Source organism: Pseudomonas sp. D1-36 (assembly GCF_051132205.1).
Classification (GTDB): Bacteria; Pseudomonadota; Gammaproteobacteria; order Pseudomonadales; family Pseudomonadaceae; genus Aquipseudomonas.
The window spans coordinates 4,131,803-4,247,145 of record NZ_CP071674.1; the positions used below are offsets into that span (position 1 = coordinate 4,131,803).

At 57.5% G+C, this 115,343-nt stretch carries 97 protein-coding genes, 2 tRNA genes, 5 pseudogenes and 1 riboswitch (2 of these 105 running past the window's edge); of the genes and pseudogenes, 54 read left to right on the forward strand and 50 right to left on the reverse strand.

The window, feature by feature from the left end; genetic code table 11:
- The 4 genes and pseudogenes from J3P76_RS18305 to J3P76_RS18320 form a co-directional block, all read right to left on the reverse strand.
- Positions 1-1,540, reverse strand: partial view of a phosphoethanolamine transferase gene (locus J3P76_RS18305; protein WP_434701070.1) — the 5' portion only. The gene continues 110 nt to the left of window position 1, outside the view; only the first 1,540 of its 1,650 coding nucleotides appear in the window; the start codon lies at positions 1,538-1,540; its stop codon lies off the left edge, out of view.
- 162 nt (positions 1,541-1,702) lie between these two features.
- Entirely contained in the window at positions 1,703-3,076 is a 1,374-nt protein-coding gene (locus J3P76_RS18310) for a glutamine synthetase family protein (protein WP_434562852.1), read from the reverse strand.
- 372 nt (positions 3,077-3,448) lie between these two features.
- Complete coding sequence (locus J3P76_RS18315) at positions 3,449-3,814, reverse strand: 5-carboxymethyl-2-hydroxymuconate Delta-isomerase (protein ID WP_420766696.1); 366 nt, start codon at positions 3,812-3,814, stop codon at positions 3,449-3,451.
- A 72-nt stretch (positions 3,815-3,886) separates the two neighbouring features.
- Positions 3,887-4,096: pseudogene (locus J3P76_RS18320) on the reverse strand (hypothetical protein); the annotation flags it as partial.
- 238 nt (positions 4,097-4,334) lie between these two features.
- On the opposite strand from J3P76_RS18320, the gene J3P76_RS18325 reads away from it, so the two are divergent.
- From J3P76_RS18325 to J3P76_RS18335, 3 genes are all read left to right on the forward strand, one after another.
- Entirely contained in the window at positions 4,335-4,526 is a 192-nt protein-coding gene (locus tag J3P76_RS18325) for a YegP family protein (protein WP_434675226.1), read from the forward strand.
- A gap of 135 nt (positions 4,527-4,661) precedes the next feature.
- Positions 4,662-5,468 (forward strand): AraC family transcriptional regulator, encoded by an 807-nt coding sequence (locus J3P76_RS18330; protein ID WP_420766698.1) that lies wholly within the window; start codon positions 4,662-4,664, stop codon positions 5,466-5,468.
- 100 nt (positions 5,469-5,568) lie between these two features.
- Entirely contained in the window at positions 5,569-5,937 is a 369-nt protein-coding gene (locus tag J3P76_RS18335; RefSeq protein WP_434701071.1) for a cupin domain-containing protein, read from the forward strand.
- Between the two features lie 9 nt (positions 5,938-5,946).
- Here J3P76_RS18335 and J3P76_RS18340 read toward each other — a convergent pair whose 3' ends face one another.
- From J3P76_RS18340 to dapA, 14 genes and pseudogenes are all read right to left on the reverse strand, one after another.
- On the reverse strand, positions 5,947-6,693 hold the full coding sequence (locus J3P76_RS18340; RefSeq protein WP_434675229.1) for a phytanoyl-CoA dioxygenase family protein: 747 nt from the start codon (positions 6,691-6,693) through the stop codon (positions 5,947-5,949).
- A gap of 12 nt (positions 6,694-6,705) precedes the next feature.
- Entirely contained in the window at positions 6,706-7,494 is a 789-nt protein-coding gene (locus tag J3P76_RS18345) for a methyl-accepting chemotaxis protein (protein WP_411829982.1), read from the reverse strand.
- Positions 7,495-7,611: 117 nt separating this feature from the next.
- Positions 7,612-8,340, reverse strand: a pseudogene (locus J3P76_RS18350) (MCP four helix bundle domain-containing protein); the annotation flags it as partial.
- 286 nt (positions 8,341-8,626) lie between these two features.
- Positions 8,627-10,252 carry a hypothetical protein gene (locus J3P76_RS18355; protein ID WP_434610116.1) on the reverse strand — a complete coding sequence of 542 codons (1,626 nt, stop codon included), beginning with the start codon at positions 10,250-10,252 and terminating at the stop codon, positions 8,627-8,629.
- An 18-nt stretch (positions 10,253-10,270) separates the two neighbouring features.
- Positions 10,271-11,893, reverse strand: a complete 1,623-nt coding sequence (locus tag J3P76_RS18360; RefSeq protein WP_434701072.1) for a hypothetical protein — start codon at positions 11,891-11,893, stop codon at positions 10,271-10,273.
- On the reverse strand, positions 11,890-13,491 hold the full coding sequence (locus J3P76_RS18365; RefSeq protein WP_434610112.1) for a hypothetical protein: 1,602 nt from the start codon (positions 13,489-13,491) through the stop codon (positions 11,890-11,892). Before J3P76_RS18365 ends, J3P76_RS18360 begins: the two co-directional genes overlap by 4 nt.
- A gap of 13 nt (positions 13,492-13,504) precedes the next feature.
- Complete coding sequence (locus tag J3P76_RS18370; RefSeq protein ID WP_434701073.1) at positions 13,505-15,598, reverse strand: RCC1 domain-containing protein; 2,094 nt, start codon at positions 15,596-15,598, stop codon at positions 13,505-13,507.
- Positions 15,599-15,622: 24 nt separating this feature from the next.
- A complete protein-coding gene (locus tag J3P76_RS18375) occupies positions 15,623-16,534 on the reverse strand; it encodes an Ig-like domain-containing protein (RefSeq protein ID WP_434610108.1) in 912 nt (303 codons plus the stop codon).
- A gap of 74 nt (positions 16,535-16,608) precedes the next feature.
- Positions 16,609-19,098 carry an RCC1 domain-containing protein gene (locus tag J3P76_RS18380; RefSeq protein WP_434701074.1) on the reverse strand — a complete coding sequence of 830 codons (2,490 nt, stop codon included), beginning with the start codon at positions 19,096-19,098 and terminating at the stop codon, positions 16,609-16,611.
- Positions 19,099-19,309: 211 nt separating this feature from the next.
- Positions 19,310-19,399 (reverse strand) — tRNA-Ser (locus J3P76_RS18385).
- Positions 19,400-19,482: 83 nt separating this feature from the next.
- Positions 19,483-20,196 (reverse strand): phosphoribosylaminoimidazolesuccinocarboxamide synthase, encoded by a 714-nt coding sequence (gene purC / locus J3P76_RS18390; protein WP_025212375.1) that lies wholly within the window; start codon positions 20,194-20,196, stop codon positions 19,483-19,485.
- Between the two features lie 28 nt (positions 20,197-20,224).
- A complete protein-coding gene (locus tag J3P76_RS18395) occupies positions 20,225-20,983 on the reverse strand; it encodes an MBL fold metallo-hydrolase (protein WP_420766700.1) in 759 nt (252 codons plus the stop codon).
- Positions 20,984-20,987: 4 nt separating this feature from the next.
- Complete coding sequence (gene bamC, locus J3P76_RS18400) at positions 20,988-22,103, reverse strand: outer membrane protein assembly factor BamC (protein WP_420766701.1); 1,116 nt, start codon at positions 22,101-22,103, stop codon at positions 20,988-20,990.
- A 17-nt stretch (positions 22,104-22,120) separates the two neighbouring features.
- A complete protein-coding gene (gene dapA, locus J3P76_RS18405) occupies positions 22,121-22,999 on the reverse strand; it encodes a 4-hydroxy-tetrahydrodipicolinate synthase (protein ID WP_420766702.1) in 879 nt (292 codons plus the stop codon).
- Positions 23,000-23,314: 315 nt separating this feature from the next.
- On the opposite strand from dapA, the gene J3P76_RS18410 reads away from it, so the two are divergent.
- The gene (locus J3P76_RS18410; protein ID WP_003184325.1) at positions 23,315-23,875 is read left to right on the forward strand and encodes a glycine cleavage system protein R; all 561 of its coding nucleotides are present in this window, start codon (positions 23,315-23,317) and stop codon (positions 23,873-23,875) included.
- 10 nt (positions 23,876-23,885) lie between these two features.
- The gene (locus J3P76_RS18415; RefSeq protein ID WP_434610103.1) at positions 23,886-24,359 is read left to right on the forward strand and encodes a peroxiredoxin; all 474 of its coding nucleotides are present in this window, start codon (positions 23,886-23,888) and stop codon (positions 24,357-24,359) included.
- 138 nt (positions 24,360-24,497) lie between these two features.
- Here the strand turns inward: J3P76_RS18415 and J3P76_RS18420 are convergent, their stop codons facing one another.
- The gene (locus J3P76_RS18420) at positions 24,498-25,568 is read right to left on the reverse strand and encodes an AI-2E family transporter (protein ID WP_420766704.1); all 1,071 of its coding nucleotides are present in this window, start codon (positions 25,566-25,568) and stop codon (positions 24,498-24,500) included.
- A gap of 29 nt (positions 25,569-25,597) precedes the next feature.
- Positions 25,598-25,837 (reverse strand): sulfurtransferase TusA family protein, encoded by a 240-nt coding sequence (locus tag J3P76_RS18425; RefSeq protein WP_434562826.1) that lies wholly within the window; start codon positions 25,835-25,837, stop codon positions 25,598-25,600.
- Positions 25,838-25,935: 98 nt separating this feature from the next.
- Here J3P76_RS18425 and J3P76_RS18430 point away from each other — a divergent pair, with 98 nt between their 5' ends.
- Entirely contained in the window at positions 25,936-27,369 is a 1,434-nt protein-coding gene (locus tag J3P76_RS18430; protein WP_434562824.1) for a M48 family metalloprotease, read from the forward strand.
- Positions 27,370-27,438: 69 nt separating this feature from the next.
- Here the strand turns inward: J3P76_RS18430 and J3P76_RS18435 are convergent, their stop codons facing one another.
- From J3P76_RS18435 to rpoE, 4 genes are all read right to left on the reverse strand, one after another.
- The gene (locus J3P76_RS18435) at positions 27,439-28,866 is read right to left on the reverse strand and encodes a DegQ family serine endoprotease (RefSeq protein ID WP_434701075.1); all 1,428 of its coding nucleotides are present in this window, start codon (positions 28,864-28,866) and stop codon (positions 27,439-27,441) included.
- 229 nt (positions 28,867-29,095) lie between these two features.
- Positions 29,096-30,043, reverse strand: coding sequence for a MucB/RseB C-terminal domain-containing protein (locus J3P76_RS18440; protein WP_420766708.1), 948 nt, complete (start codon positions 30,041-30,043; stop codon positions 29,096-29,098).
- A gap of 8 nt (positions 30,044-30,051) precedes the next feature.
- Positions 30,052-30,639 (reverse strand): sigma-E factor negative regulatory protein, encoded by a 588-nt coding sequence (locus J3P76_RS18445; protein ID WP_039593313.1) that lies wholly within the window; start codon positions 30,637-30,639, stop codon positions 30,052-30,054.
- A gap of 30 nt (positions 30,640-30,669) precedes the next feature.
- Complete coding sequence (rpoE, locus tag J3P76_RS18450; protein ID WP_003172477.1) at positions 30,670-31,251, reverse strand: RNA polymerase sigma factor RpoE; 582 nt, start codon at positions 31,249-31,251, stop codon at positions 30,670-30,672.
- A 557-nt stretch (positions 31,252-31,808) separates the two neighbouring features.
- Here rpoE and nadB point away from each other — a divergent pair.
- Positions 31,809-33,425, forward strand: coding sequence for an L-aspartate oxidase (nadB, locus tag J3P76_RS18455; RefSeq protein WP_434675236.1), 1,617 nt, complete (start codon positions 31,809-31,811; stop codon positions 33,423-33,425).
- Here nadB and J3P76_RS18460 read toward each other — a convergent pair.
- Both J3P76_RS18460 and J3P76_RS18465 read right to left on the reverse strand, forming a co-directional pair.
- Complete coding sequence (locus J3P76_RS18460) at positions 33,394-33,846, reverse strand: protein YgfX (protein WP_434610097.1); 453 nt, start codon at positions 33,844-33,846, stop codon at positions 33,394-33,396. The two genes, nadB and J3P76_RS18460, sit on opposite strands and share 32 nt — an antisense overlap.
- On the reverse strand, positions 33,830-34,084 hold the full coding sequence (locus J3P76_RS18465) for a succinate dehydrogenase assembly factor 2 (protein ID WP_003184348.1): 255 nt from the start codon (positions 34,082-34,084) through the stop codon (positions 33,830-33,832). The genes J3P76_RS18460 and J3P76_RS18465 overlap by 17 nt, the downstream gene beginning before the upstream one ends.
- Before the next feature lie 149 nt (positions 34,085-34,233).
- On the opposite strand from J3P76_RS18465, the gene J3P76_RS18470 reads away from it, so the two are divergent.
- Positions 34,234-35,175 carry a YgfZ/GcvT domain-containing protein gene (locus J3P76_RS18470; RefSeq protein ID WP_434701077.1) on the forward strand — a complete coding sequence of 314 codons (942 nt, stop codon included), beginning with the start codon at positions 34,234-34,236 and terminating at the stop codon, positions 35,173-35,175.
- Between the two features lie 35 nt (positions 35,176-35,210).
- Positions 35,211-36,032 (forward strand): HDOD domain-containing protein, encoded by an 822-nt coding sequence (locus J3P76_RS18475; RefSeq protein ID WP_420766712.1) that lies wholly within the window; start codon positions 35,211-35,213, stop codon positions 36,030-36,032.
- A gap of 58 nt (positions 36,033-36,090) precedes the next feature.
- Here the strand turns inward: J3P76_RS18475 and J3P76_RS18480 are convergent, their stop codons facing one another.
- Positions 36,091-37,476, reverse strand: coding sequence for a sensor histidine kinase (locus tag J3P76_RS18480; protein WP_434701078.1), 1,386 nt, complete (start codon positions 37,474-37,476; stop codon positions 36,091-36,093).
- The gene (locus J3P76_RS18485; RefSeq protein WP_420766714.1) at positions 37,469-38,140 is read right to left on the reverse strand and encodes a response regulator; all 672 of its coding nucleotides are present in this window, start codon (positions 38,138-38,140) and stop codon (positions 37,469-37,471) included. The genes J3P76_RS18480 and J3P76_RS18485 overlap by 8 nt, the downstream gene beginning before the upstream one ends.
- A gap of 419 nt (positions 38,141-38,559) precedes the next feature.
- On the opposite strand from J3P76_RS18485, the gene J3P76_RS18490 reads away from it, so the two are divergent.
- From J3P76_RS18490 to J3P76_RS18505, 4 genes are read left to right on the forward strand one after another with little or no spacing between them, the layout of a single operon-like run.
- Positions 38,560-39,552: a Bug family tripartite tricarboxylate transporter substrate binding protein gene (locus J3P76_RS18490; RefSeq protein WP_420766715.1), complete on the forward strand. Its 993-nt coding sequence runs from the start codon at positions 38,560-38,562 to the stop codon at positions 39,550-39,552.
- 54 nt (positions 39,553-39,606) lie between these two features.
- Positions 39,607-40,068: a tripartite tricarboxylate transporter TctB family protein gene (locus J3P76_RS18495; RefSeq protein WP_434562810.1), complete on the forward strand. Its 462-nt coding sequence runs from the start codon at positions 39,607-39,609 to the stop codon at positions 40,066-40,068.
- A gap of 1 nt (position 40,069) precedes the next feature.
- Positions 40,070-41,584, forward strand: a complete 1,515-nt coding sequence (locus J3P76_RS18500; RefSeq protein WP_420766717.1) for a tripartite tricarboxylate transporter permease — start codon at positions 40,070-40,072, stop codon at positions 41,582-41,584.
- Complete coding sequence (locus J3P76_RS18505; protein ID WP_434562808.1) at positions 41,577-42,620, forward strand: AbrB family transcriptional regulator; 1,044 nt, start codon at positions 41,577-41,579, stop codon at positions 42,618-42,620. The genes J3P76_RS18500 and J3P76_RS18505 overlap by 8 nt, the downstream gene beginning before the upstream one ends.
- A 126-nt stretch (positions 42,621-42,746) precedes the next feature.
- Here J3P76_RS18505 and ung read toward each other — a convergent pair whose 3' ends face one another.
- Positions 42,747-43,439, reverse strand: coding sequence for a uracil-DNA glycosylase (gene ung, locus J3P76_RS18510; RefSeq protein ID WP_434701079.1), 693 nt, complete (start codon positions 43,437-43,439; stop codon positions 42,747-42,749).
- A 130-nt stretch (positions 43,440-43,569) separates the two neighbouring features.
- Here ung and J3P76_RS18515 point away from each other — a divergent pair, with 130 nt between their 5' ends.
- Positions 43,570-44,682: an enoyl-CoA hydratase/isomerase family protein gene (locus tag J3P76_RS18515; protein ID WP_434701080.1), complete on the forward strand. Its 1,113-nt coding sequence runs from the start codon at positions 43,570-43,572 to the stop codon at positions 44,680-44,682.
- 118 nt (positions 44,683-44,800) lie between these two features.
- Here the strand turns inward: J3P76_RS18515 and J3P76_RS18520 are convergent, their stop codons facing one another.
- The gene (locus J3P76_RS18520) at positions 44,801-45,196 is read right to left on the reverse strand and encodes a hypothetical protein (protein ID WP_420766721.1); all 396 of its coding nucleotides are present in this window, start codon (positions 45,194-45,196) and stop codon (positions 44,801-44,803) included.
- 306 nt (positions 45,197-45,502) lie between these two features.
- Positions 45,503-45,604: riboswitch (guanidine-I (ykkC/yxkD leader) on the forward strand.
- Positions 45,605-45,664: 60 nt separating this feature from the next.
- On the opposite strand from J3P76_RS18520, the gene J3P76_RS18525 reads away from it, so the two are divergent.
- The 12 genes and pseudogenes from J3P76_RS18525 to J3P76_RS18580 all read left to right on the forward strand — a co-directional run bounded on the left by J3P76_RS18525 (position 45,665) and on the right by J3P76_RS18580 (position 58,794).
- A complete protein-coding gene (locus J3P76_RS18525; RefSeq protein WP_434701081.1) occupies positions 45,665-46,732 on the forward strand; it encodes a putative urea ABC transporter substrate-binding protein in 1,068 nt (355 codons plus the stop codon).
- A gap of 15 nt (positions 46,733-46,747) precedes the next feature.
- Positions 46,748-47,563: an ABC transporter permease gene (locus tag J3P76_RS18530; protein WP_434701082.1), complete on the forward strand. Its 816-nt coding sequence runs from the start codon at positions 46,748-46,750 to the stop codon at positions 47,561-47,563.
- A complete protein-coding gene (locus J3P76_RS18535; RefSeq protein WP_434701083.1) occupies positions 47,560-48,348 on the forward strand; it encodes an ABC transporter ATP-binding protein in 789 nt (262 codons plus the stop codon). Before J3P76_RS18530 ends, J3P76_RS18535 begins: the two co-directional genes overlap by 4 nt.
- 13 nt (positions 48,349-48,361) lie before the next feature.
- Positions 48,362-49,087, forward strand: coding sequence for an urea amidolyase associated protein UAAP1 (locus J3P76_RS18540; protein WP_434562802.1), 726 nt, complete (start codon positions 48,362-48,364; stop codon positions 49,085-49,087).
- A gap of 11 nt (positions 49,088-49,098) precedes the next feature.
- On the forward strand, positions 49,099-49,740 hold the full coding sequence (locus tag J3P76_RS18545) for an urea amidolyase associated protein UAAP2 (protein WP_420766726.1): 642 nt from the start codon (positions 49,099-49,101) through the stop codon (positions 49,738-49,740).
- 304 nt (positions 49,741-50,044) lie between these two features.
- Positions 50,045-53,674 (forward strand): urea carboxylase, encoded by a 3,630-nt coding sequence (gene uca, locus J3P76_RS18550; RefSeq protein WP_434701084.1) that lies wholly within the window; start codon positions 50,045-50,047, stop codon positions 53,672-53,674.
- 22 nt (positions 53,675-53,696) lie between these two features.
- Positions 53,697-55,481, forward strand: coding sequence for an allophanate hydrolase (atzF, locus tag J3P76_RS18555; RefSeq protein WP_434701086.1), 1,785 nt, complete (start codon positions 53,697-53,699; stop codon positions 55,479-55,481).
- A gap of 245 nt (positions 55,482-55,726) precedes the next feature.
- Positions 55,727-56,344, forward strand: a pseudogene (locus J3P76_RS18560) (GGDEF domain-containing protein); the annotation flags it as partial.
- Positions 56,337-56,555, forward strand: a complete 219-nt coding sequence (locus tag J3P76_RS18565) for a cysteine-rich CWC family protein (protein WP_434610074.1) — start codon at positions 56,337-56,339, stop codon at positions 56,553-56,555. The pseudogene J3P76_RS18560 and the gene J3P76_RS18565, both read left to right, overlap by 8 nt.
- 33 nt (positions 56,556-56,588) lie before the next feature.
- Positions 56,589-57,281, forward strand: coding sequence for a pseudouridine synthase (locus J3P76_RS18570; RefSeq protein WP_434610071.1), 693 nt, complete (start codon positions 56,589-56,591; stop codon positions 57,279-57,281).
- 309 nt (positions 57,282-57,590) lie between these two features.
- Positions 57,591-58,475 (forward strand): alpha/beta fold hydrolase, encoded by an 885-nt coding sequence (locus J3P76_RS18575; protein ID WP_420766731.1) that lies wholly within the window; start codon positions 57,591-57,593, stop codon positions 58,473-58,475.
- A gap of 245 nt (positions 58,476-58,720) precedes the next feature.
- Positions 58,721-58,794: transfer RNA gene (locus J3P76_RS18580), tRNA-Gly, on the forward strand.
- Positions 58,795-59,228: 434 nt separating this feature from the next.
- Here J3P76_RS18580 and J3P76_RS18585 read toward each other — a convergent pair.
- Positions 59,229-60,041 carry a hypothetical protein gene (locus J3P76_RS18585; RefSeq protein ID WP_434701087.1) on the reverse strand — a complete coding sequence of 271 codons (813 nt, stop codon included), beginning with the start codon at positions 60,039-60,041 and terminating at the stop codon, positions 59,229-59,231.
- 465 nt (positions 60,042-60,506) lie between these two features.
- Between J3P76_RS18585 and J3P76_RS18590 the strand changes: the two genes are divergently transcribed.
- Positions 60,507-61,028, forward strand: a complete 522-nt coding sequence (locus J3P76_RS18590) for a TetR/AcrR family transcriptional regulator C-terminal domain-containing protein (protein ID WP_434701088.1) — start codon at positions 60,507-60,509, stop codon at positions 61,026-61,028.
- Between the two features lie 250 nt (positions 61,029-61,278).
- On the opposite strand, the gene J3P76_RS18595 is transcribed toward J3P76_RS18590, so the two are convergent.
- Complete coding sequence (locus J3P76_RS18595; RefSeq protein WP_434701089.1) at positions 61,279-62,610, reverse strand: RES family NAD+ phosphorylase; 1,332 nt, start codon at positions 62,608-62,610, stop codon at positions 61,279-61,281.
- A 209-nt stretch (positions 62,611-62,819) separates the two neighbouring features.
- On the opposite strand from J3P76_RS18595, the gene J3P76_RS18600 reads away from it, so the two are divergent.
- From J3P76_RS18600 to J3P76_RS18610, 3 genes are all read left to right on the forward strand, one after another.
- On the forward strand, positions 62,820-63,176 hold the full coding sequence (locus J3P76_RS18600) for an MbcA/ParS/Xre antitoxin family protein (protein WP_153330858.1): 357 nt from the start codon (positions 62,820-62,822) through the stop codon (positions 63,174-63,176).
- A gap of 64 nt (positions 63,177-63,240) precedes the next feature.
- On the forward strand, positions 63,241-64,134 hold the full coding sequence (locus J3P76_RS18605; protein ID WP_434701090.1) for a ribonuclease H1 domain-containing protein: 894 nt from the start codon (positions 63,241-63,243) through the stop codon (positions 64,132-64,134).
- A gap of 319 nt (positions 64,135-64,453) precedes the next feature.
- Positions 64,454-65,521, forward strand: coding sequence for a tyrosine-type recombinase/integrase (locus tag J3P76_RS18610; protein ID WP_434701091.1), 1,068 nt, complete (start codon positions 64,454-64,456; stop codon positions 65,519-65,521).
- Between the two features lie 174 nt (positions 65,522-65,695).
- On the opposite strand, the gene J3P76_RS18615 is transcribed toward J3P76_RS18610, so the two are convergent.
- The 3 genes and pseudogenes from J3P76_RS18615 to J3P76_RS18625 all read right to left on the reverse strand — a co-directional run bounded on the left by J3P76_RS18615 (position 65,696) and on the right by J3P76_RS18625 (position 69,263).
- Positions 65,696-66,031, reverse strand: a complete 336-nt coding sequence (locus tag J3P76_RS18615; protein WP_434701092.1) for a hypothetical protein — start codon at positions 66,029-66,031, stop codon at positions 65,696-65,698.
- A 23-nt stretch (positions 66,032-66,054) separates the two neighbouring features.
- Positions 66,055-66,993: an FRG domain-containing protein gene (locus J3P76_RS18620; protein ID WP_434701093.1), complete on the reverse strand. Its 939-nt coding sequence runs from the start codon at positions 66,991-66,993 to the stop codon at positions 66,055-66,057.
- A 121-nt stretch (positions 66,994-67,114) separates the two neighbouring features.
- Positions 67,115-69,263 (reverse strand): annotated as a pseudogene (locus J3P76_RS18625) (AAA family ATPase).
- A gap of 357 nt (positions 69,264-69,620) precedes the next feature.
- On the opposite strand from J3P76_RS18625, the gene J3P76_RS18630 reads away from it, so the two are divergent.
- Complete coding sequence (locus J3P76_RS18630; RefSeq protein ID WP_434701094.1) at positions 69,621-70,298, forward strand: HAD family hydrolase; 678 nt, start codon at positions 69,621-69,623, stop codon at positions 70,296-70,298.
- Between the two features lie 22 nt (positions 70,299-70,320).
- Here the strand turns inward: J3P76_RS18630 and J3P76_RS18635 are convergent, their stop codons facing one another.
- The 4 genes from J3P76_RS18635 to J3P76_RS18650 all read right to left on the reverse strand — a co-directional run bounded on the left by J3P76_RS18635 (position 70,321) and on the right by J3P76_RS18650 (position 73,808).
- The gene (locus J3P76_RS18635; protein WP_202600572.1) at positions 70,321-71,157 is read right to left on the reverse strand and encodes an IS3 family transposase; all 837 of its coding nucleotides are present in this window, start codon (positions 71,155-71,157) and stop codon (positions 70,321-70,323) included.
- The gene (locus J3P76_RS18640) at positions 71,154-71,459 is read right to left on the reverse strand and encodes a transposase (protein WP_181286468.1); all 306 of its coding nucleotides are present in this window, start codon (positions 71,457-71,459) and stop codon (positions 71,154-71,156) included. The genes J3P76_RS18635 and J3P76_RS18640 overlap by 4 nt, the downstream gene beginning before the upstream one ends.
- Before the next feature lie 647 nt (positions 71,460-72,106).
- Positions 72,107-72,604: a hypothetical protein gene (locus tag J3P76_RS18645; RefSeq protein ID WP_123487361.1), complete on the reverse strand. Its 498-nt coding sequence runs from the start codon at positions 72,602-72,604 to the stop codon at positions 72,107-72,109.
- Positions 72,605-73,076: 472 nt separating this feature from the next.
- Positions 73,077-73,808 (reverse strand): metallophosphoesterase family protein, encoded by a 732-nt coding sequence (locus J3P76_RS18650; RefSeq protein WP_123487363.1) that lies wholly within the window; start codon positions 73,806-73,808, stop codon positions 73,077-73,079.
- Between the two features lie 309 nt (positions 73,809-74,117).
- Between J3P76_RS18650 and J3P76_RS18655 the strand changes: the two genes are divergently transcribed.
- The gene (locus J3P76_RS18655; RefSeq protein ID WP_019094705.1) at positions 74,118-74,552 is read left to right on the forward strand and encodes a helix-turn-helix domain-containing protein; all 435 of its coding nucleotides are present in this window, start codon (positions 74,118-74,120) and stop codon (positions 74,550-74,552) included.
- Between the two features lie 130 nt (positions 74,553-74,682).
- Here J3P76_RS18655 and J3P76_RS18660 read toward each other — a convergent pair.
- A pseudogene (locus J3P76_RS18660) lies at positions 74,683-75,318 on the reverse strand (aromatic alcohol reductase); the annotation flags it as partial.
- Between the two features lie 479 nt (positions 75,319-75,797).
- On the opposite strand from J3P76_RS18660, the gene J3P76_RS18665 reads away from it, so the two are divergent.
- The 4 genes from J3P76_RS18665 to J3P76_RS18680 all read left to right on the forward strand — a co-directional run bounded on the left by J3P76_RS18665 (position 75,798) and on the right by J3P76_RS18680 (position 81,557).
- Positions 75,798-77,429: a HamA C-terminal domain-containing protein gene (locus tag J3P76_RS18665; RefSeq protein ID WP_434701095.1), complete on the forward strand. Its 1,632-nt coding sequence runs from the start codon at positions 75,798-75,800 to the stop codon at positions 77,427-77,429.
- 101 nt (positions 77,430-77,530) lie between these two features.
- On the forward strand, positions 77,531-79,672 hold the full coding sequence (locus J3P76_RS18670; RefSeq protein ID WP_434701096.1) for a DEAD/DEAH box helicase: 2,142 nt from the start codon (positions 77,531-77,533) through the stop codon (positions 79,670-79,672).
- A gap of 96 nt (positions 79,673-79,768) precedes the next feature.
- Entirely contained in the window at positions 79,769-80,098 is a 330-nt protein-coding gene (locus tag J3P76_RS18675) for a hypothetical protein (RefSeq protein ID WP_434701097.1), read from the forward strand.
- Between the two features lie 58 nt (positions 80,099-80,156).
- On the forward strand, positions 80,157-81,557 hold the full coding sequence (locus J3P76_RS18680) for a hypothetical protein (RefSeq protein WP_434701098.1): 1,401 nt from the start codon (positions 80,157-80,159) through the stop codon (positions 81,555-81,557).
- 523 nt (positions 81,558-82,080) lie between these two features.
- Here J3P76_RS18680 and J3P76_RS18685 read toward each other — a convergent pair.
- Positions 82,081-82,284 (reverse strand): hypothetical protein, encoded by a 204-nt coding sequence (locus J3P76_RS18685; RefSeq protein WP_434701099.1) that lies wholly within the window; start codon positions 82,282-82,284, stop codon positions 82,081-82,083.
- Positions 82,285-83,086: 802 nt separating this feature from the next.
- Between J3P76_RS18685 and J3P76_RS18690 the strand changes: the two genes are divergently transcribed.
- The 8 genes from J3P76_RS18690 (at position 83,087) to J3P76_RS18725 (ending at position 93,434) form a co-directional block, all read left to right on the forward strand.
- The gene (locus tag J3P76_RS18690; RefSeq protein ID WP_434701100.1) at positions 83,087-84,379 is read left to right on the forward strand and encodes a tyrosine-type recombinase/integrase; all 1,293 of its coding nucleotides are present in this window, start codon (positions 83,087-83,089) and stop codon (positions 84,377-84,379) included.
- On the forward strand, positions 84,376-87,753 hold the full coding sequence (locus J3P76_RS18695) for a site-specific integrase (RefSeq protein WP_434701101.1): 3,378 nt from the start codon (positions 84,376-84,378) through the stop codon (positions 87,751-87,753). Before J3P76_RS18690 ends, J3P76_RS18695 begins: the two co-directional genes overlap by 4 nt.
- A 75-nt stretch (positions 87,754-87,828) precedes the next feature.
- Positions 87,829-88,455: a hypothetical protein gene (locus J3P76_RS18700; RefSeq protein WP_434701102.1), complete on the forward strand. Its 627-nt coding sequence runs from the start codon at positions 87,829-87,831 to the stop codon at positions 88,453-88,455.
- A 127-nt stretch (positions 88,456-88,582) separates the two neighbouring features.
- Positions 88,583-88,954, forward strand: a complete 372-nt coding sequence (locus tag J3P76_RS18705) for a hypothetical protein (RefSeq protein WP_434701104.1) — start codon at positions 88,583-88,585, stop codon at positions 88,952-88,954.
- A gap of 92 nt (positions 88,955-89,046) precedes the next feature.
- Complete coding sequence (locus J3P76_RS18710; RefSeq protein WP_434701105.1) at positions 89,047-91,017, forward strand: hypothetical protein; 1,971 nt, start codon at positions 89,047-89,049, stop codon at positions 91,015-91,017.
- A gap of 223 nt (positions 91,018-91,240) precedes the next feature.
- Positions 91,241-91,861: a hypothetical protein gene (locus J3P76_RS18715; RefSeq protein WP_434701106.1), complete on the forward strand. Its 621-nt coding sequence runs from the start codon at positions 91,241-91,243 to the stop codon at positions 91,859-91,861.
- Positions 91,851-92,948 carry an ImmA/IrrE family metallo-endopeptidase gene (locus tag J3P76_RS18720; RefSeq protein ID WP_434701107.1) on the forward strand — a complete coding sequence of 366 codons (1,098 nt, stop codon included), beginning with the start codon at positions 91,851-91,853 and terminating at the stop codon, positions 92,946-92,948. The genes J3P76_RS18715 and J3P76_RS18720 overlap by 11 nt, the downstream gene beginning before the upstream one ends.
- 21 nt (positions 92,949-92,969) lie before the next feature.
- Positions 92,970-93,434, forward strand: a complete 465-nt coding sequence (locus J3P76_RS18725; protein ID WP_434701108.1) for a hypothetical protein — start codon at positions 92,970-92,972, stop codon at positions 93,432-93,434.
- 154 nt (positions 93,435-93,588) lie between these two features.
- Here J3P76_RS18725 and J3P76_RS18730 read toward each other — a convergent pair whose 3' ends face one another.
- Positions 93,589-94,977 (reverse strand): GrpB family protein, encoded by a 1,389-nt coding sequence (locus J3P76_RS18730; RefSeq protein ID WP_434701109.1) that lies wholly within the window; start codon positions 94,975-94,977, stop codon positions 93,589-93,591.
- Positions 94,978-95,550: 573 nt separating this feature from the next.
- Here J3P76_RS18730 and J3P76_RS18735 point away from each other — a divergent pair.
- From J3P76_RS18735 to J3P76_RS18745, 3 genes are all read left to right on the forward strand, one after another.
- Positions 95,551-99,570, forward strand: coding sequence for a hypothetical protein (locus tag J3P76_RS18735; RefSeq protein WP_434701110.1), 4,020 nt, complete (start codon positions 95,551-95,553; stop codon positions 99,568-99,570).
- A 687-nt stretch (positions 99,571-100,257) separates the two neighbouring features.
- The gene (locus J3P76_RS18740) at positions 100,258-101,133 is read left to right on the forward strand and encodes a hypothetical protein (RefSeq protein ID WP_434701111.1); all 876 of its coding nucleotides are present in this window, start codon (positions 100,258-100,260) and stop codon (positions 101,131-101,133) included.
- A 58-nt stretch (positions 101,134-101,191) separates the two neighbouring features.
- Positions 101,192-102,568, forward strand: coding sequence for a phosphoribosyltransferase-like protein (locus J3P76_RS18745; protein WP_434701112.1), 1,377 nt, complete (start codon positions 101,192-101,194; stop codon positions 102,566-102,568).
- A 124-nt stretch (positions 102,569-102,692) separates the two neighbouring features.
- On the opposite strand, the gene J3P76_RS18750 is transcribed toward J3P76_RS18745, so the two are convergent.
- On the reverse strand, positions 102,693-102,815 hold the full coding sequence (locus J3P76_RS18750; protein ID WP_434701113.1) for a hypothetical protein: 123 nt from the start codon (positions 102,813-102,815) through the stop codon (positions 102,693-102,695).
- A gap of 673 nt (positions 102,816-103,488) precedes the next feature.
- Entirely contained in the window at positions 103,489-103,965 is a 477-nt protein-coding gene (locus J3P76_RS18755) for an Lrp/AsnC family transcriptional regulator (protein ID WP_434610068.1), read from the reverse strand.
- Positions 103,966-104,110: 145 nt separating this feature from the next.
- Between J3P76_RS18755 and J3P76_RS18760 the strand changes: the two genes are divergently transcribed.
- From J3P76_RS18760 to J3P76_RS18770, 3 genes are all read left to right on the forward strand, one after another.
- On the forward strand, positions 104,111-104,740 hold the full coding sequence (locus tag J3P76_RS18760; RefSeq protein ID WP_434610066.1) for a LysE family translocator: 630 nt from the start codon (positions 104,111-104,113) through the stop codon (positions 104,738-104,740).
- A 266-nt stretch (positions 104,741-105,006) separates the two neighbouring features.
- Complete coding sequence (locus J3P76_RS18765; RefSeq protein WP_434701114.1) at positions 105,007-105,222, forward strand: type II toxin-antitoxin system HicA family toxin; 216 nt, start codon at positions 105,007-105,009, stop codon at positions 105,220-105,222.
- Positions 105,223-105,633, forward strand: coding sequence for a type II toxin-antitoxin system HicB family antitoxin (locus tag J3P76_RS18770; protein ID WP_198797116.1), 411 nt, complete (start codon positions 105,223-105,225; stop codon positions 105,631-105,633).
- A 124-nt stretch (positions 105,634-105,757) separates the two neighbouring features.
- Here the strand turns inward: J3P76_RS18770 and J3P76_RS18775 are convergent, their stop codons facing one another.
- On the reverse strand, positions 105,758-105,904 hold the full coding sequence (locus tag J3P76_RS18775) for a hypothetical protein (RefSeq protein WP_434562766.1): 147 nt from the start codon (positions 105,902-105,904) through the stop codon (positions 105,758-105,760).
- A gap of 174 nt (positions 105,905-106,078) precedes the next feature.
- Here J3P76_RS18775 and J3P76_RS18780 point away from each other — a divergent pair, with 174 nt between their 5' ends.
- Positions 106,079-106,483, forward strand: coding sequence for a low affinity iron permease family protein (locus tag J3P76_RS18780; protein ID WP_420766736.1), 405 nt, complete (start codon positions 106,079-106,081; stop codon positions 106,481-106,483).
- Positions 106,484-106,528: 45 nt separating this feature from the next.
- Here J3P76_RS18780 and J3P76_RS18785 read toward each other — a convergent pair whose 3' ends face one another.
- The 3 genes from J3P76_RS18785 to J3P76_RS18795 form a co-directional block, all read right to left on the reverse strand.
- The gene (locus tag J3P76_RS18785; RefSeq protein ID WP_434701115.1) at positions 106,529-107,437 is read right to left on the reverse strand and encodes an SDR family oxidoreductase; all 909 of its coding nucleotides are present in this window, start codon (positions 107,435-107,437) and stop codon (positions 106,529-106,531) included.
- An 80-nt stretch (positions 107,438-107,517) separates the two neighbouring features.
- A complete protein-coding gene (locus J3P76_RS18790; RefSeq protein ID WP_420766738.1) occupies positions 107,518-108,021 on the reverse strand; it encodes a DUF4142 domain-containing protein in 504 nt (167 codons plus the stop codon).
- Positions 108,022-108,369: 348 nt separating this feature from the next.
- On the reverse strand, positions 108,370-109,719 hold the full coding sequence (locus tag J3P76_RS18795) for a diguanylate cyclase domain-containing protein (protein WP_434701117.1): 1,350 nt from the start codon (positions 109,717-109,719) through the stop codon (positions 108,370-108,372).
- Between the two features lie 365 nt (positions 109,720-110,084).
- On the opposite strand from J3P76_RS18795, the gene J3P76_RS18800 reads away from it, so the two are divergent.
- From J3P76_RS18800 to J3P76_RS18810, 3 genes are all read left to right on the forward strand, one after another.
- Positions 110,085-111,320: an aminotransferase class I/II-fold pyridoxal phosphate-dependent enzyme gene (locus tag J3P76_RS18800; RefSeq protein ID WP_434701118.1), complete on the forward strand. Its 1,236-nt coding sequence runs from the start codon at positions 110,085-110,087 to the stop codon at positions 111,318-111,320.
- A 12-nt stretch (positions 111,321-111,332) separates the two neighbouring features.
- The gene (locus J3P76_RS18805) at positions 111,333-112,499 is read left to right on the forward strand and encodes an MFS transporter (protein ID WP_434610057.1); all 1,167 of its coding nucleotides are present in this window, start codon (positions 111,333-111,335) and stop codon (positions 112,497-112,499) included.
- A gap of 104 nt (positions 112,500-112,603) precedes the next feature.
- Complete coding sequence (locus J3P76_RS18810; protein WP_434650182.1) at positions 112,604-113,623, forward strand: DUF4917 family protein; 1,020 nt, start codon at positions 112,604-112,606, stop codon at positions 113,621-113,623.
- 21 nt (positions 113,624-113,644) lie between these two features.
- Here the strand turns inward: J3P76_RS18810 and J3P76_RS18815 are convergent, their stop codons facing one another.
- Both J3P76_RS18815 and J3P76_RS18820 read right to left on the reverse strand, forming a co-directional pair.
- Positions 113,645-114,226 (reverse strand): DJ-1/PfpI family protein, encoded by a 582-nt coding sequence (locus J3P76_RS18815; protein WP_420766743.1) that lies wholly within the window; start codon positions 114,224-114,226, stop codon positions 113,645-113,647.
- A gap of 202 nt (positions 114,227-114,428) precedes the next feature.
- A protein-coding gene (locus tag J3P76_RS18820; protein WP_434701119.1) for a class I SAM-dependent methyltransferase crosses the window boundary here: on the reverse strand, positions 114,429-115,343 show its 3' portion. 303 nt of this gene lie beyond the right edge of the window; 915 of the gene's 1,218 nt are visible here — the last part of the coding sequence; its start codon lies off the right edge, out of view — the gene reads right to left on this strand; it ends in the stop codon at positions 114,429-114,431.

Genomic DNA, 115,343 nt, shown 5'->3' on the forward strand with positions numbered 1-115,343 from the left:
GAAACAAGTTGTCCTGGCTCAGGGGCTTGTCCCGACTCAGTTGCAAGCAATGGGTGTCGACAGCAAAGGACTTCTGATAGCTATCGGAGAACCATGCCAGCATCGCCACATGTTTCTGTTGCTCCGGCGCTAGCATGTAGGGCGTGCCATGGAGGAACAGGTTGTACTCGCCCAAGGATTCGCCATGGTCCGACAGGTACAGCATGGCCGTGTCGACTTTGTCCTGGTTGGCCCGCAACAGATCGATCAGCGTCGACAACACGTGGTCGGTGTACACCAGCGTGTTGTCGTAGCCGTTGACGATGCTTTCGCGGCTGCAGTTGTTCAACGCGTTGCTTTCACACACCGGCGTGAAATGCTCGTATTCCTTGGGGTAGCGCTTGAAGTATTCCGGCCCATGGCTGCCCATCTGATGCAGTACCAGCACGGTGTCCTTGTCGAGGCTGTCGATGAAGTGCTGCAAGCCCTGAAGCAGGATTTCATCACGGCATTCACTGTTGGCGCACAGGGCCGGGTCCTTGAGATTACTCACGTCCTGCACCGTGACCCGATCACAGGTGCCTTTGCAGCCGGACTGATTGTCGCGCCAGATCACGTCCAGCCCGGCGTGCTTGAGCACGTCGAGCAACCCCTCTTCGTTCTTGGCCTTGCTCGCGTCGTAGTTCTTGCGCCCCATGTTGGAAAACATGCAAGGCACTGACACGGCGGTTTCGGTGCCACAGGAATGCACGTCGGTGAAGGCGATCAGGCCGGCCTCTTTGTCCAGTTGCGGCGTGGTATCACGGTTATACCCAAGAATGCCGAAGTTCTCGGCACGGGCGCTCTCGCCCACGACCAGCACAGTGAGGGATTTTCGTGGATGGGTTTGCCAGGCGGGGTTGCGACTCGCATCCTCGCCCAACGTGATGAACGGTTGCTTGGCCGATGCGACCTGCTCGCGCAAATAGCCGATCGACGCACCGATGTAGTTGCTCGGCACGACCATCAAGTGCAACTCGTGATGATTGCGAAACAACGACGCCAAGCCCTGGTAGTTGACCAACGCCACCCCGCCGAGCACGGCAATCGTGACCACGGAGACCACAAACTTACTTAACAACTCCTTGGGCCAGCGACGATATTTTATCGGTGTCTTGAATAACAACCAGGCTGGCAGGACACCCAACGAGAATAAATAGGCAAACAACTTGAACGACAACAGGTCGCGAACTTCCGTGGCATTGGTTTCGGCAAAGTTGCGCAACATCCCGGCATCGATCAACACGCCGTACTCGGCCATGAAATATGCCACGCCAGCGCTGATCATAAACAGCGCCATCAACAACGGCTTTAGCAGCGGCCGGAACGCCAGCAGCGTGAGCACCAGGTTGAACGCGCAGAACACCATCACGCCAAACGCCAGGCACAGCAGCGCACCGTGCCCATCGGATGCGGTTATGGTGAGCAGATGCTGCCAGAGGATCAGATTGAAACCCACTAACAAAAAGGCACTGGCGGCCAGCGTCACCCACTCGGGGCGCACGGCTTTGATAGTCAGCATGATGGGTGGAAACTTCCTGAAAAGTTGCTCTAAGAAAGAAAAGCGCCGCAAGGAAAATGTGAAAATTCATTCCCTACGGCAGCACAAACTTTAGGTAGCCCACCATCAATTTTTCGTGAAAAAGTTGCCGTTAAATAATTATTTAGATCTTCCTGAACGCCCTCAGGCCTGGTTCAGGTACCAACGCCAATCCTGCTCGCCGACCTCACCCATGAACTGGCGATACTCCGCACGTTTGACCGCCAGGTAGACACCGAGGAACGCCTCCCCAAAAGCGTCCCGCGCCCAAGTGGACGCCTCCAGGGCGCGTAAAGTCGTGAGCCAGTCGGTGGGCAATAATTGGGTGGCCTGGGCATAGCCGTTGCCTTCGACAGGCGCACCAGGATCAGACTGTCCACGGATGCCCCGATGGATGCCAGCCAATATTGCCGCCGCAGCCAGGTAGGGGTTGGCATCGGCGCCACAGATACGATGCTCGATGTGCCGCGAGGACGCCGGGCCGCCGGGCACCCGCAAGCTGACGGTGCGATTGTCCACGCCCCACGTCGCCCCCAGCGGCGCGTAGCTGTTGCTTTGAAACCGACGGTAGGAATTGGCGTTCGGACAGAACATCAACAGCGAGTCGAGCAACGTTTCGAGCATACCGCCCACCGCTTGACGCAGTAACGGCGTGCCATCGGCGGCTTCGCTGGCAAACAGATTGTTGCCATCCCGGTCCGCGAGGCTGACGTGCATGTGCAGGCCAGATCCCGCCAGATGCTCGAATGGCTTGGCCATGAAACACGCCGCCATCCCATGTTTATGGGCCACGCCCTTGACCAGTCGTTTGTAGCGCACCGCTTCATCCATGGCTTGCAAGGCATCGGCACGGTGTTCGAGGGTGATTTCCACCTGCCCCGGAGCGTATTCGGAAATGGCTGTCCGGGCCGCAATGCCCTGCAGTTTGCAGGCCGCATAGAGATCGGCGAGAAAGGGCTCGATCTGCTCCAGTTCACGCAAGCCATAGACCTGGGTATGGCGCGGCCTGCTGCCGTCGGCGTCCCGCGCCGGTTGGGGCCGGCCCTCGCTGTCGCGCTGCCCATCCAACAGGTAGAACTCCAGCTCCGCCGCCATCACCGGGTAATAGCCGTCCGCCTGCAATTCATCGATGACCCGGCCGAGCAGATGGCGGGGATCGGCGATGGCCGCCGGCATGCCCTCCTGGGGATGCATGGCCACTTGCACCGCGGCGGTGGGAATCTGCCGCCAGGGCATGCGTTGCAAGCTGCCGCTGATGGGATAGGCCCGGCAATCAATGTCGCCCACATCCCAGACCAGGCCGGAATTCTCCACGTCGTCGCCATTGACGGTCAGCCCCAGAATCGTGCTGGGCAGTGGCCGGCCACTTTGATAGACCGCGAGCAATTCGTCCCGATGCAGCCACTTGCCCCGGGGCACGCCGTTGTTGTCGACGATAAACAATTCGAACAGCTCGATATCCGGGTTTTGCGCCAGGAACGCCTGGGCCTGTTGCTCGGATGCAAAAGAAAGATTCATGGAGACACTCGTATATTCATGTCGGACGGGCGACCAGGCGCCGTCAGGCTGTACTCGCCAGCGACGAGCACAGTTCAAGGATCAACAGGAAATACGAAGGTCTGGGGGACGCGCATGGCGGCAATGCCAGAGCGCCCAGAACGCCAGTTCACAGGGCAGCGCGCAGGATGAAGGTGCGATGGCAGGTATGCGACCGCCAGCCGCCCCCTCAGCGGTGAGTGGTGGGTATGCAGGGCCTGCGGGCCAACCGTCCATAGGGATATCACAGGAAATGTTCGGTTCAAGCGTCACACGACGCCATTGACCGTTAAACCATCATTTAGCGGAGTCTGGATCGACTCGCGCTAAACAATCGCACCGCTCGAACAGACATTAAAAACCGATGGCAGCCTTGGCGTACGGGCCACGGTCGATATCCAGCAGTTCCACGCACAACTGCACGCTAACGCCGGCGGGCCAAGGGCCCAGGTCCTGAATTACCACCAGCAGGCTGTCTGCCAGCTGTTTTTTGATTTCCGGTGAACGGCCGCTCAGCAAGGCCAGTTTCACATGCACGAAAGCCCGCTCCCCCATGCCGGTTCCTACGCGGAACGTCTCGAGCTTCACGGCCCGGCTCTTGATGTCGAACTCGGCAGCGAACTGCCCCGAGGCTACCAGCGCATTGTTCAAGCGCAACAGCGCGACATCAGCGTTCAGCTCGGTCAGGTTGGCGGTGTACTCCATGTGCAAGTGAGGCATGCGTTCGACTCCGATTCGAAAAAAAGTGATTGCTGGAATGGATTGGCGCAACCATACCTCGACTTTGTGCTTTCAGGCAGGATTTGTTTCGTCCATCGCTCCCATGCGCTCGCTCATGAAGGCCTCCAGCCGGGAACTCAACCAGCGCTCCGCCGGATCGTTGTCGACATGGCTCAGCCAGACCATGGACAGGTCCAGCGTCGGCGTCTTGAAGGGAAATGGCTCGCTGAACAAGTGACCGGAAGCGGCCATGGCCGTGGCGGTGTAGTCCGGCAGGCTGGCGGTTACGCTCCAGCATCAACGTTTCAAAGACGACCATGAGGTTGATGTCGGCCTTGCGCAATTCGTTGCGGTTCATCCTTTCGCTCCTGGTTATCAGTTTGAGCAGCGCTGAAATTCGCTGAAATATCCCATCATCATTGGAAACGTTTTCCCCATAGCGAAAACGTGCAGCTTGGCTAGGCTTGCGACGACATGTCCAGAACATGTCTTGAATGAATAAATCGCAGGGAGCGAACCGATGTATTTTGAAATCTACCGACAGACCCGAGGAACCCCAAGTACCGGACGAGGCCAGTGGCGCTGGCGCCTGAGGGCCGGCAATAACGAAACCATCGCCAGCGGCGAGTCCTATGTGAACAAGGCCGACTGCCTGCACGTTATCGGATTGATCAAAAGTGCCCACGGCGAGACGCCCGTAAAGGAAATCTGAAGCCGTCCATGGGCGGCGGATGCGCAAGCTGCTCTGCACCAGAGCAGCTTTACCCGAACTTGAATTGAGTTTTTTGCTGCGACGCGAGCTGGCAGGCGGGTATCGTGTGCAGACAACAGCGAGAGGTCGGAGCTCATGAGTCAATTCAGTCACCGTCGCGACTGGCTGATGCGTGCGCCTGAATCGAGGAAACTGGAACGCATCGAGGCCTATTTCAGCGGTCATGGGTATAACACCCATCGGCATGACACCTATGCCATCGGCTTCACGCTTTCCGGCGTCCAGAGCTTCAATTACCGGCACAGCAAGCGCCATAGCCAGCCCGGCGGAACCATCGTCCTGCACCCGGACGAGGTGCATGATGGGGAGGCCGGAACGATCGATGGCTTTCGTTACCGGATGTCCTACATTGAGCCCGCGTTGATCCAACAAGTGTTGGGCGGCAGGTCACTGCCCTTCATCGAAGGCGGACTTTCGAACGATCCACGACTCAACATAGCGACCCGCCGGTTATTGGCCAGCCTCGAGCATCGTCTCGATCCACTGGAGGAAGAGGATGCCATCTACGACCTGGCCCAGGCGCTCGCCGTCGCGTCAGGGAGCCGACGAGGCCGCAGGCTGCTTGACTACCCTGCTGCGGAACGCGCGCGGCTGTTCATTCATGATGCCCTTGACCAACCCATTACCCTCGATGACCTCGTGCAGGCCAGTGGCCGGGACCGATGGAGCCTGTCGCGGGACTTTCGCGCCTTGTACGGCACCAGCCCCTATCGCTACATCACCCAACGTCGATTGAGCGAAGCTCGTCGCCTGGTATTGCACGGCATGCCCTTGAGTGAAGCGGCGCTGGCCTGTGGCTTTTTCGACCAGAGCCACATGACGCGGCTCCATACCCAGGCCTTTGGTCTTTCACCGGCACGCTGGCTGAAAATGCTGCGCTGAAGCCCTGCGCCCCTCCAGCGGAAAGCTGCACGATCATCCAATACCCGCGACGATCCAGCCCCTAACGTAGCACTCACTTTCAATTGAGGAGCGTACCGCGATGAATCATTACTCCCCCATTAACTTCGAGCAGAAATACGCGCTGTTCCATGAGCAATGGGCACCCAAGGTTGTCGCCGAGATGAACGACTACCAGTTCAAGATTGCTCGTCTCGAAGGCGATTTTATCTGGCACACCCATGCCGATACCGACGAAACCTTTATCGTGCTGGAAGGTGAACTGCGCATCGACTTTCGCGACGGCGCCGTCATGATTGGCCCGGGCGAGATGTATGTGGTCAAGAAAGGCGTCGAACACAAACCCAGTGCCGAGCGGGAAGTGAAGTTGTTGTTGATCGAACCGCGGGGCGTCATCAACACGGGGGAGCAAATCAATACGCGAACCGCAGTCAATGACGTCTGGATCTGACCGGGCAGCTCAGTCGTATTCCGCTTCCTGGTGATCGCCAAGCAGCCGTCGCTGGCGAGGCGTCGCGGCGGCCAGTACTGCGGGGTTGAACTGCCACTGAAGATAAGGCGAGAACTTCTGCGCAACCATCCGCCGACCGTAATGCACTTGGAGCATGTACCGCGTGCGGTCGGCGGTCCGGTTGTCGCTGCCGGCGTGCCACAACTCACTTCGCAGTACCAGAACATCGCCCGCCCGGCACAACACTGGCTGCGCCGAACGTCCCTGCCACTGCGTTTCGCCCGCCGCAGGCGCCCGGCCCGCCTTGTGGCTGCCGGGTATTACCCGTGTCGGGCTCAGGTCAGCATCGATGTCATCAAGGTAAAACTGTGCGGTGAACACCTGCATCGGCAGTTCGAAACCGGGGTCGGCCAACAGGGCGGGCGGCAGCTCCATGGGCAGGTAATCCAGATGCAGAGGCGCGCCGATAAAACCGGGATGGCAGCGCCAGGCTGTCTGCCCGATGATATGGCAATCATCTCCCAAGGCGGCCTCGGCAAGCTCGATAACTGCGCTCACGTCCAGGTACGGCAACCAGAACGGATCCCTGTTGAAAACGCATTTGTAATGATCGATGACGCCGCTGTAATCCCAGTGCTGAGGCTTCAGCAAGTCGATAGCGCGACGCAGGTCGGCGACCTGCCCGGCGTCCAACACACCGGGCATCAGGACAAAGCCGTCCTGATGCAAGGCACGTAGAAGGTCGTCAGTCGCCACGACACCACCTCCTCAGGTGCGGAAGCGGCCGGTCAGCTCTGCGAGATTCCTCGACAGATTCGACAACTGCTGGCTGGCATGCATGCTTTGGGCAGAATTGGCGGCCGCTTCGTTGGAAAGATCGCGGATATCGGAAATATTGCGGGCTATTTCCTCGGTGACGCTGCTTTGTTCCTCACAGGCATTGGCGATCTGCGCGGCCATGTCGTTGATCCGCTGGATCGAACCGCCGGTACCGCTGAGCACCTGATCGACACCTGCCGCACGCTCCACGCTGTCCCGGGCCTTGCTACTGCCCACATGCATGGCTTGTACCGCCTTGGCGACGCCGCTCTGCAAGCGCTCGATGCGAACCTGGATGTCCTTGGTGGAGTCCTGGGTGCGGGCCGCGAGCGCCCTCACCTCGTCGGCCACCACGGCAAAACCACGGCCCTGCTCACCGGCCCGAGCGGCTTCGATGGCAGCATTCAGCGCCAACAGGTTGGTCTGCTCAGCGATGCCACGGATCACCTCGAGCACGGCACCGATACTGGAGGTCTCCTGGGCCAGTGCCTCGATCGTACCCGAGGCGCTCTCCACTTCCTGGGCCAACTGGCGGATCGACTCGATGGTGCTGCTGACCACCTCGGCGCCATCGCGAGATTGACTGCTCGCCTGTTGCGCTGCATCCGAAGCACTTACCGCGTTGTGCGCCACTTCATGCACCGCCGCGCTCATTTGGGTGGCGGCGGTACTGACCTGATCGAGCGCGGCATGCTCGCTGCTGATCAACCGATCGTTCGTCGCGGCCATATCGGCCATGGCCCGCGCGGCGGAATCGACCTCGCCGGTCACCCGCCCTACTTCGGCAATCAGCGGTTGCAGCTTGTCGAGGAAACGGTTGAAGGCGCTGCCGAGTTGTCCCAGCTCATCGGCCGAACGTACCTCCAGGCGTCCCTTGAGATCGCCGCCGCCCTCGGCAATTTGCTCGACACGATGCAGCAGCCGGCGCATCGGGCTCAACACCACCAGCGGCAGGGCAACCAGCACCAAGATGCAACCGAGCAAACCGACCAACAGAATCACACCCTGTTGCACCCCGACTGTCTCGCCGTTTTCAATCGCTGCGTCGCCTTCACGATGCGACGCAGCATCTTCCAGCTCACCCAGCTTGTCGATGGAATCGCGCATGGTTTCGAACAAGCGCTCACTGTCACCAAAGCTCAGCGCGCTAGCGCCTTGCGGATCGCCTACCGACAGCTCGAGGACCCGTCGCGAAACCTGCATCCATTTGCCGAAACTGTCATTGAACTGACTGACCAACGCCTGCGACTCGGCACCGGGCTGCATCGCAGCATATTGCTGCACACGGTCATAAGCCTGCTTCGCATTTTCACTGTGACTGGCACCCAGCGCTTGCAGGTGCTCGCTTGCATGACCGTCCAGCAAACTGCGCTCGGCCACGAAAGCCTGATAAAGATCACGATCGGCATTGAGCAACAGGCTGATGGCCGGCAGATAACGCTTGGTCAACTGCGTGCTGGACTCCGTCACCTGGCCGATACCGCGCACACCCGCCCCCCCCATCAGCACAAGCAATGCAGCCAGGAACGCAATCGGCAGAGTGATTTTCCAACGAAAGCCCAAATCGGCAAAAAACCGCGGCATGGGGTGAAACTCCTTTCATGGGGGATTAACTGGCCTATCGGCAGCCATGTCTTGAGCTATAGACCATTAGTCCAATTGTTACAAAGCTCTGGGTGTTGGGAAGGCTATGGTTATGCAGGTTGCGGAGGGGTTGGGCGGGATAAAAAAGATGGGATGGACGCAGGAGCTGCGGGGAATTTTCTGACATTTCAAATCAGCGGCGGCCTGGCCGGTGAAAACGCACAGAGCCAGGACCATGATTTTGGCAAATGCACAGGGACGTTTTCATCGGTGCCCATCCTTGAAGCTATTGTTCGTAGAAACGAAGCCAGAAATCCGTTTCTTGGACTCCCAAAGCGTCCGGGGGGGGTGGGCAGGTGTCCCTCAAGCACTGATCATTGGGGGTGAAGCTAAATACCTGGCCGTCCGTGGCGTCGAAACGCATATGGACGATAGGCCAGAAGCGCCCCGTTACCTTGAAGTAGTCATCCTGGATGTACCGCGCCCCGACAGGTCCGTCTCCTGGAACGCCTCCGTCGCTGTGATACAACGCATCGACAGGCAACTGCTCCGGGATATTTTGTTCCCAAAGTGTCAGGACAGACTCGTTCCAGTGGGAATGGGGATGGGTCACTCCATTGCGGATGTCCATCATCAACTGGACGCCTTCTTCCGTAGGAGAAAAACTGCAAGAGTCGAAAACATTCGAAGTATAGCGGGCCGCCCATTTTTCAACGCTGTCGATACCCAGGTCCGAACACCGCTGACGCTTTGTACATGCATCTCCCCCACCCTGCGTCCATCCATCGAATGGGTAATAGCAACGTACCGGTACGGGGTTGATGGCAGGTGCCGACAAGGGTTTGAACAATAGTCCTTGCCGATATGGCACCATTACCAGCGAGGAGTCAGCCCGTGCATAGCTGCTGGAAACACCGCCCATGGCGATTGCAATTGGACTGGGGTTCCATGAATGAAACTGTGAGGTGGAATGGACCCCCCTGACGATGACCCCATTGCAATAAGGCGCCGGCTGGCCATTCGGGCAGGTTTTCGCCGTGTTGAAATAGCGCTTGTTGAGCCGCTCCGCCACCTGATAGCCGACGTACAACTGCTCCTGCAAATCGAAACCAAACACCAGGCCGTCGGCCTGTGTCAGATCCAGGCGCAGGATCGGCAGCCATTGCCCCGTGGCCGCGTAATAGTCGTTCTGATCAGCCTGGGCCACACGTAGCCCGCCGCGCTGCTTGAGGTCATAGAACAACGCTTGCACGGGCACTTGGCCCGGCGCCTGGGGATCCCAATTGCGCACTTGCAGCTCATTGGGCTGGGCGCTCCAACTGCCGCCCAGTTGTTCATGGGCCAGCAAACTGGCACGAAACTGCGCCGCGATGCGGCTGCTCAACGAACATTGCAGCGACGGCGCCTGGCCTTGCTGCTGGAAATGCGCCAGCCAGCCTGGGGCATCGCTCACGCCCTGGGCAGCGCAGGAGCCCGGATCACTCTCGTTGCCTCCGACGCCACAACCATATTTATCCCGATTCGCCGCCACCAATGGAAAGGCGCAGAGCACGTCCAGCGGTTTGCCTTGGCTGATAGCGGTAAACGAGTCAGTGAACACCATTCCGCTGGGCTGCGTCAGGGTGCGAGTACCCACATCGCGCCGCAGATAGGAAAAGCCGCGCGCGCCCAGCGCGATAGCCGTGGGGCCATGTTCCCAAAACTTCACCGTGAAATTGCCCGCCAGCCCGCTGACCAGCACGCCGCTGCAGTAGTACGCAGGATGGTTTCCGGGGCATTCCTGCGGAGTCGCGCGGTAACGGTTGTTGAGCAGTTGTGCGACTTCCGGGCCAGTGGCGGCCTGAGTCGTGCAAGCAAGCAAACACAAGATCAACAACAAGCCTTTACCAGACCAATCTGAAGAACCTCTCATACCAGCCTCCCCTCGATGTTATTGCCCGTGCTTGAGAAACCAGATATCCGCGTCCTGTGCCCCAAACGCCTGCGCAGGGGGAGCACAATCGTCAGCCAGGCACTGATCGACGGGATTAAAGATGAATATCTGTCGATCCGTGGCGCCAAGTTTTAGCTGAACAATTGGCCAAAAGCGCTGCGTACTCTTGAAGTAGTCATCTTGGATATAACGCGCGCCGGCCAGACCATCTCTTGGAAAATAGGATGTGTGGCTATAAAAAAGAGCATCGACGGGCAATTGCTCGGGAATATTTTGTGGCCAGGCCGCCAGGATGAATTCGTTCCAATCGTACTCAGGCATCGAGACCGTTCGGCGAATCTCATCGATCAATCGAAAAGCCGCTACCGTTGGATCGAAGCTGCAGGAAGAGTAGAGACTCGCATGATATTTCTCCGTCCATTTTGCCAGGCTGTCGATCCCAAGATTGACGCATGCGTCATTTACCAGGCACGCATCGGTGCCCCATCCCGTATGACCATCGTAAGGGTATCCACAGCGCAATGCCTGCGGGTGAGCGGTGGGAGCACCCAACTCTTTGAACAATAAACCTTGAGGCCAAACCGGTCGCGGCACCAAGGAGTCAGTCCTGAGGAGAGTGACGGAAACACCATTATTCAAGACCGAAGCGGGACTGGGATTCCAAGAGTGAAATAAAGCGGAAACATCCGTTCCTCTCAACATTACCCAATTGCAGTAGAACGACGCCCGACCATCCGGACAAGTCTGTGCCGTATCGAAATAGCGCTTGTTGAGCCGCTCCGCCACCTGATAGCCGATGTACAACTGCTCCTGCAAATCGAAACCAAACACCAGGCCGTCCGGCTGTGTCAGGTCCAGCCGCAGGATCGGCAGCCATTGCCCCGTAGCCGCGTAATAGTCGTTCTGGTCAGCCTGGGCCACGCGCAATCCGCCGCGCTGCTTGATGTCATAAAACAACGCTTGTACAGGCACCTGTTCCGGGGCCTGGGGATCCCAGTTACGCATTTGCAGTTGATTGGGTTGAGCGACCCAACTGCCACCCAGTTGCTCATGGGCAAGCAGACTGGCGCGAAATTGCCCGGCGATCCGGCTACTCAGTGAACATTGCAACGACGGTTCCTGGCCTTGTTGCTGGAAAAACGCCAGCCAGCCTGGGGCATCGCTAACACCCTGGGCGGCGCAGGAACCCGGATCATTCTCGCTGCCACCGATGCCGCAACCGTATTTATCCCGATTCGCCGATACCAGCGGATAGGCGCACAGCACCTCCAGCGGCTTGCCTTGGCTGATGGCAGTAAACGCATCACTGAACACCATTCCGCTGGGCTGCGTCAGGGTGCGAGTGCCCACATCGCGCCGCAGATAGGAAAAGCTGCGCGCGCCCAGTTCAATGGCCGTGGGGCCATGTTCCCAGAACTTCACCGTAAAATTGCCCGCCAGCCCGCTGACCAGCACCCCGCTGCAGTAATACGCCGCATGATTGCCGGGGCATTCCTGCGGTGTGCTGCGATAGCGGTTGTTGAGCAGTTGCGCGACTTCTGGACCGGTGGCGGCCTGAGTGCAGAGGACACTTAATAGCAATGACAACAGAATGATCTTGCGAGGCTCGAGCATTTTCATATGCCTGGTGCTCCAGGCTCCACCTGATCTCGCGGATCGAAGGAAAAGCTCGGCGCCTCGTCCGTAGGGGTTGGATTGAGTTTGACGATCGGCAAAAATTTTCCGGTCTGCTCGAAATAATTCCACTGAAAATACCGAGCCTGGGGTAGGGCCTGGCTGGAAACAGTATAGAAAAACGCTTCCAGAGGAATCCGTTCTGGAATGTCCTGGTCCCAACTGGCAATGATGACTTCGTTGTGCCCCCGCTTGAAGTTCTCAGGAAGCTGGATCCGGGCTTGTATGCTCAAGGCAAAATACGTCGCATCCCCTCTGAAGCTGCATCCTGTGATCGGATTAGCAAGAGAGCGAAAATAAACCAGCCATTGCTCGACCGTGGAAATTCCCTGTTCAGCGCACGGGCGGCTTACGGCAGGGTTAACACTGTGTTCGTTACAACTGTCACTTCTAGAAAAGGTTGATCCGTCATAAGGATAGGAACATCGCACGATCAGGCGATATGACATGGGTGCAGCGAGTTCCTTGACTATCAACCCTTGATGTTTATCCCAAGCGAGAATCGGAAAGGGTATGTCGGCGCGCATATAGGAAAATGCCACACCATTGCGCTCTACCGAACCAGGACTTGGATTCCAAGCATGAAAATCCGGATGCGCGTCGGTGGTACGTATCAGAACGCCGTTGCAATTGAACGCCGCGCTGCCGTCGGGACAGGTAGTAGCAGTATTGGCATAGCGCGCATTCAAACGTCCGGCCACCTGATAACCGACATACAACTGTTCTTGCAAATCGAAACCAAACACCAAGCCGTCGGGCTGCGTCATATCCAGCCGCAGAATCGGCAGCCACTCGCCCGTGGCCGCGTAATAATCCCTCTGGTCAGATTGGGCCACGCGCAGTCCCTTGGCCCCATGCACGTCATAAAACAGCGCCTGCACAGGCACCTGCGCCGGGGCTTGGGAATCCCAGTTGCGTACCTGCAATTGATTGGGCTGGGCAACCCAACTACCGCCCAGTTGCTCATGGGCAAGCAGACTGGCGCGAAATTGCCCGGCGATCCGGCTACTCAGTGAACATTGCAACGACGGTTCCTGGCCTTGTTGCTGGAAAAACGCCAGCCAGCCTGGGGCATCGCTAACGCCCTGGGCGGCGCAGGAACCCGGATCATTCTCGCTGCCACCGATGCCGCAACCGTATTTATCCCGATTCGCCGATACCAGCGGATAGGCGCACAGCACCTCCAGCGGCTTGCCTTGGCTGATGGCAGTAAACGCATCACTGAACACCATTCCGCTGGGCTGCGTCAGGGTGCGAGTGCCCACATCGCGCCGCAGATAGGAAAAGCTGCGCGCGCCCAGTTCAATGGCCGTGGGGCCATGTTCCCAGAACTTCACCGTAAAATTGCCCGCCAGCCCGCTGACCAGCACCCCGCTGCAGTAATACGCCGCATGATTGCCGGGGCATTCCTGTGGGGTGGCGCGGTAACGGTTGTTGAGTAGCTGGGCGACTTCCGGGCCAGTGGCCGCCTGAGCCATCGGCCCCAGCAACACCCATAGCAGCCAGACGAGCCTGACCAGCGCCCCCCGGGAAGAACGACTCATGATGCTTCACCGTTCATGCCAGTGCCCTGGCTGACCGGTAATAAGAAACCTGGCCATTGAGCAAAGACTGCACGGCGTCACGGTCTCCGCCTCCAAGGGCATGGCCCCAGGTCACCACCCGGCCGTCGCCAGTCAAGGCAGTGAACCCATGTGAGTTGCCGTAGATGGCAAGGACATTGATCAACGACTCATCTTCCGGAGTCGAATCTCCCCCCACCGTGGCGTCGCCCCAGGCGACCACGCTGCCATCCTCGCGCAGGGCCGCGAAAGCCTTGGATGACGCAACCACCTGGACAATGTCATTCAGCCGGGCGATGTCATCGCTGAGTTCGCCACCGCTCTCCACGGTTCCCCAGGCCACTACACGGCCATTTTCCCGACGGGCGACAAACGACTGCCAATTGGCCGTCACCTCGACGACATCGTCCAGGTCCTTGATAAGGTCCGGCAATACCCCACCGTGAGTCGCCGCTCCCCAAGCGACAATGTTGCCGCTGGCGCGCCGGGCGACGAAGGCCTGGGCATTGGCGCAACTCAACTCGATCACGTCATCCAGATAGGCAATCTCTTCCGGCAGCACCCCACCTTGCGCGTCGCTCCCCCAGGCAATCAGACGACGGTTGGCACGCAGGGCGGCGAACGCGCCAAAGTTGCCGATCACATCTTCGATGTCAGTCAGCTGTGCGATCTCTTCGCCCAGCTCGCCGCCATGGGCGACGTTACCCCAAGCGACGAGTGCACCCGTGCCGCGGATGGCGGTGAAGGCCGTCGCCCCGCCATACACCCGAACGATATCGGTACACTCTGCGACCGACTCCGACAGCACTCCACCACTGGGCCCGTCGCCCCAGGCAACCAGTTGGCCGCTGCGCTTGAGACCGGCGAACGCCGCGCCATTGCTCACCACCTGGGCAAAATCCAGCCTGGAAATATCGCCCATGGCCGCGCCATGGGTCGCCAGCCCCCAGGCAACCACGTTGCCATTGGCGCGGCGCGCGGCAAACGCCGCCATCGTGGCACTCACCTCAACGATATCGTCCATGCTGATGATGGTTGGCGGAATCTTCGCGCCCTCGACAGCATTGCCCCAGCCCACCAGATCGCCGATATTCCGCCGAGCAACAAAGGCCGCATCGCCGGTAAACAGGGTATCGACGCCGTTGCCAAAGACGTTGGCCGGGTTGAGGGTGACCTGGGAATCGGTTGAGCGCACATGCAGGAGTCGGGACGCATCGGTGTCACGGAACGTCGTACCGGCGACCCAGCTGTCATCACCGTCATACTGCCATTGCGCCAGGATCGGCCGCCCCGTGGCGGCCTGGAACGCACTCAAGCGCCGCGAACAACCCGAACAGCGATACAAGCCACGGTTGTACCGCGCGCCCATGACCCGCAGTTCCCCGGCGCCAATGTCTCGCTTGATTGAATACACGGCCTCTGGGCTCGGGTCCCGCCCGTTGACGGTATAGGACAACACGACAGACCGGCCTTCGTTGGCGTTGATCACGCTATAGAGAATGGTAACTTCCAGCGCCTGCCCGGCCTCGCTCGGCAGGACCGTATGCGTCACCTCGGTACTGCCGGCACCCGCCGCGCCCGCCAGGTTCACCCGCAGTACATCGCCAGCTTTCAGCCAGGCTTCGCGCGGTATCAGTGCCGTGGCGTCACCTAACAAGTCGTCCGGGTTCAGTTGGTTGTCCTCGGCCTTCAGCATCGTCGGCGCGGGCAGCGGCAGCTTTGCCACCCGAAAGCTGAAGACTTCAGAGTCTTCGTCTGCGCCGCCCCCCAAGCGCTGCACCGTGTAGCTCAGCGCCACGCTTTGATCGAGGAACCGGCGAGCCTCTGCCTGGGCTACGGTGAAGTACAAAGGTTGGCCCACGTCGTTATAGGTATAGGGCTTGTCGCGCGTGTAAGCGGCCACGACGCCTGCCGCGTCCGCCCAACTGAGCACTGCAAGATCACCCTCGACCAAGCTGCCTGCGGGAATTTGAACCCTGATACCCTTGGGCACCGAATCGGGATCAAGTGTCGCGTCCTCACCCACTCCCTCCACGGAAGGCGGTGGCAACAAAGCGTTTGCTGCAGTGTTCTCTGGCGTGTCGTTCATGTCGCGCACCCCTCCAGCGAATAGTCATGACACTCGTTTGGAGATACCGAGTGCCTGGTGATGGGCGCCGGCATCGGCTGACGTCTTGTCACCGGTGTCCATGTCATAGATCCAATAGGTACCCGCCCCCGCCGCGTCACCGGTCCAGAACGGATAGGGCAACCAACCCAGATACTCCCCGACCGCCTCACCAATATCCGGGTGTTTGTACACTGCCCGTAACCGGTCGAGGTCCGATCGCGCGACGATATCCACGCCGGCGACATCACAAACCGCGGTCATGCCCTGCCAATCGGCGCTGTTACTCAGCCACTGCACTTGCCGGATGCCCTTGACGGTCAGCTCATACTGGCGCGGCTGATTCAGGCTGTCGGTGGCAGTGATCGTGCATTGGCCGTTGCCCCTGGCGGTCACCTCGCCGGTCTGGGCATCGACGCTGGCCACGTACTCGTTGCTGCTTTCATAGCGATAGGGCGGGGTGCCCCCGGTCGCCAGTCGTGTCATCCGGGCATAGGGCGGTACGTCCAGCGGAGCCTTGTCGGCCACCGCGACATAATTATCCTGGCTGAGATCGAATATCGCAGGCGCCTCGAAGCCAACGTCTACTTTCAGTTCAAGATTTTCCGAGTGTTCCGTGCTGCCATCGCTCATCAGCACGTCATAACGGATGATCACGATACCGTCCGCATCAGCAACAAAATGCTCTGCCTCGACATAGAACACGACATCCTTGATCGTCGTTCCTACGGGTAGCTGATTGCTATAGGTAGGGCCGACGAAGACAAACGCCTTCTGCCAGCCAGTATCGGCGGCAGAGCGCTTGAGCCGGACACGGGCGCCATCAGGCGGGATATCGGCAGGGTCGAGGACGCCGTCAGGCGCTTCATCCACCGACGGGGGAGGCAGGTTTACCGCACGTTCAGGCGTACCGGACATGATGAAACCTCATAGGAAGTGAGGACTCGGCGCCCTTGCGCTGCGCCGAGAGGAGCCACGCGTCGAATAATCGGTCAGGAGATGCTGGAGGCGTGCTCAGCCTGGGCGGCCAACGGTCTCGGTGCCGGTGGCGAGCGGTAATAGGAAACGTTGTTGCGCAACAGATGGATTACGCTCGCATTGTTCCCGCCGCCGATGGAATGCCCCCAGGAGACCACGTCGCCCGTAGAGGTCAATGCGGTAAAACCATGAGAGTTGCTGTAGAGGGCCAAGACGTTAGTCAGGGTCGGTGCCACGCCGCCCACCGACTGATTGCCCCAGACTACGATCGTGCCGTCACTGCGCAACGCGGCGAAAGCCTCCGAACTGCCAGCTATCTGCACCACGTTGTCCAGCCCCGGCGGCGCGGTTCCACCCTCGCTAACCCGCCCCCATGCGCCCACGGTACCGTCACTGCGACGCGCGGCGAATGCGCGCCAAGTGCTGACGACTTCGACGACGTTGCTGTTGGGTGACGGAACCCCGCCGCCTCCGTAATCCGGTGTGCCCCACGATTGCACCTGCTGACTGTTATTCAGGACACAGAACGCCTGGGCGTTTGAACACCCCAGAGAAGCAATGCCGGAGAGATTTGGTGACGTGCCGCCATAGGCAGGATTACCCCATGCCACCACTCGGCCGCCAGTACGCAACACCGCGAAAGCGGCGAAACTGCCCATGATATCCACCGCGTCAGTGATGACGAGGCCCACAGGAATAGTACCGCCGTAGTCACCGTCCCAGTTTCGACCCCAGGCCACGACTGGGTTATTCAGGCGACGAACCGCAAATGCCTGGGAGGCGCCGTAAACATGTGTCGTTCCGGGGAGCCCGCCCAGTTCCGGGGGGATCAAATCCGTCTGCTGACCTCTCCCCCAGGCCACCAAGCTGTTGTTGCTGGTCTTGCGTCCGGCAAATGCATTGCCATTGGCGGTCAAATCAGCGAAGCCATAAGGCAATACGCTTCCCATCATCCCGCCTGCGGCCGGATCACCCCAGACATGGACAGTGCCGCCACTGTCCAGCGCCGCGTAAGCGCTCTGGGTGCAGCTTATTTCGACAATGTTGTTCAAGGCAGGAGGTGCCGCGCCGAAATCCGAATTGCCCCAGCCAACCACACTGCCTTGGTCGAGCAAGGCGACAAAAGCCGCACCACCATTGGTAAGCGTATCGGCCCCATTGCCGAAAATATTCGCCGGGTTCACTGTCGCCTCATGGCTGCTGGAGCGTACCTGCAAGGGCTTGGACGGTTGGGTATCACGCCAGCTAGCGGAAGGAGCACTCCAGCTCGATTCATCCAGGTATTTCCACTCGACCCGCAACGGCTGCAGGGTCGTGGCGTGCAGCGCGCTCAGCAACCGTGAGCTGCCGGAAGCCCGATAGGTGGTGCGGTTGAAACGCGCGCCCATGACCTTGAACGGCTCCTGCGATACAGGCGTTTCAACCCGCATATTGAACGCCAGTGATGGTCCGGTGATCGTCCCGTTTCGATCCCGCGTATAGGTGACTCTCACGTTCTTCCCGAGGAATCTCAGAACATCAGCCGCAGGGATCAGAAACCGCAGATAATTATTGGGCTGGTCGTTGGCCGTATACGGTTTGGGTGGAGAGACGTAGGGCGTGATCGCTCCATTTGAGTCCGTCCAGGTTACGGTGACGTCATCACCAGGGTTCAATCTATCACCGGGTACTCGAGTCCAGACTTGGACTGTTTGAGAGGGATCGAGCGTGCCGCCGTCCTGCACACCTTCGACGATGGGTACCGGTAGCTCCGGCTCGATCTGATCAAGGTGGACAGCGATGTATTTGATCGCTGATTGGTTGGAGTTGCCCAGTTGGTCCATCACCCGGAATTCGAGAGGCGTGTCTGGATTGTCCCCTGCCTGTACGAATGTATCGGTAAAGAGCGTATGCACCACGGGCACCGAACCGTCCAATACCTCAAATGGAACCGTCGCATTGCCTATCAAAAAATTGATGCGGTCATAGGTCCGCCGGTTGGAATAAGTAAAACCAAACGCTACACCTTGCGCCGCCCGTTCGGCGCTGACTCCGTCGGCAATCACGTCGGGTGGAATCACCAGGTCGAGACCTTGGGGCGCAGGCTCGCCCGGCGCCCTGAGGTGATAAAGTACGAGCAAATCCCTGGATGGCGCACCGTTCTGGCCGGGACGGGTTACTTTGTAGTGCAGCCGATTGACACCATCCAATAAACGGCCATGGGGCACATGCAACTCCATTCGCAATTGCTCTTCTCCTGGCCCTACGTCCTTGCCAGCCACCGGAAAAGGATCGTCGTTGACGTACAAGTCCGCTCGATCATCCACCGCCATTGTCCAGGAACGCCGCTGAAGTTCGGTCCACGGATCGATCAGACATCTCAGTCCCCTGGGCTGATCGTCGTAAAGGCTCTTGGGAATACCGCCATGCGCACGATCCGCCGGCTTCACTGGCGTTACCCATCCCATAATGATCACAGGGTATAGCGTGAACAATTCGCTCAAGGCGGAAGATTGGATGTCCATGATGTTTCCTGACCAAGACGTAAGGCCTTTCGGCATAGAGTCATCAGACTCCATCCAGGGAGGACCAGCTACTGTCAGAACTAACAGGTCGGACGAGATTTACGACGGACGGTTGAGTAAGGCTGGATGAGCAACGGATTTTTAGAATCGCCAAAAACGAAAAGGCCCCTGAAATGTTCAACCATTTCAGGGGCTTAGTCGTATTCAATAATGGCGGAGAGATAGGGATTTGAACCCTAGGTACTGTTGCCAGTACAACGGATTTCGAATCCGTCCCGTTCGGCCACTCCGGCATCTCTCCAGTGGCGCGCATCATACCAGCACATTCGCCGGAAGCGAACCCCCGGGCGAAATTTTTTCCGTGCTATCAGTCGCTTGCGTCGACTACAGCGGTACACCCAGGCGCTGGGCGACTTCTTCGTAGGCTTCGATGACGTCACCGAGGCCTTGGCGGAAGCGGTCCTTGTCCATTTTCTTCTTGGTATCCTTGTCCCACAGGCGGCAGCCATCCGGGCTGAACTCGTCGCCCAGGACGATGGAGCCATCGCTGAACACACCGAATTCAAGCTTGAAGTCCACCAGCAGCAGGCCCGCGTCGTCGAACAGCTTGGTCAGCACTTCGTTGACCTTCAGGGACAGTTCCTTCATGCGAGCCAGTTGCTCGGCGGTGCCCCAACCGAAGGCCACGACATGGGATTCGTTGATGAACGGGTCGCCCTTGGCGTCGTCCTTCAGGAACAGCTCGAACGTGTAAGGGTTGAGCTTCATGCCCTCCTCCACGCCCAGGCGCTTGACCAGGCTGCCAGCGGCGTAGTTACGCACGACGCATTCGACCGGGATCATGTCCAGCTTCTTGACCAGGCACTCGTTGTCGCCCAGCAGCTTGTCGAACTGAGTCGGCACGCCGGCGGCTTCGAGTTTCTGCATGATGAAGGCGTTGAACTTGTTGTTCACCATGCCCTTGCGGTCGAGTTGTTCGATGCGCTTGCCGTCGAACGCCGAAGTGTCGTTGCGAAACAGCAGGATCAAGCGGTCAGCGTCGTCGGTCTTGTAAACCGACTTCGCTTTGCCGCGGTAGAGTTCTTCACGTTTTTCCATGATGGGCTCCGCTTGCTAAGTAGATGGGCTAGGCGATATGTCGCCAGTCGAGCCCTGAATCTTGATCGGCCAGTTGCAGCCAGTCCGGGTCGCACCCAAGGGTGTCGACGAAACATTGCCGGGCCAGCTGCGGCAGGTTGTTCTTGCTGCTCAAATGGGCCAGGACCAGGTGTTGCAGGCCTTGCCAGCCCAACTCGGCCACCAGGTATGCCGCCTGGTGGTTGTTCAAATGTCCGTGCTCCCCGCCTACCCGCTGCTTGAGAAAATACGGATAGTACCCACGCGCCAACATGTCCCGGCAGTGGTTGGACTCGATCATCAACGCATCGAGGTCCCGGTAGCTGTCCATGACCCTGTCGCAATACGATCCCAGGTCGGTGAGCAATCCAAAGCGCCGCTCGCCGTCGCTGAACACATACTGGGTTGGCTCCCGGGCATCGTGGGCCACACTGACCACGCTGATATCCAGGCCGCCGACACGCAGTTGCTCGCCGCCGGCCACGAAACCAGCTGGCTCGATGGGTTTGCGCAGGCCTTCGAACGTCCCACGGCTCAGGTACACCGGCAGATTGTAGCGCCGAGACAGCAAACCCACGCCATGCACGTGGTCGGCATGTTCGTGGGTCACCAATATCGCGCTCAGTTGCGCCGGGTGCACACCCAGGCGCAGCAGGCGCTTCTCGGTTTCCCGCAGGGAGAAACCACAATCGACCAGAACGTAGGTCCCAGCACTGGCTATCAGCGTGCCGTTCCCCTGGCTACCGCTGCCGAGAACGGCAAAACGCATCGGATCAGCCCAGGTTGTCCTGAATCACGCCCAACACCTTGCGGGCTACATCGGCCGGCGCCACGGTGTTGATGTTCTTCTCGACGGTGACCTGGACGTTGTCGCCGACCTTGCTCAGGCGAACCTGGTAACGCTCGGCGCGGGCTTCGATTTCTTCCTTGTCCGGCGCGCTGCCGAACAGGTTGCTGAAGAAGCCAGGCTTCTCGTCTTTCTTCTCGGCTTTTTCAGCCAGGTTGATGTAGTACAGGCCCAGGCTGCGGTTGATGTCTTCAACGCGCCATTCGCCCTGCTCCAGCGCACGACCCACGCTCGACCAGGCACGGTCGAGGTCGGAGCCGACGTTGAGCACCGGGTTGCCGCTGCCGTCTTCGCTCAGGCTGACGCGGCTTGGCGTGTCGTAGTCGCGGGTCGCGAGCATCGAAACCGAACCGCCCTGCTCCGCGGTGCGGCTCATGCTGGCAAGCATGTCGTCCACCAGCGCGGCGTCGAGGCCGGTATTGACCGAGCGATTGGTGAAGGCCACGTCGGCGGTGCTGCCGGCGGGACGCTCGGCGCTGACCACGTAGATCTCACTGGTGTTGCGCTGTACGCCCGGCTCGATCCGTACGCGCACGCGGGTTTCGCTGTCTGCCGAGACACCGGCGGCGCTCAGGCGCTTGGCCATGGCGGCGGACAGTTCATCGGAACGCTGCCAGGTGGTGGTGAATTCACCCGTCTGTGGGCGCTGCTCGTCCAGGCGGAAACCGTTGTCCTGGAAGAACTGGATCGCCACCGGCCAGACTTCGGCCGGTGGGTGCTGGCCCATGACCCAGCTGGAGTCACCGCTCTTTTGCAGGGTGTAGTCGCTGGCATCGGCCACGGCCGACAGCGGCTGTGGTCGCGGGACTACGTATTCGCCCTTGACGCTGTCGTCAGCGACGTTGCGCGGGATCGGCAGCAGCGGATCCAAACGCTTGGCGACGCTGACGTCCGGTGGCAGTTGCATCGGTGCAGTCTGTTGCGCTTCGAGGTAGTCGCTACCACGGTCGCGGAAGTAACCATCCGGTCCCCAGATCCACCCGCAGCCACTGGTGCTGGAGATAATCAAGGCAAGTGCGGAAAGTCCGGCCATTCGCTTCATGCGTTGTACTTCCTCAATTAAACCAGGACGCCGGACTGGCGCATGGCCTGCCGCAGCGGTTCGTGACAGGTGTTGCTCAACCAGGTGAGCGGCAGGCGAATGCCTTCGTGCATCAGGCCCATTTCGACCAAGGCAAACTTCACCGGGATCGGGTTGGCTTCGATGAACAGGTCCTTGTGCAGCGGCATCAGTTTTTCGTTGATTGCACGTGCGGTCTCGGCATCGCCCTTGAGCGCGGCCTCGCACAGATCGGCCATTTCTCGCGGAGCGACGTTGGCGGTCACGGAAATATTGCCCTTGCCGCCCAGCAGGATCAGCTCGACGGCTGTCGGGTCATCGCCAGACAGCACGATGAAATCCTTGCTGACGCCATCGAGGATGGCCTTGGCCCGTACCAGGTCGCCCGTGGCTTCCTTGATGCCGATGATGTTCGGCACGGTGGACAGGCGAATCACGGTCTCGGCTTGCATATCGCAGGAGGTGCGGCCGGGAACGTTATAGAGGATCTGCGGGATGTCGACCGCTTCGGCAATGTACTTGAAGTGCTGGTACAAGCCTTCCTGGGTCGGCTTGTTGTAGTACGGAACGACCAGCAGGCAGGCATCGGCGCCGGCTTCCTTGGCGTTGCGGGTCAGTTCGACGGCTTCGCGGGTCGAGTTGGCTCCGGTGCCGGCGATCACCGGAATGCGCCCGTTGACCTGCTTGACGACGGCGCGGATGACTTCGATATGTTCGTTGACATCAAGGGTAGCCGACTCGCCGGTGGTGCCGACGGCGACAATGGCATGGGTGCCGTTTTCAAGGTGGAAGTCCACGAGTTTGCTGAGGCTGGCCCAGTCAAGACGCCCTTGTGCATCCATGGGTGTGACCAGTGCCACCATACTGCCCGCAATCATGAAACCGCTCCTGCCGGAAAAAGAGAGCCGTAATGGTACTGGCGCCAAGATGCTTGTACAAGCGAACTCCCATTCCCCTTGGCGATGGTTTTCGCTACCCTTCAGGCTTTGATCGGTAACGATAAGCTCATACGCCGGTCCCCAGCCTCCGTTTTCGTCGTTACAAGCCCCGATCCTGCGTGTGTCCCGGTGTATTTGTGTTGCCCCGCAACGCAACGCATCCACGAGGCGAAGGGCTTGAACCGTTCGATTTCCCAAGGCTGGCACCACATCGAGCTGAAACGTACCGACCGCTCATCGCTTTAGGAATGCTGCATGTCCACCCCCACAGTCCGCGAACAATTCCTTGTTATCAGTGCCCTTGGCGCCAACCCCATGGAGCTGACTAACGTCCTGTGCCGCGCCAGCCATGAAAATCGCTGCGCCGTCGTGACGTCACGCCTGACCCGTCATGGCGAGTGCAGCGCGCTCGTGCTGGAAATTTCCGGCAGCTGGGACGCGCTGGCCCGCCTTGAGGGCAGCCTGCCTGTACTGGCCAAGAAACATGCCTTCACCGTCAACGTGGTACGCAGCGCCGCCTTGGAGAATCGTCCCCAGGCCCTGCCTTATGTGGCTTACGTCAGCTCGGCCTACCGCCCGGACATCATCAACGAGCTGTGCCAGTTCTTCATGGACCACCACGTCGAACTGGAGAACCTGACCTGCGACACCTACCAGGCCCCGCAGACCGGCGGCACCATGCTCAACGCCACGTTCACCGTGACACTGCCGGCCGGCACCCAGATCAGCTGGCTGCGCGATCAGTTCCTGGATTTCGCCGATGCGATGAACCTGGACGCATTGATCGAACCGTGGCGCCCACAAAACCCAATGTAAGGAAGCGTTCATGGCCGTTGCCATCGACCAGCCGGTTACCGATTTCCAGGCGCCCGCCACCAGCGGGCAGACCATCAGCCTCGCGGCCCTGAAGGGCAAGCAAGTGGTCATTTATTTTTACCCCAAGGACAGCACGCCCGGCTGCACCACCGAAGGCCAGGGTTTCCGCGATCAGTACGCGCAATTCCAGGCCGCCAACACCGAAGTGTTCGGCGTCTCCCGGGACAGCCTCAAGTCCCACGAGAACTTCAAGTGCAAGCAGCAATTCCCCTTCGAGCTGATCAGCGACAAGGACGAAGCGGTTTGCCAGTTGTTCGACGTGATCAAGTTGAAGAAGCTTTACGGCAAGGAATACCTGGGCGTTGATCGCAGCACGTTCCTGATCGATAAACAGGGAGTGTTGCGCCAGGAATGGCGTGGCGTGAAGGTGCCGGGGCATGTGGATGCGGTGTTGGCGGCGGCTCAGGCCCTCGACAAGTCCTGAAGTTCTTCGCCGTCAGCACTGGCCTCTTCGCGAGCAGGCTCGCTCCCACAGGGAATTGATTAACATCATCGATCCAATGTGGGAGCGAGCCTGCTCGCGAAGAGGCCGGCAGCCTCACCGGCTAGGCTAACTCACCTCTTATAACAACGGCGCCACCACCGGCTCCTTGCTCGGCCACGCATCCAGCACCGCCTTGAACAGCGTCGCCAGGGGAATCGCGAAGAACACTCCCCAGAACCCCCACAATCCGCCGAACAGCAACACTGCGCAGATAATCGCCACCGGATGCAGGTTCACCGCCTCGGAGAACAGCAACGGTACGAGCACGTTGCCGTCCAGGGTCTGGATGATTCCGTAGACGGCCATCAGATAGATGAACTGATCGCTCCAGCCCCACTGGAACAGTGCGATCAATGCCACCGGCACGGTCACCACCACGGTGCCGACGTAGGGCACCACCACTGAAATACCCACCAGCAGCGCCAACAGGGCGGCGTAATTGAGCCCCAGGGCGACGAAGCCGATGTAGGTGACGCCGCCACAGATAAAAATCTCGATGACTTTCCCGCGGATGTAATTGGCGATCTGCCGATTCATCTCCTGCGCCACCCGGGTGATCAATGCCCGTTCGCGCGGCAGGTAACCGCGGACCCAGCGTCCGATCATTTCCCGGTCCTTGAGGAAGAAAAACACCAGGATTGGCACCAGCACCAGATAGATCATGATGTTCACGAGCAACGGCAGGCTGGACAGCGAAAACGTCAGCGCCCACTGGCCGAACTTGCCGATCTCGCCGCGTACCACTTCGATCGTCTGCAATACCTGCTCGTCCGAGACCAGGTGGGGATAACGCTCCGGTAGCAGCAACAGCAGCGATTGCCATTTGACAAGCATCCCCGGCAATTCGTTGAACAACGTCACCAACTGGTGCCACAGCAAGGGCACGATCACCACCAGGAAGACCACCAGCACGCCCATGAACAGCGCGAACACCAACCCTACCGCGACCGAACCCGGCAGTCGCAAGCGCTCCAAAGTGATGACCAGCCCTTGCATCAGGTACGCCAGCACCATCCCCGCCAACACCGGTGCCAACATGCCGCCCAGCGTGAGCACGGCGGTAAAAGCCAGGAACAGGAGCACTGCCAGGACCACCGCCTCTTCATCGGAAAAGTAGCGCTGAATCCAGTCGCGTAACACTTTGAACATTAAAAATCCCTAAGAGATGTCGCCTGCCTTCAGGCTTTTTTCAACCAGTAACGGTAGGTGCCGTTTTCGTCCTCTTCACGCAGCAGCGTATGACCGGCCAACCGGGCGAAGGTGCGGAAATCGCGCTGGGAGCCAGCGTCCGTGGCGGTTACCTTGAGCACGGCGCCACTGGTCAGACGATTGAGTTCCAGCTTGGCCTTGAGCAACGGCAACGGACAATTCAGGCCACTGGCGTCCAGCTCGGCATCGTGGGCTACAGCATCGGTCATTATTTCACTCCGCAACGGGTCGTCGAGCCGCCTAGAATATCTGGTCCCGGACCCGCTGTCCGGCTACAGTAAGGTCTTTGTCGACTAAGGCTTCGTGCATGACATTTCTGCGCCCCACCCTGCTGACGCTCGCCTGCCTGCTTGCCTCACCGGGCTTCGCCGACGACCTGCCGTCACTTGGCGACGCCAGTTCTGCCATCGTCTCGCCAGAACAGGAGCACCAACTGGGCCGCGCCTGGCTGGCGCTGCTGCGCAGCCAGGTTTCACAGCTCAACGACCCCCAGCTCAAGGACTACGTCGAAACCAGCGTCTACAAGCTGGTGGAGACCAGCCAGGTCAATGACCGGCGCCTGGAATTCATCCTGATCAACAGCCCGCAGCTCAACGCCTTCGCCGCACCGGGCGGAATCGTCGGGGTCAACGGCGGGCTGTTCCTCAACGCACAGACCGAAGGCGAATACGCGTCGGTCATGGCCCACGAGCTGGCGCACTTGTCGCAGCGCCACTTCGCCCGTGGCGTGGAAGCTCAACAGCGCATGCAAGTACCGATGATGGCCGCGCTGCTGGCTGGCATCGTGGTCGCCGCCGCTGGCGGGGGCGATGCAGGGATTGCCGCCATCGCGGGGACCCAGGCCGCCGCCATCCAGGAGCAACGGCGCTTTTCGCGCCAGAACGAACAGGAAGCCGACCGAATCGGCATCCAGAATCTGGAAAAAGCTGGGTACGACCCTCGATCCATGCCGACCATGTTCGAGCGTCTGATGCGCCAATACCGCTTTGACGCCAAGCCTCCGGAGTTTCTGTTGACGCACCCGGTCACCGAGTCGCGTATCGCCGACACCCGCAACCGCGCCGAACAGGCCAAGCCGGGGGGCATCGAGGACAGCATGCGTTATCAACTGATTCGTGCGCGCGTCCAGCTGACCTATGAGGAAACCCCAGGCCTGGCCGCCAAGCGCTTTCGCGCACTGTTGGACGAGAACCCCAAAAACGATGTGGCCCGCTATGGCCTGGCCATCGCCCAGGTCAAGGGTGGCCAGTTGAATGAAGCGCGGGAGAACCTCAAGCCGCTGCTGGCCAAATCACCCAACGAAATCATCTACAACCTGGCCCAAGTCGATCTGGACATTACCAACAACAAGCTGGCTGACGCCCAATCCCGCGTTGACCGGATGCTGGTTCAATACCCTGGCAACTATCCCCTCAACCAAGTGCGCGTTGACCTGCTGCTAAAGCAAAACCGCCCCGCTGACGCAGAAAAAGCCCTGGAGACGCTGCTCAAGAGTCGCCCGGACGATCCGGACGTCTGGTACATGGTTGCCGAGACGCGCGGCCTGTCGGGCAACATCATCGGCTTGCACCAGGCCCGCGCCGAATACTTCGCGTTGGTCGGCGACTATCGCCAGGCGATTCAACAATTGGACTTCGCCAAACGCCGCGCCGGCGGCAACTTTCCATTGTCGTCCCGCATCGACGCACGGCAGCGTGAGCTTATGGAACAGGAGCGAATGGTCAAGGACATGATGGGCTGAGCTTCAGCCAGGCATAAAAAAAACGCCTCGACATACATCGAGGCGGTTTTTTTTCAGCTGCGGACGGGCTTATTCAGCCAGTTTGAACGTGATGAAGCTCGCACGTCCCTGGCGCAGGACTCGCATCGACACCGAGCGATTCTTCGGCAGGGCCTTGGCGATATCGGTGAACTCCTTGGCGGACCCGATGGCCTGGTTATTCAGGTGCGTAATGATGTCGCCCGGTTGCAGGCCGATCAGTGCAGCAGGACCGTCCTGTACCTCCCTGATCACCACGCCGCCCTGCAGTTCCAGAGTGCGCTTCTGCTCGTCGGTCAGTTCGACCACCGCGACGCCCAAGCGATTACTGCTGCGCTCTACGCCGGACTTGGGCAGCGAATCCAGCTCCTTGCCCTCTTCCGGGATAGCGCCAACGGTCAACTCGACGTTCTTGCGCTTGCCTTCGCGAATCACTTCGAGGTTGGCCTTGGCTCCGGCCTTCAGGGCACCCACCAGGTGCGGCAAGTCAGCAGACATGACGATCGGCTGGCCATTGAGGCTGAGAATCACATCACCAACCTGCAAGCCGCCCTTGGCAGCCGGGCCACCTTCCTGGATCTGCGCCACCAGGGCACCGGCGGGTTTTTCCAGCCCGAACGACTCGGCCAGGTCCTTGTTCACTTCCTGGATGACCACGCCCAGCCAGCCACGGCTGACTTTGCCTTCGCTTTTCAACTGATTGGAAACGTCCATTGCCACGTCGATTGGAATGGCGAAGGACACACCCATGAACCCGCCCGAGCGGGTGTAGATCTGGGAATTGATGCCCACCACTTCACCGTCAAGGTTGAACAACGGGCCGCCGGAGTTGCCGGGGTTGATCGGCACGTCGGTCTGGATGAACGGCACGTAGTTCTCGTTCGGCAGGCTGCGGCCGATGGCGCTGACAATGCCCTGGGTCACGGTGTGGTCAAAGCCGAACGGCGAACCGATCGCCACGACCCATTGGCCGGCCTTCAGGTTCTGGGATTTGCCAAGCTTGAGGACTGGCAAATCCTTGCCTTCGATTTTGAGTAGGGCCACATCGGACCGTGGATCGGTGCCGATCAGTTTGGCCTTGAGCTCACTGCGATCGGCCAGGCGGACCAGGATCTCATCGGCATCCGCGATGACATGGTTATTGGTGAGGATGTAGCCATCGGGCGAAATAATGAAACCCGAACCCAGGGATTGCGCTTCCCGCTGGCGGCCACCACCCGGTGAACGGGGCTGCGGCATTCCGCGCTCGAAAAACTCGCGCAGCATGGGTGGCAGACCTTCCAGGTCCGGCATCTGTGGGTCCATCACCCGGCGCTCAGGCAGCTTCTGCGTCGTACTGATGTTCACGACTGCGGGTGAAGCCTGTTCGACCAGTTGGGTGAAGTCCGGCAATTCGACCGCCGCTGCGGGAACGGCCTGACCGAGGACCAGCACGGTGGCGAATATGGAGAGATAGGTTTTCAAGCGTGGTATCGACATACGGCTCCCGTTACGACGAGCATGGTTAAGCGATATGGAGCTGAAACACCGGAGAACGATACGCCGGTATTTTCGTTCCGCAAACAGACAAGGCCAGAGCCGAGCGGCTCTGACCTAATAGAAAAAAAATCGATTTTTTGCAAATGAAAATGCTGACAGGAAGTTTCAGCAATTCGATCAAGCCTTGGCGTTAACGGCCTGCCGCGCAATCGAGCCACTTGCGCAATGGCTACTTGGCTGCCGCGACGTCGGAGCGCATGGAAAGCGCGATCCGTTCCGCCGTCCCGATAGGTATCTCACCTACCACCGTGACCATCATTTCACCTTGCGGCGTGGTCAGACGGCGGGATACGGCGGCGGTCGGACCTAGCTGAGTTCGGGTATCGGTAGCCGTGGCGCCGTTCAACGGTTCCAGAAACACCGAGAACCGAGCCAGGCCATCGTCGTACATGAGGCTGCTGACCTGCACTTTGGTGTCCGGGTCATTTCGCGCAACACTGCTGGTCAATTCAAAGCCCGGCGGAAGCCAGTCCGAACGCCATGCGGTCTTCACTGCCGTCGCCTTGTTCGGATCCTGCGCAACAGCCGTGCATTCGGCACTGGCCTGCAGGTCAGCGTCCGAAGGTGAGGTGATGTTCAGGCGGGTGAATTGAAAGCGTTCGAGCAACTGTCCCTTGTCGTTGAGCAGCAGGGATTTGAGCGGCAGCCCGGTTTCCTTGTCCAGATGCAACTCGAACCCGTAGCGATGCTGGTCCTTCGGAGTCAGGGCCACAATGACAGCTTGTCGCCCAGCCACACGCGACTTGCCGATCACGGCAAGGTCATACCAATTCTTGAGTTTTTGCGGATCGAGCGCACGTGCAGTGCCATCTGGCGTATTTCCCAGCCCGGCGATCAAGGTGCCACTGACGCATTGAGTACGTCCATCAATGCGCATGACCTCCTGTGCCGAACCGTCGAGCTGGAGCAACCGCTCGCGGATTTTGCCATCCTGGACGCGATGCCAGATGTTATGGGTAGAAAAACTACCGTTACGCTCGTAAACGAAAGTGCCCTGGAAGCTTTGCTGTTGCTCGGCTTGACTCAGACGATTAAGCCAGTCTTGAGCCTCGCCGGCATGGGCTGGAATCACGCACCAGCCACCGAGCAGAAGCGATAAAAGAGGTATGGCGCGCATGGTCCTCCTTAACGGTTTTCCAGACTGGCCGCGCGAGCGTAGGGCAGCGCGCTTTCAGTGCCCTTCAATGCAGCCTGTTGGGCATGCTGGCGCAGGTAGTTAGGCAGGCGCTGATCGTGCCAGCCTGGTTGTCCTTGCAGGACACCATTGTTCATCGGGCCAGCAGCTTCCGAACCTTCACTGTAGCCGGCCAGCACCGCAGGACCTTTGACCTGTGGCGTTGCCAGGCTTGGCTGGTTCGATTGCTGCGCCATTTGAACGCCAGCGATCTCGTCCTGGTTGTACAACCGCACACCGGCCAGTACCGCAACGGTGACCGAAGCAGCTACAGCCAGGCGACCCAGGCTACGCCATGGACCGCGGGAGGCTTTTGCCGGTACGGCTTCATCAGCCAGCGCAGCAGACACTGCCGCAGCGATATCCAGACGCGGAAGCAGCAGGTCCTTGTGCATGACAGCCCGGGCGATCTGATAGCGCGCCCAGGTTTCACGGGTTTCAACATCGTCGAAGGCATTCAATACCCGACGTAATTCCAATTCGTCCGCTTCGTTATCCATCACTGCGGACAGCGATTCCTGCAGGGCTTCACGACTCATGGCGTTCCTCTCTTGGCTGTCGCCGCTGTCTCAGTTTTCCTGCAACAACGGTTGCAGGGCTTTATCGATGGCCTCCCGAGCGCGGAAGATCCGGGAGCGCACGGTACCCACCGGACATTGCATGACGCTCGCAATGTCCTCGTAACTCAGACCGTCGAATTCACGTAAAGTTAAAGCCGTACGCAAATCTTCAGGCAATTGCTGGATGGTTCGATGGACGGTGCCTTCGATCTCATCCCGCAGTAATGCACGCTCCGGAGATTCGAGGTCCTTGAGGCCATGATCGCCATCGTAGAACTCAGCATCTTCGGAACTCACATCACTATCCGGCGGCCGGCGGCCGCGTGAAACCAGATAGTTTTTCGCCGTGTTAATGGCGATGCGGTAAAGCCACGTGTAAAACGCGCTATCCCCGCGGAAATTTCCAAGTGCGCGGTAGGCCTTGATGAAGGCTTCCTGGGCAACATCCTGGGCTTCATGGGTGTCGTGCACGAAACGCACGATCAACCCGAGAATTTTGTGCTGGTATTTCAGCACTAGCAGATCGAAAGCTCGCTTGTCGCCGCGCTGAACGCGTTCGACCAGCTGCTGATCCTCTTCCTGGGTTAGCATGAACACTCCTCGATAAGCTCGAAGGAGGGTTGCACTACTAATCGACCGGGCTTGCAAACATAGACTCGGGCTTTTCGCAAAAGTTCTCCCCCTTCCAAGCAAGTTTCCGGCGCGCTCTGATCCGGCACGCACGAAAAACGCAGCACGAGATTCCCCGGCTGCGCGAATAATCTGTCGCCGGGCCTGTCGGACGAGGACTTGAATCGAAGTCCTTAACCAACCCGACGCTGTTCCCTTTTGCAGACAACCGTCTATTGAACGTAGGCGCTTGGCAAAAGTTCCCGTTATTTTCAGCTCTTCGAAACGAAAATCTGGCAACCGTGACGAGATAAACAACGTTCTGTCCGCGAAAACGTCGCGTTGTCGCCATTTCAAGAAAACCCTGATCCGACGAAGCGTGTTGTTTTTCCGTCACGCTGGTTTCACATCGCCATGATTGCCCGGCTATTGTGCCGATCCCCCCCTCTATATACTAGTGGGCTGCAAGGCTGCCCGACCCGTCAAACGGATGTCCGGCGCCAACCCCTCACGGGTCGCTTTGAGCGGAAATCATTCGAATGAGCCAACAGTTCCAACATGATGTTCTGGTAATCGGCAGCGGTGCCGCCGGATTGAGCCTGGCGTTGACTTTGCCCGCGCATCTGCGCATCGCCGTGCTGAGCAAGGGCGACCTGGCCAACGGCTCGACGTTCTGGGCCCAGGGCGGCGTCGCGGCCGTGCTGGATGACGCCGACACGATCCAATCCCACGTCGACGACACACTCAACGCTGGCGGCGGGCTGTGCAATCAGGATGCGGTGCGCTTTACCGTCGAGCACAGCAGGGAGGCCATCCAATGGCTGATCGACCAAGGCGTGCCATTCACCCGCGATGAGCAGTCCGGCACCGAAGATGGCGGCTTTGAATTTCACCTGACCCGCGAGGGCGGCCATAGCCATCGGCGGATCATCCATGCCGCCGATGCGACCGGCGCGGCGATTTTCAAGACGCTGCTGGCCCAGGCCAGGCAACGGCCGAACATCGAGTTGCTGGAGCAACGGGTCGCGATCGATCTGATTACCGAAAAACGCCTGGGTCTGAACGGTGATCGCTGCCTGGGCGCCTATGTGCTCAACCGTGGCACGGGCGAAGTCGACACCTACGGGGCGCGCTTCGTGATCCTGGCCTCCGGTGGCGCGGCCAAGGTCTACCTCTACACCAGCAACCCGGACGGCGCCTGCGGTGACGGCATTGCCATGGCCTGGCGTTCCGGTTGCCGGGTGGCGAACCTGGAGTTCAACCAATTCCACCCGACTTGTTTATATCACCCGCTCGCCAAGAGTTTTTTGGTGACCGAGGCCCTGCGCGGCGAAGGCGCGCACCTGAAGCTGCCCAACGGGGAACGCTTCATGCAGCGCTTCGATCCCCGCGCCGAACTGGCCCCACGGGACATCGTTGCCCGAGCCATCGACCATGAGATGAAGCGCCTGGGCATCGACTGCGTTTACCTGGATATCAGCCACAAGCCCGAAGCGTTCATCAAGAGTCATTTCCCGACGGTCTACGAACGCTGCCTGGAATTTTCCATCGACATCACCAAGCAGCCTATCCCGGTGGTGCCGGCGGCGCATTACACCTGCGGCGGGGTCATGGTCGATCAGTTCGGTCGCACCGACGTCCCCGGCCTGTATGCCATTGGCGAAACCAGTTTCACCGGGCTGCACGGCGCCAATCGCATGGCCAGCAATTCGCTGCTGGAATGTTTCGTCTACGCCCGCTCGGCAGCGGCCGACATCCTTGAGCAATTGCCGCGCATCGACATACCTGCCGCCCTGCCCTCGTGGGATGCCAGCCAGGTCACCGACTCGGATGAAGACGTCATCATCGCCCACAACTGGGACGAACTGCGGCGCTTCATGTGGGACTACGTTGGGATCGTGCGCACCAACAAACGCTTGCAACGGGCCCAGCATCGGGTACGACTGCTGCTCGATGAGATCGATGAGTTCTACAGTAACTACAAGGTCAGCCGGGACCTGATCGAACTGCGCAACCTCGCGCAAGTGGCCGAACTGATGATTCGCTCGGCGATGGAACGCAAGGAAAGTCGAGGGCTGCATTACACCCTCGATTACCCAGACCTGTTGCCCGAGCCATTGGATACTATCCTGGTGCCGCCCACCTACGCCGGCTGAACCTGAGCCGCACTCGCAGGCGTCGGTGCACATCCGGCGCCAGCGCATCACGGGGCACACACAGCGAGCGGACCCGCCGCTCGCCCTGGAGCCGAAAGCGCAACACGACGATTATCGGCAATGCGAGGCTATCGGGCCGCAACTGCACCGATTGCCAGCCGCCGTCGGAGCTCCATAGCTGCCAGCCACCGGCATCGCGACGCAAGCCGCGAAACGCCTGTCGATGGGTCAGCAGCAGGTGTCGCGGCAGTACCCAGGCGCCATGGCCCAGGCACAGTATGATGCCGACGGCTGCGAACCCGGGTGGGACGGCCAATAGCAACAACGAGCCAAGGGCGAACAGCTGCGCCAGCAGATAGGCCGCCAACAACTGCCCGGAGGCGCGCCAGCGGCATTCGAAGCGATTACTTGGGTTGGACACGGTCCAGGATCATCCGGACCATGCGCTGCAACTCCGGATCTTCGGACTCACTGCGTTCCATGAACCAGCCGAACATGTCCTGGTCCTCACATTCCAGCAGGCGGACGTAGCATGCACGGTCAACCTCATTGAGGTGGGGGTAGACCTCCTTCACGAAAGGCACCAGCAACACGTCAAGCTCAAGCATGCCGCGGCGGCTGTGCCAGTAGAGGCGATTCAGTTCAACATCTTCGACCATGGAGCGCTCCTCAAATAGGGCGCAAGTATACAGGCCCGGCCGTGGCGGAACACACGGCTTTGTCGGCCGTCGACGATCCTTTGGCAACTACCCATTTCAAGGGCGCCCCCTTATGATGTCCACCAGACTTTTTTACCCTGCGATGACCCATGGCTGATTCCGCTTTTTTCTGCACCCTGTCCCACGAAGGCATTCTCGCGGTCCGCGGCGTGGATGCCGGTAAATTCCTGCAAGGCCAATTGACCTGCAATCTCAATTACCTGAGCGACAGCCGGGCCAGCCTCGGCGCCCGCTGCACACAGAAAGGCCGGATGCAATCAAGCTTCCGGATCCTGCTCGAGGGCGACGGCGTACTCATGGCGATGGCCAGCGAGTTACTCGAACCGCAACTGGCGGACCTGAAAAAATACGCGGTGTTTTCCAAATCCAAACTCACCGATGAAAGCCCGGCCTGGGTTCGCTTCGGACTGGAAAACGCTGACGCCGCCCTCAGCGAACTGGGCCTGGAGCTGCCGGCCGACACCGATAGCATGGCACGCCATGAATCCTTGATCGCCATCCGCGTATCCCCGGGCCGCGCCGAACTCTGGGTCCGCGCCGAACAGGCCGATACGCTGCGCGCTCGCCTGGGCTCGCAACTGGGCGAAGGCGACTTGAACCGCTGGCTGCTGGGCCAGGTTCGTGCGGGAATCGGCCAAGTCATGGCGGCCACACGCGAACTGTTCATTCCTCAGATGCTCAACCTGCAGGCCGTTGGCGGTGTCAGCTTCAAGAAAGGCTGCTATACCGGCCAGGAAATCGTCGCGCGCATGCAGTACCTCGGCAAGCTCAAGCGTCGCCTGTATCGCCTGCAACTGGACGCCGCCGAGTTGCCGGAGCCTGGCACCCCGCTGTTTTCCCCTACGCATGGCAGCTCGATCGGCGAGGTCGTCATTGCTGCCCAGGCCGAGCAGAATATTGAGCTGCTGGGAGTGTTGCAGGCCGAAGCCGCCGAGGATGGCAATTTGCACCTCGGTGCTTTGGAAGGACCCGCGCTACAATTGCTGGACTTGCCTTACGAACTGGACCGCGACCGCGAAATCCAGCGTTGATCGCAACATTTTGTCGCAACACCTAGAGAACCGAAATGAGCGATTTGGCGGATAAGGTCCAGCGGGATTTGGTGGCGGCCATCGATAAGGACGACCTGGTCCTGCCCACACTACCGGAAGTGGCCATGCAGATTCGCCGGGCCGCGGAAGATCCGGAGATCAGTGTCAGTAACCTGAGCAAAGTGATCGGTCGTGACACGGCACTCTCGGCGCGCCTGATAAAAGTGGTCAACAGCCCGCTGCTACGCGCCACGCAGGAAGTGACGGACTTGCACACGGCCATCACTCGGCTGGGCGTCAACTACAGCAGTAACCTGGCGATTGGCCTGGTCATGGAGCAGATATTCCATGCCCGCTCCGATGTTGTGGAACAGAAGATGCGTGAGGTGTGGCGCAAGAGCCTGGAGATCGCCGGCGTCAGTTATGCGCTATGTCGCAGCTATACCCACCTCAAGCCTGACCAGGCCGCGCTGGGCGGATTGGTCCATCAGATCGGCGTGCTGCCGATCCTGACGTACGCCGAAGACAACAACGAATTGCTGTCGGATCCAATCAGCCTCAACCACGTCATCGAGACGATTCATCCCGTGTTGGGGGACAAGCTGCTCAGCGTCTGGGAGTTTCCGGAACGATTGATGAGGTTGCCGGGGTTGTATCTGGATTTCACCCGGGATTCGGAACAACTCGATTACGTCGACCTGGTGCAAGTCGCCGCACTGTACTGCTACAAGGACTCCGACCATCCGCTGAGCAGAATCGACGTATTTGGCGTCCCCGCGATCAAGAAGCTGGGCATTGACCTGGACAACCACGACCGCTGCGCGGATCTGGAAGAAGCGCGGTCGATGTTTTACTGACAAAGCCCGTTGTGGCGAGGGACTTTGCTCCCTTTCCACGGGTTTTGCATTGCCTGGCTTAGCCGGGGATAAAACTCACCCGCACCTTCAGCCCACTCTCCTGCCCGTCATGCAGGGTGATCTGGGCCAGATGCGCGCGACAGATTTCCCCGACGATCGCCAATCCCAAGCCAGAACCGGCCACTTGCTGGTTGCGTCGATAGAAGCGCTCGAACACTCGCTCGCGCTCAGTCTCAGGAATGCCGGGGCCGTCGTCCTCGACTTCCAGGATCGCCGGCGCGATCACCCGCAGGATGACGTTGCCATCCGAGGGGGTGTGGGCCAGGGCGTTGTCCACCAGGTTGCTCAACAGTTCGTTCAGCAACGTCGGTTCGCCCCGCAACCAGACGGGCTCATCTGCCTCCAGCGCCAACGCGACCCCACGGGCATGGGCCAAGGGTGCCATGGCCATGCCCAGCTCACGGGCGAGCTGGCTCAGGTCGAGCAATTGCGCGCCGCCCTCGGCAATCGCCCGGGCGCCATTTTCCACCCGGGCCAATGACAGCAACTGGTTGGCCAGGTGGGTCAAGCGGTCGGTGCCCTGGGCGGCGGTCTCCAGGGTTTGGCGCCACGTGGCCGGTTCGCTGGCGCGCAGGCCCAGCTCCAGGCGAGCCTTGAGGGCGGCCAATGGCGTTCGCAGCTCATGGGCGGCGTCGGCAATGAATTGCGCCTGACGCTCGAATTGGCCGCGCAGGCGCTCGGTGAAGTGATTGAGTGCCCGTACCAGCGGCCATAACTCATGTTGGACTTCCACCAGCGGCAGCGGTCGCAGATCGTCTGGCTGCCGCTCTTCCACCGCCGTGCGCAAGCGTTCCAGGGGACGCAGCGCGGCACTGACCGCGAACCACACCAAAAGCAGCGCACCCACCGCCAGCATGCCCAACCGCAGCAAGGTATCGGCCATCAAGCTGCGCGCCATGCTGACCCGCGCCTCTTCGGTTTCCGCCACGCGGATTTCCGCCATGCCGTTCATCTCCGGCTCGCTCACGGCCTTGAGCAGGCTTACGACGCGCACATTCTGGCCCTGATAGGAGGCGTTATAGAAGCGCGCCAGCGCGGGGTAATCGTCCGTGCGCGGCGTACCCGGCGGCGGGCCAGGAAGATTTTCGTACCCGGAGATCAGCTTCTGGTGGATATCGTTGACCTGATAGTAGATACGCCCGGCGCTGTCATAGGCGAAGGTGTCCAAGGCCACGTACGGCACGTCCGCACTCAGGGTGCCGTCTCGCTGGGAAAGCCCGGCGGCAATGGTCCGGGCCGAAGCCAGCAACGTCCGGTCATAGGCAGTATCGGCCGCTTCGCGACCATTCCAATAGGCACTCAGGCCACTGGCGAGCATCAGCACCACCAGCAGCGATGCAAGGTTGCGAAGGAGCCGCCAGCGCAGGCTGTCGGGCTTATGCATCACGGGTTTCCAGCAAATAGCCCAGGCCCCGGAACGTCACGATCGCCACCGCATGGCCATCGAGTTTCTTACGCAGCCGATGAACGTAGATCTCGATGGCGTCGGGGCTGGCCTCTTCGTCCAGGCCAAACACCTGGGCGGCCAGTTGTTCCTTGCTCATCACCCGCCCCGGTCGAGCTATCAACGCCTCCAGGACCGCCTGCTCGCGGGAGGTCAAGGTCATCAGTTCCTCATCAAGGGTGAAGCGGCGGGTGTCCAGGTCGTAGACCAACCCACCGCAGCGCTGCTGGCGCTCGCCCCCGAGTACGCTACGGCGCAGCAACGCCTTGACCCGGGCTTCCAGCTCGGTCAGTTCGAATGGCTTGGCCAGGTAATCATCGGCGCCGAGGTTCAGGCCGTGGACGCGGTCCTTGACGTCGCTGCGCGCGGTCAACATCAGCACCGGCAAGGTCTTGCCCCGCGCCCGCAAGCGCGCCAGCACTTCGAAACCGTCCATGCGCGGCAGCCCCACATCTAGAATCGCCACGGCGTATTCCTCGCTGCTCAGGGCCAGGTCAGCGGCCACCCCATCGTGCAGCACGTCCACTGTCAAACCCGTGCTCTTGAGCGCCTGGGCGACACTTTCGGCCAGCTGCAGATGGTCTTCGACGAGCAGAACACGCATGGGTTTTTCCTCGATTCAGGGATGGCCGGCGCCATTCTTTGGCGCGGAGTTTACAGCCGCATCCGCCACTGTGAAGCCAAAAATCATCCTGAAAGCTTTTGAAAGGTTAGCGAAAGGTTGGGTCGTTAGAGTCGCTCCACGGACAGTTTCGACTGCCGGTCGCGACGCACCTCGCGAACGAAAAACGCCACGAAGCGTTTTCGCCGAATAAAAACAATAAGCGGAGTATTCACCATGCTGTCCATACAGCTCCAGGCTTCAATGCCCACCCGCCTTTGCTGCCCCAACCAGACTACCCTTGCCTGTGCCTCTGCGCAGACCGAACTGCTGCGTCTTTGAAACGCGTTCGGGGTCTGCACCGTACATGTTCTGTGAAGCCTGATTTGAAACACAAAACAACAACTCCTGTGGAGACAAAAATGAACCTAGCACTGCGTAAAGTAGCCCTTGCCGTCGGATGCCTGATGCTCGCCGGGCAAACGCTCGCCGCTGATTCGTCCAAAGAGCCGAAGCGCCCTGAGTGCATCGCCCCCGCCGCACCCGGCGGTGGTTTCGACCTGACCTGCAAATTGGCGCAAAGCGCACTGGTCAATGAAAAGCTGCTGACCAAGCCGATGCGCGTCACCTACATGCCCGGCGGTGTCGGCGCGGTGGCCTACAACGCAGTGGTTGCGCAGCGCCCGGCAGACGCCGGCACGCTGGTGGCCTGGTCCAGCGGCTCGTTGCTGAACCTGGCGCAAGGCAAGTTCGGCCGTTTCGATGAAACCAATGTGCGCTGGCTCGCTGCCGTCGGCACCAGCTATGGCGCCATCGCGGTGAAAAGCGATTCGCCCTACAAGAATCTCGACGATCTGGTACAGGCTCTGAAGAAAGATCCTGGCTCGGTGGTGATCGGCTCTGGCGGCACCGTCGGTAGCCAGGACTGGATGCAGACCGCTTTGATTGCCAAGGCTGCCGGTATCGACCCGCGCAAACTGCGCTACGTGGCCCTTGAAGGCGGCGGCGAAATCGCTACCGCTCTGCTCGGCGGTCATATCCAGGTGGGCAGTACGGACATCTCCGACTCCATGCCACACATCCTGAGCGGCGACATGCGTCTGCTGGCCGTATTCTCCGATAAGCGCCTGGACGAGCCGGAAATGAAAGACATCCCGACCGCCGTGGAACAAGGCTACGACATCCGCTGGCCGGTGGTACGTGGCTTCTACCTGGGCCCGAAGGTCACCGATGAGGAATACGCCTGGTGGAAAAACGCCTTCGACAAACTGCTGGCCTCCGAAGAGTTCGCCAAGCTGCGTGACCAGCGCGAACTGTTCCCGTTCGCCATGACCGGTCCGGAGCTGGACACCTACGTGAAGAAGCAAGTGGCCGACTACAAGATGCTGGCCAAAGAGTTCGGCCTGATCCAGTAATCGCCCCTGTCTCGCGGCGGCGTCGGCACAACCGGCGCCGCCCAGGAGTTAGTCATGCTCGTCATCCAACGTATTGTTGCCGCGGTGCTGCTGCTGGCCTGTATCGGCCTGGCGCTGATGGCCTGGCCTTATCAGGCCGCCTTTTCCTATGAACCGGTCGGCCCGCGCGCCTTTCCCCTGCTGATAATCGGGCTGATGGGGCTGGCGCTGCTGTACATGCTGTTTCGTCCTACCCCCGTCGTGCACAGCGAAGACGACCCGCAACTGGACCGTGAAACCCTGCAGAAAATCGGCATCTGCGTTTTGCTGCTGTTGGTCTTCGCCGGAACGTTCGAACCCCTGGGCTTCATCCTCGCCAGCATTGTCACTGGCGTGCCGATGGCGCGCCTGTACGGCGGCCGCTGGGTACCGAGCGTAGTGATCATCAGCCTGATGGCCATTGGTCTTTATCTGTTGTTCGACAAGCTGATGGACGTGCCGCTGCCCCTGGGCCTGCTCGACGTCCTGGAGAATTGATATGGATACCCTGAATTATCTCGGCCAGGGTTTTGGCGTTGCATTGACTCCCTACAACCTCGTCACCGCGTTGAGCGGCACCTTGATCGGCACCGTCGTAGGGCTGCTGCCGGGCCTGGGCCCGATCAACGGCGTGGCGCTGCTGATCCCGATCGCCTTCGCCCTGGGCCTGCCGCCGGAGTCGGCGTTGATCCTGTTGGCGGCCGTTTACCTGGGCTGCGAATACGGCGGGCGTATCAGCTCGATTCTGCTCAACATCCCGGGCGAAGCGTCCACTGTAATGACCACGCTGGACGGCTACCCAATGGCTCGCCAAGGCCTGGCCGGGGTCGCTTTGTCATTGTCGGCGTGGAGTTCGTTCCTCGGCGCGCTCATCGCCACCTGCGGCATGGTGCTGTTTGCTCCCTTGCTGGCCAAATGGGCAATTGCCTTCGGACCGGCGGAGTATTTCGTACTGATGGTGTTCGCCATCGTCTGCCTGGGCGGCATGGCCGGTGATCGACCGCTCAAGACGTTCATCGCGGCGCTGATCGGCCTGTTCCTGTCGTGCGTCGGCATCGACGCCAACAGCGGCGTCTACCGCTTCACCGGTGACAACATTCACTTGACCGATGGCATCCAGTTCGTCGTGCTGGTGCTGGGCCTGTTCTCCATCAGCGAGATTCTGTTGCTGCTGGAAAAAACCCATCGCGGCCAGGAAGCTGTGAAAGCCACCGGGCGGATGATGTTCAACGTCAAGGAAGCTGCCTCGGTGTTCTGGGTGAACATGCGCTGTGGCGTGCTCGGTTTCATCATGGGCGTATTGCCAGGTGCCGGCGCGACCTTGGCCAGTGCCGTAGCCTATATGACTGAAAAACGCATGGCCGGTGCCACCGGTACGTTCGGCCAGGGCGACAAGCGTGGCCTCGCGGCGCCGGAAACCGCCATCGGTGGCGCAGCCTGCGGCGCCCTCGTGCCTATGCTGACCCTCGGCGTTCCCGGCTCGGGCACCACGGCGGTCATGATCGGCGCGCTGTCGCTGTACAACATCACCCCCGGCCCGCTGCTGTTCCAACAGCAACCGGACATCGTCTGGGGCCTGATCGCCTCGTTGTTCATCGCCAACGTCATGCTGGTGATCCTCAACATCCCTATGATCCGCGTGTTTACGCGCATCCTGGCGGTGCCGAACTGGGCGCTGGTGCCGGTCATCGCAATCATCACCGGGATCGGTGTCTATGCGGTACACGCCACCACGTTCGACCTGTTCCTGATGATCGGCATCGGTATCTTCGGCTATATCCTGCGCAAGCTTGAGTTCCCGCTGTCGCCAGTCCTGCTGGGCTTCATCCTTGGCGGCCTGATGGAGCAGAACCTGCGTCGTGCGTTGTCGATCTCCAACGGCGCGCTGGAAATCCTCTGGTCGAGCCCGATCACCTTCGGTTGCTGGGTCCTGACGGCAATCATGTTGTTCCTGCCGCTGCTGCGCATCTGGCGTCGCCGCAGTGCCCAGCGTCGTGCCCTGGCCAATGCCTGAGACGACAACTTTCAGACAATGGTGGGGAACACCGCTGGTCGGTCTGGCCGGCGGTTATCTGGCCAGCCTGATCGGTTGGCCCTTGCCCTGGATGGTCGGCTCGCTGTTGGCGATCATCCTGGTGCGCTGCCTCACGCCGTGGCAATTGATGGAAATCCCCGGCGGCCGCAAATGCGGCCAATGGGTGGTGGGCATCGGTATCGGCCTGCACTTTACGCCAGTGGTGATGGAGCAAGTCCTGAGCCACTTCGGCCTGATTTTCTTCGGCGCGCTGATCACCAGCGTGTCCAGCGTGGTGAGCGTGTGGCTGATGCGCCGCACCGGCGAGGACCGCGCCACCGCTTTCTTTTCCAGCATGCCAGGCGGTTCCGGCGAGATGGTCAACCTCGGCGCCCGCAACGGCGCGATGCTCAGCCATGTCGCCGCGGGCCAGAGCCTACGCGTGCTGGTGGTGGTGCTGTGCGTTCCCGCCGCCTTCAAGTACCTGCTGGGCGAAGGCACCCCACTGCAACACGCCACGACGGTGGACTGGATGTGGCTGGCGATCCTGTTCCCGGCCGGCGCACTGCTCGCCTGGATCTGGGAGCGCCTTCGCCAGCCCAACCCATGGCTGTTCGGTCCGCTGTTGGTCAGCGCGGCGGTGAGCATCGGCTGGGATTTGCACATCGGCCTGCCCGACGGCGGTAGCCAGATCGGCCAATGGCTGATCGGCAGCGGCCTGGGCTGTCATTTCAACCGGCAGTTCTTCCGCCGGGCACCGTCGTTCATGGGGCGTACATTGGTTGGCACGGTATTGACGATGCTGATCGCCACGCTCGCGGCCCTGGGCCTGAGCACCTTGACTCACCTGGATTTGCGTTCGCTGACCCTGGGCATGATGCCCGGTGGCATCGCGGAGATGAGCCTGACGGCGGAGACGTTGCAATTGTCGGTGCCGTTGGTCACGGCGTTGCAGGTGATGCGGCTGCTGTTCGTGCTGTTCCTGGCGGAGCCGTTGTTCAGGTATTGGATGCGCAAGACAGGTTCAAGCTTGTAACCGAGTTGCCTCATCGCGAGCAGGCTCGCTCCCACGGGAGTCTGCGGCGAGTATCCATTTGGCGTCCCACCACAAAACCTTTGTAGAAGCGAGGCTGCTCGCGATGGGGCCCGCTCGACTAGCGCGTCAAACCGGCGGCAACCGCCACTCGATCGGCTTCTCGCCGTGCTGCTCCAGAAACTTGTTGGTCCGGCTGAAATGCCCGCAACCAATAAAGCCCCGGTGGGCCGACAGCGGTGACGGATGCACCGAGGTCAGGACCAAATGCTTGGTCGCATCGATCAGCTTCTGTTTGCTCTGGGCATGGGCGCCCCACAGCAGGAACACCAGGTTCGGCTGGTGTTCGCTGACCACCTCGATGACCCTGTCGGTAAAGTGCTGCCAACCTTTCTTGGCGTGGGCGTTGGCATTGGCGCGTTCAACGGTCAGGGTGGTATTGAGCAGCAGTACGCCCTGTTCGGCCCAGCTTTGCAGATAACCGTGGCTGGGAATGTCGATGTTCAGGTCGCGCTTCAATTCCTTGTAGATATTCACCAGCGATGGCGGTGTCGGCACGCCCGACTGCACCGAGAAGCACAAGCCATGTGCCTGGCCCGGCCCGTGGTAGGGATCCTGGCCGAGGATCACGACCTTGACCTTGTCCAGCGGAGTGGAATTGAGGGCGTTGAAAATCAACGGGGCCGGAGGGTAGATCTCCTTGCCGGCGGCGTATTCACTGCGCAGGAATTCGCGCAACTCTGCCATGTAGGGCTGGTCGAACTCGGCACGCAGTGCCTGCTTCCAGCTGGGTTCGAGCTTGATACGGTCGTCAGCGGTCATGGTTGTACCCGGTAAAAACAATGGGCGCACCCTAGGAAACCCCACAAGGCTTGTCAATTGATCTGACACGGATCCGGCACTTTCCCGTACAGCAGTCATACTGATCATTCAATTTCTGATCGAGGTCACGATGAATCTGCACTTCGAAGAACTCACCGGCATCGATGGCGCGCGCCTGGGCATCGCCACCCTGGACGCCGAAAAATCCTTGAACGCCCTCTCCCTGCCAATGATCAACGCCCTGCGTGATCGGCTCGACACCTGGGCCAGGGACCCGCAGATAGTCTGCGTATTGCTGCGCGGCAAAGGTGCCAAAGCGTTTTGCGCCGGTGGCGAGGTCCGCAGCCTGGCAGAAGCCTGCCGCGCCCACCCCGGCGAGGTGCCGCCGTTGGCCGCGCAATTCTTCGCCGCCGAATATCGCTTGGACTTCAATCTCCATACCTACCCCAAGCCATTGCTGTGCTGGGGCCATGGCTACGTGCTCGGCGGCGGCATGGGATTGCTGCAAGGCGCGAGCACGCGGATCGTCACGCCGAGCAGTCGATTGGCGATGCCCGAAATCAGCATCGGGTTGTACCCGGATGTAGGCGCCAGTTGGTTCCTGTCGCGCCTGCCGGGCAAGCTGGGCCTGTTTCTCGGCCTGACCGGTGCCCACATGAACGCGCGCGACGCCATCGACCTGGGCCTGGCCGATCGTTTTTTACTCGATGAGCAGCAGGACGACCTGATCGAGGGCTTGTTGCAACTCAATTGGCAGGAACAGACCGAGATGCAACTCAACAGTCTGCTCAAGGCCTTGCAGCAAGAAGCGCTGACCCAGTTGCCCGAAGCCCAGTGGTTGCCCCGTCGGCACAAAATCGACGAATGGCTGGATGTCAGTGACGTCCGCTGCGCCTGGAAGGCCCTCAGCTTGCTGATGGAGCATCCTGATCCGCTGATCGCCCGCGCGGCCAAGACCATGACCGAGGGCTCGCCGTTGACGGCGCACCTGGTCTGGGAGCAGATCAGCCGGGCGCGGCATTTGTCGTTGGCCGGTGTGTTCCGCATGGAGTACACCTTGAGCCTGAACTGCTGTCGCCATCCGGAATTCAGCGAAGGCGTGCGGGCGCGATTGATCGACAAGGATCACAAACCCCACTGGCACTGGCCGGACATCAATCATGTACCGGAAGCAGCGGTGCAAGCGCATTTTCACAAGGTGTGGGAGGGTCGGCATCCGTTGGCGGATTTGTCCAACGAATAACCGAGCCAGAATCATATCCGCGCAGGAGAAAACTCACGCCCACAGAGGTCATCCCGCCGGATTTATCGCAGGCACAAAAAAAGCGGCGCTTCATGCGCCGCTTTTTGCTGCCTGTCCTTTACCGATGGTTGCCTCGCCCATCATGACCACGTCCTCGATGGTCATGTCCGCGGTCACGCCCGCCCCGGCCACGACGGTCATCGTTCCAGCCGCCTCGATCGCGACCATCCCAGCCGCCTCGGTGTGGATAAGGCCGGTACGCCGCTCGCGGTGGCGAGTAATAGCGCGGGCCATGTTGGTAGTAGCGCGGGGCCGAGTAATAACGGGGCGCCGGTTGGTAGTACCGTGGGGCGTAATAGCCCCGTGGGGCCGAGTAATACCCACCGCTGTAATAGGCCGGCGCTGGTGAGGTATAGACCTCTGAACGATAGTAGCTCGAGCCTCCGTCGTAGTAAGGCACGCATGCCGAAAGAGTCAGACCAAGAAACGCAATGAGGAGCAGTCGTCGATACATGGCGGCCTCCTGGACCGCGAATGGGCCGCACCAGCGACGCTGATGGGCGGCAGTCATCTATTGGGGTGACTGACGATTAATCTGACAGCGAAATCGGAATCTGGTGCGACCTGGCAACAACTGGAAACATGTCCCTCGTCGCCCTCTTCCGGTGCGCGACAGCACCACAACCAAGCACAAATCCGCCCCCCGATCATTCCTCCCTCAGACCCACCCCCTCTGGCCCGGGCCTCTGCCCAAATTGGCACGGCTCTCGCTTTACCAATCCCGTGCAGGAGTCATCACAGGTTCGCGGCACCACAATTTGCAATGGCTGACTAGGGTTCCGGCTCGCCTCTGGCGAGTGGCTGGTCCGAGAGTTGGCGACCTCCAGTTGAGGTTACACGGCGGGACAAAAGCCCGGGAGACAAGACACCGTTCGCGGTGCCGCGTTGCTCCTGTCCGCCCTTGATCAACTGGAGAACCACCATGTTCAAGCTTCGTCTGTCCGCCCTGCTCGTCGCCGTCCTCTCGGCTTTCCTGAGCTTCTCATCCGCCGCCGCGCAAAAAGACCACTTCAGCGTCTGCTGGACCATTTACGCCGGCTGGATGCCCTGGGAGTACGCGGGCAGCCAAGGCATCGTCGACAAGTGGGCAAAAAAGTACGGCATTACCATCGATGTCGTGCAGCTCAACGATTACGTTGAATCCATCAACCAGTACACCGCCGGCCAGTTCGACGGCTGCACCATGACCAACATGGACGCCCTGACCATTCCCGCCGCCGGTGGCGTGGACAGCACCGCGCTGATCGTCAGCGATTTCTCCAACGGCAACGACGGCATCGTCCTCAAGGGCGAAGGCAAGAAAGTCGACGATCTTAAAGGCATGGACGTCAACCTGGTGGAACTGTCGGTGTCCCATTACCTGCTGGCCCGTGCCCTGGATTCGGTCGGCCTCGCCGAGAAAGACCTGAAAGTCGTCAACACCTCCGACGCCGATATCTCCGCCGCCTTCAACACCGACCAGGTCAAGGCCGTCACCACTTGGAACCCGATGCTTTCGGACATCAAGGCCCAGCCGGGCGTGAGCGAAGTGTTCAACTCCAGCCAAATGCCCGGCGAGATCATGGACATGATGGTGGTCAACACCCAGACCCTGAAAGACAACCCAGCCCTGGGCAAGGCCTTGACCGGCGCCTGGTTTGAAGTGGTGGCGCTGATGAACGCCAGGAACGCTGCCGCCAACGCTGCGCTGGAACACATGGCCAAAGCGTCGGGCACTGACCTCAAAGGTTTCCAGGCGCAACTGGACACGACCAAATTGTTCGCCACGCCCACGGAAGCGCTGGCCTTCGTCACCAGCGAACAACTGCCCGCCACCATGGGCAAGGTGGCGGCGTTTTCGTTCCAGCACGGCTTGCTGGGCGAAGGCGCCAAGGACACCGATGCGGTCGGCATGGCGTTCGCCAATGGCGTGACTCGCGGCGACAAGGCCAACCTGAAGCTGCGCTTTGATCCGACCTACGTACAGCTGGCCGCCGACGCCAAGCTGTAAACCGGAGGAGCTGGCATGCGCCTGATCAACCGCTACCCGGACCGTCCCAGCCGCTTGTTGCTGGTGATCCTGCCGTTCGCGCTGGTGCTGTTCGCCTACTTCATGGGCTCGGCCGAACGGTTGACGGACAACCCCAACGACAAGCTGCTGCCCAGCGCCGGGCAGATGGCCGATGCGGTGAAACGCCTGGCCTTTACCGCCGATGCGCGCAGTGGCGACTACCTGCTCTGGCAAGACACCGCGTCGAGCCTGCGCCGGTTGGCGATCGGCCTGGGCATCAGCGCCCTGGTCGGGCTGTGCCTGGGCATCGCGGCTGGCACGCTGCCGCTGTTGGGCGCACCGCTTTCACCGTTGCTCACCGTGGTGTCGATGATGCCGCCATTGGCGATTCTGCCGATCCTCTTCATCGTCTTCGGCCTGGGGGAATTGTCGAAAGTGATGCTGATCGTGATCGGCATCACACCGTGTCTGGCCCGGGACTTGGAACAGCGCGCCCGGGAGATTCCCCGTGAGCTGCTGATCAAGGCCCAGACCCTCGGCGCGTCAACCTGGACTCTGATCTTGCGCGTGGTCCTGCCGCAACTGCTGCCACGCTTGCTGATCTCCCTGAGGTTGATGCTGGGTTCGGCCTGGCTGTTTCTGATCGCCGCCGAAGCCATCGCGTCCACCGATGGGCTGGGTTATCGGATTTTCCTGGTGCGTCGTTACTTGGCGATGGACGTGATCCTGCCGTACGTGGTGTGGATCACCCTGCTCGCCTGGCTGATGGACTGGGGCCTCAAGCGCCTGACCCGTCGAGCGTTTCCTTGGTACGAGGGAGCGAAGGCATGAGCTTTATCTGTGTGAACAATGTCTGGCAGCAATACGCCGATCAGGTCGTGCTGGAACGCTTGAACCTGAACGTCGCCGAGGGTGAATTTTGCACCTTGGTGGGCGCATCGGGTTGCGGCAAGTCGACTTTCCTGCGCTTGCTGCTCGGCCAGGAGCGCGCCAGTCGCGGACAGATCCTGCTGGACGGCGAACCCTTGGCGGGCGAGCCGGATGCCAGCCGGGGCGTAGTGTTCCAGCGCTATTCGGTGTTCCCGCACCTGACGGTGCTGGACAACGTCGCCCTGGGCCTGGAGTTGCCGCGCTCGCCGTTGCTGGGGCGTTTGTTCGGCGGTGCCAAACGCCAGGCTCGCGAAGAGGCTGCGCAACTGTTGGACAAGGTTGGCCTCGGCCACGCGCTGGACAAATACCCGGCGCAGCTCTCCGGCGGCATGCAGCAACGGCTGGCGATTGCCCAGGCGTTGATCATGAAGCCCCGGGTCCTGCTGCTGGACGAACCGTTCGGCGCCCTCGACCCGGGCATTCGCAAAGACATGCACGCCCTGCTGCTGGAACTGTGGCGCGAAACCCGGCTGACGGTATTCATGGTCACCCATGATCTGTCCGAAGGTTTCAGCCTCGGCACACGCCTGCTGGTGTTCGACAAGGTCCGCGTCGATCCACACGCCCCTGGCGCCTATGGCGCACGCATCACCTACGACATTCCATTGAACAGCGACCGTCGCACCGCCCGTGCCGCCGTCGACGCCCTGCCCGCCGAACTGGCCGGCACGCTGCGTATCGCTTGAAAGGAGCTTTTCCATGACCGATTCGATCCAAGTGTTTCCCCCCTTCGCTGAAGAGATTCTGCCCGGCGGCGGCCACCGTTCCTTCGTGCTCAAGCGCGGCCAACTGCTGCGCCTGACCGACCTTCGCGGCGGCGCCAACGTGAGCCTGACGCTGCTCAACGCCAATGAAAAAACCGAACGCCTGAACCTGCCGGACAGCCTCAAGTGCCAACACACCGCCAAGCTCACCGCCGGCCATTGCCTTTATTCCGACATGGGCCGGGTATTGGCGGCGATCACCGTCGACACCTGCGGCTGGAGCGACAGCCTGGGCGGTGTGCTCTGCGCCGAGGAAGTCGATGAAAAATATGGCCAGGGCCGCTATCAGGAACTGCGCAACGGCTTCTTTCGCAACGGCACCGACAACCTGTTGGTGGAACTGGGCAAATGGGGGCTGGGCCTGTCCGACCTGCTGATGACCCTCAACCTGTTCAGCCGGGTCGATGTCGACGAGGCCGGCCACTTTCATTTCGTGGAAGGCAACTCCAAGGCGGGCGACTACATCGAGTTGTACGCGCCAATGGACACCTTGGTGGTGCTGACCGCATTGCAACACCCGATGGACCCGAACCCGCAATACGCCCCGCAGCCGCTCAAGCTCAGCTGGATGAATGCCAACCCCAGCGTCGCCGAACACTGCCGCCTTTCGCGCCCGGAAAACCAGCGGGGCTTCATCAATACCGACCGCCTGTTCGCCTGAGGATCGTCGCCATGTCACTCGCCATCGCCACCGCACACAAGCACGCCGAGACCGCTGTCTACCGCGCCACGATTCCCGCCGGGGAACCCTGGCTGACCGAGGTCAAGGCCGGCCAGACCCTGCGCATCCTGGACCTGGAAGGCAACCAGGCGGTCGATACGCTGTTCTACAGCCTGGCCAACCCCAAGGAACGCTACGACGTGCAACGCACCCTGCGCCGGCAGAACAGCGTTTATCTAAGTACCGGCAGCGTGCTGTACTCCAACCTCGGTCGACCGATGCTGACGATCATCGAAGACACCTGCGGACGTCACGACACCCTCGGCGGCGCCTGCGCCCAGGAAAGCAACACCGTGCGCTACGCCCTGGAAAAACGCTACATGCACAGCTGCCGCGATAACTACCTGCGGGCCTGCGCCCACGACGGCCGCCTCGGTAAAGGCGACATCGGGCCGAACATCAATTTCTTCATGAACGTACCGGTGACCGCCGACGGCGGCCTGACCTTCGAAGACGGGATCTCGGCACCGGGCAAATACGTCGACCTACGGGCCGAGATGGACGTGATCGTCCTGATCTCCAACTGCCCGCAGTTGAATAACCCATGTAACGCCTATAACCCCACGCCTGCGGAGCTTTTGATATGGAACTGAAACTCATGCGCCTGCGCCGCTGGCTGTTCGCGTTGTGCCAGAGCCGGTCGGGGCAGTGCATTAAATAAAGACAATTTTACGACCCCCCCCAATCCCCTGTGGGAGCGAGCCTGCTCGCGATAGCGGTCTGTCAGTCACATTGATGTTGAATGTACCACCGCTATCGCGAGCAGGCTCGCTCCCACAAAGGGAGGATTGGTGTTCGGAGATATTTGCCGCCGGGGACGACCCCGGCGGCCATCGAAAACTGCGGGACGGCCCGCATCCCAGTTCAGGCAGCACCCATGCCTGAGGGGGCAATGCCATGTTCGAAAAAATCCTCATCGCCAACCGTGGCGCCATCGCCTGCCGCATCCTGCGGACGTTGCGCGAGCTGAATGTCCAAGGCGTCGCGGTGTACTCCCAAGCGGACGAAGCCAGCCTGCATATCCTCCAGGCCGACGAAGCCCACTGCTTGGGCGAAGGCGCGGCGGCGGGCACCTACCTGGCGGTGGATAAGCTCCTGGCAATCGCCAAAAGCAGCGGCGCGAAGGCGATTCATCCCGGCTACGGTTTCCTCTCGGAAAACGCCGCTTTCGCCGAAGCCTGCGAGGCCGCCAGTATCGCCTTCATCGGCCCCACGCCGGAACAACTGCGGGTGTTCGGCCTCAAGCACACCGCCCGAGACCTGGCCAAGCGGCACGGCGTGCCGCTGCTCGAAGGCACCGAACTGCTCGACAGCCTCGACGCCGCGCTGCTGGCCGGAACGCAGGTCGGTTACCCGGTAATGCTGAAAAGTACGGCTGGCGGCGGTGGGATTGGCATGCGTGTGTGCCGTAGCGCCGCCGAATTGAGCGATTCCTTCGAAGCGGTCAAGCGCCTGGGACAGAACAACTTCAGCGACGCCGGCGTGTTCATCGAAAAATACATCGAACGGGCACGGCACCTGGAGGTGCAGGTCTTCGGCGACGGCCAAGGCCAAGTGATCGCCCTCGGCGTGCGCGACTGTTCGGTGCAGCGGCGCAACCAGAAGGTCATCGAAGAAACGCCCGCGCCCAACCTGCCCGAGGGCATGGCCGACGCCCTCTGCGCAGCGGCGATCAAACTGGCCCGGGCAGTGAACTACCGCAGCGCGGGCACCGTGGAGTTCGTCTACGACAGCGACGCCGGGCGCTTCTACTTCCTGGAAGTAAACACGCGCCTGCAAGTGGAGCACGGCGTTACCGAGCAGGTATGGGGCGTGGACCTGGTGCGCTGGATGGTGCAACTGGCCGCCGGCGAACTGCCGCCCTTGAGCGAGCTGAGCCTGGGCCTGAAAGCCGAGGGCCACGCGATCCAGGCGCGCCTGTATGCCGAGGATCCGGGCCGGGATTTCCAGCCGAGCCCGGGCCTGTTGACCGCCGTGAAATTCCCCCACGCCGACGGGCAACAACTGCGCATCGACACGTGGGTCGAGGCCGGCTGCCAGATCCCGCCCTATTTCGACCCGATGATCGCCAAGGTGATTCGCTGGGCGCCGACCCGTGAACAGGCGCGCTTGGGATTGCATCAAGCGCTGGACGAAAGCCTGCTCTACGGCGTGGAAACCAACCGCATCTACCTGCAGCAAATTCTTCTCGACGCGCCCTTCGCCGACGGCCAGCCCTGGACGCGCTGCCTGGAAACCCTGGCCTATCGCGCCAACACCTTCGAAGTGCTCAGCCCTGGCACCCAGACCAGCGTGCAAGATTACCCGGGCCGCCTCGGTTATTGGGCCGTGGGCGTACCGCCGTCGGGTCCGATGGACAGCCGCTCGCAGCGCTTGGGCAATCGCCTGCTGGGCAATGACGAAGGCGCGGCGGCCCTGGAAATCACCATGAGCGGGCCGGTGCTGCGCTTCAATTGCAACGCCCGGGTGGCGGTGACCGGTGCGCAAATTGCCCTGACCCTGGACGGCGAAGCGGTGCCGATGAACGCCCCGCTGTCGATCAATCCCGGATCCACTCTGGCCCTGGGCACCATCACCGGCGCCGGGGCGCGCAGCTATGTGTGCCTGCAAGGTGGCTTGCAGGTACCGAATTACCTCGGCAGCAAAAGCACCTTCACCCTCGGCCAGTTTGGCGGCCATGGCGGACGGGCGCTGTGTACCGGCGATGTGCTGCACCTGGCTGCGCTGGATGAGCACGCCGTGTTGCCGACAGTGGACGAGCCGCCTCTGCTGTTGCCAGCCGTGCGGCAAATCCGGGTGATCTACGGCCCCCATGGCGCGCCGGAATATTTCACCGAGCGCTACATCCAGACGTTTTTCGATACCTCCTGGGAAGTGCATTTCAACTCCAGCCGAACCGGCGTGCGACTGATCGGGCCCAAGCCGCAATGGGTGCGCGCCGACGGCGGCGAAGCAGGCCTGCACCCGTCCAATATCCATGACAATCCCTACGCCATTGGCGCCGTGGACTTCACCGGCGACATGCCTGTCATCCTCGGCCCCGACGGCCCTAGCCTGGGTGGCTTCGTCTGCCCGGTGACGGTGATCGAGGCGGACCTCTGGCAGTTGGGGCAGCTCAAGGCGGGGGACAAGGTGCGGTTCGTACCGGTGGATCTGAAGACCGCCCGCTCCCTTGCATTGAAATGGGATCAATGTGGGAGCGAGCCTGCTCGCGAAGGGGCCAGTTCAACCACCGCGTCGACTTCTTCGCGAGCGGGCTCACTCCCACAGGGGATGGTGTCGCCTGTGGTATTGGACATCGGCCAGGACGATACCCGCCTGGTCGCACGCCTGTCCGGCGACACCCATCTGCTGCTGGAAATCGGCGCACCCGAACTGGACCTGGTGCTGCGCTTTCGCGCCCACGCCTTGATGCAGGCGCTGGAACAAAAACACCTGCACGGCGTGATCGACCTGACGCCTGGCATCCGTTCGCTGCAAGTGCATTACCAACCCGAACAACTGCCGCTGGCCGAACTGCTGGCAATCGTCGCCGGCGAGTGGGGCGCCGTGTGCGCCGCGCGAGATCTTCAAGTGCCGTCGCGCATCGTTCATCTGCCACTGTCCTGGGACGATCCGGCCTGCCAATTGGCCATCGAAAAATACATGACCACCGTGCGCAAGGACGCCCCTTGGTGCCCAAGCAACCTGGAGTTCATCCGCCGCATCAATGACCTGCCGAACCTCGACGAGGTCCAGCGCACGGTGTTTGACGCCAGCTACCTGGTGATGGGGCTGGGAGACGTCTACCTCGGCGCGCCGGTCGCCACCCCGCTGGACCCGCGCCATCGCCTGGTGACCACCAAATACAACCCGGCCCGGACCTGGACCGCGGAAAACTCGGTGGGCATCGGCGGCGCCTACATGTGCGTGTACGGCATGGAGGGTCCCGGCGGCTATCAGTTCGTCGGGCGCACGTTGCAGATGTGGAATCGTTATCGGGACGTCGCCGCGTTCGATGGCAAGCCCTGGTTGCTGCGGTTCTTCGACCAGATCCGCTTCTACCCGGTCAGCGCCGATGAGCTGTTGCGCATCCGCCGGGATTTCCCGCTGGGCCGCTTCGACCTCAAGATCGAGCACAGCCAACTCAACCTCGCGCACTACCAGCATTTCCTGGCCCGGGAAGCGGACAGCATCGGCGCATTCCGCCAGCAGCAACAACGTGCCTTCAACGCCGAGCGCGAGCGCTGGATTGCCAGCGGCCAGGCTCATTTCGACAGTGAGGAACCGACACTCGCGCCGAGCGAAGATGCGTTGCTGGACGCGGGCCAACTGAGCGTCGACAGCCACATCGCCGGCAATCTCTGGCAAGTCCAAGTGCAGGTGGGTACGCGAGTTGCTGCCGGTGACGTACTGGTCATTCTGGAGTCCATGAAGATGGAGATCCCGATGCTTGCGCCCATGGCCGGCGTGGTACGTGAAGTACGCGTCCAACCCGGTTCGGCGGTGCGCGCAGGGCAGCGTGTCGTGGTGCTGGAACGTGACTGAACTCAATCAAAGGATTAACGCGATGAACCTTTCTCTGCGCCTGGACAACCTTCGCGACGCCTATCGCAAAGGGGAAACGACACCCCGCCAGTTGCTGCTGGCCCTGCGGGAAAAAGCCGCTGCGCTCAACCCGGACTACCACCTGTTCATTCACCTGCTGTCGCCCGAGGAACTGGAGCCTTATCTGGCGGCCCTGGAAAGTCGCGACCTGGACAGCTTGCCGTTGTATGGCGTGCCGTTCGCCATCAAGGACAACATTGACCTGGCCGGCATTCCCACCACGGCCGCCTGCCCGGCGTTTGCCTACGTACCGCAACGTTCGGCCACGGTGGTCGAGCGGTTGCTGGCGTTGGGCGCTGTTCCCCTGGGCAAGACCAACCTCGATCAGTTCGCCACCGGGCTCAACGGCACCCGCACCCCCTACGGTGCCTGCCGCAACAGCGTGCTGGCGGATTATCCGGCGGGTGGCTCGAGTGCCGGCTCGCCGCTGGCGGTGGCCCTGGGTGTGGCAAGCTTTGCCTTGGGCACCGACACCGCGGGCTCCGGCCGGGTGCCCGCGGCGCTGAACAATCTGGTCGGGCTGAAAGCCACCAAAGGTTTGGTTTCCACCGCCGGCGTGGTGCCGGCCTGCCGTACGCTGGACTGCGTGACGACCTTCACCGCGACGGCGCGGGAAGCCAGCCAGCTGTTGGCATTGACCGCGCATTTCGACCCGCGCGACGAATACAGCCGCCGCAACCCGCAATGGAACGACGGCTCGGCGTTCGGCGCGCCACGGCGCTTTCGTTTCGGTGTGCCTCGCTGGCAAGACCTGGAATTTTTTGGCTGCGACGAAGGCCCACGGTTGTTCCACGACGCCATTGAGCGACTCGAACGTCTGGGCGGCGAAGCCGTCGAGCTGGACCTGTCGCCCTTCCTCGAAGCGGCGCGCTTGCTGTATGAGGGGCCTTGGGTCGCCGAGCGCTACAGCGTTGCCGGGGACCTGATCGAGCGCGACTCCAGCGCGGTACTGCCAGTCATCCGCGCCGTGCTGGCGAAAGCGCCTACCGTAACGGGTGTAGAAACTTTCCGCGCCCAGTACCGTTTGCAAGCGCTCAAGGCCCAGTGCGACCGAACGATGGAAGCCCTCGACTGCGTGCTCACCCCCACCATCGGGCGCCCGGTGAGCCTCGCCGAACTCGCTGCCGAACCGCTGCAGCGCAACGCTGAACTGGGTTATTACACCAACTTCATGAACCTGCTGGACTACGCCGCCGTCGCCGTGCCCAGCGCCTTCATGGCCAGCGGTTTGCCTTGGGGCGTGACGTTGTTCGGCCGGGCCTTCACCGATCAATATCTCCTGGGCGTGGCCGACGCCTTGCAGCGTCAGCAACTGGATGACTTGCCAACCCCCGCCAATCCCGCGCGCCATGATCGGGCTCGGCTGGTGGTGTGCGGCGCGCACCTGGAGGGTTTGGCGTTGAATTGGCAACTCAAGCAGCGTGGGGCCCGGCTGGTCGAGGTCAGCCAAAGCTCGCCGGATTATCGGCTCTATGCCCTCGCCGGCGGCCCGCCAATGCGCCCCGGCATGCTTCGGGTTGGCGAGGGAGGCATGGCGATCGAGGTGGAAATCTGGGAACTGCCAACCAGTGAACTTGGCTCGTTCCTGACCGGTATCCCCGCACCGCTTGGGTTGGGCAAGGTGCAATTGGCCGACGGGCGCTGGGAAAGCGGTTTCATCTGCGAGCCGTATGGCCTGGACGGCGCACAGGACATCACCCATTTGGGCGGATGGCGGGCTTATTTGCGAACCCTGGAATCGCGATGAACCGGTGGCGAGGGAGTCCGCTCCCTCGCCACCGTTTCACAAATCGCAAATCCAGGGGCTCCTTTTCTCACAAGGCCACTAAACTGATTCCATCGGGTCACTCCTGAGGAATCGCCATGTCGCTTCGTTCGCCGCTGTATTCCCAGCGCTCACCGGTGCTGATGCTCGCCGTTTTGCTGGGTGCCGCCTTCCTGCTGACTTCGCTGTTGGCTTATTACGCCGCCAACACGTCACTCAAGGACAACATCCTCAAGGCGTTGTACGTCAACCTCCTGATTGGCCTACTGGTCACGGTGACGGTGTTCGTCATGCTTTATCGGCTGATCGCCAGTTTCCAACGCCGGATCGACGCCCAAGCGATTCTGGATGGGCTGACGGAACTGCCCAATCGCCGGGGCTTCGACCTGCTGGCGGTGCAAGCGCTGCACGAAGCCCAGCGAGAACCCAAGCCCTTGAGCGCGTTGTTGCTGGAGGTGGATGCTTTCAAACAACTGGATGCCACCCACGGTCATGTCGTCAGCGACCAATTGCTGAGCGGTTTCGCCCACGACCTGACCGACACCTTGCGGCACTCGGACATCGTGTGTCGGTGGGGCACAGACGCCTTCGTCATGCTACTCAAGGACACCGATGGACAGAACGGTCTGAAAATCGCTGAGAAAATTCGCCAGCGCATCGAGTTGCAGCGCTACTTTTGCAGCGGGAAACAATTGCAGGTCACCGTCAGCATCGGCCTGACCACCTTGCAGGACAAAGACACCTTGCATAGCCTGCTGTCCCGAGCCGATCATGCGCTGCAACGCGCCCGACAAACCGGCAGCAACCGAACCTGCGTGGAAATGCCTCACTCCAGCTATGAATGAACCTGACCATTGCCCGGCCTGCGGCGGCGCCAACGACTGCACCCTCGCCGATCCGAGGACCGCCGACCGCGCCTGCTGGTGCTATGGCGTCAGCATCGACCCGGCTGTGCTCCTGGCATTGCCGGCCGATCTACGGAACAGATCCTGCCTGTGCCCACGGTGCGCTCAGGTCGACGACCAGCTGCGCGCCAATCCGCGACCGATCGCGTAATATTGCGCCCCCGCTTCCTGGCCTGAACGTCCCATGCGCGTTGACCGTTTCCTCAGTAATCTGCCGCGTTTCAATCGGCAGCAGGTCCGCCTGCTCCTGGTGGGGCGTCGGGTGCGTATCGATGGCCAGACCGTCACCGACCCACACGCGCCGGTGCGCGAGTTCAGCCGCGTCGAAGTCGATGGTGACGTATTGCAAGCAGGCCGACCCGCGCGGTACTTCATGCTGCACAAGCCGCCTGGCTGCGTCAGTGCCACCCGCGATCCACAGCACCGCACCGTGCTCGATCTACTGGACGAGCCGGACAAGGACGACTTGCACATCGCCGGCCGCCTGGATTTCAACACCACCGGGCTGATGCTGATCACCAACGACGGCAGTTGGTCGCGGCGCCTGACCCAACCGCAAACCAAACTGCCGAAGGTCTACTACGTCGAGACCGAGCAGCCCCTCACCGCCGAGTACGCCCCCACCTTTGCCAAAGGCCTGTATTTCGGATTCGAAGACCTGACCACGCAACCGGCGCAACTGACGCTGCTAGGGCCGAAGTCCGCGCGATTGAGCATCGTTGAAGGTCGCTACCACCAGGTCAAGCGCATGTTCGGTCACTTCAATAACAAGGTGCTGCGCCTGCACCGCGAGAGCATGGGCCCCCTGGTGCTGGACTCGGATCTCGAGCCCGGTCGCTACCGTGCCCTTGGCCCCGAGGAAATCTGCCTGGTCTGAGCCAACGACCGCTGGGCAGAAGTGCCGGACAATTTTCAAAGAGCACTTGCGCAACGCTCGACCCCCTGCTTGAATCAAACCGTCGGCCGAAATGTGACCGACGAGTCACCTCATACCTCTAAGAAACTTTTTGCCGGCTGGAGCCCCCAGGTTCCGCCCCATCCCTCCGGCAAACTGCCCGCCATAACAATACCCGTCGACCGAATGTCATGGATCGACATGGGCCTTATCTTCCAGGCGTATGCCTACCTGTCACATTGCCCGTGCAATCTCATTGCGCGCATACCCGCTTGCCAGGAGTCTTATGACATGAGGCCAGAAATCGCTGTGCTGGATATACAGGGTCAGTATCGGGTTTACACGGAGTTCTATCGCGCAGACGCCGCGCAAAAGACCATCATCCTGGTCAACGGCTCGATGGCCACCACCGCGTCGTTTGCCCAGACCGCCAAGAACCTCTACCCGCAATTCAACGTCGTGCTGTACGACCAGCCCTACGCGGGCAAGTCCAAGGCCCATAACCGTCACGAGAAAATGCTCACGAAGGAAATCGAAGGGCAGATCCTCCTGGAGTTGATCGACCACTTCGCCGCCGAACACGTGCTGTCCTTTTCGTGGGGCGGCGCGGCCGCGCTGACGGCACTGGCCCACCGCCCGCGGCGCATCGAAAAAGCCGTCATCAGCTCGTTCTCACCGGTGCTCAACATGCCGATGCGCGACTACCTGGAACGCGGTGTCGACTACCTCAGCAGCCTGGACGGCGACCGTGTTGGACATTTGGTCAACAGCACCATCGGCAAGCACCTGCCGCCCCTGTTCAAGCGCTTCAACTATCGCCACGTCAGCAACCTGGCCGAGCATGAATACGGACAGATGCACTTTCACATCAACGACGTGCTTCACAGCGACCAACAGTGCTACGTCAACGCAGCCAGGAAGGTCAACGTTCCGGTGCTGTTCCTGAACGGCGAATGGGACGAGTACACCTCGGCAACCGACGCCAGGCTCTTCGCCGACCACGTCCAGCACAGCAGCTTCACCACGTTGCAAGCGACCGGGCACTTCCTGGACATGGAACACAAAGCCGCCTGCCGCGACAGCCGCGACGCGTTGCTGGGCTTCCTCAAGCCGACCCGCCACGAAAGCCGACCGCGCTACAGCTATGTGCAGGACTACCATGCACTGGCTATCTGAAAAAAGTCATCGCGAGCGAGCCTCCCACAACGAGGCTTGCCCGCGAAGACCGCTCTGCTTTAAGGCTTGCGCAGACGGATGACCTGACCGGCCGGAAAGAAAAACTTCAAATCCAAGGCGACATCTGGTACAAAGTCAGCCGCTCTGAGCGGGTGTCGTATAATGGCATTACTCCAGCTTCCCAAGCTGATAACGAGGGTTCTTATTGGACACGCCGTTTTAGTGCACCGTGAAGGCAAGAAAATGCGGGTATAGTTGAATGGTACAACTATAGCTTCCCAAGCTATCGGTGAGGGTTCGATTCCCTCTACCCGCTCCACCTTCCAGCCAGTGTTTCCGGGCCTTCCAGGGGAACCTCCCCATTCAGGAAGCACTTCAAAGCCCGATTGCAACGCTTCGATCACAGCTACCCAGCCCTCCCCCTTAGAGTCACCAAAATTTGGTGCACCGTCGACGCCGTCCAGAATGACGAATCGACAGATCCTCTCCCTCCTCGTGCCACCCAATAAACCCCAAAAGCTCATTTCGCACCTAACCTGGCTCGCCGACAAGCTCAGCATCATGCGTTCAAGAATGCCGTCCCGGGATACCATCCAGGAAAACGACCCAGTACTTCCGAAAGGGAGTGAGCGGTATCGCCAGCCCTCCCCCTCAAAAATCACCTGGACGTCAAACGACCACCAGCATCCGCTCCAATGTTCAGTCGACCCCCATCTTCCATTCGAGCTCCTGACCGCAATCACGATCGCGTTCCTAACCACGGTCACGATCACGCTCACGTTGGCGGTAACGCTTTACAAAGCTGGCTCCGATCAGCTCTTCGACTCCCAGCCCAAGTCCGCAGTTTACCAACGACGCCATAGAACTATCGGTCAGTGAAAAATCATCGGGAATAAAGCCAATATTCTCCACCCTATTCCTATCAAGTTCTGCTTCAAATGCTTTTAAGAAGTCAGCCAGCCCAGGGCGGCGAGCTTCAGTTGCTGCACTTGCAGCGGAGTCATCAGCAACTATTACTGCGTTGGCCGCATTGACACCAATCTGCGCCACCACCTTAGTTATGGAAGGCCAATATTTGAGATCATACTGATAGGTTAACTTCTCCAACTTTCCTTTCACGTGAAACCTGAAAAGCCCATTATCCTCAGAGGCCTCTTCAACAACATCCATAATATGGTAGTAAGTATCACTACTAAAACTCGACATCTCTTTAACCTCGGTGCGCCGCGAGAGCAACTCCGAGAGTAACTCCGAAACTTTTGCAATTCTCTCATTCAACTCAGTGAGCTTTTCCCGATCCTCGCGAGCTTCTTTGATCTTTCCAGGATTCCAGGAGTACACCGTGGTTGTGAAAACGTCGAAGAACGAATTCAGCGCCCTAGGCTGTTCAGCCAATGCGGCATGCAGCTCCACGTAGACATCAGCAAGCTCAGTGGAGCGTCCCAGCAGACCTTCAATGATCCGATTGATACTGCGCCAGATACCGTGCGCCTCGTTATACTTAAAGTCCTCACGCAAAATATTTTCACACGCATCGATTGCAGCAAAACGACCTTTAACATCCATTTTAAAATCTCAATTAATTGATAAGCCGATGATAAGTTCTCAGCCGTGTGGTGTCGGTACCTATCCGAAAAAAAATTTCCCCGTTACGGGTACCCTCAGCGCGACCCACCCACCATCCAACCCGAGCAGAGCATAAGCCCAACCAAAACCAAAAGCGAAACGGTAGATAATCAAACAGCGCCCCTGTCCAAATAATCCAGCAACAACTATTCCCACTCACCAATCCCCGCAACCCATTCAGCTTTACTTTACATCCAAGTAAAGCTAGTCACACAAAACATGGGTGGCGAATCGCATCTCTTTCAGTAACACTTAACCTACTCTACACAGGTAACTGATATGAACGTGGCCACATCCTCCCCTGTCGACGACTTGCTCAACCCAGGCGAAAGCGCATCACGCCCAGTCCGGATTCTGGCGGCTGCGGCCAGGATGTTCATTGAGCACGGGTACGAAGGAGCGAGCATGGAGGAGATTGCCAAGGCGGCAGCGGTGACCCGCCAGGCTCTGTACAACCGCTTCCCCGATGGCAAGGAGTCGCTTTTCGTGGCGGTGGCAGAGCGGATGTGGAAAGCCTTCCCCATCATGAACGTTGCAACAGATGAGCGCGCTCTGTCCGACCCGAAGAGAGGCCTCATGCAGATCGCCACCGAGTTCGCGTGCTTCTGGTCTGGCCCGACAGCCGCCGACTTCCTACGCATGGTCATCATGGAAGGCAGAAGATTCCCTATGCTGGCCAGCCGATTTGACGAGGTTATCCAAGCGCCGGTATTGACCGTCATCAGCGATTACTTGGCCGAACTGGCACGCAGAGGTGTCTTGGCAGTTCAAGAGCCTGAGACAGCCGCCTGCGACTTCATGGAGACGCTCGATGGTCGGGTTCTCTGGAAACAGGTCAGGGCCAACAGCGAGCCGCTTGCCCGCGAGGAGATCGAGCAGATCGTGGAGCGCACCGTGGACGCCTTCCTACGATCGCTCCGGCACTGAAATCTACAGATCAGCGAAAGGCCTGCAAACACCTGCAAAACCTGAAAACCCTTGCCAAAACACCCGAACACACAGCCCACGCAGCACTGGCTTCACGCAGAAGATCGCTCAATGGCTGTAGGAGACCCACTAAGCATGAACGTCTACAAGATCAGCCCAGGGCTACTGGCACATGCACCGACGACGATAGAGGCTTGTAGAGCCCCGCCCCCCCGAACCCTGATGCCACTGACCACTGACCTAAACTCAATCAGAAATCCCCGTCCAGCAGCCCTTCCATACCTGTCGGAAGCGAGTGCGCGCCACTTGGGGGAGTCAGCGCGCTTTGCACTGGCAATGGCAACAACTTGTCCTCCAGCAGCGCCTGATCATCTGTGTCGTACTTCACCTGCCGGATCCCGTGGTAGACAAGGCTGTCACTGACATACTCGATGCAAGGCCCATCGGACTCCTTGGGGCCTCTGACCATATAGCCGTTCTGAATCCTTCCCATCGACGCGGTGGCAGCGCAGGCGACGTGCGAGAACAGCACAATGTTGCTGCCGGCACTCTCCTGCACCGACTTGAAGATCACTCCGTCGATACGGGGCTTGCAATGCGTCGCCAGGTATTCTGCGATGACTTGGGTGGTCAGATAATCGCGCTCTGCTCCAGGGAGCACCGGCACCGTGATTGCATCATGCAAATACCTCAGGAAATCCCGCCGCCCCACCTTTGAATGGTATTTGGAGTCAAAGAAGCTTGGCATGGGCCCAAGGTCTGCGTTTTCGAAACGTCCGAAATCCAACACCTTTACCGCCCTGACCAACCTGAACTTGCCACTCACGACGGTGCCGCCGACCGGGGGACGCAGCTCAGCGACACAGGTCTTACGCTCGAAGGCTCCGTAAAAGGCTGGAACACCTGCGGGGTTCATCCTTCCTTCACCGGCCCGCTCCTTTGGAGGAGCACCAAGATTACGTGCAGGATCAGCTGTGATCTCGGAGACGCTTTCGGAGCTCATGCAGGTTCGCGCGCGGTAGATCGGTGGCGAGCCTTCAGGTGTGAGCAATCGCACCACAGCATGCTCATCAGATGAGGCTGAGTACTTGTCCAGATCTTTGAAGATCCAGTCCAGGAACGCCTTGGCGCTGTCGTTGAAGAAGCGGATTCCATGCTTCATACCTTCTTGGAATTCGCACCACTGGTGGCCGATGTCATCCAAGCTGAAACGTTGTCTGGAGTACCGAATGTCGTCACTGTATGACGTCAGGCGCCGGCAAACTGCACCCACAATAGGTTCAATGTTGTCGCAGCCAAAAATTTCGCTGACCCAGTATTCGATGCCCTCGCCTTCTTGCTGGTCGATCCGCCCACCGCTCCAACGCCAAACGTGATCACCTTCTGTGATATAGACACGAAGGATTTCATTGACCCGTTCGACGATCTCAGCGAGAGGTACACACTTGCGCTTCAAGTCGCACAGGCTGCACTGAGAAGAGGCCCCACTGCGCTGAATCTTCCTCCCAAGGAAGGGGTCGTGCACGCACTGATAGCACACCATCTTGGTAGCCTCGCCGTCCTTCACATTTTCGTTTCGCATGGTGCTGGCAATACCTGGGCCTGTTCAGAAAGACGGGCATGATGGCTGAAGTGTTGCGATGGGAATACCATTCAACGGCTCAAGACCCAGATTGCTCAGGAATAAGCGCTGCCCTTCACTGTGGGCAGTAATGCCGTCCATTGCGTCTGCCAGATACTCGATCCGGACGTAGCCATAATCCGGATACTGAGCCCACCCAAGGAATCGACATGCTGATCGAGCTCGACCTGAACCATAACGACGCGCAGGCGCTGTTGCACCATTGCACAGAGCACCAGCCAAGCTCTGATGATTTCCGAGAAAATACCCGCCTCAGAGAGGCCTTGGAAACGCTCGCAGAGGCAATCAATGACGCGATGAGTCCGAGGGAGGAAAGCCCAGAGTCTTCGGAAACGATTGACTCACGGTTGCTTGATGCAGCCATGGCAATCTTCGGCGACAAGAAAAGCGCGGGGGACTGGCTATCGAAACCCTTACGAGCGTTGGGAGCAAAACGCCCGATGGATGTCCACATCGACGACGCCTTGAAACTTCTTGCGCGCATTGAGCATGGGTTCGGTGCCTGAAAGCATTGCGAGGTTTGCAGATCACCCCGCAGGCCGATTAAGTGATTCAGGGAGGTTGCACAGGATGGCCAAGAAGCCGAAGTTCTACGCTGTTGTCCACGGACGGAAACTCGGGATTTTCAATAGCTGGGAAGGTGGGGCTCGCTTGTCGATTGACCGTTTTCCGGAAGCGAAACACCAGTCGTTCGCAACGCTTGAACTCGCTGAGGAGTGGTACCGCCAGAACACCCCCACGCCAGGCTCGAATCACTCACCGGTTCTTCACTTCAGCACACAAGCCTCAGGGAAGCAGCCGACGGCCACCCCTGAACAAACAACCCTAGACGGCGTGGTTGCCAAGGACTATGTCGTCTATCTGATCATTGATCCCGTAACGGAGGAGCCATTCTACGTGGGGCAGACAGGCGACTTCGAAGGCCGGCAGCGAGGCCATCTCGGGAAAGCCAACCACGACTGCAAGCGCGCGGCAGCCAAGATCGCCCAGATACTCGATGACGGGATGACCCCAGCATTCAAAGTTGTGGAAACCTGCGAATCTGAAGAGGCCTCATTGGAGGCAGAGACACGCTGGATCGAGCGCTGTACCGCCAGGGGTATCACGGTTTGGAACCGCACGAGGGAGCATCGCCAAATCCAGGCATTACACATGAAGCCCAGAATCGAGTTTGATCGAATTATCGGGGACGGCCCCTTCACCCTCGGCCCCTACCCATACGACTCCAGATTTGAGCTGAAGAGCAAGCTCAATGCCTTCCTGGCCAAGTCTGCCCAAGGTGCGATACAGCTGGGCATGGCCACCGAGAAGCTCAGGTTGATCTGGAAACTCACCGGCCAGGCAGGGGAAGTCAGCGAATTTCGCATCGTCAAGAACGCATCCAAGCATCAGCTCGAAGCAATCCTCGTGTCCGGATCAACCATGAACTTTGACTACGGCGCCGCGATTGACCGCCTCCCCTAACTACCCTCCTAAGCAGGGGGAGTACACCTCAGGCGTCTCGGTTTGCTCGTGACCAAGGACAGTTTCCGCCATTGAACGCGCCTGTACGATGACTTCCATCAGTGCAGCCTACAAATCCGCCCCAAGGGCAAGACTGCCCTGCTGGCGAGCCCTCCAGAGTTGATTAGCACCAGGAGCGGTGGTACGGTGCCGCCTTCGGTTTTCCTGGATCGAGCGGTCGGCATGCAAAGCCTTTGCGCATCAGGTGCTTCGCCCTTTTTTCGCACGCACTTCGACAATTGTCAGCGGGCAGCCGACACCGTGACATTGGAGAATTGCCATGCGCGTTCCGATCTATCCCGAAGATCTGCTGCCCCAAACCGCCTTTAAAAGACTCGCTAAAAGCATTCAGAAAAGATGGCCAGGGAATTCGCCCATCTTGCTTTCTCTTGCTCGTGAGACCCTTTCTAAAGGGCTAGGGTATACGAGCTACCACCACCTCAGGAAAGCGTCCGTCACCTGCCCTCGGGATGCAGAAACTCCTGTCCTGCCCGCCGTGCACGCCCAGATCGCGGCGGCGATTTCTTCGGTACTGGCCTTGGCCAGCGATGCCTCAGTACCGCGCAGTGTCCTTGACTCTTTTGTCGAAACTCTCACGTTGAAAGCACTTAGCACGTTCAAGGGGGCTGCCTCACGAGGCGTTGAGGTGACCAAGATCCCAATGCCTGATTTAGACCAGACTGAAATCTGTCCGGTGAACACTACCGCCCCAGAGTCAGAAGTCCCGCGCTACACGTGTCCCCCTCTAACGCACAAGCCATCGAAGCTCCACGCCATTTCGTTGGGGCTGGATGTCTTCACTCACAGTGATGCGATCAAGCAGATCGTCGAAAACTCAGGAAGCCTTCGCGACCGGAGCCTTTTTGCATTGCTGGAGACAGGGCTTCGGGGGCACGTCATCCTTGGTGCCAAGGTTTCCCAAGTTGTCAGCTTGGTTACCTACATGCCTTCGAGCAGGGAGATGACTGTGGAGGTCACGAAAGCGACATCACCATTGCCCGTTGCGAACATAGCGGTGATCGAGAAGTACATCAGCGCGGAGAATCTCTCTGCCGATGACTACCTCTTTCACGGTAATGAACGGACGCAACCCATGTCGACATCGCAACTGCTTCGGATTTTTCAGTCGTGGGAACGAGAAGCTCAACTCCCTCGCTCAACACTCACGCCGAGCACATTGAGACGGGCAGCTATGGCACAGCTAGCAGCTTCCACCCTACCGCAACAGCCTGGCGAGCGAATCGCCGATCAGTTGGGTCACTCCTCCAGTTCCATGGCCGAACACTACGTCTCACTCACTACGACAGGCGCTGATGCGGCCTTGAAAACCAAGAAGCGTCGTACCTAAATAAGGCGGGCTACGTGCGACGGTAGGTAACCAGGCCCCCGTGGCCTTCTACCCAGGCCGTCTCTGCCTTAACTCGCAAGGTAGAGACGGTGCCGTGTTGACATAACGTTCAAAGGTGAATCACACCGTCTTGAGTTACCTTATATTCCTGACCGAGCTTACGGTGGTAATTAATCACTCACTGGCTTGAAAGGCAAACTTCTGAGCAATGTACTTCGCTGAGCTCTCTATATAGGGAAACACGGTACTTTCATTTATATTCAACCGATCTAGCTCTTTCAAAATACTCTTCTTATTCGTCACCGCTATACGATGAAGTGTGATGTCCGGAGTTCCCTCCTCATCTAAAACTGCCTCATCACCGAACAGAAGGAAAGCTCCTGACTGAAATGAGATTCTGCTATTGGTATGTTTTCCTTTGACGCACAACACGGAGCGAAGATGCCCAGGCTCTAGGCGGGGTTCAAAGAATGGCTTTTCTTCCTTGATAAAATGAAGCAACTGCTTCAATGCCCGCTGATCGTTAAAGCCATCTACGTCTTCAGAATCGAATATGATTGAGTCCTGACGCCCTTGGACAAACGAGAAAGATTAGCAATACAACTCGCCGTGTCGGAATCGAAGTACTTTATATAACCAGGATCCATGGAGAGCACGATGACCTCTCCAGTCTCATCTAAGTGGCTCTTGCAGCAGAAGTACAACCCAATCAATGGGTTCGATGTAATATCAAGCAACCGTGTCGGCAGCGAATAATGTTGCATCCGCACTAGGCGATCCAGGGTATAAATGTCGCCACTGAAATCCAGGGAGTTGGAAACCAGAAGCTCCCGATACATCCTATCCTCAGCATCTCGGTATACGAAGTTACCACCCTGATCCCTGCGGAAAATTGAGGGCTCCAAGCGATACTTTTTGCTATTGGAGTGCCCCCGATAAAAGACCTCGCGATGGCCATGGTTTAGTCGAAAAACATGTTCAATAAAGGCACCGACGCTGTCAGCGTGAGTTTCCGGTAGCGAGGTGGCAGGAAGATCTTCCTTGGTGACTTTCGAGCCAACCATCCCTTCCGGCAAAATACCTGAGTGGTGAAGAATGGCGAAAAGATCTTCGTCTTTGACTGCCCAGTGCGTGCGATTGATCTCCCAATCGCGAATATCAAGAGCGGCTTGAAGAGGTTTGATCTGCTCAAACTCAATGGGTGCGATTCGATCGTCCATGATCGGTCGAGCAAACAAAATTTTGCCGTTACTACGAAGCTTCACCTCAAGCTTCCCCACTCTCATGGCGTGACGCGTGCCCTCGTAAGCAAAGAGGCAAGGGAGCTCCATCAGTGCTTTAAGCTGAGGCTCTTTCAGCTCTTTGAAACTTGCAGCAATATCATCGTTCGTGTACTCCAGAAAGCGGCTCTTATCATACTCATAGCCGCTTTCCCATGCCCCCTCACGAGACGTCACTAGGAAATTATACATAACCCTTACCCCCCTCCTTCCTTGGTTAGTACCAACATAACAGTCTACGAGATAAACCTGCTTTAAATCGCCATGGCTAACACCTTCACTATTTCGGCCAAAACTTACATCAACACCCGACTCAGGTTTGCTCCCCCATCATTTTCTCATAGTGCTCTTCAAAGCCAGTCCTCACAAATACCTGCCTGAATCCGATCCACGTAATGCGACGGCACAATCTCACCAAAATCAGTCAAATTGACTGCGTCGGAATGAGACTCGCGGTTCACGTACCTATAGAGTCCTTTGAATTCTGCATCCTCATCAGACAGGGCCATGAGTGCTGCCTGGAGCTCGTCTTGCCGATGTACGAAGGTAAAGTAGTACTCCAAAATATTTCGCATCATGTTCGGAATAACGCTAGAAGAAGTGCGACCTGCTTGAGCATCCTTGATGGCCTGCCAGAATGATTGATAGTCATTCTGTACATCACTGGCCTTCATCGGGGTGATCATGCTGTGAGCTGCTTTGGTAATACGGAACAACGAGTACTCATCGGACTTCTTTAGGTGCTTGAGCATTTCATGAAAGAAGAACAAATTATGCGTCAGGATAAATACTTGTTTGAAGCGTTCCTTGGGGCTCAGCACTCGCCTATGAATCATTGTGGCGATGTCGTAAATATAGTTGTGAGAGAGGCTTGAGATAGGATCGTCAATGACAATGATCCGCTCACTTTTGAGCTTGCCACCTTTATCGTCGAGCTCGCCATTACAGACTTCAAGAAAGTACAGGAATGAGATAAGGGTCTTTTCTCCCTCGCTGAGCGTCTTGAATACCCCAGCCTGCTGATCAGGCCGCTGCAGGCGATAGCGCGGCAACTCCCCCTCCTCCCTGACCACCAGAAAGCCGTTCAGGCCCAGTGCGGCAAGCGACGAGTTAATGCTGCCAATAGATTGATCGATATTCGTGATCTTAGCTTTACTCTCGGCGATGACATCTTGGTGAGCTTGTGACTTGAGACGGATCTCATCCGCCAGCTTGCGTTTCGCTTCCTTCTTGACCCCAAGCTCCTCATGCACCTTCCTGGCCGATGCAATAGCTGTATCGCAACTGGATCTGAAGCAGACCCAGAAGCGCGCCTTGATTTTCTCCAGGTGATTTTTCTTGTCTTTCACCTTGAGATTGAAAGCATCGATTTTCCTTTGACCTTCCGCAATCAAGTCGGTGAGATCATCAATGATCAACCCGGTAGGCTCTAGTGCCACTACCATTGAAGGACTGGCCACTTTGGCATCCAGCTTTTGCGTGTTCTGCGAAAGCAGAGCATCGAGTTTCGTAATCAGCAGTTGATACTCAGACGCGTCGTATTCGGGACGCTTGAACTGGGTTCTCAAGCGAGTGACCCCGCCTTCGTACCGCGTTTTCAGGGCTTTCAATTGGGTGATGCGCTGTTCATACGTCTTGTCGAACACCTTCTGGATTTCTTCGTAAAATCCAGAAGGTAGAGTTTGCTGACAAAACGGGCACTCTTCCCACTGCGGGTACTGCAACCCTCGCTTTACCCAATCGGAGTTCCCCAGGTCGGTGATCAAGGCGGAAAGATAGGAGTCACCGGAGCCGGCAATGGCCTCCGATAGCAGAGAGCTGGCTTCAACGTCCGCTTCCGCAAACCGGATTATGGGTATACCAGGCAGCTCAGCATCACTGGCTGATTGCAGCTGTTCCGCCTCCGCCGCCAACGCTGAGAAATCATCCGGCGACGGCACAAGAGACAGGGTGCGTAGCTTTTCCCCAAGCCGTTCCTTTGTGTTGAGAGAAGTGAAGCAGTACCGCAGAGGCCCGGTATCGAACGGTCTTTTGAGGGCCCATAGCTGATCGAGCAAATTCGCTTTATTGGATTTTTGGGACTCTCCGAATCCATTGCCCGCTGCCACCTCGGCCTGGTGTTCAACCATTAGCTTTTTGAGTGCTTCTTCAGCCGCGAGCAGCTTTTTCTCGGCCTCAATATTTCCTTCATTGAGCGTGAAGATGCCGGGCTGTGAGCTCGCGTGAAAATTGGTCTCCATGAACGTGTGGTTGTAGACCATCACTTCACGTTCCGCCGAGACAGGCTGGGTCTTGCACTGGTGGTACAGCAGGTCAGAAGGATCTTGAAGATAATTGCCGATCGTGGTCTTACCCGTTCCATTGTGCCCATAAAACATGTTCACTTTCGTGAGTGGGCCGATATGGGAGTTTTGCTCTGGGGAGTAGCTCGAAACGCCGCGCAATATCAAATTCTTGATCACGATGCTGTCCTTAGCTGCTGAAGGCCACTACTCGGTATCCTATTACCGTCGTGCCTAAGAGGAAAGACTGCTTTCGAGGCCTGTTTAGGCGTTTGCCCCCAGTCAACCTTCGCCCCGACGACACGTCGATCCTGACCTGTTCAACCCACAGTTTGCCGACGTCTCCGCTGATGCCAGCCAGGCGCATGGCTCTCAACAGTTTGCCTTTGACCAGGCAGCTACCTGAAGGGCTGAGGGGACAACTAGCAGCCCCAGCATGGCTTCAACGAAACGGCTCAGCCAAGCCCATACAATCCTGATCCAAGGTATCATTTCTGACCTCACGGGCAGTCGCCCCACGTTGATCAAGGCGCTCAGATGACCGTCAAATTTGTCCTCTTCGATGCGTTCGGCACGCTTGTCTGCATCCCCAAAGCCACTCACCCTTATCGTCAAATTCTCAAGGAGGGCATCCGCCAGGGCCGCAAGCCGCGACCAGATGACCTTCACCACATCATGGCTCGTGCTCTGAGCCTGACCGATGCGGCAAAGCAATTCGGGATCAAGATCCCTGCAGATCGCATGGCCGAGATTCAAGGTGCTCTTGAAGCAGAACTGGACAGTATCGAAGCCTTCGAAGATGGGATTCGAGCAGTCGAGAGATTACAGGCTGCGGGCATCAAGATCGCCATCGCCTCCAATCTAGCAGCCCCATATGCAGCGCCTGTCCGGCGCTTGTACCCAACGATGGATGCCTATGGTTTCAGCTTCGCTGTTGGAGCCCTGAAACCCCAGCCATTCCTGTATCGAGCTACCTGCGAACTCTTGGGGGCAAAGACAAGCGATGCGTGTGGAGAAAGCGATGTACTGATGATTGGCGATTCAGAAAAGTGTGACCGTGACGGCCCTATGGCCGTGGGCATTCAGGGGTTTCTGCTGAACCGCAATGGGGGTAAAGATTTCGCCAACCTCGATGAGTTTGCCGAATACGTATTGAAGGTGTCCCACCCCATCGCTTCCGCTGTCAAACCGGCGCGTCATGAACTGGTCAAGTAATCCCGGACACCGATTACGGTGTTTATGCCGCTTTTTGCTCCATGGCTATTGGCGACAGGTAGTTGTTGTAGCTGTGGAGCCTAGTGCGGTTGTAGTACATGAAGAAACGCACCATGTCCGTTTTTGCCTCCTCGATCAGGCCGTAGCCGTTGCGAGGTACCCACTCTGACTTTAGCGTGCCAAAAAAGCGCTCAGTTGGAGCGTTGTCCCAGCACTGCCCTCGATGGCTCATGCTTTGCAAAATGCCGTGGCGCGTCAGCTCTTCTTGAAACTTGCGACTGGTGTACTGACATCCTTGATCTGAGTGAAACATCAGCCCAGGAGGACACGTTCGTACTTCTGTCGCCATGCGTAGCGCTTTGCTGACCAAGTTGGCGTCATTAACCAGAGAAAAAGCCCAGCCAATGACCCTGCGAGCATACAAATCAATCACGATGGCCAGATGAAGCCAGCGTTTGCCCACCATCAGACTGGTCACGTCGCCACACCAAACCTGATCGATTGCCGCCGGTTTGAAGTTGCGTTTTAGCCGATTGGGCGCGACAAATGCCTCCACGCCTCTGGATCTGAAGGGGTGGGGCTGACGTTGTTTACTGACAATGTTGGCCTCCCTCATCAGCGCTCGAACAAGGCTCCTTCCAGCTGTTATTTTCTGAGCCTTCAGGCCTTTGCTAATCATTCTGGAGCCCATGGCTTCGCGGCTTTCGCTGTGCAGCTCAACGACTTTCAACCTGAGTTCTTCACGTCTGATCCGCGGCTTGGCCCGCCGTTGAATCCACTCATAAAAGCTGCTGCGCTTCACACCGAAAACACGACACACCACGGCCGTCGGAAATGACTCTCTTAGCTCTGCGATCATCGGAAACGATCGGGATCCGACATCAAGAGAGCGGTAGCCTTTTTTAATATTTCGGCTTCCATTTCCATGCGCTTGATCTTGGCCTTCAATTCCTGAATCTGGCGTTGATCTTCGGTAATCGCCTTGGTGCCTTTAACTGGCTGCCCCTCACGCTCCTTGCGAACCTGATCAACCCAGCGTCGCAAAGCAGTGGGCCCGATATCCAGTGATGCACACACATCTAGAACCGGGCAGTTATCATCAAGCACCATGCTGGCAGCGTGCAGCTTGAACTCGCGGGTATAGACCTTTCTTTCGTTCATGGAACCTCCAAGTTGGCGAAATCATATCGCCCTTAAGAGGTGTCCGGAATTATTAGGCCAGTTCATCATCGCTCCTGAGCGCATTCAGAACCACCTTGAAAGCGGCAGTCTGCTGCCGACCTTCGGATAATATATGTGCAGGCTAGGAAAGGTTTCCGACCACTCCCTCAGTACCTCCTCAAGCACGCCACTCTCGATGTGTTCGTGAACGTACGCATCGGCAAGCTGCGCAAGTTCCACCCCAGTCAAACAAGCTTCAAGGATCTGAACTGAACTATTAATGATCAGAGGCCATTGCACCCTGACCCGAGATTCACCGCCTTCGCTGGTGAATTCCCAAGGGCATACGATCATTACTAAAGATGCACCACTTGCTCGCTTTGGTGGAATTTTGAGTGAGCTGTACTACGGCAAATCTGAGAATGGCAGACTAACAATCACTACCTGCATTCCTGACGATTTCATCGAAAATAAGGCCCCATTCTTCGCGAAGAACTAAGAAGACTCCTCAGCGATCAATCCTAATTTTGAAAACATAGCGTCTGAGAGATTCAGGCGCTACAGAGTTCTATTCCTGCTCGGTCTAGAACGCAGAGCTGCTCCGGATACTGGGCATGCTCACAAAGTTCATCACATCGGACAATGGCTTATCGAACCTCGATACCATAGGCAGAAAAGTCACTGAGAATTCTTTTCCGGCTAAGCATCGCTGGCAGCTTGAACGTATTCCGATACCCATACCAGAATCCCATCGGAATGAGTATCAGCCCCAACCCATAAGTTGCCGTCGCAGCGATAACGCCCATTGGGATCGCTGCAATCGTCATTAAAATACCTTTCATGACCGTTGACCTAGCGATCAACTGCAGATCACTGAGGTCATATTCAACCTTTCCGTTAGCATTCTCAAATGCGATAACCACAATTGATTTCTTGGAAACATGCTTGTAAAACCATGTGCGTGGCACATTCATTGCCATCGCGCCATGTTGCTTCAAGTATTTCGGCATTACTACCTGCTTGAAGTAAAACGTCTGACCTTGTTCATCCTCAAGCCTAACCCGGCCATACAGTGCATCCAGGTCACCCGATCCCTGCACGTCATAATTCTTTACTACTACTTTAATTTTTTTCAGTTCAGACATGGAACGTCCTTAATTGACTTGAACGCAGGCCACCTACCCCACCGCTTTTTAAGCAGGAAAGGAAGTACTATAAAAACTGATCACTGTGCAATCGCTAGAATGCCAACGGCGCTTGCCTAACTCAAGCACGCACACATATCTTGAACTTAAGGCATTGAGGAACTCAGTTCACTTGCAATAACGAAGTAGTCCACACCACTTACACTTCGCATTAATTTGAATCCGTACCTGCGCTCAACCTCCTGCAGAGGGGGAGTCACTACAGTCATAGCATTTTCATTAACGCCCGATAAATCGTGAAAAACTCTTGCCGCAAAGCGATCCCCCACCCTGGCCGCCCCGACCAAGTAGGCGTCTACAATCACACCCCAATCCAGTTTTCGCGCCTGTACTACCTCGGTGGGAACGGTTTGATTAGGAGCCGAGCCACCTTCTTTGCCTCTGAACTCATACTTCAACACTGAACTCGACATCAGATCTCAATCTCAAAAAACGGATCGAAAGCCGTAGGCTCATTTGGATAGCCTCGCGGATTTGAAATCAATCGGCAGCCGGCAAGTGTTACATCGACAGCATGGTGTGTGTGGCCGAATACCCATATGTCACTTTTCTCGATCAGGCTTGCCCACTCGTTGGTATAAGCGGCATTGAGATGCCCTTCATTTTGAGTTCCGGCCACAACCGACGACGGACAATGATGGGTCACGACAACCGTCTTGCCCTCATAGGGTTGATTCAATTGCTCGGTCAGCCACGCCTTGGCCAGCTGATTTCGGCTGACCAGATCATCTGGACGGATGCGACGGTAGTTACTATCTGTCCTGATCTGTTTGAAATCTGTCATCCACTCTCTCGCCATGTTGCTAGCGGCAAGCTGGTCGCCAGTGCTCGTGAAATCCGTCCAGCTCATCGTGCCAAGCACCCTGACGCCAGCCAACTCCAAGATCTGGTTTTCCAGAACATGCACGTGCGCCGCAGCGGCATCCCGCATCTTCTGCAGCGTGCGATCAAGATGACCGCCGTACAGCTCGTGATTACCCATGACGTAGGCTACCTTGCATTCGAACGACTCATTGGCCCACTGGACACCGCGAGTCTTTTTGTCGACGTCTCCAGCCAATATCACCAGGTCAACGCCTGAACAATCGGGGGGATTCCAAGGGTGAAATTCACGATGCAGGTCTGAGTAGATCCTGACTTTCAAACCTTCACCCTCCATAGGGTTTGCAACGACATAGCGTAAGCAACTGACGATTTAGCGGTTTATTGAACGCTGCTCCCACGCTGTCTTCCAAGGAAGCACAGGCTTGTAGGAGTGCCAGGCTAATGACACTTCTCACAAGCCATCCATGACGTGGGCGCCATAAGGCATCCACAGCGACGCGTATGATCGGCTTTATACACTATATGCTGTGTAACTGTACAACGCGCCGTGGCTACATCCTCAGTTTTAAGGGGATCTGCGTTGATAAGGCCGGCGCTTGCAGCAGTTATACGGACAGTCCGAGGAAGCTTGGGTCTTACCCAGGAAGGGCTGGGCCATGCCATCTCGCGCACCTACGCAGCAAAGATCGAGAATGCGCTCAGCTCCCCTACCCTCGACAAGTTCACAGAGCTCGCCGCCGCCCTTAACCTGAGCCCGGTTGCTTTGCTCTCCCTTGTCATTGCGACACGAGACAACGTCCCCACCTCGACCGTGCTGACAGAAGCAGCAGACCAACTGAAGGCGATAGAAGAGAAGATCAGCCCGAGCGATATCGCAGAGCAGTTAACCGGTAAAGAGATTATGAAGCGCCCCGCCGCGCGCCCAGCCGATCCTCTGAAACTGCAGCAAGTGCTTGAGAGCAAGAATGCTGGGCTGACGAAAGCCGAAACCGCCAGGCAGCTTGGGATGAGCCGCTCGACGGTAGGCTTTCTATGGGATCGCTCCCCTACCACCGAAAACTAGGGGAATGGTGCTCAGGGCAATCAGGTATCCCTGCCCCGTTTTGTAGCTTCGGTTATCGGTGGCCCTATCAGACTGAAGAGGTTGTAGCAGGTAAGTTTCCAGCGCGGAAACATTAGCTCAGCTACCCCATTTATACTGAAGAGGCTGTCAGGTTTGCCTGGGCCCAGTTCTCAGCGGTCGTGACTTGAATCGACTGCTGCTCGTTGAAGGTACCTGCTTTAGACCATGACACACCCTTGCCCTGAGCAAACACAGCGCGATACTTCTTGATGTGATGCGTCGGATCTTTCTCCAATTCCTCAAGCAAGTACGGAACAGTCCACACGTTTCGTTTGAACGGGCGACCCAGCACACGTTCAAGGAGGCTGGCGACCTCTCCGTACGTCACAGTGTCTCCAGATAGATAAACAATTTCATTGCGAAAGCGGGGTTCGAAGAAAACAATTTCCGCTGCCAAGGCGCCGATGTCGTCTGGAGTCGTAAGCGTCACGCTGGTTTCGAGACTGCCCAGTGCGTTCAAGGTGTCGTTTTCGAAATCGACCACCTCGAATACAGGCTCGAACAGAAAGCTGGTGAACATACCAGCCGAGATGATGACCCATTCAGTTTTATCCTGGGCGCGAAGCAATTCGCGAACATCAAGCTGAGCATCGAACAGATCCTGAGGACTGCCCCGACCGATTACCTCGAAGTCGACACCGAACTGCCATGGAAAGTATCGCTTCACGCCGGACTTGAGGGCAGCAGTAGCCAGCTTCATTGGGGTTAGGTTATTTGGCGTACCGCTTTGGTGTTCACGAGCTTCAGCAGCCCAATGCCGAGAGTTGCTCATTGGGCTCTATCGCTCCTTGTTTGAATGATATTCCCCGCTAACGATGCCTTGATCCGGGCCTTCCACAGTCTAGCCTATGGACGGTGTAAACCGAAAAAATGCCCTGTAAACCTTCTAGGTTAACAGGTCATTTTCTGGCTTTACAGGTCGAGTTCGTTAGACTCGATTTGCGTCCAAACTGGGTCGTCAGCACTCACCAAATTTGGTTACCACCCCGCTCACCTAGCGAACTTCTCAAGCGTATTGAGTACCTGCTTAATCGGTGCGGGCAATCGTCGGTTTACTCACTTTTGCCGATAGCCGGCCAATTGCTATTAGTGGTAGCGTTGCGTTATCAGCAGGCTCCGTATTTGTCACCTAGGTTGATCAATCGGATGCCCATTTCTGGAAATTACTCGCGATACAGGGATGTCATGGTGCGTATTATTAGCCCATCCAACAAAGGTGGGCCCGCTGCGAGGCAAGGCTTCAAGTATCAAGACCATGTAGCCGTCAGCTTCATTTTCAAGATGCTGCGCGATAGCAGTTACTCCCAAGTAGAGTGCGAGACCGCCGACGATATCGTGGCCGTATTTCAGTGCGCTGGGGAGCTCGTCAACGAGTACATCCAGGTCAAGACGACTGAGGGTGACCACAAATGGAATATGGAAGAGGTGACCAAGCTGGATGGCACCAAAGCCAACTCGTCCTTGCTCCATAAATCGCTGAATTGCGATGTTCGTTCTGGCCCTGCCCGCTTCCGAATTGTGACCCAGCGCGACGTCGCAAAGATTCTCAACGGCTTCAAAACCGAGCTGGATAAGCGGAATCTGCCTGACACCACCACGGCCCGAGGCAAGGCACTGCTCAAGAAGTTCAAGACATTCAGTTCCCCACAAAATCGGAATTTTGCCTACTGGGCAGAGAACTGCGTCTGGCAGGTCTACGGGGATGTGGAAGCATTAGAAGCGGTCAACATCAAGGCCCTCTCCAAGCTGGCTGAGGATTTCGGGAACCGCCCCAACAATACCCAGATGCAGGCTATTTACGATGATTTCTTGGAGATGGCTGACAAGGCTGCCACGGCCAACGTGAAAACAGCAGCATCGACGAAGATCATTCTGCGGGCTTCGGCTCTGGCCCACCTCAAGCAGCTACTAGAGGCCGCAGATGAACAGTCAACGGCTACAGCCAAACCCTACAAAAAACGTCCAGATCCCTTCCTGGTCGAGTTTCACGCAAGCACCGATGAAGGCCTGCTGCACACATTTTCCGGCTTCGACGTTCGCTACGCGCTGAAGGCATGGCGGCACGATGGTTTTGCTAAACACCTGGTCGAATGGCTCCCAGAATTCTCACTCAAGGCGAGCGAGATCGTGAATATCCTCGCGCACAATGCCGAGGCCATGCTCGCTCGTTCCATCAATACCTTCAGCGACAGCGAGCTGCCTCGCGATAGGTTGATCGCCGAACTGATCCTCCACGCCATCCTGCGCAGCCGCCAAAACAGCGAGCCCGTGGCATGCAAGGTTTTCTATAAATCCGGTGGCAAGCTCTCCGAATTTGGCAACGCCCACATCGTCCAGATACCTGGCCAGGACGATCAGCTATGGCTAGGGCTCGCGCGCCTGATTGAAGCAGGCAACATGGACGCGACGTTGGCCCAGATCTGCGGCGTCTTGGACGCCACCATTTCGGAAACGGTACTGTCGTCAGAACGCGAAATCATCATCAACCTGCGCGAGCCTCTTCACCATCAACCGAAAGCGGACGCCTTCAACCAGGCACTGCATCGAAACTCGCCAGTCGATGACATGCTGAACGTCCTCTGCTTTCCTATCCTGTTGACCTACGACAGTCACGCACTCTCATCAGGCTGGCTAGCTGATTACGTGAACCACCTCAGAAAAGAGATTGAAGCCCACTTCAGCACCTTCACCACCCAGTTGCCAGAGAACATCAAGCAAGTGAAGGTCATGGTGTTCCTTGTGCCAATGGAGAGCATCGAGAAGCTGACCAACGCCTTCAATGCTCGCTGCAAAACACTGGAAGACTTGCAGGTATGACCTCGGGCGTGTGGTCAATTTGCACAGCTGAAAACACTACAGGGTGAAGGTATTCCGAGCTGGCCAAGCCAGCTTCGGCGATCTCAAGGAACGATGCGGTAATGAACTACGAAACGATCAAGAACCGTCTGGCCAACCTCAATGATGAGGGAGCCTCAACAGTCGATGTGCTGCTCGCCATCAATACCATCGTCAACCGAAGCAACTCCGATTGGGAAGGACGCGACCTGGTGATCCGAGCGCTCGATAAATTCGCACTCTTTGACGCAGTCGAGCAATCGCTCCTGCTCAACATGGTGCGAGCTGTTGGGCTCTTTCCTTACATCACGCCCCACCTGAGCAACATGGCCCTGTCTGACCGCTTGGCTTACGAGGCTCACAGGGTTGAAGGTGTAGAGCCTGGCATGGTGTTTCATCACCTTCAGGCACACGTTTTCAGCTTGATCATGCAGGGTCAAAACGTCGTCTTGAGCGCCTCCACCAGTGTCGGCAAGAGCCTGGTCATCGACGCGGTACTTGCCCAGCGACGGTTCAAAAAGGTAGTGGTGATCGTTCCCACCATTGCGTTAATCGACGAAACCCGACGCCGCTTGGTCAAGCGCTTCCGGGACTTCAACCTGATCACGCATCCTAGCCAGGAAGCTGTGCCAGACGCCACTAACGTGTACCTGCTGACGCAGGAGCGAGTCATCCAGCGCCCAGACTTGGATGATGTGGAATTCTTCATCCTGGACGAATTTTACAAAATCGATTTGGCGAGTGATAAGGATGGAAGCACACGCGCCGTCGATCTGAGCTTGGCGTTCCACAAGCTCGCAAAGACCGGAGCACAGTTTTACATGCTAGGGCCGCACATTCAGAAGATCTCTGGGTTGGACGGGTACGAGTACCATTTCATCCCGTCCGACTACAGCACCGTCGCGGTCGATATCCAGAATTTCAATCTGGGCATGCGCTCTGAACAGCGCACACAAAAGCTCCTGGAGCTGGTCAGGACGCTGGAGTCCCCTACCCTGATCTACTGTCAGGCGCCGGCAAGCGCAAACAGAGTCGCTGAGTATTTGATCCAAGATGCCGGGTTGGCCCCGGTGCCGGAGACGCAAGAAATCGCTGCCTGGATCTCCAAGCATTACCACCCGGAATGGAACGTTGCCAGGGCGATAGCCCTGGGCATCGGGATACACCATGGCGGGGTGCCTCGCGCGCTGCAGCAGTACATCGTCAAGCTATTCAACGAGGGCGTTATCAAGCGAATCATTTGCACATCCACGATGATCGAGGGCGTCAATACGTCGGCTGAAAACGTCATTATTTATGACCGGCGCCTCAAAACGTCCACGTTCGACTACTTCACCTACAAGAACATTTCCGGGCGTGCTGGCCGAATGAACAAATACTTCATCGGCAAGGTGTTCATGCTCGAAGCACCGCCCGTTGAGCAGGGATTGACCGTCGAGTACCCCATCGGCCATCAGGATGAGACTTCACCTATCGGCCTGTTGATGCAACTAGAAAACGAATACCTCACGGACATCTCGCGAGGCCGGCTCCAGGAAGCGTATGCCAACGAGGTGCTGTCACCCGCCACCTTAATCGAAAACCGCCACATTCCTATCGAGCGGCAGGTCAAGGTCGCGAAAACGATCATAGGTGAGCTTCCAGACAACCACGAATTGTTAAGCTGGAAAGGCATCCCTGAGCCTGACCAGCTGAACTACTTGTGTGAGCTGGTCTATAGCCTGGAAGGTGAGAACCTGATGGAGTACCAGATCGCGTCCAGCTCTCAGTTAGCCTGGCACATCAACGAGCTCCGAAATCAGAAAAACTTGCCGGCCTACCTGAGCGAAGCGGTGGAAAATCGGTGGGTGAATGTGTCAGCGAGCGAAGCTATTAACCTGCGCCTGAAATTCATTAGAAACATGGTGTGCTTCAGGTTGCCTCGGGACATCATGGCCATTCACAAAATCCAGGTCGACGTACTGGGGCAAGAGGGGTACGAACCTGGAGACTTCAGCTTCTTCGCTGAGCAACTGGAAAATATGTTCCTTGATCCCCTGCTCACCGCACTCGACGAATACGGAATTCCTACCCAGATCTCGACCAAGATCAAGCACCTGATCTTGCCATCAGAGCACCTGAACGACTTGCTGGCAAAACTGCGGTTGCTTGCCCCTCGGGTGGAGCGCCTCCAGCTCACCAGCTTTGAGAAAGATGTGATGCAATGGGCGGTCGCTGAGATGTGATGGTGGACGGGCGAGAAAGATGCTGGGAGGCTTATCGGGATTCAGGCCTTCCACCAATTGACGAGTCTGCCAGCACCCCTGCAGAGAGGAACGAAAATGCCAAACCCACTGGTAATCAAAGGTCAGCGTTTTTCATCCCAAATTGAGGCGGAGCGCTTTTTTTACGCCATGCGTGACAGAAACCTCGTCCGCGGTGGAGATATAAAAGGCTCCACTGAATTCGATTTGCTCGAAGAGCTGTACCTCCGGTATTGCCAGGCCACCAACTGGCCAACGTCAGGAAATCCTGCTGCGTTTTACGCGCGCAATATCGCGCGTGGGAGCGGCCCAAATGGTGGCACCACGCAGGGGTTCGTCGTGAAGTTCAGTGATGGGAGCGAGCAGGAGTTTTCCGTAAAGAAAGCAGTTAAGGCCTTGGCAACGTAATTACTCCTCCACCTCAACGAACGTCCTTCTGGCCATCTCAAGACAAGACTATCGACCCATGACGTATGCACTGATCGACAATGCCACACTCACAGCCGTCCAGCGCGCCACCGGGGCGGTAGCAGTCAAGACCAGCGACACGATAAACGGGGATCTGTGTGCTTTGGAGAACTTTCTGCAAGGCAATCTCTTCTACGATGATCTTCTCTGCATAGACAACTACAAGCCTGAGCATAGAGACAGTCGGAAACAGCAATTTCCTTACCTTCGGTTCTTGGCGCCTTCTGAATTTGGTCTTGAGGAGGTGGATGCGGTCGCGCAAAAGGAAGCGGCATCAATCCGTCCCGAAATTCGGGGGGGAGAATTTGTGGATGAGGACTTCAGCGCCCTATTGGAGCAATTAAAAATGAACATGGTGTGCACCTGGGATCAAGCCTCCAGCGTGTATTACCTGACCATGAGAATGTTGGGGTACCGTGGCTCTGAGGAATACAGCAAGTACAGTGCTTTAAGTGCAGCTATCTTCGCAGAGTTGAGTGATGCAGGCGAAACGCGCGGGCGCTGGTCGAAGGACGTCAAGCTTGTAAGCTCGGATGGTCACGTGTTCAGCAAGTCAGAGTTCTCAGAAAGCAGCCGGGGCGACTATGGTGGCCCCACAAGGCAGTTGGAGATGTTCGTAGCCTCCCTAAATTGGCTTGCCTATAAATCCATTTATTACTCGACTGCCGCCAAACACTTGAAAGCTGACTCCTTCATCCACCCCATCCGGCACGCTTATCAGGTGCACTGGATGAAAAAAGTCGGCGCCTTTGGCCATGATTTCACCGCCCGACTCCTGGCCAACCTCGCGGACAAGACAAGAACAAGCATTTCGGAAATCCAATCACACGGAGCAACCCAAACTGTTGCATTGGATCTGCCCTTGTTCTCGGCGTGGTTAACTCAATCTACTGGTAGCGTCTCCAATGCCATTGAGGGTGCCAGGCAGCTCCGCAACGAAGGTCATTTCGTCACCATGCGTGAAACGCTCAAAGCCATTCGCATTGCGTTCGACGAGCAGGGCATTGCGAGCGGCAACAAGCGCATTACGAAGCTCACGGACGACGTCGACAAGATTTGCGGCGACCTTAGGCGTAGCTATGGTGTACGGTCTCCTCAAGGCATTCAGGGCAGCTTCCTCATTAAAACGGCAAGCTCAGTCACCAGCCTATTCGGGGTTTCACTACCTGACCGCGATTTCGCACTCTCGACACCTGAGTTCATGAAATCAGAATCGACCAAAGCCTTCACAACCGTCGTGAAGGACATAACCAAGGAGCTCACCTCAATGGAGCGCCTGGGGGGATTACGAGATCTCATGGCCAAGTCTTTTAGGATCGAGGGCGAAGATCACGGTGGCCCCAAGGTTCAGGAACCGAGGTTCCGTTACGTAAAGTCCGGATGGCAAAAACCGATGTGAAGTCTGTCCGCGTTCCTGTGACTTAGCTGTTCAATGTCAAGTTCCAGAGCGCTAATGGATCAGGGCCTGACTCAAGTTGAAGTTGCGGGGCGGCTGGGCGTCGCTAGGCGGACAGCCAGCAACCATCTCAAAAGGAAATAACTTCCAAGGAGATCGACTAAGCGCCGGTCAGCAATATCAACAAACCGCTGAGGCCTGAATAGGTTGGAGCGGCTAACTCCCATCGCCATCACAGGTAACCACCCATTTAGTTAGAATGGCCGTGCGAACGAGCTGTCGTTGCCTCCTCAGCCATATCACAACGCCATCCAACCTGGTGCTCTGTCTCTCAGCGAGTAGTTAATGCTGAGGCGGCTGCCAGCCCCGCCCCAGTTAACGAAAAGAAATGCGCCGTGCATCTTGATGCATGTCGGTGCATGTTCAAATCATCACAGAACTGACTCTCCCATGGTGGGCTCGATCACTACCATCAGCAGCACTTGCTCCTGACCCTGTCCGAAACGAGCGTGAAGATAGCCAAGTGTTAACGCGTCTCCCACCCCGTCGATGCACGGGCGCAGCCGATGGCCTTGCCCAAGGACTCCAAGGCCTTCTTGATCGAGTCCAGCGCGATTGAGCCCACCGCGTAGCTCTTCAAATCGGTATGAAGGTAGACGGCTTTGTTCAGATAAGGGTCTGCGTACTTGAGCACCACGTCAGTCTGATGCGTGTGCTCAGACCTCTTCAAGTGCGCGTGTGTTTCCTTCTTCACACAGCCGAAGTTGAGGTTCGCGGGCCCCTCTTTCTTCCAGCGGAAGAAGCTGAAGATCCCGATGGAAACGAGCTCCGCGAGCCTCGCAATTTTTTCGGTTTCGCCCCCCCCCCTGACATGGTCGTTCCTGACACGAAATAAGTGTGCAGGAACGATAGCGACCAGGGATCTAAAGCCCTTGCCGGAAAGGTGCGTCCTGCTGTGGTTATGGCTTCATGCCAGCCCAAATTACCGCAAAACGCTGAGGCCGACCATCGTGACATCCCCCCCGATAAGGCTGTTCGTCGGGTTGGCAGCAGCCAATTCATCCATAGTGCGTAGCTAAAGCGGACAAAAAATCATGAAATTGAGGGCGGGAGCGCACTGGTTGCTCAACGATCTGGGTTTGGCGTGCTATGGGGGGGTAGAGATACGGCAAGGCCTTGAACAACGCGGCCTTGCGGGAATACGAGATGGGTTCAAGGTCGTCCTGATTTAGCACAATACGGCGACAAAAACACAAATGAAGACATAAAAATCTTAAATTTAAGAACTTTTTGTCATTTCAAATTGTACTTTACAGTCAATAACATTCCGCCCCCTGGATTACATCACGAATCAGAAGCGTTGTCAATATATGCGTAAATCGAAGATTGCCTTGGTTGGCCAGGGTTCGAATCCACCCACCATGGCCTCGCAAAAGCAGCCACCCGCCGGTAATAGCATCGAGGCGATGAATAGCCTCACGCGAGTCAAGTGCGAACCACCCAGACTCTACGAGACAGCCACAGGTGCACCATTGGATTTCTACAACGAGTTCACCGAGTACCTCTGGGGCGAGATCGGCATCAGCTACTCGCGCAACTCGGTTATTGCGATCGAGCGAGGTGGGCGGGTTTTCACCGAGTTCCTCTATGAAACCGGCGCCCTCTCTGGCCGACTCGACCCTGAGACTGCGTCGAAAACCATGCATCTTTTCTCGTCTTATCTGATCGAGGGAGCAGAAGCCAAAGACCCAATCGTGCGCCAAGCCTTCATTCGAACTGGCCGAAAAACAATCTCCGCCAAGTCAGCCGGAGCGTACATCGCAGCAGCCAATGTTCTGCTGACCGCCTGCAGCGCGATCTCGTTCGAGCAGGCACAACTGACCTCCGTGCTAACCGGCCTGCCTCCCCAGACTCAAACCAATGCGCTGCCGGAACTCAACCCCAGGCTGCGCAGCCCTCAGGAATTAGCTCGAATCCATGCCAATACGCTGCAGGTCAAACCCACTCTTGGTGCCGGCGCAAAGAAAGCCCGAGGCGGCCTGCGCGCCCCTAAGGTCAAGAAAGACCGGAAGGCCAAGCACATTGACCTCCTACATATCCTACCCATGCTTGAGAACGCCCCAACGCCATTGGACGGTTTGATCTGGAGCTTGGGACTTGGCAGCCTGAGGCTCTCGGAAGCGGTTGGGGTTCGCCTGGAGGACGTTGACGTTCACAAGAGGATCATTCGCGTCGAAGATCCTGATGGCCTTCGTGACACCACGAACAAGGAACGCTTTGGGTTCAAAGGTCGCAAGACTGCGGTCGTGACGATGTTCGAGCCATTCAAATCCATTTTCTGGCAGAAGCTGGCTGATTACATGGCTGTGCGCCCCTGCTCCGACAGCCGCTGGCTGCTGCTGTCGCTTGATGAAGACACCTACGGTGTACCTCTCTGCGAACTCAATTCAAACAGCGTCAACAAGGCGATCAACCGCCGCATTCAAGCCACTCAGAAAAAACTGAAGTTCGTCGCTCCCCAGGGAAACTACTCGTCCCACGACTTCCGACACCTCTTCGGGGTTTGGGCGCGCAACTACGTAATGGTGCCGGGCCGACCCAAGCCGGGCCTCGACCTACCTGAAATTCAGTTGCTGATGGGGCACGCAGATCTCCGGAGTACCGAGATCTATGCCGCAGATCTGGGCATCAACACACTTGTGGACGTCGATGCTGCTAACGAACTCGTGTACCACCAAGGCAAGGGCGAAAGCATTGACCACTACCGTGGCCTGGCCTACGCGCGTTTGAGCGAAGAACTGCTTGAGCGGGGCCCAGAAGCGTGATCAACACCACCGACAGTATCACCCTGCACGGCGATGATGTTCTTGAGAGCGCTGCGGCAATCCTAGAAGAGCTGGCTCAGAAAGCCATGGAGGCCGAGAAGGTTGCGGGGAAAGTCAATCCCGAGCTTCTGAAGGATATGCAAGCCAGACATCGCCTGGCCTTAACCATCTTCCTGAGACATCGTAAAGGCCGAGCTTTGACCTATCAGGAGCTCACAACGCTCTACAGGCTCTGCCTCGTACCGGACAAACAGCTCGATCTTGCAATGCCCTTGTACGTGCAGCTTACGGGCGAGCAAACGCCACCTCCCAAAGATGTAAGCGGACTTCGCATCCCCATCCGGGCGATGTTCGTACTCTTATGGTCGAAGGGAAACGCCACCCTCCCCTACAGCTTCAACCTGAGTGGTGTATGGCCCAAGTATCCCGAGATGATTGACAGATCTGAGGGTTTCATTCACGAGATCACTGGAATTAAAGAGTCGCATCAGAAGCGCTGCAGTCGAACATTCCAGTATCGCGTTAACTGGAAAAAACCTGAAGATGTGGTATTCGAAGACTTATGGGAGGCAGCTCCTGCAGTTGTTGACAAACAACGTCAAATCAAAAGCAAAGCTAAGAAAGGCAGTATATGCCTTCACTTTTCCTATTTATCTTGGCTTCACCTATTCGCCCAAAAATATCCGGCGATTGTAAGTCCTGATCAAGCGCGACTGCTTGAGGGCTATCATACTCACTTAAGTACGACAAGGATTGAGGAATCGAGCGCCGAAATCAGAAAATCTTATGCGGACTTTGCAAAACACTGGGGTTCGATCGACCCTAATCAATCAAAAAGCGAAAACCTCAAATGGAGAAGGGCACGCTATAACTCAGGGCTGGATGGCCGCAAGAAGAGGAACCAAAAAAAATCTGAGGAAAAACTTGCCCGCAATACAAAAAGCTGGGAAGCGCAGAGTGTACTCTCTCCCGAAGAGTACGCGGTTCTGCCTGGTCGCAGGCGACCCACCAACGGTACATACGAATGGGTTGAGGGTTATTACAACACCCCACAAAACCCGCACATTGAGGAAAACTTGCGCTCATGGATCAAAGCAGGAAATCTGCATTTTGGCCATATCGAAGAACTCGCGAAGACCACTCGCCGGCAAGAGATTGGCTATATTCATATCTTGATGGACTACCTGGGCAGGTATCTGCCCGCATGGCTGAGCAAACATCCAGAAAGCGGTATCGAATTCCCGACCAATATTGAGGAGTTCCATCGCTCCATATTTTGGCATCGCACGAGCAAAAATACCAAGCTCACTAACAACGAAGATAACTCCGAGGTCGATCTTCCCCTCACGCTGATGCAGTTTTATGACCTCAAGCGGAGCATTAAAACCAAAGCACACTTCATCTTTTCTGTATGGCGTTTTTTTGAGATCGCGATAGCGAACGGTAGCGACTTACTGCCAAACGGCAAAGTACTGATCAGCGGGCCCTACAAGAACCCAGTCCATCCAGAGCTGGACTCACCTGGAAGTGGCCCGTCGGGAAAAAGTGACAAGGTTCCCTTGCCCATTAACTCCATGATGATGGTTGAAGCCTACATGTTGGCACTCGATGCGGTCGGAGTCGAACTCCAGGACAAATGCATCAAAGGCTTACTGAGCTTCCAAGACACCTTGGATCTGAAAAACAGCGTCTGGATTGACATTGAGAAATACGGAATTTCGTACTCCATCAAACTGTGGAACCCTGATGGCAGTTCTGAAGCCCTGGAGATCCCCCTCAGAAAAGTCATCAACGCGTACTCTTGGAAGAATGAAAAGTTCAAATCCAGTAACGGGGAAGTATACGTACCATGGTTATCGCAGGTGAGGATGCTCACAGTGGCCCTGTTTTCAGGCCTACGTTTGCAAAATTGCCAATGGCTTGATGTTCGCAGCTTCGATAAATACTATGATCATTCCCTGAGGGGGAGTCTGAGTAGCTGTATTCTTTATGTCAACACGGACAAAAACGGCAATAGCCGTCCTGTGACTTTGCCTTACAAAGTCATGGACGTGCTGCTTCAAGAGCGCCATTTCCAGACAAGAGAATACGGCAAAAAATATACGGGCATTTATTACGAAAAAGACCCCAATAGCACTAATAAATATAAAAAAATCCACCCCCTTTTCAGGAGTCCCTGGCTCGCGAACGGCGCACCGTTTTCCGATGCATCATACGCCCTCAAGTGGACGTTGATACTTCGGGGCTTTCAGGAGGTGTACAACAGCTTCGTATCCCCTGAAAATCGCCATGATTTCGTGGAGCAAACAGCCAGTGGGAATTGGTCAGCAGTACACACTCCCCATGCGTTGCGTGCGACGTGGATTACTCATCGCCGAATTTATGCCTACCTCGACTACGCCATTATCGGAGGACAAGTCGGCCACGCACAGCGGTACACGTCCGCTCATTACGTAGTGCCGACTAAGCAAGAAACGCTGGCACTGATTGATTCCGCCAACCAAGCGGTTTCGGCGCACGCATTCGCGGCTCTGACCGGACGGCCTCCCGCCCCATCATCGCCCGACTCAGCCCTAGTCAAAGGCTGGACACAGCATCGTGAAGAGACCGTGCGCGACCAGCATCTTGTCTCTGTAATCCCTGATATTTTGGACGCCGATGAAACTGGCCTGGATTTGATTGCCAGCACGAAAACTCAGCGCATCAAATTTCTAGACTGTTGCATGTGCGCACTTGATGGCGAGTGCCCAAAAAAACTGATGGCTTTCACCCGGAAGGCTCGTACCTGTGGTATCTGCCCTTACGCTGTCTTCGGTGTCGATCACCTGCCTGGCCTTAACGCAAAAGTCCGCGACCTTGCTAACCGTGCTGAAAACCTCAAACCTAGGCTACAGCAGACACTAAAGCACCAGCCCAACTCATCCAACGCCGAGATAATTTACGACGAACTTTCGCTGTGCACCCTGGAGCTGGCTGGCTATCGTCAAGTCATCCAAATTCTCGAAAAAAAATGGCGAGAAGAAAAATTTCCTAAAGGCTACATCGCTCGTCATCGCGACCTTGCGAACGCTGTTCGACACAGTGTCGATATGGCAGATCCCAAGCAGCGCGTTATTTCGATGCTGATAGATTCCTCCCAGTTTCCAGCTTTCGCGTCAGAACATTACCCCCTGATTCTTGATGAGTTGGCACGTAATCCCGAATTCCTCCAGGTTGCCAACCAACCATTCGAGGAAAGGGAAATCTACATCGGGCAGATCTTGTCGATCATGGGCGGTACAGGCCTTACATTTGAGGAAATCTCCGCGTATGCACTGAGCAAGCCCTCCGCCCTCCTCCTCAACCATCAAGACTCAATGGCAGGGGCAAATTGAGATGACCAGGCGAGCTCGTGTGTCCAAGTTAGGTGAATTGGCCAGGCGAGCTTGCAGGACTGCGCGAGACTGACCATGAAAAGAACACCCATTAAAGCTCCGGCTGCTCGAACACCTAAAGAGCGACGAGGTGAAGCACAACTCAAGGCAACGATTGCTCGAATCCATGCCGCCTTGCAGGTGCTTCAACAACAGGCTGAGCCCTTCAAAAACATCAGTCAGTTGGCAGACGAAGTCGCTCGTATCTGCGGCGTCGACCGCAGCCTGCTCTTGAAGCGTGGAAAGTCATACAGGAAGTGCCTCGACGCTTACCCAGGGCTCCTTGGCAATGGAAGCACCCCGCCCACCCCATACAACACAGACATAGATCCACTGCATCCGGTCATGATCCGAAACACCCAGTTGGAAGAGGAGAACGCCAAGCTTCGCAACATCGTGGACGATTTATCGAAACGCCCCGTGCAGGCTGCCCGGTCTCAGGACGCTGCGACCAAGACCAGCGGAGTGGCTGAGTACCAGCGCGAGTATGAAGTGACCTGCCAGTTGGTGGACAGGATCCTCGATCACAAGCGGGCCATTCGGATCATAAACGACACCCTGACCGACCTCTCAGATGTCAGCGGCATCCCGAAACCGATAGCCGACTCAACACTCATTGCCCCCTATGTCGAATGGAAGAATGCCCGTGCGGGAACTGAATGATCGTATCTCCAATGCTGAGGCTGAAGTTGGGTTGGGAATTGGGGCTAGGTCAGCCGGGAGTACTTCTGGTGCAGGTGCTTCTGCAGGTGCTTCTGGTGGCGGTTCGCCGCATGAGGTGCTACGCGCCATGAAACCGGAACTGGAGTCGGCGAAGAGGCTGCGCCAGGTAGCCCTGGAGATCATCGAGTCAGGTAAGAGCGTGCCGATGCGGGCCGGCAAGATAAACCTTGCATGGCTGGCCGGGACGGTGGGGCTTACCAGGCAGGTCTTCTACGAGGGGCGTGGCGGGCCAGAGCTGTCCCAGATTGCTGAGCTGCTGCTGGAGCATGTGCGATCTCAACCCTCCACCAAAGCCCATTCGCAGTACGACAAATCACTGACCAGCTTACGAACCGAGATCCAGCTGCTCAGAACCCAGCTGCGAGATGCCGAGCGTGGCTTGCAGCGTGCTGCTTTCCGGGAAGAGATCATTCGGTCAGGGAAGATCCTCACGTTCTGACTAGGCCCTTGGCAGGCCCCGATTCGCGGCTCTACAGCAGCTTCCGTCCAGCTTCATTTCCCTGTCTTTCTACCCAACGGTGCATTAGGCCAATGGCAAAGTACTACTTCGTCCGGAAATTCACGCTCACGCTGGGTGGCGAGCGGCAATTCCACCTCCTATCGCTGGCCACCGGGACATCCGTCAAGGCGCGACTCGATCCGGAGCTAGTGTCGAAACCCATATTCCCCGGCATGACCTATCGCGCGTCCATCACCAAGCGCGGGAGGGGGCTGGTCATTACCCACCTGTACCCCGCTCTTTGCGTGGAATATGACGAATGCAGGACACTGGCGGGCTTCGTTAATACACAGAAAGCGCTCCCTCAATACTCACCCCCCTCCGGACTCGCGAGCGTTTTGGAACAAGCTGCTTTGCTGGAGCAGCGCAGTGTGCGGCAGCTGCTTGACCATGAGAGTCGGTTCATTCTTGGGAAGCATCTTGGCGATGCTCAGACGGCCCAGTTGCAGTTCGCATGGCAAGAGTACAAGGCCTTTCAGGAATCGGTGTCTGGACTCATGATCCAAGGATTCGATCAAGCCAGTGCGGAGCAGATGGTGATTTGTCTGCCACTAAACGCCTGCTTCCTCCTTATTCAACCTCCACTGGCACTACCGTTTCTTGAGACCAATGACGACTCAGTTCTGGATCATCCAGGCTTCGATCAGACGCCTGGATTGAGGAAGGCTTGGGCACTGCTAAGGCATCTGGAAGCTCATTCAACGACGGGGAACACCCTTGTTGAGGTCGCTTCTGTTTACGGATGTGGGGCTGACGTGGTTGGGGTAAATGCGGTTGAGGTAGATGGCGGTGGTGATGTTATCGGCAGCGTCATCGCGGACTCGGATGATGTGCTTGAGGCGATTCGCGAGTGTGAGGGCCACGGCTGGGTTGTGGCGACGGAGGGCCACGTTCAGCTCAAGTCGAACCATATCCTGCAGAGCGCAGTACGCCATCATCTGACCAGGATCTGCACGCCCTTTCATCCAACCTATAGCGAGCGTGAGATTGAACACGCCTTCAGCCGCTTGAGCGCGTTCACTCCGGAGATGTTCGCTTTCGACATGCTCGACGAAGTGACCTTGGCACTGAATTCACGCGTACTGCTCGTTCGATATGACGATGTCAAAGCAGCCGTCGAATTCACCCAGCAGTACTGTGCGGTCTCGGAGCTATTGACGAATACCGTTCCGACCTCGGTGACGATCGCGAAGGCCAGGGGTGCAGCCTATGAAAATGAGTTAGGTCATGCCCCTGTTCCGTTCTACGAAATTACAGATGGCGCGCATGCCCAGGCAATCGTCGTACATCAGTTCAATCAGTTGCCCTTGTTCGAGATTTTTCAGCTGCTGGCAGAGCTGGAGAATGTGGTGAATTTGGTTGCGCTGGTCGATGCCACCCTGCCGGCCAATGCAGCTGTTGACCAGATGTCTCGCTACTTCCCCACAGTGGATGTCCGCATTCGCCAGCAAGGTGCTTTGCCGATCCAGCAATGCCTTCGGAAACTCTCCGAGATCGAGGCACGGATCGATGCAGAGGATGTTCAGCGCATCGCGGTGATCTGTGATTGCCCTGAGATTGCCTACTTGCTGAACCGGCGGTACAGCTCAGTTCCAGCAGATACGAAAGTGCCTAAAAAGGGCGATCTGATTCGGCTTTCTCCTCGTGGTCTTCGACGTAAGGATGACGCCCTGATTCGCATTGTGAACGTCAGGTCGAATGAGCTTTTCGTGTCTCAGTCACAGACGTATCGGATGATCAAAGCGGACGAGTTCGCGGGGTACTCCTGGGATGCAGGATTTGCACTGAGCCCGAACGAAGCACTGGGGGTCGAGCTTCCTCCGGTACTGGTGTTCACCTCCGCTCAAGGCGGTGCTGGTGGGGAAAGGTCGGGGGCTGCCTTCGTCAGGAACCTGCAGGCGCAAGGAGTTCGCGTGATTGAGCACTGCGTGTATGAGATCGAGGGCTCTCCGAGGCTTGCGAGTCCTGGGACTTTGCAGCGGATTGTGCCGCTGGTTGAGTGATTTCAGGAACTGCTGAGCATTACTCCAACAATGCGTTGTGTCGGCTGCTCACAGAGCTCGCATAGACGCGACCGATCAATAAACGCTTTGGCTCGGTATCCGCTGGCTGAGACGCTTTTGGGTGCGAAGAGCCTGCAGATCATCCAGTTGACAAACCAAGATTTCTGCACAAAAATACCGGTTGACAGTATCCCTTATTTGCACAGTTTTCGAGGTCGTATCGATGCACGAAACCCAGCACCCAAGTCATTTCGCACCCGAGTTGCTCCCCGAATACCTGGATCTGGTCTGCCAGGAAGTGATCTCAGTTGCGTATCAGGCGCTGGCTGATGCATCTACACCAAACGATACCGCATACACCCGCGCGACCCTGCTCTACGGGCGTCTTCAAGGGCTCTGTAAGGCGTTGGGGGCCGATGTGACCCTGCCATGGCTTGAGCTGCGAAACGGCACCATGGACTTCACGATCAGCATCAACGGTGTTTTGCTACAGATCGTCACCGACGATCCTTATGCTCCTAAGAAGCTACATCGGCTCAAGGCCAATCTGGTCGAGCTGCACCAACTGAGTCTCTTCGAGGCCAGCCCCGAGGTTTCCACTTGGAGACTGTTTGTTGATGGGAACAACGACCTCGAATTCCCTGAGTTCAAAGCCACGATCGTGGGCTTCGATATCAACCAAAATATCCTTTGCCACTGGGCACATGAATACAAGGCCAGCGTGCCGGTCAGAACCAGCGATCTCCCTGCTCAAGTCGAGATCGAGGAACCTTTGGTGGTTCGCAGAAACAAAGACGCCGACACGAAAAAACCCGACGAACCTGGCAGCGTAGATGGACGATAGAACACAGCAACTGGCATTAGGCGACGAATTCTCTCCGGACAAGCTGCGCCTTGCGCGCTGCGCGTCCGGTTGGTCGCTTGCAGACATCGGTGACCTGCTTGGAGTTACCCGGCAGTATGCTCACAAACTGGAGGTGAATGGATTTCCCTCCGCCGCACAGCTGGAAATGCTGAGCACGGCTCTGGGCGTCACTCAGGAGTTTTTCTTTGCGCCTAGACGCAGCTCCGTTGAACTTGAGCAATGCCATTTCCGAAGCGTGCGCGCCTCAACGGTGACGGTGAAGAAATCGATTGCAGCTCAGGTTGAGCTTTTCGAACTGCTGATCGATGAGCTCGACAAAGAAGTCGCGTTCCCGGATATCAGCTTTTGGACACACGATGAACCAGTGACAAGCGTCGATACTATCGAACAGATTGCAGAGCGTTTTCGTAGAGAGCAATCGTTGGGGCTTGGGCCTCTCTCGAACGTCACCAGACTGGTCGAGAAGATTGGAGTGCTGGTCGTCAATATCGCTGAAGCGGATGACCGCATCGACGCGTTCTCCCTACACAACAAGCGCCCACTGATTGTTCGCAATACCGCCAAGCAGAACCCATGCAGACAACGTTTCGACATCGCCCATGAGCTCGGTCACCTGGTGATGCACCAAGGTGTGGAAACGGGCTGCCGGCACACGGAAGATCAGGCCAACCAATTCGCAAGTGCCCTTTTGATGCCCAGGGCAAGCTTTGCAGGAGAATTCCCTGCAATGCGAGGCCGGTATCTCAACTGGCAAGCCTTGGGTGAGCTCAAGCTGAGGTGGAAGGTTAGTTTCAAGGCTCTGATCTATCGGGCTCAGGCTCTGGATCTCATCAGCCAAGAACAGGCCAAGTCAGGCTTCACCTATCTGAATCGCAAGGGCTTCACACGGCGAGAAGATCTCGATGATCAGATCGAGATGGAATCACCTCGACTGGTGCAGCGCGCACTGGATTTGCTGGATCACGCTAGCTGGAGAAAGGCTCTCAAGGCTTGTGGGCTTACCCGCGAGATGGTTGAAAGCCGCTTCATGCTCACACCACCTGAGTCACCTTTGAGACTGGTCTGAAGGATCAACGCGGAGGCGCATATGGAGCACAATTTCGAACGACTGCAGGCACATATCCTCCCGCTTTCAATGGCTAAAACTTTCTCGGTAGCTCGGCAGGAGTGGACACTTGTCGGGATCGAGATCAGCGAGGAATTTGATAACTGCCCCTGCGGGCAGGATATCAAAGAGCACTGCTGGATTCAGAACAAGCTGACAGGTCACAAGACCTATGTAGGCAACGTGTGCATTAATCGCTTCCTCGGCATCGACACCGGCACGCTGTTTGATGGATTGAAGCGTATCGCCAAGAACAGTCAGGCCAACGCGAACCTTGATCTCATCATTCATGCCTACAAGTTTGGGTACATCTACGAAAGCGAGTTCACATTTCTGATGAGCACCCGGCTCAAGCGTAATCTCAGCGCTAAGCAGATCGCCTGGAAGGAAAAGATCAACAGGCGAATCACCAATAGCACCGTTGTACAACGACGGACGAAGCCATAGAAGGGAGAATAGTGCTTCGTCTTTAACTGCCATCAATCGCTGCAAGCTAGTTTGAGTAGTAGTGCATATTTACTATGAGATCTACGAGCGTCTCCGGACACACCATCTCGCGATACGTTATGCATATATAAAACCTGTACATCCGCATAAGAATTTATCGATAAGAGCGTCGACCTTCAAACTCTTTCGCAGCACCAGCTCGTTTAATCCCCTTATAAATTTCCCACCGCAGGCTCAGTTTATTCACCCTAGACTTAAGGAAAAAATTAAGCGGAGATGGAGAGTTTTCGATGACAGCATTATAATCAGAGGCCAAAAGCAAAATATCCGAATCCAGATAACCTCTTAGGGCAGATATCTCAACCCTATGAAATATTTCATCTAGAGAGGCTGCTGATCTCCTATAGGAAAAGTACAACCCAAGCATGTCAGACGATATAAAGAATAGCATCACTGCAATCAGAGCCCTATTGAACGCTATTAGGCTATTTTGAGGGGCGATCACAATAGCAGCGATACTCACTGCAAAGGAGCACAATAACGCCCCCCATAAAACCTTACCCATAAATTCGGCGCTACCACGATGAAGATCACCAGTCCAAAATGCAGATTCCTCAATAATCTCCGCCAATCTTTGATAGCCTGGAAACTCACGACTGGCGAAGCGATTTTCCTCCAGAGCCAAGTCAACACTTGACAGCGAGAGAGTGAACTTTTTAAGAATTCGCTGCTGCTCTTCTAGAGATGGCTTTTTGCCTAGACCACTCATAAATAATACTGCACGCCGAGCTTGATCTCCCGCTGCACGATGCTGTTGTTTAGACTGGCTTAGCACTAGCCAGACAGCCAGAGACCCAAACCCCATAAGTGCTATTAACAAAAGCACCCAGCCTTGATCAACATACACTGAAAATGCAGCAGTAAAAGCCATAGACAACTGCAGCCACATCATTGATCTACCGTAGCGATCAGCCTTATCGAACTCTACATTCTGGTGTGTAAGGAGTTTATTTATACTAAACTTAGGCGCTCGTTTTTTTAATGCTTTTTCTATAAAATCTTTTTTGCCCAAGACATAAGAATCAACATCATCCTTATGAGCTTTGGCCAATTCTTTCTTGAGCACAGCGTAATCGCAAGCGAGTTTATCATTTATACGCAACTCGTCCCTGAAGTTTATCATATCCTGCTCCCAGGTACTTTGAGGCTTGCAAATATGAATATGATAACCAACACTATCAGGGGACGAATAGTTAACTAAAAAATAACGCGGAGCATCCAAATCATTTTCTCTGACGTGGTAACCCAACTCTTGAATGTTACTCACTACGCCCTCAGACGCACTCCAGTCCTGTAGAGTTATTAAAATATCAATAATTGGCTTTGCGGGCAGACTAGATACTGATGTTGACCCTACATGATCAATGAAAAACGAAAGATCCCGCAACCTGTCCCTTATTGCCTGAGCCTCTATAGCAAAAGCTTTTTCCCAATCAACTGAGTGCTCGCTAATCTCTACACTTTTCATTTTACTTACTTGCATAATTTAAGGCCAACCCTGTTATAACTAGCCGCGCACTCTTAATTACACAGCTAACTCTTTAAACCCGAATAGCCCTGATAGTAGCCCAAAGCCACCCCTGAGTCTATTGAAGGGAATTACTTTATCGAAAGTCAGCAGCTGGGTTTAGATACGGCATAGCCAATCTGCTTTTCATGAAGATTTGGCTCTGTACGGGGGTGACTGTGAAGCTCGCGTCCGAGAGGTTTGTGCGCGCCACTCATTGCATCAAATACAAGGCTCAGGCACTCACTTATCTTCTCCTGGATCGCCATCCTGATCCCAGTCACTAAGGATGCCACTATAGATAGCAATCAACGGATGCTCGCCTGGTCTGCCGCTTGGACGCTTCCAGATGAAGGCCCGAATGGCCAAAACACCTGCTACGCCGGGTGGCCTGATTCACGATAGCCGTACGCTTAAGGCGGCACATCAGAAGCCAAATTTTCGCACCGTGGTAGGAATGTCAAAGCATCGAAACGGCTACTATTGGCGGCAGCACGAAACTCCAACGCAGTGTCGCCGCTCGGCAGACCAGGAAGGTAACGACTACTTATGAACTCTTCGTTCTCATCAGGGCAGCGACTTGCACCTTCAGGTAATCCCAAACGCCAAGCAGTAGATGCTCTCCGAGGCTACGCCTACCAGCTATACGTCAGTGCGCTGGCATGGGTTCGACTAACCGAAAAGGAGCGGCTGTACCTGGAAGTCGCTGAAGACTACGCCCTGGTGGCTCAAGACTCTCTCGAAGGCGTTCAAGTCAAAGATACAGCGGGCTCCGGTGCGGTCACCATCAACAATCAGGATGTGCTCGACACCCTCGATAACTTCGTTGATTTGGTTGAGAGAAATCCACAGTTCAACGTCAGCATGCGATTTCTCTCTACATCCCCTATTGGCATGGAGAAGCAGACCACGCACAGAGTTGACGGTCGCGCTGTATTGACTTACTGGCCCGAAGCCGCAAGGAATGCAGACGTCAAGCTTTTGCGTGACGCCATACTCAAAGCAGCGATAACACCGCGCGTTAGGACGTTCATTGATTCACGAAACGATGAAGAACTGCGGCGGGATCTTTTGAAACCCATTTGTTGGGACTGTGGCCAGCCAATCCTGTTAGAGGTCAAAGATGACTTGTCTTCAGCCCTTACGTGGTATGCAAATAACTCGCTGAGGTTACCACCCAGCGATTCAGCGTATTTGCCAGCAGAGGTGATGGATCACCTACTTGAGACTGTGCTTAAGCCAAATCCCCAAGATCGGTATCTTGATGCTGTGACCCTTCTGAGGCTATGTGAAGCCGTTGGCACCGTCACTCTGTCGCGCAGCAACCACGACGCCCTCATGGAACAGGCAATGAGAGGCAGTCACGCAAACTGGTTACCCATGAATCGCATGCCCCGGTTATTGGAGAATGAAGAAAGCATACCTATGCCTACTCTTCTTCTACCGCGCCCCGCAGCATTGCAGAAAGCGGTCGCGGGGCTATCGGAAAGATCGGTAGTTTTTCTGTGCGCCGGAACCGGAATGGGTAAAACAGTCATCGCACGAATGGTGGCCAGAGCACATGGAGGTGATTGGAAGGTCGTCGACCTTAGAAATGTATCAATCGAAGAGTGTGAGTTCCGCTTGAAACAAGCCAGGGATGAGGTCGCAGCCGTATCTGTCGCGGGAGTCATCTTGGACGATATGAATGAAATCGATTCCCCTAAAGTTGCGGCGGCACTAGGGCTACTGACTCACAGCCTTGGCCGACAAAATGCCATCTGCATCATCACCTGCTATCGCCATCCGTCAGCAGGAGCGTTGAACAAACTTGGGCTCGACTCATCCGCCAGCATTCAGATTCCGCCCCTTGACCAGGCTGAGGTCGCGAGTCTGATCCACATGAGCGGCGGAGATCCAGCAGTATGGACGTTATCTGTCCACAACGCCGGAGGCGGCGGCCACCCCCAGTTGGTGCGTGCTGTTTTGGCGGGCTTACAAAGTCGTGGATGGCCGACTTCAGAAGTCATGTCTTTTGGGTCAAACAGTATCGGTATCGACGTTGCGACGGAACGTGATTCCGTTCGCCGCACGCTGGTTGAAGTCTTGAGTGATGGTCAGAGGAAACTTCTATACCGGGCCAGCCTCGCGGCTGGACGATTCGAACGGAACATGGTTCTGCATCTTGGCGACATTAGCCCGGAGATTGCGTCGACTGGGGAGTCTCTGGACGTTTTGGTTGGCCCGTGGATCGATAATGTCGGATCCGGGCAGCTCCGGATCTCGCCGCTTGTCGTTAACGTGGGTGAGGAGGTACTCCCTAATGCGGAGCAAATTGCCGTTCACAAGGTGTTCGCGGACAGCCTGCTCCAAAACGGCTCACTTGATATTAGACGAGCAAACAAGCTGTTTATCCACAGCCTGAAAGCAAAAAGCAGCAAACGTTTAGAGGCCGTGGCACATGGTGTGATAACAGCTGCTCAGGAAGATCTCTCTACGCTTGCTGAATGGCTTCCCGGTGTGCGCTTCGCGCCCTTGGAGAGAAGGATTTTCTCGGATGATCATAAAAGCTCAAACCTATTGAGGCTATGTCAGTTTTTGCTCTCAGCATCGTCAGCGCCTCAGCCAGACCATCCTCGAAAAGTATGGGAGGTTCTGAACTCAGAGGTTCGTGAAAGCGATACTGCCAAAACAGAAGCTTTCAAAGTTACGATTTTGGCGAAAACCCTGAGTCTCTTTAAGCTCCCTGCAATACTCCCAGACTGGTTTATTTTACTCAGGCAGCTTAGATCGGCCATTTCGCAAAACGCTCAGCTTTCTTCAGCGTTCAGCGAGGTCTCACATAGTGGCGTGATGTTCGTGACTCAAGCGATACATGTCGGAAGTGTGGGTGCCCAACTCGATTTAATAAGAGAGCTGGATGCCCTGGATCCTGTGGAACGAGGAGACTACCTGCAATTCGCAATGCAAACTCGTAGTGGCCTGACTGCAATGATAAGCGGGCCATGGCTCGAAGAGGTTCGGACAGGCGTGCTTGACGCGCCCAAGGCACTCGCCGCCTTTCAAGAAATGGCGAGAATTTCCCGTGCCTGGGGTTACCTACCATTGACGATCTCACTAGAAATCACATCCAGCATCATGCTTGATGAATACATGAGCGATGCTCATGGTGCTCTAGAGGTACTCAAGAAGGCAGAGTCAGAATTTGGAAGTAACTTTGATCTGACGCGAGCTCGTGCGAAGGTCTACTTCCGTAAACACCAACATAGGGACATGATCTCCACTATCCAAGACCTTGAAGCCCATATGGATGTTCTCGAACCGTTGGAGAGGATGCTTCTTCGTCGAGAGATGGCGATCAGCCTTTCTGAGCTTGGAGACTGGGCAGCGGCAGCGGAACAGTTCGCCCATGCACGTGCTGACGTGTTGCTCACCAGACACGATGACGGTCAAGCACTGAGTCTGGGGCTGCTTGCAGACCAGGCGCTTGCGCTGTACCAAGCACAAGACTTTTTCTCGGCAGTCACCCTATACGAGGCGGTGCTCGAAGCCCTTCCCTCAGTTGATGCGATCGAAACGCTTCAGGCTGAATATTGCAGCCGTGTCATCCGGCACGGCTTGCTATGGCTGCACCTTCAAGCAATCGGAAGTACATCCGACATCGGGTTTACCAAACAGGACACCGTGATGAATGCTGGGATGTGCAGCAATATGAACCCTCCAGAGTCGATTCGTGAGTTGCCAAAAGCGCCCGCCGAAATGACTTGGTACATGTTTGCGCCAGTTGAATGTACCGTCCTTGCCACTTCCGAGACCCTCAACCGATTAGATAAAAGAGTCGAAAATAGAACTGCACCAATCTACGAGCTATCCGCCCGGAGTAACTGCCTTAATATAGCAATTCAGACTTTGTGCTGGGACGGTTTTGCATCTCAGCTCAACAAGCTTATGGCCGTTCGTGACTATGTTGAAAAACACCCAGAGCAACGTGATAGCTCCAGAATAATCAGCCCAGTGTACGATGTAGTTCCTGAGGCATCGAACGAAGCCCTCAGCTCAGACGCGTATCTCGGCTTTCAAAAAGATGTGCTAATTGCATTCGGCATAGTGGCAGCGGCATCCAACCGCCTGGACGTGCTTGAACTGCTCAGGGTCGACTTTGAAAGTCATCCTGCATCAAATCATCTGCTCGCTGTGGTTAAAGCAATGACAGCCCCCGAAAAATCAGCAGGTGTAGCAAACGAAATTCTTCATTGCATCCATCAGGTTGCAACAAAGCCAGAGCTCACCACCGATGAGCTTTTTAGAGCCACGACACGTTTCGTTGTGGCGATATCCAATTCAGATGTGCGGAAGACGTACGAAGATGTTCTCGTAGGTTGGGCGCGAGAAGCGTGGCGTGAAAAAGCAAAATCGATGCTCGGTTTTAAGAATGCCGACGCCGTAATTCCTAAAATCATGGACGCGTTGGAAACGCCAGGAATCGCCGGGATTGCAGAACTCGTATTGTCTGCAGAAGCGGGTGTACATATTGAGCTGCATCCCTTACTTAGACAGTTTATGCACAGAATAGTAGATACCACCTCCTAGCTACGCTACTTCAGCGCGTAGTCTTGGAAAAGTTCTTCACCCCTCGTCCTCAATCCATAATGGCAGTAGAGGCCAGCTTAAGGCAGCATGAGGTGGAGTAAACCCCGAGCTTCGTAAGCGGCTGGCTGCAGCCTCCGCATGGGGTTCCTTGAGCTAAGGGTGATGGTGTCGACGTATTTTTTAAAGGACACGATCACTCTAATCGCCAAGATTTACGTGTGCCAACGAAGCTCGCCCGAAGCCTTTCAAAGCCCAGGTCGTGCAGGAATACCTGCAATCCGACGTTTCGATTATCAATCGTTGCCCTGCGCCCTGGCATCAACGCCAATCTGGTTCACAAATGGTTCCGCTTTACCGTGACCGGCATTAATTCATGGATTCGTCGCCTTCGACGCTTCAGGGGAGTGGGGGTTGATGAGGAGCCGATGCCGCGGCTATACTGACTTGGCAGCGTGGCTTCAGAGGATTGCAGATAACTTTTTGCGATGCCGAAGCTCCAGAAGGAAGATTTCTAACGCTGGATGACGACTCGTACCTTCTGATGACGTTGTTCCGCAGTGTAGCGTGGGTACCTATACTGGCAAACCGACCCAAATTACGTATCGAAATCAGGCTTTGGGTGACCAAGGTCAGCGACAAGAAAGGCCCGCAAACTTCGCGGGCCTTTTTCTTTTCAAAGGATTGATCATGCATTCTGAACAAGATTTTCGTGAAGCTGTTGCGGCACTCAAGATCAAGCTGGAAGCCCACCATGGTGATTTCATCACCGGGTCAAAGGTCGGGGAAATTCTCATCGACCAATGCAAGTTTCGGCTCAAGAACCTCGCTCAGCCCCAGCTCACGCTTTCTCAGCTGATCAGGCATCACCTCGCCGACACGCTCACAACCTACGGTCATCAAGGTGGCGACACCTTGTATTTCGTCGGCAAAGGTGCACAGCCTCTCACGGCTCAGCCGGAGTACCGTTTCTGGACGGCGTTTGCCAAGGCAGACGAACAGTGCCTCTTTGCAATCCGACAGAGCGATAACGAGCCAGTCATTGTCGAGGGTGAAGCGGACTTTACGGGGTTGAAGGTGTTGCCTAAGATCACGCTTTCTGATCTTGAGGCGATCAAAGCATCCTTCGTTGATACATACCTCGTCGTCCCAGGCCAGTCACCACTTCCAGGCGCAGATATTCCCTACCTTCAATGGGTCGCAAGTGTTCGGGCTTCATCCAATCAGCAGATGAGTGCTTGGAGCCTCTACCGTATCGAGCAGATCAAACAGCTTTTCAAGGATCGTATAATCGAGTTGGGCGTGCAGGAAACCGATCAAGCCCGTCTAGAGCGATTCCTGTCAGAATCTCAACGCAAAAAAATTCGACCTACCACCGCTGTTGCTCGCGATGAGCAGGAGGCCTGTTCGGTGTCGCTGAACCACGATCCCTACCTCCCTCGAAATCCCGACCAAGTTTTCCGGGATGCTGTTGTGGTCGTCATCCGCCAGCTCAGCATGCCCGAGCTACGGGAGCTCAAGCTCCCAGCGGGCCTGTTGAGCGATGCTCTCCTAATTAGGAAATAGCTGGTATCTGTCTTTTTCAAGGACAGGCGTGCAACGCTGTGCGGGAGGCTCGGCAACCGTGGTAGTGCAATTGAAGCAAAGCCCTTGCGTCAAAATTTATATCGTCGTGTATTCGAGTGGTGCCGAGGCGCTCAAGCGGGACATACACGAATTGTGTAGATTGGATTGGGAGCCCTACGTAGGGTTTAAGATCACCAATACCACTGACGACAAGGATGAACTCACTACCGAGCTCATTCAGACGCTCAAGCGTCATGGCGCAGAGTACTGCAAAGTCTACGTTCAGGGCGCCGGAGTGAATAAAAGGCGGCTAGAGGCAGCCGGCTATCCGGTGGAGAGCGCTGCGGCTATCAAAACCCTGCAGAAAAAGATAAAGACCGGACTGAGAGATTGTGGCCTGGAGTGGCGAGCCAATGCGGATGCTGAATGGAGAAAATCGTCCATCCAGTTCGCTTCAATCGACAAATGGTATCAGCAGTTTTCTGATCGCGGGCATGGGGATGTTGCTAAAAATCTCCTTAAAGGTCTTCGCGTCATCACCGATGCAGAGATCCGTGAATCCTTTAGAAATTGTGGATCGGAAGGCGATAACGTGGGTCAGCGGTGTCTTCACGCGTACGTCGCAGACGACGAACTTGGCGCAAGCTCCAATACGATCAGCGATGTCTTGATCAAGATCTGGCCGGAAAGCATGGTTTGCTCCCTGAACTTGGAGAACCCAGATTTCTTCACCGGTTTGAAAGCCGATGTGCTTTACGTCTACGAAGATGGGCTGTGGAGCGGGGTCGAACTGGTGGAACGCTTGGCTCAGCTTTCCAGAATGGGCAGCGTCATGCAATCCAATGTGAGGATTGAGTTCCGCTACTGCGCAGTCGCGGATGCTGGCTTGGCTGCTGCTAGGCTGGCAGTGTCGAACTACTCGCCTGGGAAATTTGCAGTGCTCTCTGCAGAGAACCACTTTAGGTTCATCCGGGATGGTGTCGATCCTACTTTCGCTGACCTGGAAGATCGGAGTGATGCGGCGGTGCGAGAAGCTATCGATGGGAGCATTGAGCCCTATATTTTCTCGCGCCTAGGACTATGGGGCGACTCAGGCATGCAGGCGGTGCAGCTGTGTGGCGAGATCGGTGCCCAGTTGATCAAGCCATTTCTGGAGCATCAGGCAAGAAAAAAGGTCATGCAATCGGTATCGCCGTCAGCAATTGATATGGAGGCTGCGCTGGAAATACCCGAAATCGATCCGGGAAAAATTTTGAAGTGGAAACTCGGCGCAGGAGGGTTTGCATCTACTGTAGTGTTTCAGTCGAGCATCCCTAAGCCGGTGCTACCTCTGATATGGCTGGGAGGGCGAGTCGAGCTCAATGGAGAGCAAATCGAGTGGGCACCGCTGTTCTGGGATTCGCGAAGGACTGGCGTCGCAGCCCCCAGGATCTGAACCATCGGTTTTATGCTGCAAGCATCTGGCACGCCCTCGGCAGCACTGACGTTCCGCGTCAAACGGGGGTAGGCTGCTCGACCGATGAAGGAACTGAGCTCCTGCTCAAAGGTGAATGATGAGATTAAGGAAGTCTTGGACTGGTACCGTCGTGCATCAGAACTTTCATCCGGTTGACCCGGCGGTTGGCAAAGAGGTAAGCGCAATGCGGCTTCGCCGCACCGAACACCGCGACAACTCGGGACAACGCAGTCTCAGTGTCAGCGCGTATGTGTATGGGCTCGGTGGCGAGCCAGATGGTATCGACGCGAATCGTAGGGCAAGGCTACGAATGAAACACGCGCAGCCGTCCGGATCCGAGGCTGGCAACTTTACAGTGATGGATTTATCACCCAGAGGCAGCAAGATGATCACCATGTCTTCTGTTGCTCGCCTTGGTACTGCTTTTACCGGAACGAAAGCCAGCAATGTTGCAGGCGATTGATACCGGTAAGCCACTAGCCACGGATCACTTTGGCGTTGCTGCCGTGATCCGTGCCAGATGGATCTCAAAGACGCTCCAGGGCGATCATGCACCAAGGTGCACCGTAACCGCTCCGCCGAAATGCCCGGATTGCGGGGGGTGTAGGTAAGTCGGAGACTACACACATACACGCTTTCGGGGGTTCCTGACCAATAAGGGTTCGATTCCCTTCACCCGCTCCAATCGAATTCTGGTCTCGCGTCGTGGTGGTTTTTGACGGGAGATTGAAAAAACCGGCTCTTGGTGGCCGGTTTTTTTTGGTCTGGGGTTTGTGGGGTTTCTGTCCTGACGCTTACGCCAGTCATTTATTGTTTTCCATAAGGGCGGTAAGGCGGCGGATGATCAGCGCTTGGTTCGTCGACATAAAACAGCAAGTTGCTTACGACAGACAACCGCCTCAATCCCCACCCAAATGCCCCAACGGCAACGGCCCCGGCGCCTTCACCGTGTTGATCGCGAAATTGCTGCGAATATCACTGACCCCCGGCAACTTCAGCAGCTTGCCCGTGACAAAACGGTCATAGGCTCGTAGGTCAGGCACCGCCACTTGCAGCAGGAAGTCGGACTCACCGGACACCAGGAACGCCGAGATCACTTCGGGCAGCGCGGTCACCGCCTGACGGAAAGCCTCGGCTCGCTCGTCGGTGTGCCGTTCGACCTTGATGCCAACGAAAATCGTCATCCCAAGTCCCACTTCATCGCGATCCAGGATGGCTTGATAACCGCGAATCACCCCCGCCTCTTCAAGCATCCGCACGCGACGCAGACAGGGTGAGGGAGACAAGCCGATTTCTTCGGCCAGTTGCACGTTGCTCAGCCTACCGTCCCGTTGCAGTGCCGTCAGGATTTTGCGGTCGAACGTATCCAATTTCATAATTTGGCATTATCCGTTTCAATCATTCGATTAAGTGGCAGGTTATGCCAATTTCAAGAGCTTTAGAAGCTGACTACGCAACCACCTGCCCTGCCCTTCGACCCTAGACTGGCGTCTCCAATCTACAGAATGCGGAGGGCTTGCAATGACAGGGCTCTGGTTGTTTTTCATGGCATTGACGGTGGCGTATCTACTGCCTGGGCCGGACATGATCCTGGTGCTGCAAACCGGAGCTCGACAGGGCAAAGGCGTGGCATTGGCAACGGCGCTGGGATTGGGCGTTGCCCGGGCATGTCATGTCGCGCTGGCAGCGATGGGCCTTTCGGTATTGTTCAAGACGGCGCCGTGGACGTTTGATGCGGTGCGCCTGGCCGGAGCTGCTTATCTGGCCTGGATCGGGTTTCAATGTTTGCGGACGACGTTGTTGCCCCGCTTCGAAGGAGCCGCCGCTGAAATCGGGAAGAGGCAATGGCATCAGGCGATCCGGCGCGGTCTGTTGACGAATTTGCTCAACCCCAAGGCGTTGCTGTTCTGCTCGGTGTTGCTCCCGCAATTCATCGATCCACAGGACGGGCCGGTGTTGGGGCAATTCGCGATATTGGGTGTAGTACTGGTCGGCGTTGGCCTGCTGTTCGACAGCGCTTATGCATTGATCGGTGTAGCGCTTGGGCGATGGCTCCAACGCTCGCCTTCGGCCCAGCGCGTGCAGCGGTGGGTGTTTGGTGGTTTGCTGATCGGTTTTGCGGTCCGGCTGACGTTTGTGCAGCAGTCGTGAGTCCTATGGATTTGTAGCGGATACGCTGAAAAACCAGGGCTGCTCCGCAGCCCAGCGGCAGCAAGCTCCCTCGCCACGTCAATATCAACGACCCCGTCTCACATCCCGAAATAAAGCCAACCCGCCCTTTCCCACCCTAGCGTGACGCTGCTCCTAGACTTCAAGCAAAGAGCTCGCCAGCCCAACCGTCCTTAATGGTGGTTATGGTGTTGATCATTTTTCTTCAGTAGGTATAGTACTTACCGATGACACCACAGGGAGGTGTTGTGAACAGCCGATTTTTGATAAGCCAAATTGTTGCGGATGGTTGGTATCTGGTGCGTATCCGAGGCAGTCACCATCACTTCAAACCCCCAACCAAACCGGGGCTGGTTACGGTTCCTCATCCCAAGAAGGACCTGCTCAAGAAGACGGCTATCAGTATCTTGCAACAGGCCCTTCTCCAGACGCCTGGTTGCCGCGCTTTTCCAGAGGACGATTGAATGCTTTACCCAATTGCGATTTCCATGGGCGATGACAAGCACGCCTGGGGTGTGGAAGTGCCGGATATTCCCGGTTGTTTTTCCGCAGGTGACGACCTGGACGAGGCCATGGCGATGGCGCGGGAGGCCATCGAGGGTCATTTCGAGATTCTGGCCGAAGACGGTTCGCCCATTCCATCGGCCAACACCGTTACCCTGCACGCAGCCAACCCACAATACGCCGGTTGCACCTGGGCGCTGGTGGACATCGATGTGACCAAGTACCTGGGCAAGGCGCAGAAACTCAACATCACGTTACCCGGCTACCTGCTCAACCGGATTGATGAATATGTATTGCACCATCCCGAAGAGAAGAGCCGCTCCGGCTTCCTCGCGTCGGCAGCGCTGAAGGTGCTGCAGCAAGGGCGATGAGCAATCACTGACGAAACACGAACCGGTGTGAGCGAGCTTGCTCGCGATGGCTTAGGGTCAGCGATATCAAGTTGTCTGACACAGAGCCATCACGAGCAAGCTCGCTCCCACCGTTTCACCGATTCTACTTGCTCTCCGACTTGGACTCCTGCATCTGCACCGAAGACTTGCTGCCGTCGGTGTTGTCCTTGGTCTCGTTACCCGAGTTGTCGAAGCAGCCTTGCAAAGCGAACAGGCAGCAGGCGAGGCAAAGGGTGCGGGCGATATTCATGATGTACTCCAATGCTGAGGGCTTTCATGAGTGACCCGTGGCAGCGGCAATGGTTGCGACTGTCATCGTGCTGCACGATGAACGTAAGGGACCTTGCGATTGAAATGTAAGTAGAATTTTCACCGCCTCGTTGCTGTCTCACCAGACAGGTGCATCCCAAAAGGAAACACAGCAATGACGTTCGCCAAAATCGCTCAAAAACTATCCCTCTGGGCCGGGAGCCCCAAGACCTTCCTAGGGGCCATCGTGCTGTTGGTGCTCTGGGCTGCCAGCGGACCTTTGTTCGGTTTCAACGATACCTGGCAACTGATCATCAACACCTCGACCACGATCATCACCTTCCTGATGGTGTTCCTCATCCAGAATACGCAGAACCGCGATACGGATATCCTGCACCTGAAAGTGGATGAATTGCTTCGGGCGTCCAAGGATGCGCAGAACGCGATGCTTGGTCTCGAGTCGCTTGATCTCAAACAACTTGAAGCGTTGAGGAAGCGGTATCAGGACATGGGCAAGGTCGACGCCAAGAGCCTTGATGGCGTCGAACAGGAAAAAAAGGTAGACCTGAACCAATGCTGATACTGATGCGCGAGGGGCCCATGCCACTCGCGCATCCCTTGGGCATCAGGGCAACGGGTTGCCTCCCGTCACGCCAAATACTTCCCCGGTGATATAGCTCGACTCCTGGGAAGCGAGCAGTACATAAAGCGGCGCGCATTCAGCGGGTTGGCCCGGACGTTTCATCGGAACCTGGGAGCCGAACGTAGGAATCTTCTCCCTAGGTTGTCCGCCGCTGGGTTGCAGCACGGTCCAGATTGGACCCGGCGCGACTGCATTGACACGAATGCCCTTGCTGATGACTTGCCCGGCCAGCGCCTTGGTAAACGCCACGATTGCCGCTTTGGTGGTGGCGTAGTCCAGCAGCGTCGCGGACGGATCGTAGGATTGGATAGAGGCGGTATTGATGATGGTTGCCCCAGCCGGCATCAGCGGAACAGCAGCCTTGCAGATCCAGAACATCGCATAGATGTTGGTCTTCATGGTGTCATCGAATTGCGCGGTGGTGATGTCGGCAATGTCTTTTTGCGCCTCCTGCTTACCGGCGACATTCACCAGGATATCCAGGCCATCGAGTTGCTGCTGCGCCATATTCACCATCTGGACACAGAACGCCTCATCCTTAAGGTCGCCTGGTATGGCGATGGCCTTGCGGCCCTCAGCCTTGATCAGTTCGACGACTTGTTGTGCATCGCGCTCTTCGCTGGGCAGATAATTGATTGCGACATCGGCCCCTTCCCGGGCGTAGGCGATGGCAGCGGCGCGACCAATCCCCGAATCGCCGCCCGTGATCAAGGCCTTGCGCCCCTCCAGGCGACCAAAACCTTGATAGCTTTTTTCACCATGATCCGGTTGCGGTTCCATATCCTGATCAATGCCAGGGGGTGACTGCGGCTGGTCGGGAAATTCCGGACGCGGGTATTGGGTCAGCGGATTCTGCATCGCGTATTGGTTGGGTTCTCGGCGTGTAGACATCGAGGTTCTCCTTTTCAGCGGGCAAAACAAGCCGGGACGTTGGCGCCCCGGCCCTGGAATTGACACAGGTGCAGCGAAGATCAACGGCTGGCTTGCAGGGCCCTGGCCATTTCAAGGTGCGTCTGCAATTTAGGCAGGGTTTCGTCGGCGAATGCCTTGATCTCCGGCACGTCAGTGGTCTGGGCCTGCTGCTGGATCTGCGCGATGGCGTCCTCAGTGGCCTTGACCTGGCTGGCGGCATACGCCGCTTCAAACGACTCGCCCTCGGCGACTTGCGGCTGCAGGGTCTTCGCTTTGTCCGCCACTACTTCCCGCGGCGCGACAGGCAAGTCGAGTTTCTTGGCGATCTTCGCCAGATGTTGGTTGGCGGTGGTGCGGTCGTTGATCACCATGATGGTGTAATCCTTGACCTCCCGTGACTCCGCCTTCGAATGTGCCTCGCGGCTGGCTTCGATGTCGGCCATGCCTTTGGCGGATGCATCGTTGATGAATTCGACAGGTGACTGGGCCCACGCACTGTTGGCACCCAGGCCCATCAGTACAACAACACTGGTGGTGCGTAAAAAGGTGGCCATCCGGCTCATGGTCGCGCCCTCCTCTGAAAGATATTGCGACGGGATTTTGCGCCGCAGAAATCAGAACCACCGTTGAACATTCAGCGAGACGTCCCGCCCGGCCTGCGGCCAATCTCGGCTTTCAGCGGACTTTTATCGACACTCGCGATGGTGGTTCTCCCACTTTTGCGACCCGCTTCGGACACCTTCGTTCGATCGTGGGCAATGTTTCCCGGATAAATGTTGCTTGATCCGCCCATAGTCCAACCCTCCGTAAACAAAGAATGATGGGCACGCTTGCCCCGTATTCATTTGAAGTGACCTGGGATTCAAGGTTTTGGAGAAAACGCTCACGCCACGACGAACGGTGGCGCGAATTCAAATGCCGAAAGCCCTATGATTGTGGCGCTTGGCTGCGTACATCGCCTCATCGGCATGGCGGAACAGCGTTACGTCTTCGGTCCCGTGGTCAGGAAAACAGGCCAGACCGATGCTCGGCTCGATGCTGAGACAGTGGCCGTCCAGCCGCAGAGGTTGGGCCAATGCGAGACGAATTTTCTCCTGTACCCTGCCGGCATCTTCCACGCTGTGGACGCTATGGAGCAACACGACGAACTCATCGCCACCGATGCGCGCGACGGTGTCGGCGTCACGTATGCACCCCTTCAATCGGCTGGCGACCGCTTGCAGCAGCATATCGCCGACGCCATGGCCGTAGGTGTCGTTGACTTGCTTGAAACGATCCAGGTCGATGTACAACAACGCCATCCGTCCGGAAACAACACGGGCCGTGGCCAACGCGGCCTTGAACCGATCCCGCAGCAACTCACGGTTGGGTACCTGGGTCAGTTGGTCGTACTGCGCCATGTGCTGAAGCCGGGCGTGCAGTTGCTGGCGCTCGATGGCGAGGGTGATCTGGGCGCAGACGTATTGCAGCAATTCCTTGTCCTGCTCCGTATAGCGACCACTGTCCGGAGCACTCTTGACGATCAATGCGCCGATCATACTGCCTTGCGAATTCAGCGGTACACCCAGCCAGCAAGGCGCATCAGGCTTCGCCACGAGGTCGCAGAATTCCACGGGCGACGAGCTGCAACCGGGCGTGAGCAGGATCGGCTGGCCGCTGCGTACCACTTCGGCGCACAAGCGCCCGATAGCCGTGCCAGGCAGCTCGGGCTGTCGTTCTCGATCGTCGACGTGATAGGCAAAGTTGAGCTGTGCGCACTGCTCGTCATACAACGCCACCGAGAAATTCAGCGCCGGCAACCACTCGCCAATGATGAGGTGGATACGCTTGAATAATGCCAGCAAGTCGGCGGCGGCATGGGCCGCCTCGGAAATTGCATACAACGCGGCCTGCCTGGATTCCGCCTGCTTGCGCTCGGTGATGTCGCGAGCCACGGCGATCCGAAGCTGGTCAGCCTCCGACCAGCGCGCCGACCACAAGATGTGCACCACGCCACCGTCCTTGCGCAGATAGCGGTTTTCGAAATTGAGCTTGGGCTCGCCCCCCATGATCTCCCGCGCAGCCTCGAGGGTACGTTGGCGATCGGCGGGATGAACCAGCTCGATCATCGACCGACCGATCAGTTCCTGGGGGGTATAGCCGAAAATACGCTCGCAGGCGGCGCTGACGAATACGAAGCGTCCCTGGACATCGACGGCGCAGACGGCATCGAGCAGCAGGTCGAGGTAACTGGCCAACGGCGTGGAGTTTCGGGTGTCCATGACGCGCAAGCCATCCGGGTAATCAAGCAATGGGCGAACCGGGTCGCCCCCGTTCATGACGCCGACGGAGCATGCAAAGCCGACGCGCCCCCCACGGTACCGATGAGGATAGCGCAGGGTATCGACACGCGGGGTGCCCAGACGCCTGAGGATAGCAAACGCCCCGGGCTCAGAGGCGAGGAAGCAGCTCCGACATGGCAAATGGATTTCCCGGCCAAGGTCCTAGGCAGGGTCCTACGCAGAAGTCTCCGGTAACACTCAAACACGCCGGAATCAGCCGATTCAAAGCCCCGCCCATCGGTCTGTAAAGTCTGGACACACAAGCCCCACGGACAGCAACGCTAACCAAGGAATGTATTCACGCCATGAACCAGATTGCGCAGCCCACTCAGCACTTCAGTAACTATCGCAAAATCATTTCCCTGGCGGACCGGGACTGGCAGAACGCCGAAAACGGAAAGATCGCTGGACTGAACGTCGAGGTCCAGTCTCCCAACGTGCTCATCGACCAATATGGTCGCACCTTGCATCACTTTTGCACCACGTCGTACCTGGGCCTGGATTACCACCCCGCCTTGCTGGATGGCGCCATGACCACGCTGTGGGAAACAGGAACACTGCGTGTCGCCAACTCCAGAAACCGCAGCCGGCTAGCAATCCTGGACCAATACGAAACCCAGCTGTCGGAGCTGTTCGGCGCCAGCTGCCTCAGTGCGCTGTCCTGCAGTGCGGCGAGTGCGGGAATCCTGCCGCTGCTGGCCAGCGGCGCGCTGACGAAAAACCGCCCGCCGGTGATGGTGTTCGACAAGCACGCCCACTACTCGATGAACCATATCAAGGCCGCTTGTGCGGATGAAACCCAGGTCCTCACCTGCCCACACAACGACATGGATTTTCTTGAGGACGTCTGCAAACGCCAGGGCAACGTGGCCTACGTGACGGACGGTGCCTACAGCATGGGCGGCATGGCGGACCTGGACAGTTTGTTGTACCTCAGACAGCGCTATGGTCTGTTCCTTTATTTGGACGATTCCCATGCCGTGTCTACCGTGGGGCACTGCGGCATCGGTCGGGTACGCTCACGGATCCACGCCTTGGATGAGCGAACCCTGATCGTCGCCTCGCTGGCCAAGTCCTTCGGGGCCAGTGGCGGGCTGGCCATGTTCGGCAGCGAGCGGCACAAGACGCTGGTGCAGCGTTACGGCGGCCCCGCCAACTGGTCGCAGAGCCTCAATTCGGCGGCTATCGGCGCCGGCATGGCCTCGATCCGCTTGCATCGCAGTCGAGAATTCCACGCCTTGCAAGAACGTTTGCAGGCTAATATCCGTTTTTTCGACAGCCTCATCCGCACCGAACAGTATGCAAGCCCCATGGCAATCCGCCTGGTGCGCTGCGGTGAGGCAGCCCTGGCTACCCGCCTGGCGGTGGAGTTGGCCGACCTGGGGTATTTCACTTCAGCGGTCTTTTTCCCCGTGGTGCCGCAAGACAAGGCCGCGATCCGCATCACCCTGCGCGCCGACATGGAGCCGGACGTGATTCGTTTGTTCTGCGAACAGCTGACCAGTCTTTTGGTGGCCCACGGCCGTGATATCCGTCCTTGAAACGAGCCCTTGATGAAAAACCGTACAACACTGATCGTCACCTGCACCACGGTCTTCCTGGCACAGCTGGGCATGAGCATCTATCTGCCAGCCCTGCCGGATATCGCCCAGGCTCTGAGCGCCGATGCATCCCGAGTGTCGTGGGGGTTGTCGGTGTACCTGGTCGGCATGGCCTTGCCGATGCTGATGTGGGGCAGCCTGAGCCAGCGTCTTGGACGCAAACCGGTGCTGTTGGCGGCATTGACGCTGTACGGCCTCGCAAACCTGGCGCTGCCGTTGGGTACGACGATAGAAACGTTCCTGGCGTTCAGGTTGGTCCAGGGCGTCGGCGCCAGCGGTATTTCGGTGATGGCGAGGGTGCTGATCCGTGACAGCTTCAGCGGCGACCAGCTGGCCAAGGCCTTGTCCTGGATATCGATCGCCTTCGTGGTTGCCCTCGGCATCGGCCAGTACCTCGGCTCACTGATCCAGGCTGCGTTTGGATGGGAGGCGATTTTTCTCGGATTGGGCGCGGCCAGCCTGGTCATGGCCGCCGCGGTGTCCACGGCGGCGTTCCCGGTACTTGCCGAAAACAGCAATGGACAGTCGGCTTGGGGGATCTACGTACGGATACTCCAGCATCGTGGTTTTCTGTTGCCTGCGTTGGCGGGCGGGTTGGGTTATGGCGTGATCATCGCCTTCAACACCGCCGCGCCGCTGATCCTGCAACAGGGCTTTCACTGGTCTGCCATCGAGTATGGGCTGTTGGGCTGGCCGATCAGCGGCGCGTACTTGCTGGGCGCGCTCGCGGTCAATGCCTTTGTGCTGCGCACGGGCCAGCGCCGGCTGATGGGTTGGGGCATTGCCCTGGTCCTGGGTGGCAGCGCGACCATGCTGGCAGGAAGCGTTTCACTGAGCAGCGTCGCGCTTTTGTTCTGGTTGCCATACTGCTTCGCGGTGTTCGGCCAGTCGTTGAATTATCCGATCAGCCTGTCGCTGGCAAACGAAGGCTCGCCGATCGCCGGTGCTTACGCCATGGCGTTGAGCGGTTTCCTGCACCAGCTGATGGCGTCTATGATCGGCGCGATTGCCAGCCTCTTGCTAAGCCAACAGGCGTGGCCACTCGCGGTTTTATGCATGTTATTGGCGACGGCGGCGACGCTGTGCGCCAGGTTCACGCCAAATGGACCGGGTCGGTAAAAACACAGGAAATCGACTGTTCAAAACGCATCTCGATCTGGCTCAAGACTGGGTCGTGATAAAGTCACGCCCTGCCTTAGCCACGTTTTGAGATGATTTTCGCGATGACCGATTTCCAGGAATACGACGCCCGGCTCGAAGATTGGGAGACCTTGCGCGCCGACATCGCCTTCAGCGGCTTGTTGGTGGGCAATGGCGCCAGCCGCGCCGTGTGGGATGATTTCGGCTATGACTCGTTGTTCGAGAACGCCCGCACCGTCGAGGAAAAACCCTTGAGCGCGTCGGAACTGAGCGTGTTCGACGCGCTGCAGACACGCAGTTTCGAACAAGTGCTGGGGGCGCTGAAAACCACCAGTCGGGTCAACAAGGCCTTGGCCGTCAGCTCCGCGGCGCCGCGCAATCGTTATTACGCGATCAAGGAAGCGCTGATCAACACCGTACATGCGGTGCATATTCCTTGGCGGTTGGTACAACCGTCGACCCTGGAGAACCTCAATCAGGAACTGGGTAGCTACCGTACGGTGTTTACCACCAACTACGATCTGCTGAGCTATTGGGCGATCCAACAAGCGCCCGAAACCCTCACCGATCTGTTCCTGGGGGCCGACCACAGCTTTGACCTGAGCCAGGCCCACCTCGACAAACCCCGTCTCTTGTACCTGCACGGTGGCCTGCACCTGGTGCGCAACCAGGACGGCACGGCACGCAAGCTCACCTCCACCGAAGGCACGCTGCTGGGCAGCTTCGCCATCAACAACACCATCAAGACCCTCGACGATGTGCCGTTGTTGGTCAGCGAAGGGCCGAGCCAGGACAAACTCAAAACGATTCGCAGCAGCGACTATCTGTCGTTCTGCTACGACCAACTGCTGCATCACCACGACAATCTGTGCCTGTTCGGCCATGCCCTGGGCGAGCAGGACAGCCACATTGTCGATGCCTTGCGCCAAGCCGCGCCGAAGACCGTCGCCATCTCGATCTACCCACGCAGCCAGGCGTTCATCCAGCACCAGAAACGGCATTACGCCAAGCTGTTCCAGGGTTTGGACACAGAGCTGCGTTTCTTCGATGCCAAGAGCCATCCACTGGGCGATCCGAAGCTGTCGGTGCCGGTGGAGGTCTAGACCGCCCCGTTGGCTCGGTGCCTATAGGGTAATCGCCGTACCGAGCAACGTCAGAAACCCCGCCAGCCAGCTCGGGTGCGCCGGCCAGGCCGGTGCCGTGGCGAGGTTGCCCTGGACATGGCCTTCGGTCACCGGGATGTCGATGAACGTCCCGCCGGCCAAGCGCACTTCCGGGGCACAGGCCGGATAGGCGCTGCACTCGCGCCCCTCCAGGATGCCCGCCGCCGCCAGCAATTGCGCCCCGTGGCACACCGCCGCGATCGGCTTGCCCGCCAAGTCAAAATCGCGCACCAGTTGCAAGACTTTTTCATTCAGCCGCAAGTATTCCGGAGCGCGACCGCCTGGCACCAGCAACGCATCGTAGTCGGCCGCCTCGACGCTGGCGAAGTCATGGTTGAGGGCGAACAGATGTCCCGGTTTTTCGCTGTAGGTCTGGTCGCCCTCGAAGTCATGAATCGCCGTGCGGACAGTCTGCCCGGTCGTTTTATCCGGGCACACGGCATGGACGGTGTGGCCGATCATCTGCAGGGCCTGAAACGGCACCATGACTTCGTAATCTTCGACGTAATCGCCGACCAGCATGAGGATTTTCTTGGCGGCCATGGAATGGGCTCCTTTGGAATGCGTGAGAGTGGACGCATTAAAGGTAGACCGCTGTAACGACAGCCCGCCATTAACTGACAGACTGCACCACTTGATGGGTGGGAGCGAGCAGGCTCGCGAATCAGGCAGCGCGGTTTGTCAGATATTCCGCGTTATCGTTCTTCGCGAGCAGGCTCGCTCCCACAGGGTTCAGGTCGGTTTGTCAGGCCAGGTAGCCATCCGCCCGCAGCAGCGTTTCGAGGCAGTGCTCGGTAATGTGGTAGAACGCCTTGAGTTCGTCGATCCTGGCCAGCAGTTCGGCGGGCTCCACCGGTTCGGGGCGTTTGACCGCAAGGATCATCTTGTTCTTGTTGGTGTGGTCCAGGGAAATGAACTCGAACACCTTGGTCTCATAGCCGCAGGCTTCGAGGAACAACGCCCGCAAACTGTCGGTGACCATTTCCGCCTGCTGGCCCAGGTGCAGGCCATATTGCAACATCGGCTTGAGCAGCGCCGGGCTCTGGATTTGCAGGCGGATCTGCTTGTGGCAGCACGGTGAGCACATGATGATCGAGGCGCCCGAGCGGATGCCCATGTGGATAGCGTAATCGGTGGCGATGTCGCAGGCGTGCAAAGCGATCATCACATCCACCGCGCTCGGCGCCACGGTGCGCACGTCACCGTGCTGGAAACTCAGGCCCGGATGCTCCAGTCGTGCCGCGGCTTCATTGCACAGCTTGACCATGTCTTCGCGCAGCTCGACACCCGTCACCACGCCTTCGGCCTGCAAGGTGTTGCGCAAGTAATCATGGATGGCGAAGGTCAGGTAGCCCTTGCCCGAGCCGAAATCCGAGACTCGCACCGGCGTGTCCAAGGCCAATGGCGAAGATGTCAGCGCGTGGCTGAACACTTCGATGAACTTGTTGATCTGCTTCCACTTGCGCGACATGGCCGGGATCAATTCGTGCTTATGGTTGGTCACCCCCAGGTCGGCCAAAAAGGGCCGATTCAGGTCGAGGAAGCGGTTTTTCTCGCGGTTGTGCCCGGCGGACGGTACTTCCCGCAGTTGCTGCGGCTTGCTCTTGAACAGCGAGCTCTTGCCTTTCTTGCTGTATTCCAACTGCGCCTCGTCGGTAAT

Excerpts from the sequence above, each read along its gene's own strand:
- J3P76_RS18310 (WP_434562852.1), bottom strand. The coding sequence starts at position 3,076 with ATGAATCTTTCTTTTGCATCCGAGCAACAGGCCCAGGCGTTCCTGGCG.
- J3P76_RS18315 (WP_420766696.1), bottom strand. The coding sequence starts at position 3,814 with ATGCCTCACTTGCACATGGAGTACACCGCCAACCTGACCGAGCTGAAC.
- J3P76_RS18325 (WP_434675226.1), top strand. The coding sequence starts at position 4,335 with ATGTATTTTGAAATCTACCGACAGACCCGAGGAACCCCAAGTACCGGA.
- J3P76_RS18330 (WP_420766698.1), top strand. The coding sequence starts at position 4,662 with ATGAGTCAATTCAGTCACCGTCGCGACTGGCTGATGCGTGCGCCTGAA.
- J3P76_RS18335 (WP_434701071.1), top strand. The coding sequence starts at position 5,569 with ATGAATCATTACTCCCCCATTAACTTCGAGCAGAAATACGCGCTGTTC.
- J3P76_RS18345 (WP_411829982.1), bottom strand. The coding sequence starts at position 7,494 with ATGGCCGATATGGCCGCGACGAACGATCGGTTGATCAGCAGCGAGCAT.
- J3P76_RS18355 (WP_434610116.1), bottom strand. The coding sequence starts at position 10,252 with ATGAGAGGTTCTTCAGATTGGTCTGGTAAAGGCTTGTTGTTGATCTTG.
- J3P76_RS18360 (WP_434701072.1), bottom strand. The coding sequence starts at position 11,893 with ATGAAAATGCTCGAGCCTCGCAAGATCATTCTGTTGTCATTGCTATTA.
- J3P76_RS18365 (WP_434610112.1), bottom strand. The coding sequence starts at position 13,491 with ATGAGTCGTTCTTCCCGGGGGGCGCTGGTCAGGCTCGTCTGGCTGCTA.
- J3P76_RS18370 (WP_434701073.1), bottom strand. The coding sequence starts at position 15,598 with ATGAACGACACGCCAGAGAACACTGCAGCAAACGCTTTGTTGCCACCG.
- J3P76_RS18375 (WP_434610108.1), bottom strand. The coding sequence starts at position 16,534 with ATGTCCGGTACGCCTGAACGTGCGGTAAACCTGCCTCCCCCGTCGGTG.
- J3P76_RS18380 (WP_434701074.1), bottom strand. The coding sequence starts at position 19,098 with ATGGACATCCAATCTTCCGCCTTGAGCGAATTGTTCACGCTATACCCT.
- purC (WP_025212375.1), bottom strand. The coding sequence starts at position 20,196 with ATGGAAAAACGTGAAGAACTCTACCGCGGCAAAGCGAAGTCGGTTTAC.
- J3P76_RS18395 (WP_420766700.1), bottom strand. The coding sequence starts at position 20,983 with ATGCGTTTTGCCGTTCTCGGCAGCGGTAGCCAGGGGAACGGCACGCTG.
- bamC (WP_420766701.1), bottom strand. The coding sequence starts at position 22,103 with ATGAAGCGAATGGCCGGACTTTCCGCACTTGCCTTGATTATCTCCAGC.
- dapA (WP_420766702.1), bottom strand. The coding sequence starts at position 22,999 with ATGATTGCGGGCAGTATGGTGGCACTGGTCACACCCATGGATGCACAA.
- J3P76_RS18410 (WP_003184325.1), top strand. The coding sequence starts at position 23,315 with ATGTCCACCCCCACAGTCCGCGAACAATTCCTTGTTATCAGTGCCCTT.
- J3P76_RS18415 (WP_434610103.1), top strand. The coding sequence starts at position 23,886 with ATGGCCGTTGCCATCGACCAGCCGGTTACCGATTTCCAGGCGCCCGCC.
- J3P76_RS18420 (WP_420766704.1), bottom strand. The coding sequence starts at position 25,568 with ATGTTCAAAGTGTTACGCGACTGGATTCAGCGCTACTTTTCCGATGAA.
- J3P76_RS18425 (WP_434562826.1), bottom strand. The coding sequence starts at position 25,837 with ATGACCGATGCTGTAGCCCACGATGCCGAGCTGGACGCCAGTGGCCTG.
- J3P76_RS18430 (WP_434562824.1), top strand. The coding sequence starts at position 25,936 with ATGACATTTCTGCGCCCCACCCTGCTGACGCTCGCCTGCCTGCTTGCC.
- J3P76_RS18435 (WP_434701075.1), bottom strand. The coding sequence starts at position 28,866 with ATGTCGATACCACGCTTGAAAACCTATCTCTCCATATTCGCCACCGTG.
- J3P76_RS18440 (WP_420766708.1), bottom strand. The coding sequence starts at position 30,043 with ATGCGCGCCATACCTCTTTTATCGCTTCTGCTCGGTGGCTGGTGCGTG.
- J3P76_RS18445 (WP_039593313.1), bottom strand. The coding sequence starts at position 30,639 with ATGAGTCGTGAAGCCCTGCAGGAATCGCTGTCCGCAGTGATGGATAAC.
- rpoE (WP_003172477.1), bottom strand. The coding sequence starts at position 31,251 with ATGCTAACCCAGGAAGAGGATCAGCAGCTGGTCGAACGCGTTCAGCGC.
- nadB (WP_434675236.1), top strand. The coding sequence starts at position 31,809 with ATGAGCCAACAGTTCCAACATGATGTTCTGGTAATCGGCAGCGGTGCC.
- J3P76_RS18465 (WP_003184348.1), bottom strand. The coding sequence starts at position 34,084 with ATGGTCGAAGATGTTGAACTGAATCGCCTCTACTGGCACAGCCGCCGC.
- J3P76_RS18470 (WP_434701077.1), top strand. The coding sequence starts at position 34,234 with ATGGCTGATTCCGCTTTTTTCTGCACCCTGTCCCACGAAGGCATTCTC.
- J3P76_RS18475 (WP_420766712.1), top strand. The coding sequence starts at position 35,211 with ATGAGCGATTTGGCGGATAAGGTCCAGCGGGATTTGGTGGCGGCCATC.
- J3P76_RS18480 (WP_434701078.1), bottom strand. The coding sequence starts at position 37,476 with ATGCATAAGCCCGACAGCCTGCGCTGGCGGCTCCTTCGCAACCTTGCA.
- J3P76_RS18485 (WP_420766714.1), bottom strand. The coding sequence starts at position 38,140 with ATGCGTGTTCTGCTCGTCGAAGACCATCTGCAGCTGGCCGAAAGTGTC.
- J3P76_RS18490 (WP_420766715.1), top strand. The coding sequence starts at position 38,560 with ATGAACCTAGCACTGCGTAAAGTAGCCCTTGCCGTCGGATGCCTGATG.
- J3P76_RS18495 (WP_434562810.1), top strand. The coding sequence starts at position 39,607 with ATGCTCGTCATCCAACGTATTGTTGCCGCGGTGCTGCTGCTGGCCTGT.
- J3P76_RS18500 (WP_420766717.1), top strand. The coding sequence starts at position 40,070 with ATGGATACCCTGAATTATCTCGGCCAGGGTTTTGGCGTTGCATTGACT.
- J3P76_RS18505 (WP_434562808.1), top strand. The coding sequence starts at position 41,577 with ATGCCTGAGACGACAACTTTCAGACAATGGTGGGGAACACCGCTGGTC.
- ung (WP_434701079.1), bottom strand. The coding sequence starts at position 43,439 with ATGACCGCTGACGACCGTATCAAGCTCGAACCCAGCTGGAAGCAGGCA.
- J3P76_RS18515 (WP_434701080.1), top strand. The coding sequence starts at position 43,570 with ATGAATCTGCACTTCGAAGAACTCACCGGCATCGATGGCGCGCGCCTG.
- J3P76_RS18520 (WP_420766721.1), bottom strand. The coding sequence starts at position 45,196 with ATGTATCGACGACTGCTCCTCATTGCGTTTCTTGGTCTGACTCTTTCG.
- J3P76_RS18525 (WP_434701081.1), top strand. The coding sequence starts at position 45,665 with ATGTTCAAGCTTCGTCTGTCCGCCCTGCTCGTCGCCGTCCTCTCGGCT.
- J3P76_RS18530 (WP_434701082.1), top strand. The coding sequence starts at position 46,748 with ATGCGCCTGATCAACCGCTACCCGGACCGTCCCAGCCGCTTGTTGCTG.
- J3P76_RS18535 (WP_434701083.1), top strand. The coding sequence starts at position 47,560 with ATGAGCTTTATCTGTGTGAACAATGTCTGGCAGCAATACGCCGATCAG.
- J3P76_RS18540 (WP_434562802.1), top strand. The coding sequence starts at position 48,362 with ATGACCGATTCGATCCAAGTGTTTCCCCCCTTCGCTGAAGAGATTCTG.
- J3P76_RS18545 (WP_420766726.1), top strand. The coding sequence starts at position 49,099 with ATGTCACTCGCCATCGCCACCGCACACAAGCACGCCGAGACCGCTGTC.
- uca (WP_434701084.1), top strand. The coding sequence starts at position 50,045 with ATGTTCGAAAAAATCCTCATCGCCAACCGTGGCGCCATCGCCTGCCGC.
- atzF (WP_434701086.1), top strand. The coding sequence starts at position 53,697 with ATGAACCTTTCTCTGCGCCTGGACAACCTTCGCGACGCCTATCGCAAA.
- J3P76_RS18565 (WP_434610074.1), top strand. The coding sequence starts at position 56,337 with ATGAATGAACCTGACCATTGCCCGGCCTGCGGCGGCGCCAACGACTGC.
- J3P76_RS18570 (WP_434610071.1), top strand. The coding sequence starts at position 56,589 with ATGCGCGTTGACCGTTTCCTCAGTAATCTGCCGCGTTTCAATCGGCAG.
- J3P76_RS18575 (WP_420766731.1), top strand. The coding sequence starts at position 57,591 with ATGAGGCCAGAAATCGCTGTGCTGGATATACAGGGTCAGTATCGGGTT.
- J3P76_RS18585 (WP_434701087.1), bottom strand. The coding sequence starts at position 60,041 with ATGGATGTTAAAGGTCGTTTTGCTGCAATCGATGCGTGTGAAAATATT.
- J3P76_RS18590 (WP_434701088.1), top strand. The coding sequence starts at position 60,507 with ATGGAGGAGATTGCCAAGGCGGCAGCGGTGACCCGCCAGGCTCTGTAC.
- J3P76_RS18595 (WP_434701089.1), bottom strand. The coding sequence starts at position 62,610 with ATGCGAAACGAAAATGTGAAGGACGGCGAGGCTACCAAGATGGTGTGC.
- J3P76_RS18600 (WP_153330858.1), top strand. The coding sequence starts at position 62,820 with ATGCTGATCGAGCTCGACCTGAACCATAACGACGCGCAGGCGCTGTTG.
- J3P76_RS18605 (WP_434701090.1), top strand. The coding sequence starts at position 63,241 with ATGGCCAAGAAGCCGAAGTTCTACGCTGTTGTCCACGGACGGAAACTC.
- J3P76_RS18610 (WP_434701091.1), top strand. The coding sequence starts at position 64,454 with ATGCGCGTTCCGATCTATCCCGAAGATCTGCTGCCCCAAACCGCCTTT.
- J3P76_RS18620 (WP_434701093.1), bottom strand. The coding sequence starts at position 66,993 with ATGTATAATTTCCTAGTGACGTCTCGTGAGGGGGCATGGGAAAGCGGC.
- J3P76_RS18630 (WP_434701094.1), top strand. The coding sequence starts at position 69,621 with ATGACCGTCAAATTTGTCCTCTTCGATGCGTTCGGCACGCTTGTCTGC.
- J3P76_RS18635 (WP_202600572.1), bottom strand. The coding sequence starts at position 71,157 with ATGATCGCAGAGCTAAGAGAGTCATTTCCGACGGCCGTGGTGTGTCGT.
- J3P76_RS18640 (WP_181286468.1), bottom strand. The coding sequence starts at position 71,459 with ATGAACGAAAGAAAGGTCTATACCCGCGAGTTCAAGCTGCACGCTGCC.
- J3P76_RS18645 (WP_123487361.1), bottom strand. The coding sequence starts at position 72,604 with ATGTCTGAACTGAAAAAAATTAAAGTAGTAGTAAAGAATTATGACGTG.
- J3P76_RS18665 (WP_434701095.1), top strand. The coding sequence starts at position 75,798 with ATGGTGCGTATTATTAGCCCATCCAACAAAGGTGGGCCCGCTGCGAGG.
- J3P76_RS18670 (WP_434701096.1), top strand. The coding sequence starts at position 77,531 with ATGAACTACGAAACGATCAAGAACCGTCTGGCCAACCTCAATGATGAG.
- J3P76_RS18675 (WP_434701097.1), top strand. The coding sequence starts at position 79,769 with ATGCCAAACCCACTGGTAATCAAAGGTCAGCGTTTTTCATCCCAAATT.
- J3P76_RS18680 (WP_434701098.1), top strand. The coding sequence starts at position 80,157 with ATGACGTATGCACTGATCGACAATGCCACACTCACAGCCGTCCAGCGC.
- J3P76_RS18700 (WP_434701102.1), top strand. The coding sequence starts at position 87,829 with ATGAAAAGAACACCCATTAAAGCTCCGGCTGCTCGAACACCTAAAGAG.
- J3P76_RS18705 (WP_434701104.1), top strand. The coding sequence starts at position 88,583 with ATGAAACCGGAACTGGAGTCGGCGAAGAGGCTGCGCCAGGTAGCCCTG.
- J3P76_RS18710 (WP_434701105.1), top strand. The coding sequence starts at position 89,047 with ATGGCAAAGTACTACTTCGTCCGGAAATTCACGCTCACGCTGGGTGGC.
- J3P76_RS18715 (WP_434701106.1), top strand. The coding sequence starts at position 91,241 with ATGCACGAAACCCAGCACCCAAGTCATTTCGCACCCGAGTTGCTCCCC.
- J3P76_RS18720 (WP_434701107.1), top strand. The coding sequence starts at position 91,851 with ATGGACGATAGAACACAGCAACTGGCATTAGGCGACGAATTCTCTCCG.
- J3P76_RS18725 (WP_434701108.1), top strand. The coding sequence starts at position 92,970 with ATGGAGCACAATTTCGAACGACTGCAGGCACATATCCTCCCGCTTTCA.
- J3P76_RS18730 (WP_434701109.1), bottom strand. The coding sequence starts at position 94,977 with ATGCAAGTAAGTAAAATGAAAAGTGTAGAGATTAGCGAGCACTCAGTT.
- J3P76_RS18735 (WP_434701110.1), top strand. The coding sequence starts at position 95,551 with ATGAACTCTTCGTTCTCATCAGGGCAGCGACTTGCACCTTCAGGTAAT.
- J3P76_RS18740 (WP_434701111.1), top strand. The coding sequence starts at position 100,258 with ATGCATTCTGAACAAGATTTTCGTGAAGCTGTTGCGGCACTCAAGATC.
- J3P76_RS18755 (WP_434610068.1), bottom strand. The coding sequence starts at position 103,965 with ATGAAATTGGATACGTTCGACCGCAAAATCCTGACGGCACTGCAACGG.
- J3P76_RS18760 (WP_434610066.1), top strand. The coding sequence starts at position 104,111 with ATGACAGGGCTCTGGTTGTTTTTCATGGCATTGACGGTGGCGTATCTA.
- J3P76_RS18770 (WP_198797116.1), top strand. The coding sequence starts at position 105,223 with ATGCTTTACCCAATTGCGATTTCCATGGGCGATGACAAGCACGCCTGG.
- J3P76_RS18775 (WP_434562766.1), bottom strand. The coding sequence starts at position 105,904 with ATGAATATCGCCCGCACCCTTTGCCTCGCCTGCTGCCTGTTCGCTTTG.
- J3P76_RS18780 (WP_420766736.1), top strand. The coding sequence starts at position 106,079 with ATGACGTTCGCCAAAATCGCTCAAAAACTATCCCTCTGGGCCGGGAGC.
- J3P76_RS18785 (WP_434701115.1), bottom strand. The coding sequence starts at position 107,437 with ATGTCTACACGCCGAGAACCCAACCAATACGCGATGCAGAATCCGCTG.
- J3P76_RS18790 (WP_420766738.1), bottom strand. The coding sequence starts at position 108,021 with ATGAGCCGGATGGCCACCTTTTTACGCACCACCAGTGTTGTTGTACTG.
- J3P76_RS18795 (WP_434701117.1), bottom strand. The coding sequence starts at position 109,719 with ATGGACACCCGAAACTCCACGCCGTTGGCCAGTTACCTCGACCTGCTG.
- J3P76_RS18800 (WP_434701118.1), top strand. The coding sequence starts at position 110,085 with ATGAACCAGATTGCGCAGCCCACTCAGCACTTCAGTAACTATCGCAAA.
- J3P76_RS18805 (WP_434610057.1), top strand. The coding sequence starts at position 111,333 with ATGAAAAACCGTACAACACTGATCGTCACCTGCACCACGGTCTTCCTG.
- J3P76_RS18810 (WP_434650182.1), top strand. The coding sequence starts at position 112,604 with ATGACCGATTTCCAGGAATACGACGCCCGGCTCGAAGATTGGGAGACC.
- J3P76_RS18815 (WP_420766743.1), bottom strand. The coding sequence starts at position 114,226 with ATGGCCGCCAAGAAAATCCTCATGCTGGTCGGCGATTACGTCGAAGAT.